The organism is Pseudomonas sp. MF08831 (assembly GCF_059862645.1).
Window position 1 is genome coordinate 394,690 of the sequence record NZ_JCBCUX010000003.1, and the last position, 115,343, is coordinate 510,032.

At 60.6% G+C, this 115,343-nt stretch carries 102 protein-coding genes (2 of these 102 only partly in view); 43 read left to right on the top strand and 59 right to left on the bottom strand.

Going from position 1 to position 115,343, the window contains the following annotated elements:
* Positions 1-577, bottom strand: the 5' end (the start) of a protein-coding gene (gene pdxR, locus AC19YS_RS08025; RefSeq protein ID WP_500601398.1) for a MocR-like pyridoxine biosynthesis transcription factor PdxR. Its footprint begins 1,016 nt before the window's first position; 577 of the gene's 1,593 nt are visible here — the first part of the coding sequence; it begins with the start codon at positions 575-577; its stop codon lies beyond the left edge, outside the window.
* A gap of 87 nt (positions 578-664) precedes the next feature.
* On the opposite strand from pdxR, the gene AC19YS_RS08030 reads away from it, so the two are divergent.
* The 5 genes from AC19YS_RS08030 to AC19YS_RS08050 all read left to right on the top strand — a co-directional run bounded on the left by AC19YS_RS08030 (position 665) and on the right by AC19YS_RS08050 (position 7,036).
* On the top strand, positions 665-1,303 hold the full coding sequence (locus AC19YS_RS08030) for an FMN-binding negative transcriptional regulator (protein ID WP_500601399.1): 639 nt from the start codon (positions 665-667) through the stop codon (positions 1,301-1,303).
* Complete coding sequence (locus tag AC19YS_RS08035; RefSeq protein WP_119741140.1) at positions 1,300-1,746, top strand: GNAT family N-acetyltransferase; 447 nt, start codon at positions 1,300-1,302, stop codon at positions 1,744-1,746. Before AC19YS_RS08030 ends, AC19YS_RS08035 begins: the two co-directional genes overlap by 4 nt.
* Before the next feature lie 10 nt (positions 1,747-1,756).
* Entirely contained in the window at positions 1,757-2,428 is a 672-nt protein-coding gene (locus tag AC19YS_RS08040) for a GNAT family N-acetyltransferase (protein ID WP_119741142.1), read from the top strand.
* Positions 2,429-2,642: 214 nt separating this feature from the next.
* Positions 2,643-5,612, top strand: a complete 2,970-nt coding sequence (locus AC19YS_RS08045; protein WP_500601401.1) for an autotransporter outer membrane beta-barrel domain-containing protein — start codon at positions 2,643-2,645, stop codon at positions 5,610-5,612.
* A 197-nt stretch (positions 5,613-5,809) separates the two neighbouring features.
* Complete coding sequence (locus AC19YS_RS08050; protein WP_500601403.1) at positions 5,810-7,036, top strand: autotransporter outer membrane beta-barrel domain-containing protein; 1,227 nt, start codon at positions 5,810-5,812, stop codon at positions 7,034-7,036.
* A gap of 79 nt (positions 7,037-7,115) precedes the next feature.
* Here AC19YS_RS08050 and oadA read toward each other — a convergent pair whose 3' ends face one another.
* Together oadA and AC19YS_RS08060 are read right to left on the bottom strand one after the other, a co-directional pair.
* Positions 7,116-8,924 (bottom strand): sodium-extruding oxaloacetate decarboxylase subunit alpha, encoded by a 1,809-nt coding sequence (gene oadA / locus AC19YS_RS08055; RefSeq protein ID WP_367242161.1) that lies wholly within the window; start codon positions 8,922-8,924, stop codon positions 7,116-7,118.
* A gap of 11 nt (positions 8,925-8,935) precedes the next feature.
* A complete protein-coding gene (locus AC19YS_RS08060; protein WP_088421996.1) occupies positions 8,936-10,351 on the bottom strand; it encodes an acetyl-CoA carboxylase biotin carboxylase subunit in 1,416 nt (471 codons plus the stop codon).
* Positions 10,352-10,546: 195 nt separating this feature from the next.
* On the opposite strand from AC19YS_RS08060, the gene AC19YS_RS08065 reads away from it, so the two are divergent.
* Positions 10,547-11,521 carry a LysR family transcriptional regulator gene (locus tag AC19YS_RS08065; RefSeq protein WP_500601406.1) on the top strand — a complete coding sequence of 325 codons (975 nt, stop codon included), beginning with the start codon at positions 10,547-10,549 and terminating at the stop codon, positions 11,519-11,521.
* Here AC19YS_RS08065 and AC19YS_RS08070 read toward each other — a convergent pair.
* From AC19YS_RS08070 to AC19YS_RS08080, 3 genes are all read right to left on the bottom strand, one after another.
* Positions 11,451-11,645 (bottom strand): PA3496 family putative envelope integrity protein, encoded by a 195-nt coding sequence (locus tag AC19YS_RS08070; RefSeq protein ID WP_106575923.1) that lies wholly within the window; start codon positions 11,643-11,645, stop codon positions 11,451-11,453. The genes AC19YS_RS08065 and AC19YS_RS08070 overlap by 71 nt on opposite strands.
* A gap of 220 nt (positions 11,646-11,865) precedes the next feature.
* On the bottom strand, positions 11,866-12,732 hold the full coding sequence (gene hexR, locus AC19YS_RS08075; RefSeq protein ID WP_010168370.1) for a transcriptional regulator HexR: 867 nt from the start codon (positions 12,730-12,732) through the stop codon (positions 11,866-11,868).
* A 162-nt stretch (positions 12,733-12,894) separates the two neighbouring features.
* Positions 12,895-15,768, bottom strand: coding sequence for an EAL domain-containing protein (locus tag AC19YS_RS08080; protein ID WP_500601408.1), 2,874 nt, complete (start codon positions 15,766-15,768; stop codon positions 12,895-12,897).
* Positions 15,769-16,047: 279 nt separating this feature from the next.
* On the opposite strand from AC19YS_RS08080, the gene uvrD reads away from it, so the two are divergent.
* The 3 genes from uvrD (at position 16,048) to AC19YS_RS08095 (ending at position 19,869) form a co-directional block, all read left to right on the top strand.
* A complete protein-coding gene (gene uvrD, locus AC19YS_RS08085) occupies positions 16,048-18,231 on the top strand; it encodes a DNA helicase II (protein ID WP_106575925.1) in 2,184 nt (727 codons plus the stop codon).
* Positions 18,232-18,456: 225 nt separating this feature from the next.
* The gene (locus AC19YS_RS08090) at positions 18,457-19,326 is read left to right on the top strand and encodes a Tim44 domain-containing protein (protein WP_106575926.1); all 870 of its coding nucleotides are present in this window, start codon (positions 18,457-18,459) and stop codon (positions 19,324-19,326) included.
* Between the two features lie 135 nt (positions 19,327-19,461).
* The gene (locus AC19YS_RS08095; protein WP_017135771.1) at positions 19,462-19,869 is read left to right on the top strand and encodes an SMI1/KNR4 family protein; all 408 of its coding nucleotides are present in this window, start codon (positions 19,462-19,464) and stop codon (positions 19,867-19,869) included.
* Positions 19,870-20,029: 160 nt separating this feature from the next.
* Here the strand turns inward: AC19YS_RS08095 and AC19YS_RS08100 are convergent, their stop codons facing one another.
* Positions 20,030-21,793 (bottom strand): cation:proton antiporter, encoded by a 1,764-nt coding sequence (locus tag AC19YS_RS08100; protein WP_169367877.1) that lies wholly within the window; start codon positions 21,791-21,793, stop codon positions 20,030-20,032.
* Between the two features lie 292 nt (positions 21,794-22,085).
* On the opposite strand from AC19YS_RS08100, the gene AC19YS_RS08105 reads away from it, so the two are divergent.
* A complete protein-coding gene (locus tag AC19YS_RS08105; RefSeq protein WP_076013223.1) occupies positions 22,086-22,571 on the top strand; it encodes an acyl-CoA thioesterase in 486 nt (161 codons plus the stop codon).
* Positions 22,572-22,700: 129 nt separating this feature from the next.
* Here AC19YS_RS08105 and pdxY read toward each other — a convergent pair whose 3' ends face one another.
* Complete coding sequence (gene pdxY / locus AC19YS_RS08110; protein ID WP_106575928.1) at positions 22,701-23,573, bottom strand: pyridoxal kinase PdxY; 873 nt, start codon at positions 23,571-23,573, stop codon at positions 22,701-22,703.
* A gap of 117 nt (positions 23,574-23,690) precedes the next feature.
* Between pdxY and AC19YS_RS08115 the strand changes: the two genes are divergently transcribed.
* Positions 23,691-24,086, top strand: a complete 396-nt coding sequence (locus AC19YS_RS08115; RefSeq protein WP_106575929.1) for a DUF3301 domain-containing protein — start codon at positions 23,691-23,693, stop codon at positions 24,084-24,086.
* Here the strand turns inward: AC19YS_RS08115 and AC19YS_RS08120 are convergent.
* Genes AC19YS_RS08120 through dksA form a run of 4 tightly spaced genes read right to left on the bottom strand, consistent with a single transcriptional unit; the run spans position 24,080 to position 27,368 of the window.
* The gene (locus tag AC19YS_RS08120; RefSeq protein WP_500601411.1) at positions 24,080-25,042 is read right to left on the bottom strand and encodes a CobW family GTP-binding protein; all 963 of its coding nucleotides are present in this window, start codon (positions 25,040-25,042) and stop codon (positions 24,080-24,082) included. The two genes, AC19YS_RS08115 and AC19YS_RS08120, sit on opposite strands and share 7 nt — an antisense overlap.
* A gap of 44 nt (positions 25,043-25,086) precedes the next feature.
* Entirely contained in the window at positions 25,087-25,731 is a 645-nt protein-coding gene (locus AC19YS_RS08125) for a DUF1826 domain-containing protein (protein WP_179676449.1), read from the bottom strand.
* Complete coding sequence (zigA, locus tag AC19YS_RS08130) at positions 25,731-26,936, bottom strand: zinc metallochaperone GTPase ZigA (RefSeq protein WP_500601413.1); 1,206 nt, start codon at positions 26,934-26,936, stop codon at positions 25,731-25,733. Before zigA ends, AC19YS_RS08125 begins: the two co-directional genes overlap by 1 nt.
* Before the next feature lie 27 nt (positions 26,937-26,963).
* On the bottom strand, positions 26,964-27,368 hold the full coding sequence (gene dksA, locus AC19YS_RS08135) for an RNA polymerase-binding protein DksA (RefSeq protein WP_500601415.1): 405 nt from the start codon (positions 27,366-27,368) through the stop codon (positions 26,964-26,966).
* Between the two features lie 127 nt (positions 27,369-27,495).
* On the opposite strand from dksA, the gene AC19YS_RS08140 reads away from it, so the two are divergent.
* Positions 27,496-27,864, top strand: a complete 369-nt coding sequence (locus tag AC19YS_RS08140) for a glutamine synthetase (protein WP_200624098.1) — start codon at positions 27,496-27,498, stop codon at positions 27,862-27,864.
* Here the strand turns inward: AC19YS_RS08140 and AC19YS_RS08145 are convergent.
* Positions 27,861-29,072, bottom strand: coding sequence for an N-acetylmuramoyl-L-alanine amidase (locus AC19YS_RS08145; RefSeq protein WP_200624099.1), 1,212 nt, complete (start codon positions 29,070-29,072; stop codon positions 27,861-27,863). The genes AC19YS_RS08140 and AC19YS_RS08145 overlap by 4 nt on opposite strands.
* A gap of 128 nt (positions 29,073-29,200) precedes the next feature.
* Here AC19YS_RS08145 and folE2 point away from each other — a divergent pair, with 128 nt between their 5' ends.
* Genes folE2 through AC19YS_RS08180 form a run of 7 tightly spaced genes read left to right on the top strand, consistent with a single transcriptional unit; the run spans position 29,201 to position 34,826 of the window.
* Positions 29,201-30,097, top strand: coding sequence for a GTP cyclohydrolase FolE2 (gene folE2, locus AC19YS_RS08150; RefSeq protein ID WP_500601417.1), 897 nt, complete (start codon positions 29,201-29,203; stop codon positions 30,095-30,097).
* Positions 30,094-30,762, top strand: coding sequence for a metal ABC transporter ATP-binding protein (locus AC19YS_RS08155; RefSeq protein ID WP_106575937.1), 669 nt, complete (start codon positions 30,094-30,096; stop codon positions 30,760-30,762). Before folE2 ends, AC19YS_RS08155 begins: the two co-directional genes overlap by 4 nt.
* A complete protein-coding gene (locus tag AC19YS_RS08160; RefSeq protein ID WP_106575938.1) occupies positions 30,762-31,628 on the top strand; it encodes a metal ABC transporter permease in 867 nt (288 codons plus the stop codon). The genes AC19YS_RS08155 and AC19YS_RS08160 overlap by 1 nt, the downstream gene beginning before the upstream one ends.
* A gap of 11 nt (positions 31,629-31,639) precedes the next feature.
* Positions 31,640-32,518: a metal ABC transporter substrate-binding protein gene (locus AC19YS_RS08165; RefSeq protein ID WP_500601418.1), complete on the top strand. Its 879-nt coding sequence runs from the start codon at positions 31,640-31,642 to the stop codon at positions 32,516-32,518.
* On the top strand, positions 32,515-32,928 hold the full coding sequence (gene hisI, locus AC19YS_RS08170; RefSeq protein ID WP_179610051.1) for a phosphoribosyl-AMP cyclohydrolase: 414 nt from the start codon (positions 32,515-32,517) through the stop codon (positions 32,926-32,928). Before AC19YS_RS08165 ends, hisI begins: the two co-directional genes overlap by 4 nt.
* On the top strand, positions 32,925-33,485 hold the full coding sequence (locus tag AC19YS_RS08175; RefSeq protein ID WP_017135756.1) for a gamma carbonic anhydrase family protein: 561 nt from the start codon (positions 32,925-32,927) through the stop codon (positions 33,483-33,485). Before hisI ends, AC19YS_RS08175 begins: the two co-directional genes overlap by 4 nt.
* Before the next feature lie 3 nt (positions 33,486-33,488).
* Positions 33,489-34,826, top strand: coding sequence for a dihydroorotase (locus AC19YS_RS08180; RefSeq protein ID WP_500601420.1), 1,338 nt, complete (start codon positions 33,489-33,491; stop codon positions 34,824-34,826).
* Here AC19YS_RS08180 and AC19YS_RS08185 read toward each other — a convergent pair.
* A complete protein-coding gene (locus AC19YS_RS08185) occupies positions 34,823-35,344 on the bottom strand; it encodes a DUF3617 domain-containing protein (protein WP_500601421.1) in 522 nt (173 codons plus the stop codon). The genes AC19YS_RS08180 and AC19YS_RS08185 overlap by 4 nt on opposite strands.
* A 130-nt stretch (positions 35,345-35,474) precedes the next feature.
* Here AC19YS_RS08185 and cls point away from each other — a divergent pair, with 130 nt between their 5' ends.
* A complete protein-coding gene (gene cls, locus AC19YS_RS08190) occupies positions 35,475-36,914 on the top strand; it encodes a cardiolipin synthase (RefSeq protein WP_200624103.1) in 1,440 nt (479 codons plus the stop codon).
* 138 nt (positions 36,915-37,052) lie between these two features.
* On the opposite strand, the gene cfaB is transcribed toward cls, so the two are convergent.
* The 8 genes from cfaB to hflK (AC19YS_RS08230) form a co-directional block, all read right to left on the bottom strand.
* Positions 37,053-38,237, bottom strand: coding sequence for a C17 cyclopropane fatty acid synthase CfaB (cfaB, locus tag AC19YS_RS08195; RefSeq protein ID WP_106575943.1), 1,185 nt, complete (start codon positions 38,235-38,237; stop codon positions 37,053-37,055).
* An 87-nt stretch (positions 38,238-38,324) separates the two neighbouring features.
* A complete protein-coding gene (locus AC19YS_RS08200) occupies positions 38,325-39,113 on the bottom strand; it encodes an HvfC/BufC family peptide modification chaperone (RefSeq protein ID WP_500601422.1) in 789 nt (262 codons plus the stop codon).
* Positions 39,104-39,949, bottom strand: a complete 846-nt coding sequence (gene bufB / locus AC19YS_RS08205; protein ID WP_106575945.1) for an MNIO family bufferin maturase — start codon at positions 39,947-39,949, stop codon at positions 39,104-39,106. Before bufB ends, AC19YS_RS08200 begins: the two co-directional genes overlap by 10 nt.
* Positions 39,950-40,015: 66 nt before the next feature.
* On the bottom strand, positions 40,016-40,270 hold the full coding sequence (gene bufA2 / locus AC19YS_RS08210; RefSeq protein WP_106575946.1) for a BufA2 family periplasmic bufferin-type metallophore: 255 nt from the start codon (positions 40,268-40,270) through the stop codon (positions 40,016-40,018).
* 116 nt (positions 40,271-40,386) lie between these two features.
* Positions 40,387-42,273: a cation-translocating P-type ATPase gene (locus AC19YS_RS08215; RefSeq protein ID WP_500601423.1), complete on the bottom strand. Its 1,887-nt coding sequence runs from the start codon at positions 42,271-42,273 to the stop codon at positions 40,387-40,389.
* Complete coding sequence (gene hflK / locus AC19YS_RS08220) at positions 42,270-43,304, bottom strand: protease modulator HflK (protein WP_169367886.1); 1,035 nt, start codon at positions 43,302-43,304, stop codon at positions 42,270-42,272. The genes AC19YS_RS08215 and hflK (AC19YS_RS08220) overlap by 4 nt, the downstream gene beginning before the upstream one ends.
* On the bottom strand, positions 43,301-44,290 hold the full coding sequence (gene hflC / locus AC19YS_RS08225) for a protease modulator HflC (RefSeq protein WP_106575949.1): 990 nt from the start codon (positions 44,288-44,290) through the stop codon (positions 43,301-43,303). Before hflC ends, hflK (AC19YS_RS08220) begins: the two co-directional genes overlap by 4 nt.
* Positions 44,291-44,302: 12 nt before the next feature.
* Complete coding sequence (hflK, locus tag AC19YS_RS08230) at positions 44,303-46,228, bottom strand: protease modulator HflK (protein ID WP_500601425.1); 1,926 nt, start codon at positions 46,226-46,228, stop codon at positions 44,303-44,305.
* A 302-nt stretch (positions 46,229-46,530) separates the two neighbouring features.
* Here hflK (AC19YS_RS08230) and AC19YS_RS08235 point away from each other — a divergent pair, with 302 nt between their 5' ends.
* Genes AC19YS_RS08235 through AC19YS_RS08260 form a run of 6 tightly spaced genes read left to right on the top strand, consistent with a single transcriptional unit; the run spans position 46,531 to position 52,211 of the window.
* Entirely contained in the window at positions 46,531-47,148 is a 618-nt protein-coding gene (locus tag AC19YS_RS08235; protein WP_106575951.1) for a CDP-alcohol phosphatidyltransferase family protein, read from the top strand.
* 10 nt (positions 47,149-47,158) lie between these two features.
* A complete protein-coding gene (locus AC19YS_RS08240) occupies positions 47,159-48,913 on the top strand; it encodes a bifunctional alpha/beta hydrolase/class I SAM-dependent methyltransferase (protein ID WP_500601426.1) in 1,755 nt (584 codons plus the stop codon).
* Positions 48,914-48,915: 2 nt separating this feature from the next.
* Positions 48,916-50,214, top strand: coding sequence for a phosphatase PAP2/dual specificity phosphatase family protein (locus AC19YS_RS08245; protein ID WP_500601428.1), 1,299 nt, complete (start codon positions 48,916-48,918; stop codon positions 50,212-50,214).
* A complete protein-coding gene (locus AC19YS_RS08250) occupies positions 50,204-50,647 on the top strand; it encodes a hypothetical protein (protein WP_169367890.1) in 444 nt (147 codons plus the stop codon). The genes AC19YS_RS08245 and AC19YS_RS08250 overlap by 11 nt, the downstream gene beginning before the upstream one ends.
* 9 nt (positions 50,648-50,656) lie before the next feature.
* The gene (locus tag AC19YS_RS08255) at positions 50,657-51,277 is read left to right on the top strand and encodes a lysophospholipid acyltransferase family protein (RefSeq protein ID WP_500601429.1); all 621 of its coding nucleotides are present in this window, start codon (positions 50,657-50,659) and stop codon (positions 51,275-51,277) included.
* Between the two features lies 1 nt (position 51,278).
* Entirely contained in the window at positions 51,279-52,211 is a 933-nt protein-coding gene (locus tag AC19YS_RS08260) for a phosphatidate cytidylyltransferase (RefSeq protein ID WP_106575956.1), read from the top strand.
* A 147-nt stretch (positions 52,212-52,358) separates the two neighbouring features.
* On the opposite strand, the gene AC19YS_RS08265 is transcribed toward AC19YS_RS08260, so the two are convergent.
* Positions 52,359-52,832, bottom strand: a complete 474-nt coding sequence (locus AC19YS_RS08265; RefSeq protein ID WP_025854407.1) for an Lrp/AsnC family transcriptional regulator — start codon at positions 52,830-52,832, stop codon at positions 52,359-52,361.
* Between the two features lie 136 nt (positions 52,833-52,968).
* On the opposite strand from AC19YS_RS08265, the gene AC19YS_RS08270 reads away from it, so the two are divergent.
* The 3 genes from AC19YS_RS08270 to pbpC all read left to right on the top strand — a co-directional run bounded on the left by AC19YS_RS08270 (position 52,969) and on the right by pbpC (position 61,763).
* Positions 52,969-53,598, top strand: a complete 630-nt coding sequence (locus tag AC19YS_RS08270) for a LysE family translocator (RefSeq protein ID WP_179676439.1) — start codon at positions 52,969-52,971, stop codon at positions 53,596-53,598.
* Positions 53,599-53,677: 79 nt separating this feature from the next.
* On the top strand, positions 53,678-59,485 hold the full coding sequence (locus tag AC19YS_RS08275) for an MG2 domain-containing protein (protein ID WP_500601430.1): 5,808 nt from the start codon (positions 53,678-53,680) through the stop codon (positions 59,483-59,485).
* Positions 59,466-61,763: a penicillin-binding protein 1C gene (pbpC, locus tag AC19YS_RS08280; protein WP_500601431.1), complete on the top strand. Its 2,298-nt coding sequence runs from the start codon at positions 59,466-59,468 to the stop codon at positions 61,761-61,763. Before AC19YS_RS08275 ends, pbpC begins: the two co-directional genes overlap by 20 nt.
* 152 nt (positions 61,764-61,915) lie before the next feature.
* On the opposite strand, the gene AC19YS_RS08285 is transcribed toward pbpC, so the two are convergent.
* From AC19YS_RS08285 to mnmG, 20 genes are all read right to left on the bottom strand, one after another.
* Positions 61,916-63,082, bottom strand: a complete 1,167-nt coding sequence (locus tag AC19YS_RS08285) for a hypothetical protein (protein ID WP_500601433.1) — start codon at positions 63,080-63,082, stop codon at positions 61,916-61,918.
* On the bottom strand, positions 63,079-63,660 hold the full coding sequence (locus AC19YS_RS08290; protein ID WP_106575960.1) for a LemA family protein: 582 nt from the start codon (positions 63,658-63,660) through the stop codon (positions 63,079-63,081). The genes AC19YS_RS08285 and AC19YS_RS08290 overlap by 4 nt, the downstream gene beginning before the upstream one ends.
* A 99-nt stretch (positions 63,661-63,759) precedes the next feature.
* On the bottom strand, positions 63,760-65,271 hold the full coding sequence (locus AC19YS_RS08295; protein WP_500601435.1) for a class I adenylate-forming enzyme family protein: 1,512 nt from the start codon (positions 65,269-65,271) through the stop codon (positions 63,760-63,762).
* A gap of 126 nt (positions 65,272-65,397) precedes the next feature.
* Complete coding sequence (locus AC19YS_RS08300) at positions 65,398-65,775, bottom strand: avidin-fold protein (RefSeq protein ID WP_200624112.1); 378 nt, start codon at positions 65,773-65,775, stop codon at positions 65,398-65,400.
* Between the two features lie 60 nt (positions 65,776-65,835).
* The gene (gene glmS, locus AC19YS_RS08305; protein ID WP_200624154.1) at positions 65,836-67,668 is read right to left on the bottom strand and encodes a glutamine--fructose-6-phosphate transaminase (isomerizing); all 1,833 of its coding nucleotides are present in this window, start codon (positions 67,666-67,668) and stop codon (positions 65,836-65,838) included.
* Positions 67,669-67,678: 10 nt separating this feature from the next.
* Positions 67,679-68,446, bottom strand: coding sequence for a DeoR/GlpR family DNA-binding transcription regulator (locus tag AC19YS_RS08310; RefSeq protein ID WP_106575964.1), 768 nt, complete (start codon positions 68,444-68,446; stop codon positions 67,679-67,681).
* A 228-nt stretch (positions 68,447-68,674) separates the two neighbouring features.
* Complete coding sequence (gene glmU, locus AC19YS_RS08315) at positions 68,675-70,042, bottom strand: bifunctional UDP-N-acetylglucosamine diphosphorylase/glucosamine-1-phosphate N-acetyltransferase GlmU (protein ID WP_500601438.1); 1,368 nt, start codon at positions 70,040-70,042, stop codon at positions 68,675-68,677.
* Positions 70,043-70,165: 123 nt separating this feature from the next.
* Positions 70,166-70,582 carry a F0F1 ATP synthase subunit epsilon gene (locus AC19YS_RS08320; RefSeq protein ID WP_003177061.1) on the bottom strand — a complete coding sequence of 139 codons (417 nt, stop codon included), beginning with the start codon at positions 70,580-70,582 and terminating at the stop codon, positions 70,166-70,168.
* 44 nt (positions 70,583-70,626) lie between these two features.
* Positions 70,627-72,003, bottom strand: coding sequence for a F0F1 ATP synthase subunit beta (atpD, locus tag AC19YS_RS08325; protein WP_017135118.1), 1,377 nt, complete (start codon positions 72,001-72,003; stop codon positions 70,627-70,629).
* A gap of 27 nt (positions 72,004-72,030) precedes the next feature.
* A complete protein-coding gene (gene atpG, locus AC19YS_RS08330; protein WP_003233565.1) occupies positions 72,031-72,891 on the bottom strand; it encodes a F0F1 ATP synthase subunit gamma in 861 nt (286 codons plus the stop codon).
* A gap of 50 nt (positions 72,892-72,941) precedes the next feature.
* Entirely contained in the window at positions 72,942-74,486 is a 1,545-nt protein-coding gene (gene atpA / locus AC19YS_RS08335) for a F0F1 ATP synthase subunit alpha (protein ID WP_017135120.1), read from the bottom strand.
* Between the two features lie 21 nt (positions 74,487-74,507).
* Positions 74,508-75,044: a F0F1 ATP synthase subunit delta gene (locus AC19YS_RS08340; RefSeq protein ID WP_119741244.1), complete on the bottom strand. Its 537-nt coding sequence runs from the start codon at positions 75,042-75,044 to the stop codon at positions 74,508-74,510.
* A 12-nt stretch (positions 75,045-75,056) separates the two neighbouring features.
* Positions 75,057-75,527, bottom strand: coding sequence for a F0F1 ATP synthase subunit B (locus AC19YS_RS08345; protein ID WP_200624155.1), 471 nt, complete (start codon positions 75,525-75,527; stop codon positions 75,057-75,059).
* Between the two features lie 58 nt (positions 75,528-75,585).
* Positions 75,586-75,843: a F0F1 ATP synthase subunit C gene (gene atpE, locus AC19YS_RS08350; protein WP_002555987.1), complete on the bottom strand. Its 258-nt coding sequence runs from the start codon at positions 75,841-75,843 to the stop codon at positions 75,586-75,588.
* A gap of 134 nt (positions 75,844-75,977) precedes the next feature.
* Complete coding sequence (gene atpB, locus AC19YS_RS08355) at positions 75,978-76,847, bottom strand: F0F1 ATP synthase subunit A (RefSeq protein ID WP_500601440.1); 870 nt, start codon at positions 76,845-76,847, stop codon at positions 75,978-75,980.
* Positions 76,848-76,863: 16 nt separating this feature from the next.
* Positions 76,864-77,271, bottom strand: coding sequence for a F0F1 ATP synthase subunit I (locus AC19YS_RS08360; protein ID WP_010565865.1), 408 nt, complete (start codon positions 77,269-77,271; stop codon positions 76,864-76,866).
* A gap of 148 nt (positions 77,272-77,419) precedes the next feature.
* Entirely contained in the window at positions 77,420-78,292 is an 873-nt protein-coding gene (locus AC19YS_RS08365; protein WP_094949087.1) for a ParB/RepB/Spo0J family partition protein, read from the bottom strand.
* Positions 78,293-78,301: 9 nt separating this feature from the next.
* Positions 78,302-79,099, bottom strand: coding sequence for a ParA family protein (locus AC19YS_RS08370; RefSeq protein ID WP_017477894.1), 798 nt, complete (start codon positions 79,097-79,099; stop codon positions 78,302-78,304).
* A gap of 18 nt (positions 79,100-79,117) precedes the next feature.
* Positions 79,118-79,762 (bottom strand): 16S rRNA (guanine(527)-N(7))-methyltransferase RsmG, encoded by a 645-nt coding sequence (gene rsmG / locus AC19YS_RS08375; RefSeq protein WP_145158405.1) that lies wholly within the window; start codon positions 79,760-79,762, stop codon positions 79,118-79,120.
* Positions 79,759-81,651 carry a tRNA uridine-5-carboxymethylaminomethyl(34) synthesis enzyme MnmG gene (gene mnmG / locus AC19YS_RS08380; protein WP_200624156.1) on the bottom strand — a complete coding sequence of 631 codons (1,893 nt, stop codon included), beginning with the start codon at positions 81,649-81,651 and terminating at the stop codon, positions 79,759-79,761. Before mnmG ends, rsmG begins: the two co-directional genes overlap by 4 nt.
* A gap of 553 nt (positions 81,652-82,204) precedes the next feature.
* Between mnmG and AC19YS_RS08385 the strand changes: the two genes are divergently transcribed.
* The 3 genes from AC19YS_RS08385 to AC19YS_RS08395 all read left to right on the top strand — a co-directional run bounded on the left by AC19YS_RS08385 (position 82,205) and on the right by AC19YS_RS08395 (position 86,183).
* Entirely contained in the window at positions 82,205-82,708 is a 504-nt protein-coding gene (locus tag AC19YS_RS08385; RefSeq protein WP_124418818.1) for a sigma-70 family RNA polymerase sigma factor, read from the top strand.
* Positions 82,708-83,652: a FecR domain-containing protein gene (locus tag AC19YS_RS08390; RefSeq protein ID WP_500601443.1), complete on the top strand. Its 945-nt coding sequence runs from the start codon at positions 82,708-82,710 to the stop codon at positions 83,650-83,652. Before AC19YS_RS08385 ends, AC19YS_RS08390 begins: the two co-directional genes overlap by 1 nt.
* A 92-nt stretch (positions 83,653-83,744) precedes the next feature.
* Positions 83,745-86,183, top strand: a complete 2,439-nt coding sequence (locus AC19YS_RS08395) for a TonB-dependent siderophore receptor (RefSeq protein WP_500601445.1) — start codon at positions 83,745-83,747, stop codon at positions 86,181-86,183.
* An 88-nt stretch (positions 86,184-86,271) separates the two neighbouring features.
* Here the strand turns inward: AC19YS_RS08395 and mnmE are convergent, their stop codons facing one another.
* From mnmE to rpmH, 5 genes are all read right to left on the bottom strand, one after another.
* Positions 86,272-87,642 carry a tRNA uridine-5-carboxymethylaminomethyl(34) synthesis GTPase MnmE gene (gene mnmE / locus AC19YS_RS08400; RefSeq protein ID WP_106575971.1) on the bottom strand — a complete coding sequence of 457 codons (1,371 nt, stop codon included), beginning with the start codon at positions 87,640-87,642 and terminating at the stop codon, positions 86,272-86,274.
* Between the two features lie 79 nt (positions 87,643-87,721).
* On the bottom strand, positions 87,722-89,404 hold the full coding sequence (gene yidC, locus AC19YS_RS08405; RefSeq protein ID WP_106575972.1) for a membrane protein insertase YidC: 1,683 nt from the start codon (positions 89,402-89,404) through the stop codon (positions 87,722-87,724).
* Positions 89,405-89,406: 2 nt separating this feature from the next.
* Positions 89,407-89,652 (bottom strand): membrane protein insertion efficiency factor YidD, encoded by a 246-nt coding sequence (gene yidD / locus AC19YS_RS08410; RefSeq protein ID WP_073636650.1) that lies wholly within the window; start codon positions 89,650-89,652, stop codon positions 89,407-89,409.
* Complete coding sequence (rnpA, locus tag AC19YS_RS08415) at positions 89,645-90,049, bottom strand: ribonuclease P protein component (RefSeq protein WP_197629997.1); 405 nt, start codon at positions 90,047-90,049, stop codon at positions 89,645-89,647. Before rnpA ends, yidD begins: the two co-directional genes overlap by 8 nt.
* A gap of 16 nt (positions 90,050-90,065) precedes the next feature.
* On the bottom strand, positions 90,066-90,200 hold the full coding sequence (gene rpmH, locus AC19YS_RS08420) for a 50S ribosomal protein L34 (RefSeq protein WP_003213577.1): 135 nt from the start codon (positions 90,198-90,200) through the stop codon (positions 90,066-90,068).
* 585 nt (positions 90,201-90,785) lie between these two features.
* Here rpmH and dnaA point away from each other — a divergent pair.
* From dnaA to gyrB, 4 genes are read left to right on the top strand one after another with little or no spacing between them, the layout of a single operon-like run.
* Positions 90,786-92,306, top strand: coding sequence for a chromosomal replication initiator protein DnaA (gene dnaA / locus AC19YS_RS08425; protein WP_119741254.1), 1,521 nt, complete (start codon positions 90,786-90,788; stop codon positions 92,304-92,306).
* Between the two features lie 38 nt (positions 92,307-92,344).
* Positions 92,345-93,448, top strand: a complete 1,104-nt coding sequence (dnaN, locus tag AC19YS_RS08430; protein WP_083355987.1) for a DNA polymerase III subunit beta — start codon at positions 92,345-92,347, stop codon at positions 93,446-93,448.
* Positions 93,449-93,468: 20 nt separating this feature from the next.
* Complete coding sequence (gene recF / locus AC19YS_RS08435; protein ID WP_010565854.1) at positions 93,469-94,572, top strand: DNA replication/repair protein RecF; 1,104 nt, start codon at positions 93,469-93,471, stop codon at positions 94,570-94,572.
* Between the two features lie 4 nt (positions 94,573-94,576).
* Positions 94,577-96,994 carry a DNA topoisomerase (ATP-hydrolyzing) subunit B gene (gene gyrB, locus AC19YS_RS08440; RefSeq protein WP_106575975.1) on the top strand — a complete coding sequence of 806 codons (2,418 nt, stop codon included), beginning with the start codon at positions 94,577-94,579 and terminating at the stop codon, positions 96,992-96,994.
* 102 nt (positions 96,995-97,096) lie between these two features.
* Here the strand turns inward: gyrB and AC19YS_RS08445 are convergent, their stop codons facing one another.
* A complete protein-coding gene (locus AC19YS_RS08445; RefSeq protein ID WP_106575976.1) occupies positions 97,097-97,822 on the bottom strand; it encodes a response regulator transcription factor in 726 nt (241 codons plus the stop codon).
* A gap of 333 nt (positions 97,823-98,155) precedes the next feature.
* On the opposite strand from AC19YS_RS08445, the gene AC19YS_RS08450 reads away from it, so the two are divergent.
* Entirely contained in the window at positions 98,156-100,417 is a 2,262-nt protein-coding gene (locus AC19YS_RS08450; protein WP_500601448.1) for a CHASE2 domain-containing protein, read from the top strand.
* 182 nt (positions 100,418-100,599) lie between these two features.
* Here the strand turns inward: AC19YS_RS08450 and AC19YS_RS08455 are convergent, their stop codons facing one another.
* The 4 genes from AC19YS_RS08455 to glyQ all read right to left on the bottom strand — a co-directional run bounded on the left by AC19YS_RS08455 (position 100,600) and on the right by glyQ (position 104,996).
* Positions 100,600-101,370 carry a lysophospholipid acyltransferase family protein gene (locus AC19YS_RS08455; protein WP_106575978.1) on the bottom strand — a complete coding sequence of 257 codons (771 nt, stop codon included), beginning with the start codon at positions 101,368-101,370 and terminating at the stop codon, positions 100,600-100,602.
* Between the two features lie 82 nt (positions 101,371-101,452).
* On the bottom strand, positions 101,453-101,992 hold the full coding sequence (gmhB, locus tag AC19YS_RS08460; RefSeq protein ID WP_500601500.1) for a D-glycero-beta-D-manno-heptose 1,7-bisphosphate 7-phosphatase: 540 nt from the start codon (positions 101,990-101,992) through the stop codon (positions 101,453-101,455).
* The gene (gene glyS, locus AC19YS_RS08465; RefSeq protein ID WP_106575979.1) at positions 101,992-104,046 is read right to left on the bottom strand and encodes a glycine--tRNA ligase subunit beta; all 2,055 of its coding nucleotides are present in this window, start codon (positions 104,044-104,046) and stop codon (positions 101,992-101,994) included. Before glyS ends, gmhB begins: the two co-directional genes overlap by 1 nt.
* Positions 104,043-104,996, bottom strand: a complete 954-nt coding sequence (glyQ, locus tag AC19YS_RS08470) for a glycine--tRNA ligase subunit alpha (RefSeq protein WP_003187265.1) — start codon at positions 104,994-104,996, stop codon at positions 104,043-104,045. The genes glyS and glyQ overlap by 4 nt, the downstream gene beginning before the upstream one ends.
* An 81-nt stretch (positions 104,997-105,077) precedes the next feature.
* Here glyQ and AC19YS_RS08475 point away from each other — a divergent pair, with 81 nt between their 5' ends.
* A complete protein-coding gene (locus AC19YS_RS08475; protein WP_106575980.1) occupies positions 105,078-105,635 on the top strand; it encodes a DNA-3-methyladenine glycosylase I in 558 nt (185 codons plus the stop codon).
* 40 nt (positions 105,636-105,675) lie between these two features.
* Entirely contained in the window at positions 105,676-106,563 is an 888-nt protein-coding gene (locus AC19YS_RS08480) for a lysophospholipid acyltransferase (RefSeq protein WP_106575981.1), read from the top strand.
* 136 nt (positions 106,564-106,699) lie between these two features.
* Here AC19YS_RS08480 and AC19YS_RS08485 read toward each other — a convergent pair whose 3' ends face one another.
* From AC19YS_RS08485 to def, 5 genes are all read right to left on the bottom strand, one after another.
* Positions 106,700-107,011, bottom strand: coding sequence for a hypothetical protein (locus AC19YS_RS08485; RefSeq protein WP_106575982.1), 312 nt, complete (start codon positions 107,009-107,011; stop codon positions 106,700-106,702).
* 137 nt (positions 107,012-107,148) lie between these two features.
* Positions 107,149-108,522, bottom strand: coding sequence for a Trk system potassium transporter TrkA (gene trkA / locus AC19YS_RS08490; RefSeq protein WP_106575983.1), 1,374 nt, complete (start codon positions 108,520-108,522; stop codon positions 107,149-107,151).
* Between the two features lie 21 nt (positions 108,523-108,543).
* Positions 108,544-109,854: a 16S rRNA (cytosine(967)-C(5))-methyltransferase RsmB gene (gene rsmB, locus AC19YS_RS08495; RefSeq protein ID WP_106575984.1), complete on the bottom strand. Its 1,311-nt coding sequence runs from the start codon at positions 109,852-109,854 to the stop codon at positions 108,544-108,546.
* A complete protein-coding gene (gene fmt, locus AC19YS_RS08500) occupies positions 109,851-110,804 on the bottom strand; it encodes a methionyl-tRNA formyltransferase (protein WP_500601451.1) in 954 nt (317 codons plus the stop codon). The genes rsmB and fmt overlap by 4 nt, the downstream gene beginning before the upstream one ends.
* Positions 110,805-110,874: 70 nt before the next feature.
* A complete protein-coding gene (def, locus tag AC19YS_RS08505; protein WP_016970668.1) occupies positions 110,875-111,381 on the bottom strand; it encodes a peptide deformylase in 507 nt (168 codons plus the stop codon).
* 135 nt (positions 111,382-111,516) lie between these two features.
* On the opposite strand from def, the gene AC19YS_RS08510 reads away from it, so the two are divergent.
* From AC19YS_RS08510 to tsaC, 3 genes are all read left to right on the top strand, one after another.
* On the top strand, positions 111,517-112,284 hold the full coding sequence (locus tag AC19YS_RS08510) for a peptidoglycan-binding protein (RefSeq protein WP_500601453.1): 768 nt from the start codon (positions 111,517-111,519) through the stop codon (positions 112,282-112,284).
* 63 nt (positions 112,285-112,347) lie between these two features.
* Positions 112,348-113,442 carry a DNA-processing protein DprA gene (gene dprA / locus AC19YS_RS08515; protein ID WP_119741270.1) on the top strand — a complete coding sequence of 365 codons (1,095 nt, stop codon included), beginning with the start codon at positions 112,348-112,350 and terminating at the stop codon, positions 113,440-113,442.
* 54 nt (positions 113,443-113,496) lie between these two features.
* Positions 113,497-114,054 carry an L-threonylcarbamoyladenylate synthase type 1 TsaC gene (gene tsaC, locus AC19YS_RS08520; protein WP_106575988.1) on the top strand — a complete coding sequence of 186 codons (558 nt, stop codon included), beginning with the start codon at positions 113,497-113,499 and terminating at the stop codon, positions 114,052-114,054.
* Positions 114,055-114,186: 132 nt separating this feature from the next.
* Here the strand turns inward: tsaC and AC19YS_RS08525 are convergent, their stop codons facing one another.
* Positions 114,187-115,164 carry an NADPH:quinone reductase gene (locus AC19YS_RS08525; protein WP_106575989.1) on the bottom strand — a complete coding sequence of 326 codons (978 nt, stop codon included), beginning with the start codon at positions 115,162-115,164 and terminating at the stop codon, positions 114,187-114,189.
* 176 nt (positions 115,165-115,340) lie between these two features.
* On the opposite strand from AC19YS_RS08525, the gene hemF reads away from it, so the two are divergent.
* Positions 115,341-115,343 carry the start of an oxygen-dependent coproporphyrinogen oxidase gene (hemF, locus tag AC19YS_RS08530; protein ID WP_119741272.1) on the top strand. Its footprint extends 930 nt past the window's final position, so 3 of the gene's 933 nt are visible here — the first part of the coding sequence; the start codon lies at positions 115,341-115,343; its stop codon lies off the right edge, out of view.

The following is a 115,343-nucleotide window of genomic DNA, read 5'->3' on the forward strand; positions in this document are numbered from 1 at the left end:
GGCGCGCGTCACCCGCCGGGTCGCCGTAGCACAGCTGCTCCAGGTCGGGTTTGCGCCAAAAAGCCCCATTCAGCTTGGCCCAGACCTCAAACGGGAACAGGTCAAAGGCAGGCACACCCACGCGAAATGCCCGTGGCGGCCCCGACGGAGGCTGAGACAGATGGTTGGCTTTTACTCGCGCCAAGCTGGTGCTGTGGATAACTTCATGGTCCAGATCTTGCGGCAAATCCGCCCATTTTGTGGATAAGGCTGGGGATAAGCCTGTTGAAAACCCTGTGGATACTTTTGTGGATAATTTTTTCGCTGTCGGCAACTGGGCAACGTAGGTGCCGTCGCCAACACGGCTCTCGATAAACCCCTCTGCATACAGCTGGTCATAGGCGCGCACCACACTGTTGCGGGAAATCGACAACGCCGCCGCCAGGTCACGTGTTGGGGGCAACCGCGTTCCGCTGACCAGTCGCCCGTCCAACACGCGCTGGCGCAGGGCGTCATACAGCTGGCGCGTCAAACCCAGACGGCGATCCAGCTCGATCCCAGCGGGGTTGAATGACAGCGGCGGTGTGATGGGCGACATATTGGACCTATGAAATTGGTGCCATTTGGCTCTTACAACAGACCAATAGCCTGCCTAGGATGCAGGCATTCGCCAAGGAATATTTCCATGTACACACCCCGCGCCTTTGCCCTCGACGATTTGCCCGAACTGCAGCAACTGATCCAGCACACTCGCCTGGCGCAGCTGGTGACCTTTGGCGAGCAGGGCCTGCAGGCCAGTCACCTGCCGTTGCTGCTCAACCCCGATCAAGGCCCGAACGGTACGCTTTACGGGCACATGGCCAAGGCCAACCCCCAGTGGCGCGACCTGCAAAATGGCAGTGAAGCCCTGGTGATCTTTGCCTGCGCCGACGCCTACATCAGCCCGGCGTTTTACCCGGCCAAGGCCGAGCACGGCAAAGTGGTGCCCACCTGGAATTACATCGCCGTGCATGCGTACGGCAAGGCCGAGGTATTTACCGATGCCGAGCGCTTGCTGGCGGTGGTCACGGCGCTGACCGATCGCCACGAAGGCAACCGCGCCCAGCCCTGGAGCGTCAGCGATGCTCCCGCCGACTACATTGACGGCATGCTCAAGGCCATCGTCGGTTTCGCCCTGCCCATCGAGCGCCTGATCGGCAAACGCAAACTCAGCCAGAACCGCAGCCAGGCCGATATCAACGGCGTGCGCGAGGGCTTGGCCGCCAGCATCGATGTGCGCGATCAGACGCTCGCGCGCTTTATCCCTCAAGGAGGCACAGAATGAGCCAGATCGATATCCGCCCCGTCACCGCAGCCGACCATGCCGCCTGGCTGCCACTGTGGCAGGCGTACTTGAAGTTTTACGAAACCCAATTGCCCGACGCCGTCAGCCAAAGCACCTGGCAGCGCCTGATCGATGCCAGTGAGCCGACCCATTCCGCCCTGGCCTGGCAGGACGGCAAGGCGGTGGGCATGGTCAACTTCATCTACCACCGCTCTAACTGGAGCATCGAAAATTCCTGCTACCTGCAGGACCTGCTGGTGGAGCCGGCCCAACGTGGCAGCGGCGTGGGTCGCAAGCTGATCGAGTTTGTCTACGCCACCGCCAAGGCCGACGGTTGCTGCAAGGTCCATTGGTTGACCCACGAGAGCAATGCCACCGCGATTCAACTCTACGAACGTATTGCCGAACGTCCTGGCTTTATCCAATTTCGCAAAGGTCTTTGAGGAAATCCGCATGCCTATCTCACCCGCCGACTGGAAAGGCGTTCCCGCGCCCACCGTTCAAGTGCTCGAAGGGCGTTTCATCCGCCTGGAAAAACTCGACCCCGCGCGCCATGGCGATGGCCTGTTCCAGGCCCTTGAAGGCCCTGGCGCCGATCCTAAGCTCTGGGACTATTTGCCTTATGGCCCCTTCCCCGAGCGCGCCGCTTTCGATGCCTGGCTCAACAACCATGCCCAGCACAGCGACCCGTACTTCTTCAGCGTGATCGACCGCCAGAGCGGCGAGGTACAAGGCATCCTCAGCCTGATGTCCATCGTCCCGGCCCAGGGCCGCATCGAGATCGGCCACGTGACCTTCGGCGCGCCGATGCAACGCTCGCCCAAAAGCACCGAAGCGGTATACCTGCTGGCCAATCACGCTTTTGAGCAGGGCTACCGTCGCCTGGAATGGAAGTGCAACAACGCCAATGCCCGTTCCAAATACGCGGCGCAGCGCTTGGGCTTCAGCTTTGAAGGCGTGTTCCGCCAGCACATGGTGGTCAAGGGGCAGAACCGCGATACGGCGTGGTATTCGATCCTGGATTCGGAATGGCCAACCCTTGGAGCAGGGTTTGAAGCGTGGCTGTCCGAGGCAAACCAGCAGGGTTCTGGCCAACTAAAAACACTGGCCGAGTGCCGGGCCTGATTCTGAGCCACAACACACAACCAATGTGGGCGCGTGCGTGCTCGCGAAGACGGTAGACCAGTCAACACCGGCAATACCTGACACACCGCTTTCGACAGCAAGCCCGCGCCACAGTTGATCTGCAGCGGGCCCACTGCTGTCATCTCCCCGACACATTCCTGCAATCACCCTTCGCTATACAGGTCGACTCGTTTCCATAACAAGGTCGTCCGCCATGCCCCCGTCGCCCCACCGCCTCGCACTCGCCATCACGTTATTGGCCAGCAGCCTCGCTGAAGCGGCGCCTGCGCCGACCAAAACCGTGCTGATCGACACGCCCACCACCGCGGGGCAAACCCTGACCGGCAGCGATTCGTTGACCACCACGGCGCCGGGCAGCATCACCACCTCCGGCGTGGCCGTCACGCTCAAGGATGGCACCAGCGGTGCGGGCGTGGTGATCACCAACGCGGGCAAGCTGGTCTCAACCGGCGGGCGCGCAATCGACAGTTCGGGCACGCTCACCGGGGCGCGCAACTACAGCGTCTACAACCTCGCGGGCGGTGTGATCCAGGGCGCCAATGACGCGCTGCGCATCAACAGCAACTTTGCCAGCGGCCGTTTGTTGATCGACAACAGCGGCACCATTCGCTCGGCCACCGGCCAAGGGCTGGACCTGGATGCGATCCGCAGCGCCAACGTGACGACCACGATCATCAACCGCGCCGGTGGGTTGATTCGTGGCGATGCCAGTGACGGCATGAAGACCGGCGCCAACGCAAACATTACCAACTATGGCGAGATCTCCACCGGCGACACGTTCTCGCGCGATGACAAGTTCGACGGCGTCGATATCGATTCCGCCACCGGTGTGACGGTGACCAACTACGGCCTGATTTCTGGCGGTCGCCATGGCATCACCACCGACCTGGGTGCGTCGCTGACCAACTACGGCACGGTGATTGGCCGCAACGGCTCGGGCTTTGGCTCCGACGGCGATGGCACGGTGATCAACCACGGCACCATCACCGGCGCCTTCTCCGGGTTGCAGCCGGACGGCGACGGCGATGGCGTGGACATCGACAAAATCGCGCATATCGAAAACTACGGCATCATCCAGGGCATCGGTGCCGGCGGTGTCGACAAAAATGGTTTTGCCAACGGCAGCGAAGGCATCGCCCTGGGCGGCGGCTATGTGTACAACGCCAAGGGTGCGCTGGTCAGCGGCGCCAACAACGCGATCCTGGTGGACGACGGTAGCGACGGCCCGGGCGTTGCCGCGACCACCCTGGAAAACCACGGCGTCATCCAGGGTCTGAATGGCTTTGGCGTGAAGTTTGTCGGCAACTTTGCCGACACCGTGATCAACGGCGGCACCATCAGCGGCAGCAATGGCCTGGCTCTGGATCTGGGCGGTGGTGATGACACGCTGGTGTTGCTCAGTGGCAGCCGCTTTGTCGGCCTGGTGGATGGCGGCGCCGGTTATGACCGGCTGAGCCTGGATGACGCTGCAGGCGGCAGTTTCGGTAACAGCCGCAATTTTGAATGGCTGGCCGTGAAGCAAGGCACCTGGACCCTCACCGGCAGCGGCGATTTCAGCGACGGCGGCGAGATTTTCAGCGGTGCCAAACTGATCAACCAGGGCGGCATCGCCGGTAACGTGACAGTCGATGCCGGCGGCATCTACGCCGGAGGCGGCTCGGTGGGCAGCCTGGTGGTCAACGGCACGCTGCAAACCAATACGGCGCTGGGCACCGCCACCATCGCCCGCGACCTGACCATGGGCAGCGGCTCGACCCTGGCCTATGGCGTGAATGCCGATGGCAGCAGCGCGCCAATCAAGGTCGGCGGCACGGCCAACCTCAATGGCGCGACCCTGGCAATCAACCCTGCCAGCGGCACGTATCCATGGCAGAGCCATTACACCGTGCTGCAAGCCGGCAGCATCAAGGGGCAATTCGGTACCGTCACCAGCGACTATGCATTCCTCACGCCAAGCCTGGATTACAGCCCTACCCAAGTCGGCCTGACGTACGCCCGTAACGACATTGCTTTCAATCAGTTCGCCACTACCGGCAACGGCGCCAGTGCGGCCAACAGCCTGGCAGGCCTGGGCACCCACAATCCGCTGTATAACGCCCTGCTCTCCACCACCACCGCCACCGCCGGTGCAGCCATCGAGCAATTGGCCGGCAGCAGCACTGCCAACCTCACTGGCGCCACCCTCGGCGCCAGCGCCCAAGTAGGCAACAGCATGCTTGCGGCGATGCATCAATTGGGCGGCGGCGCGGGCTTGATGGTCGGGCTTGATCAGCGCGACACCCCAGTGCTCGCCGCCAGCGGCGTACCCAGCGATGCGCGCAACCTCAATGACCCGAACGCGCGTGGCCGCCTGTGGCTGCAGGGCATCGGCAGCTACGGCAAGCTTGATGGCGAGCACGGCAGCAACGGCCTGACCCAACGCACCAAAGGCACAGTGCTGGGGGCCGATTGGGCCCTCGACAGCGACTGGCGCGTGGGTTTGCTGGGCGGTTATTCGAAGACCGACCTGGACACCACCGGCGTGGACGGCAGCGTCGACAGCTGGCACGCCGGCGTCTACGCCATGCGCCAGAGTGGGCCCCTGGCCTTGCGCCTGGGCGCGGCTTACAGCGGGCACCAGGGCGACAGCAAACGCACGGTGGCCTTCAACGGTTTCAACGACCGCCCCAAAGGCGACTATGACGCCAACAGCCAGCAGGCCTTTGCCGAACTCGGTTACGCCATGGGCAGCGGCCACCTGAGTGCCGAGCCATTCGCCAACCTCGGCTACCAGCGCTACCAGCGTGACAGCTACAACGAAAAAGGCGGCGCCGCCGCACTGCATGTCGACGGTCAGACCCAGGACAATTTCAGCAGCACATTCGGTTTGCGCCTGGCGCACCTGAGCCAACTGGACAACGGCATCAGCCTCACGCCCCGTGTCAGCGCCGGCTGGAAGCACACTTACGGCGATGTCGACAGCAGCACGCGCCAGGCTTTCCTGGCCGGCGGCACAGCGTTCAATGTCGAAGGCAGCGCCCTGGACCGCAACAGCCTGCTACTCGAAGCCGGGCTGGACGTAGGCTTGTCGGCGCGCCATAGCCTGGGCCTGGGCTACACCGGCGAGATCGGCAGCAACAGCCGCAATCACGCGTTGGTCGGCCAATGGCAGATGAGTTTTTAATCGCTCAGCACTAAAGACAACTCCCGCGAATCAGGGGTCGGTAGCCTGACAGTTATCGCCCCGTCATCTCGCTAAATTCCCGGCCTCTTATTCCATGAGGCTGGATTTACATGTCACTTGCACAAAAACAGTTCGCTATAGCCCTTACCCTCATGCTGGTGGTCACAGCTGCTCCGTTTGCACAGGCGCAGAGGAACATGGAGCACGACAGCGACTGGCTTAACGAGATCCCTCTGGGCGATCAGCCCGCCGTGCACGACCGCGCGCCTCCCGCGCCTGCCGATGAGTTTTACCTCGTCGAGCATGCCACCACCCATAACGGCAAACAGGCGGCAATCATGCTTGATTACGCTATTGATCAACTGTTGGAGTCCGGCGCGTTGAGCAAGCGCGAACAGGACGCACTCGAGCACCTGGGCAGTTACCTGGGCAGCCTGGCGCCAGGCAACGTCGGCGCGGTGCTTGAGCAATTGGCGGGCAGCCAGCATGCCAACCTGGGCACCGCCACCCAAGACAGCCTGAAACAGCTGAACGCCAACCTGCTGTCGGCGATCCGCGAACTGAGCGGCCAGACACGCGAAGACGCTCGGGTATGGCTCAACGGCCTGGGCAACAGCGGCAAGCTCGACGACCACCGCGGCAGCGCCGGTTTGCAACAGCGCACACAAGGCCTGATGGTCGGCGCCGACTGGTCGGTGGACACCGCCTGGCGCTTGGGCGTAATGGGGGCCAAGTCAGGCAGCAACCTGAACGCCAAACGTTTCAAGGCCGAACTGGAAAGCTGGCACCTGGGCGCCTATGCCTTGCGCCAGGACGGCCCGCTGGCACTGCGCCTGGGGGCGATTTACAGCCACCACGATGGGCGAAATAAACGCAGCGTCGATGTCGACTTCCTCAACTTGCGCGACCAACTCAGGGGCAAGTACAGCGCTCAAAGCCAGAACGCATTCGCCGAGTTGGGCTATCAACTGGGCGGTGCCGCAATCAGCATCGAGCCCTTTGCCGGCCTCGGTTGGCAGCGCTATCACCGCAAAAGCTTCACCGAAAAAGGTGGCGTGACAGCCCTTAACGTCGGCGAACAAAACCAGCAGAACCTGAACAGCACCTTCGGCCTGCGCCTGTCGAGCCTGTATGCCCTGGGCAATCAGATGATCCTCAACCCCCACTTGAGTACACACTGGCAGCACCTCTATGGCGACGTCAGCAGTACGCTTCGCCAATCTTCGGCGTGGGATAAACGCGATGATTTCGACAGCGGCTTCACCCTCAAAGGCACCGCCCTGGACCGCAACAGCCTGGGCCTGCGCGCCGGTCTCGACCTTGCACTGTCGGCCCAACACACGTTGGGCCTGACCTACACCGCTGACGTTGGCAGCAACAGCCGCCATCAGGGGTTGATGGGCCAATGGGCCATGGGCTTTTGACCCACGCTTTATTTCAGGCGAAAAAAAAGGGGGGCACCTGCCCCCCCGAGGATTAAGCGGTTGTCTTGAAGGCTGTGACTCAGCCTTCGATTTCAATCAGGATTTCGCCAGGGTTGACCCGGTCGCCCTTGGCCACATGAACGGCGGAAACTTTGCCGGCAATCGCGGCCTGCACTTCGGTTTCCATCTTCATGGCTTCGGTAATCAGCACGGCCTGGCCGGCCTTGACCACGTCGCCTTCCTTGACCAGTACGTCGACGATATTGCCCGGCATCGCCGTGCTGACATGGCCCGGCTCGGTCGCGTGCTTGCGCTTGCTGCCGCCGCTGCTGACGAACTCGTTGAGCGGTTCGAACACCACTTCTTCGGGCATGCCGTCGATGGACAGGTAGAAGTGGCGCTTGCCTTCGGCCTTGACGCCGACACCGGTGATGTCGACGCGGTAGCTTTCGCCGTGCACATCGATCACGAACTCGGTCGGCACGCCTTCGCCACCGGCACGCGCTACGCCGCCGGCCTCAGGAATCGGCAACAACACTTCCGGGCTCAAGGTGCCGGCGTCACGCTCCTCAAGGAACTTGCGCCCGATGTCCGGGAACATCGCGTAGGTCAGTACGTCTTCTTCGGACTTGGCCAACGCGCCGATTTCGCCGCGCAGCTTGGTCATTTCCGGCTTGAGCAGGTCGGCCGGGCGGTGGTCGATCACCTCTTCGCTGCCGATGGCCTGGCGGCGCAGTTTTTCATTCACCGTGCCCGGCGCTTTGCCGTAGCCGCCTTGCAGGTAGAGCTTCACTTCATTGGTGATGGTCTTGTAGCGCTCGCCGGCCAGCACGTTGAAGAACGCCTGGGTGCCGACAATCTGCGAGGTCGGAGTCACCAGCGGCGGGAAACCGAGGTCTTCACGCACGCGCGGGATTTCGGCCAGCACTTCGCTCATGCGGTTGAGTGCGCCCTGCTCTTTCAACTGGTTGGCCAGGTTGGAAATCATCCCGCCCGGCACCTGGTTGACTTGTACGCGGGTGTCGACGGCGGTGAATTCGCTTTCGAACTGGTGGTATTTCTTACGCACGGCGTAGAAATACAGGCCGATTTCCTGCAGCAGTTCCAGGTCGAGGCCGGTGTCGAATTCGCTGCCTTTGAGGGCGGCAACCATCGACTCGGTGCCTGGGTGGCTGGTGCCCCAGGCGAAGCTGGAGATGGCGGTGTCGATGTGATCGGCACCGTTTTCGATGGCCTTGAGTTGGCACATCGCGGCCAAACCCGCCGTGTCGTGAGAGTGGATAAAGATCGGCAGGCTCTGCTCGGCTTTGAGTGCCTTGACCAGCTCGCCCGTGGCGTACGGCGTCAGCAGGCCGGCCATGTCTTTGATGGCGACCGAGTCGCAGCCCATGGCTTCCATTTGCTTGGCCTGGGCCACAAACGCGTCGATGGTGTGCACCGGGCTGGTGGTGTAGGCGATGGTGCCCTGGGCATGCTTGCCGGCGGCTTTCACCGCTTCGATGGCCACGCGCAGGTTACGCACGTCGTTCATGGCGTCGAAGATGCGGAACACGTCGATGCCATTCACCGCAGCCTTGGCGACGAAAGCTCTGACCACGTCGTCGCTGTAGTGGCGGTACCCCAACAGGTTCTGGCCGCGCAGCAGCATTTGCAGGCGCGTGTTGGGCAACGCAGCGCGCAGTTTGCGCAGGCGCTCCCACGGGTCTTCCTTGAGAAAACGTACACAGGCGTCGAAGGTCGCGCCGCCCCAGACTTCCAGCGACCAGTAGCCGACTTTGTCGAGCTTGTCGCAGATCGGCAGCATGTCGTCGGTGCGCATGCGGGTCGCCAGCAACGATTGGTGGGCGTCGCGCAGGATGGTGTCGGTTACGAAGATCTTTTTAGTCATTGGAATATTCCTCACAGGCCTGCGTAGGCGGCGATGGCGGCGGCGATGGCCAGGGCCAGCTCTTCGGGTTTGCGCTTGATCGAGTAGTTGGTCAGCTCAGGGTGGCTTTCCACGAAACTGGTGTTGAACTGGCCGCTGCGGAATTCCGGGTTGCGCAGGATTTCCTGGTAGTAGGCGGCGGTGGTCTTCACGCCTTGCAGGCGCATGTCGTCCAGGGCACGCAGGCCGCGGTCCATGGCTTCTTCCCAGGTCAACGCCCACACCACCAGCTTCAGGCACATGGAGTCGTAAAACGGAGGGATGGTGTAGCCGGTGTAGATCGCCGTGTCGGTGCGCACGCCAGGACCGCCGGGCGCGTAGTAACGGGTGATCTTGCCGAAGCTGGGCAGGAAGTTGTTCTTCGGGTCTTCGGCGTTGATGCGGAACTGCAACGCGAAACCACGGTGCTGGATGTCTTCCTGTTTCACCGACAGCGGCAGGCCCGAGGCGATGCGGATCTGCTCACGCACAATGTCGATGCCGGTGATTTCTTCGGTGATGGTGTGCTCAACCTGCACCCGGGTGTTCATCTCCATGAAGTACACCTCGCCCTCGGCGAGCAGAAACTCCACGGTGCCGGCGTTCTCGTAGCCCACGGCCTTGGCGGCACGCACCGACAGGTCGCCGATGTAGGCGCGCTGTTCCGGGGTGAGCTGAGGGCTTGGAGCGATTTCGATGAGCTTCTGGTTGCGGCGCTGAATCGAGCAATCACGCTCGAACAGGTGCACCACGTTGCCAAAGCTGTCACCGAGGATTTGCGCTTCGATGTGCTTGGGATTGACGATGCATTTTTCCAGGAACACTTCCGCCGAACCGAAGGCCTTGGTGGCTTCGGAAATTACGCGAGGGAAGGCTTGTTCGAGTTCTTCGCGGCTGTTGCAGCGGCGGATACCACGACCGCCACCACCGGAGGTGGCCTTGAGCATCACCGGGTAACCAATGCGGTCGCCTTCGGTGAGGGCTTCGGCGATGTCGGCGACGTTGCCTTCGGTGCCGGGCGTCACCGGCACACCGGCCTTGATCATGCTGCGGCGCGCTTCGGTCTTGTCGCCCATGCGGCGAATCACCTCGGCCGACGGACCGATGAATTTGATCCCGCGTTCGGCGCAGATGTCTGCCAGCTCGGCGTTTTCCGACAGGAAACCGTAGCCGGGGTGCAGCGCATCACAGCCGGTTTCCACGGCCAGGTTCACCAGCTTGCGCGGGTTCAGGTAGCCGGCCAGAGGCTCGGCACCAATGCTGTGGGCTTCGTCGGCACGTTTGACGTGCAACGCGTGGCGGTCGGCGTCCGAGTAAACCGCGACCGAGCGAATGCCCATCTCGGCGCAGGCACGCACGATTCGTACGGCAATCTCACCACGGTTGGCGATCAGGATCTTTTTTATCACTTGGAAATTCCCTTGAGCCGTTTGCTGCGTCTTCGACCGGTTGGATCCGAGTCGACGCGTGACCAAATGTTTCATGACAGTCGCGAGACACACACTAGGCGCAACGGAGGATTAACAAAAATCAATAATTATTGGGTTGTGTATAAGTAAACACTTATAGTTGGCCGGACGGCCTGGGGCGAGAGGATTGAAATAATGCGTAAGTCATTGATGCGTATGACATTACGTCAGTTGCAGATTTTCAACGAAGTCTGTGATTTGCGCTCCTACAGCCGTGCCGCCGAGGAAATGTCTCTCACACAACCAGCCGTAAGCCTACAAATTCGCCAGCTGGAAGAGCTGATCGGCCAGCCGCTGTTCGATTACGTCGGCAAAAAGCTCTACATGACCGAGGCCGCCGAAGCCTTGCAACGCGCCAGCCGGGATATTTTCGGGCGCCTGGAAAACCTCGATATGCAGCTGTCGGACATGCAGGGCTCGCTGCAAGGCCAGCTGAAGCTGGCGATCGAATCGAGTGCCAAGTACTTCGTGCCGCACCTGTTTGCCGCCTTCAAGCGCCAGCACCCGGAGGTGCAATTGCACCTGACAGTCGTCAATCGTGCCCAGGTGATTCGAAGGCTTTCAGACAACCGTGATGACCTGGTGATCATGTCCATGGTGCCCCAGGACATGGGCCTGGAATTCCTGCCGTTTTTGAACAACCCGATTGTCGCCGTGGCGCCGCCTGACCATCCCTTGAGCCTGCAAGGCGCGCTGCGTTTGCAGGACCTGGAACCGTACACGCTGCTGGTGCGCGAGCCGGGCTCCGGCACGCGACTGGCCTGCGAGGAGTACTTCAAGGAGAAACGCGTGCACTTCACCCAGACGGTGGAAGTGGCTTCGGCCGAGGCGCAGCGTGAGTGCGTGAACGCAGGGTTGGGCGTGGCGTTGCTGACGCGCCACGCGGTCAACCTGGAACTGGCCACCGGCGGGCTCAAGGAGCTGCCGGTGGAAGAACTGCCGCTTTACCGCAGTTGGTGCCTGGTGCAGGCCAAGGCCAAGCGCCTGTCACCGGTGGCCCATGCGTTCCTGGGCTTTATCCGCAGCGAACGGGTGCAGATCAGCGCGTTGGCTGAGCGCTTCGCTGGGCAGCCGCGGGTGCCTGCCAGTGGAGTTCCGGGTAGTCCGTGATGCTCTGGAGCAATTGGCGCTCTTCGCAACGGTCTTCGATTGCGCGACGAAACGCCATGCGGCGCTGGTCTTCTTGCTGACGACGGGTTTTGACGGTGCTGCTGTCTTCGTATTGCCGGGCCATGTTGAGTCTCCCAATGCGAGTACGGGGAGTTCAGGATGGGCTCGGCGGATGACGGTTTGGCGGCGTGGGGGTTACAGGACGATGAATATTCCGAAATTGAAGGAGATTGCCTGTGGGAGCTGGCTTGCCTGCGATGCAGGCACCGCGGGTTTTCAGTTAAACCGAGGTGACGCTATCGCCGGCAAGCCAGCTCTCACATTTGACGGGGTGCGACCTTCAATCAGTCGTCGAGGGCTTTGACCGATTTTGGCGAGAGACGCAGGCTGCGCAAGCTGCGCTTCACGCTCTTGAGGTGGTTGACCAGGCTCGGGCCGCGCGCCATGGCCACGCCCATCGCCAGCACGTCGATCACCACCAGATGGGCGATGCGCGAGGTCAGCGGGGTGTAGATTTCGGTGTCTTCGTGCACGTCGATCGCCAGGTTTACCGTCGACAGTTCCGCCAATGGCGTCTGGCTTGGGCACAGCGTGATCAGCGTCGCGCCGCTTTCACGCACCAGGTTGGCGGTGATCAGCAGGTCTTTTGAGCGACCGGACTGGGAGATGCAGATCGCCACATCCGTGGGCTTCAGCGTGACCGCCGACATCGCCTGCATGTGCGGATCGCTGTAAGCCGCTGCAGTGAGCAGCAGGCGGAAGAATTTGTGCTGGGCGTCGGCAGCAACGGCGCCCGACGCACCGAAGCCGTAAAATTCGACGCGCTGGGCCTGGGACATTGCGGTCACGGCCTTCTGCAATTCCACTGGGTCGAGTTTTTCTCGCACTTCCATCAGGGTGTGCAAGGTGGTGTCGAAGATTTTCAGGCTGTAGTCGGCGACGGAGTCGTCTTCGTGAATCGCAAACTGCCCAAAGCTCGCACCCGCCGCCAGGCTCTGGGCCAGCTTGAGTTTCAAGTCCTGAAACCCGGAGCAACCAATGGCACGGCAAAAACGTACGATGGTCGGCTCACTGATGCCCACGCTGTGGGCCAGGTCGGCCATGGAACTGTGCATCACGGCCGCAGGGTCAAGCAGCACGTGATCGGCAACCTTGAGTTCCGATTTGCGTAACAGGTGGCGCGACTGGGCGATATGTTGCAACAGGTTCAAAGGGCAGGACTCTTGTTATTGGCAGGCGCCAGGGATGTAGCAAGCTTGTAGTTATACTACAAGAATTGCCGTTTTGCCCGTCCGATGCATCACTAAATCGCCCTGATGCCCTTTGAATCAGCGGGCAGCTGCCGTGTAGCCACATAGGCGGCCTGGCCGTCTTTAAGGAAAGTCTGCATTTTTCCGCAACAAATCTGCCAGCGCCTCGGCCTCCACCGGCCGACTGATCAGATAGCCCTGCACTTCGTCACAGCGCTCCCCTCGCAGGAAATCCAGCTGCTGCTGATCTTCCACACCTTCGGCCACCACCTTGAGCGCCAGCCCATGGGCCATGGCAATGATTGCACGCGTAATCGCGGCGTCCTCGCGGCCCTGGCCCAGGCCGCGGATGAACGTCTGATCGATCTTCACGTAATCCACGGGGATGCGCTTGAGGTAGCTGAGGGACGAGTAGCCGGTGCCAAAGTCGTCAATGGCCAGCTTCACGCCCAGGTCGCGCAGTTGCTGGAAGGTGGCAATGATGTGCTCGACGCTGTCGAGCAGTTGGCTCTCGGTCAGTTCCAGTTCGAGGTATTGCGGGTCAAGGCCGGTTTCTTCGAGCACTTGGCGCACCAGGCTGACCAACTTGCCCTGGCGCAACTGGTGCACGGAAAGGTTCACCGACACCCGAATCGGCGCCAACCCCTGGCGCTGCCATTCGCACGCTTGCCAACAGGCCTGGCGCAAGACGAATTCGCCCAGCGGCACGATCAGGCCTGTTTCTTCGGCCAGGCCAATAAAGTCCCCCGGCGGCACCATGCCCCACTGCGGATGCTCCCAGCGAATCAGCGACTCGGCGGCATTCAGCTTGCCGGTGGCCAGGCACAGTTTGGGCTGATAGAACACCGTGAGCTGGCGCTCGTCGATGGCCTTGCGCAAGTGGTTCTCCAGCTGCAAACGCTGAAGCGTGCTGGCTTGCAGGCTGTCGGTGTAAAACTGGAAGTTGTTGCCGCCCAAGTGCTTGGCATGTTGCATGGCCATGTTGGACTGACTGACCAACGCGGAAATTTCCCGCGCATTATCCGGCAACAGGCTGACACCCATTGAGGCACTGACCACCAACTCATGCCCGTCTACCGTCACCGGCACCCGCAGCTTCGCCAGGAGCCGCGTGGCCACTCGCGCCAGGCTCGACAGGTTGCCGTACGCGTCGAACAGCACGGCGAACTCATCGCCGGACAGACGCGCAATGGTGTCAGCCTCGGGCAACGCGTTGATCAGACGACGGGCCACTTTCTGTAACAGCTGGTCAGCGACTTCATGGCCCAGGCTGTCGTTCAGCAACTTGAAGCGGTCCAGGTTGATATGCAGCAACGCCAGGCTACGCCCGCCCTGACGCACACGCGCATGGGCTTCGCGCAGTCGCTCGCGGAACAGTGAACGGTTGGCCAGGCCCGTCAACTCGTCATAGTGCGTGAGGTAGCGCATGCGCTCTTCGGACTCACGCCGCGCCGACAGATCGGCGAAGAAGCCCACAATGTGGCTGACATTTCCGCGAACATCGCGCACCACGTTCAGCTGCAGCCATTGCGGGTACAGTTCGCCATTCTTGCGCGTTTCAACCAGTTCGCCCTGCCAGGTACCGTGGCTGAGCAGGGCCTGGCGAATCACCGGAAAGTGGCGACGCGCGTCACGGCTGCTGGGCAGTTCCACGACGTTGCGGCCGAGCATGTCGTCGATTTCAAAGCCGGTGACACGGCTGAAAGCCTGATTGACGGCGATCAGCGCATAGTTCGGGTCAAGAATCACGATGCCTTCGCTGGCCGCCTCGAACACGGTCGAGGCCAGTCGCTGCTGTTCTTCCAGGGCCTTGCCGGCGCTGATGTCGCGGCGGGTGCCGAGCATGCGCGTTACCCGCCCACTGGGGGAGCGCTCCACGGCGCGGCCGCGGTCTTCGATCCAGACCCAGTGACCGTCGCCGTGGCGCACGCGGTATTCAACCTGGTAATCCTCGGTGCGGCCCTTCAAATGCTCCACCAGTGCGCGCTTGAGCAGCGGCAAGTCGTCGGGGTGCAGGCGCGGCTTGAGGTGGCTGAGCATTGCCGTGACGTACTCGGGCTCAAGGCCGAACAACTCTTTGAGCTGAGTGTGATGGACTTCATCGGTCTGCAGGTTCCAGTCCCACAGCCCCAGTTCGCTGGCCTGCAGCGCCATGGCCAGGCGCGCTTCACTTTTGTTCAGGGCCAGGCTGGCGGCGTCCAGTTCCTGGTTGCGTTGCGCCACGCGGTCTTGCAGACCGATCTGGGCCTCGCGCAGGTCCTGTTCGACCTGGCGGCGCTGCTCGACTTCGCGCACCAATTCCTGATTCAACTGCTCGCTGCGCTGCTGCGCCTGCTGTAAATGCTCGATCAGCGCCTGGTTCTGAAAGCGTCGCAGCAGGCCACGCTGGATCAGGCGGTTGACCTGCCACGCCACCAGGCTCAGAGAGCCCAGCAGGATCAGGCCAAGCACGCCCCAACCTTGCTGTTGCGCCGTGCCGTTCCAAAACAGATAAAGGATGGCCGGCACCAGACACGGCACGGCAAAGGACAGGAACGCAGGCAGGCTCACGGCATAAGCCACGCTGGCCGACAGCGTTGCCGCGCCGATCAGGCCGAACACCCAGGCCTGCTGCATGAAGCTGTCCGCCGGCACCAGCGCAATGGCGGCGGTGGCTAACGTCAGGCCACTGACCGCCGAGCCGAGCATGAACATGCGCCGCCAGATCGGCTGGGCCTGGCGGCTGGGCATGGCCGAATCGAACGCCGCCACTTGAATGACGCGCAAGGCCACCAGGGCGAGCAGCCAGACCAGCCACACGCTGTCCAACAGATATTGCTTGGGGTTCCACAGCAACCAGGCGCAGACCAGGCCGTTCACCAACATCAATAAAGTCGGCAGCAATGAACCTTGGTAGAGCAGGCGAGTGCGTTCGACCGCCATCTCGGTTGCGTAATATTTACGGATGACGTGCACAGGCGCCGCCGAGGGGCCGAACAGGTCGGGACTGAGAGTCATAGGCAGTGTTCTTATAATGGTGAGCCCGAAACGTGCACGGAGCATACACAAGCAAGCGCTTGGGCCAAACTGCTCCAAGTCATAAAAACCGCACGATAAACCGCCGCAAAACTCGGGGCCAGACAGCTTGAGCGAGATGCCGCGCGGGCTGTGGCCTATGACCGACCGGTCATCAGCCCCACCAGAATGTTTGTGCGGCTCGAAACACTCCTGAGGTTTTCGAGTGACCACCCGGCATTGGGATTTGCCCCACTCCCCCGGGCACCCTAGAATGCGCCGATGCGCGATGATCTCTCCCTTTTGCTGAACTCCCTCAACGATGCCCAACGCCAGGCCGTAGCAGCCCCCGTTGGCCGTCAGTTGGTCCTGGCCGGTGCTGGCTCCGGTAAAACCCGAGTGCTGGTGCACCGTATCGCCTGGTTGATCCAGGTTGAAAACGCGTCCCCGCATTCCATCCTGTCGGTGACCTTCACCAACAAGGCTGCTGCCGAGATGCGCCACCGCATCGAGCAGTTGATGGGCATCAGCCCGGCCGGCATGTGGGTAGGCACCTTCCACGGCCTGGCCCACCGCTTGTTGCGGGCGCATTGGCAGGAAGCGGGACTGAGCCAGACCTTTCAGATCCTCGACAGTGATGACCAGCAGCGCCTGGTCAAGCGCGTGATCCGCGAGCTGGGCCTGGACGAACAGCGCTGGCCCGCGCGCCAGGCGCAATGGTTTATCAACGGCCAGAAAGACGAAGGCCTGCGCCCGCAACATATTCAGGCCAGCGGCGATTTGTTCCTGGCCACCATGCGCAGCATTTATGAAGCCTACGAGGCCGCCTGCGTGCGTGCCGGCGTGATCGACTTCTCCGAGCTGCTGCTGCGCGCCCTCGACCTGTGGCGCGACAACCCAGGCTTGCTGGCGCATTACCAGAAGCGCTTCCGGCATATCCTGGTGGACGAGTTCCAGGACACCAACGCCGTGCAGTACGCCTGGTTGCGCTTGCTGGCCAAAGGCGGCGACAGCCTGATGGTGGTGGGCGATGACGACCAGTCGATCTACGGCTGGCGTGGCGCAAAAATCGAGAACATCTACCAGTACTCCGACGACTTCCCGGACGCGATCACTATCCGTCTGGAGCAGAATTACCGCTCCACCGCCGGCATCCTCAAGGCTGCCAACGCACTGATCGCCAATAACACCGGGCGCATGGGCAAAGAGCTGTGGACCGACGGCGGCGAAGGCGAAGCAATCAACCTGTACGCCGCGTTCAATGAGCACGATGAAGCGCGTTATGTGGTGGAAACCATCGAAAGCGCGTTGAAAACCGGGCTGGCGCGTAACGATATCGCCATCTTGTACCGCTCCAACGCCCAATCGCGGGTATTGGAAGAAGCCCTGCTGCGCGAACGTATTCCGTACCGCATCTATGGCGGCCAGCGGTTCTTCGAGCGTGCGGAAATCAAGAACGCGATGGCGTACCTGCGCTTGCTCGAGGGCCGTGGTAATGATGCGGCGCTGGAGCGGGTGATCAATGTTCCGGCGCGTGGCATCGGCGAGAAAACCGTCGAGGCCATCCGCGACCACGCGCGCCACGCCGATGTGTCGATGTGGGAAGCCATGCGCTTGCTGATCGCCAATAAGGGCCTGACCGGCCGCGCTGCCGGTGCCTTGGGTGTGTTCGTCGAGCTGATCGAGAACCTCGCCGCCAAATGCGCGGAAATGCCGCTGCATTTGATGACCCAGACCGTGATTGAGCAATCGGGCCTGATCGCCTATCACGAAGCGGAAAAAGGCGAGAAGGGCCAGGCGCGGGTAGAAAACCTTGAAGAACTGGTCAGCGCCGCCCGCGCGTTCGAAAACACTGATGAAGATGAAGAGCTGACGCCGCTTGCCGCCTTCCTCGGGCATGCGTCGCTGGAAGCCGGTGATACCCAGGCCGATGAGCATGAAGACAGCATCCAGCTGATGACCTTGCACAGCGCCAAGGGCCTGGAATTCCCGTATGTGTTCCTGGTGGGCATGGAAGAAGGCCTGTTCCCGCACAAGATGAGCCTGGAAGAGCCCGGCCGCCTTGAGGAAGAACGCCGCCTGGCTTACGTGGGCATCACCCGTGCCATGCAGAACCTGGTGATGACCTACGCCGAAACACGACGCCTGTACGGCAGCGAGACCTACAACAAGGTGTCGCGTTTCGTACGTGAAGTGCCGAAGGGACTGATCCAGGAAGTGCGCCTGTCCAACAGCGTCAGCCGCCCGTTCGGCGGCGGCCAGCAGCAGAGCTCCAGCACCCTGTTTGCCGGTTCCGAGATTCCGGAAACCCAGTTCAGCCTTGGCCAGCAGGTCAGGCATTCGGTGTTCGGCGAAGGCGTGATCCTCAACTTCGAAGGCGCTGGCGCCCAGGCGCGGGTGCAGGTGAATTTCGCCGAAGGCAGCAAGTGGCTGATGATGGGCTACGCCAAGCTCGAAGCGATCTGAAACACTGCATGCTCACTGTTAGGCGCCCGGCTGGCCGGGCGCCTGCAATGTGAAGAATCATGCCCCTCCCTTGTTTTTCGCCTGCTCGGGCCAATATCTGTAACTAGTCCTACAGACCCTTCGGAATTGGTCTTACGTAAAAGCCCGAAACATTATGCCGCTAGCCACTGTCACGACACCTGTGCAACATGGCGCGCGTGCAATCCACAAATGGGAATTCCCTTTATGAAACGTTTTCTTAGCATCGCCATGGCGTTGTGCATCGGCCTGACGATGAGCCTCGACGCCAACGCCAAGCGCTTCGGTGGCGGCAAAAGCATGGGCTCGGCACCGACTCACCAGACCAGCCAAATGGCTCCTTCCGCCGGTGCCGGCGGTGCTGCAGCAACGGCCGGTGCAGCCGGTGCTGCTGGCGCGGCTGCCAAGGCCGGCGGTGCTTCGCGCTGGTTAGGCCCTCTGGCCGGTATCGCCGCCGGTGGCCTGCTCGCATCCATGTTCATGGGCGGCGGCTTCCAGGGCATGCAGATCTTCGACATCCTGATCATGGCGGTTATCGCCTTCTTGATCTTCCGCTTCATCGCCGCCCGTCGCCGCAAGCAGCAGGAGCACATGGCTCCAGCCGGCGCGCCGATGCAGCGTGAAGTCTTCGAGCAAAAACCAACCACAGGTTCGATCTTTGGTGGTTCGCCAGCGCCTGCCACCGCTCGTCCGGTGATTAATGCACCGGCCTGGTTCAACGAAGAGCGTTTCGTCGAAGCGGCCCGCAGCCACTTCCAGTCCCTGCAACAGCACTGGGACGCCAACGAAATGGACAAGATCTCCGAGTTCGTGACCCCACAACTGCTGGAGTTCCTCAAGCGCGAACGTGCCGACCTGGGCGACGGTTTCCAGTCGACCTACATCGACGACCTGCGCGTACAACTGGAAGGTGTGGATGATCGCGCCGACAAGACCATCGCCACCCTGACCTTCAGCGGCGTGTCGAAGACCTCGCGTTTCGACCAGGGCGAAGTGTTCAGCGAAAGCTGGAACATGGAGCGCGCCCAAGGCGACAACCAGCCTTGGCTGGTCGCCGGTATCCGCCAGAACGGCTGATAACCGCACGCTTGAGCACTTGGTAATAAAAACCCCGGACATGTTCCGGGGTTTTCTATTTCGCGGTTGCACTTATAGCGAGCTACTGTATAAAACGCCCTATTAACCGCGCCAACTAGCAAGAGGATCCCGGCCGTGGAAGAAATCATCGAACAATTGCGTGAAGCCAACGAACCGGTCCCGGTTCCTCTGGAACTGCCTGACGAAGACCAAATTGTAGAAATCGAAGAACAACTGTTCATCGACATCCCGTTTGTCTTCCGCGAATTCCTGCTCACCGTCAGCGACGTGGTGTATGGCAGCCTGGAGCCGGTGACGGTTACCGACCCGCAGTCCCACACCTACCTGCCGGACGTGGCCGCCAACGCGTGGGATGCCGGTGTTGACCGCAGCATGATCCCGATCTGCCAGGACGGCGACGACTACTACTGCGTCGAAGAAGACGGCACCGTGGTGCTGTGGTCCGGCGAAGAAGAACTGGTTACCGAAGAAACTTGGGAATCGGTGTGGCACTGGGCGCGGGACGTCTGGCTGGAAAGCTGATTCCGCAAAGCTTTTGTGGCGAGGGCGCTTGCCCCCGCTGGGCTGCGCAGTAGCCCCAACCAGGGTGATGCGCTTTCCAGATGGCGAGGTGACTGTTTTCAGGGCGGCTGCGCAGCCTAGCGCGAGCAGGCTCGCTCGCCACAAGAATGCGCCGCTCGGCTTAGTGCTCCGGCGTGTCCTTGTGGTTATCCAGGGTCTCCAGCAAGGCAACCTGCATCCGCGTATGCACGCGGATGAACCACCGCCACAGCACCGCCGCCACCGCTGCTGCCACCACGGCGATCAGCACCAGCAACTTGTTGGTTGGCAAGATACTGGCCGACAAGGCTGCCAGCAGCAGGAAAATCACCAGCAGCGACAGGATGGGGATCAATTCAGCGATCACTCGTCGTACACGCTGGGTATGCCTTCCGGCCATTTCCGGCTTGACGCTCATCTCTGCCAGCAACATCGACAGCGCCTTGAGCTTGCGATACGCCGCAATCAAAAACGGCAGCGACAACAACAACGCCCCGCCCCAGATCAACGCCTTTTGCCAGCTTGGATCACTGATCCAGCCTTCCAGATACCCACCGATGCGCGCCGCAAAAAAGCCGCCGGCGAAGAAGATCGCCACCACCAATGCCAGGTTTACCCCCACTTGCAGGATGATCTTGCGAATCATCGACGCCAGCATTGCGCCCTCGCCCTGAGGCTGGATGCTGCGCAACCATTCGCCATACATACCGAACACCCGGCTCATGCGCTTGGGCATCACCGCCGCAATCTTCAACGATAACGGGTCGGCGCCGCGAATCAGGTACGGCGTGAGCAGCGTGGTAATCGCCGACACCGCCACGGCCACCGGGTAGAGGAAGTCGCTGGTCACCTGCAAGGTCATCCCCAATGCGGCGATGATGAAGGAAAACTCCCCAATCTGTGACAGCCCCATGCCCACGCGCAGAGAGGTGCGGCCGTCATTGCCGGCGATAAACGCCCCCAGGCCGCAGGACAACATTTTGCCCAGCACCACCGCCACGGTGATTACCGCGATGGGCCAAGCGTATTGCAGCAGGATTTGTGGGTCGATCATCAAGCCAATCGCGACAAAGAAGATCGCGCTGAACATGTCGCGAACCGGCTCGATCAGGCGTTCGATCTTAATCAACTGACGGGACTCGGCCATGATCGCGCCGATCAGGAACGCGCCCAGCACCATGCTGTATTCGAGCTTCACCACCAGCAGGCAGAAGCCGAAACACAGGCCGAGCACAGTGATCAGCAGCATCTCGTTACTGTCGAACTTGGCCACATAGGCCAGCAGGCGCGGCACCAGCAGTATGCCGATGACCAGCGCGACGATCATGAACAGCGAGAGTTTGCCGACGGTGGAAAACACCTCGCCGGAGCTGACCGTGCCGCTGACCGCGATGCTCGACAGCAAGGCAATGATGCCGATACCGAGGATGTCTTCCACGATCAGCACGCCGAAAATCAGCTGGGCAAAGCGCTGGTTTTTCATCTTCAGGTCGTTGAGTGCCTTGACGATGATGGTGGTCGAGGAGATCGCCAGGATGGCGCCGAGGAACAGCGAGTCCATGGTGTTCCAATCGAACCAGCGGCCGATTTCGTAGCCAATCCAGATCATCAGGATGATTTCGAGGAATGCGGCGATAAACGCCGTGGCGCCGACCTTAAACAGCTTGCGCAGGCTGAACTCCAGGCCCAGGCAGAACATCAGGAAGATCACCCCCAGCTCGGCGAGGGTCTTGATGGTGTCTTCGTCGTGGATCAGGCCAAACGGTGGCGTGTGGGGGCCGATAATGAACCCGGCGACGATATACCCCAGCACCACCGGTTGCTTGAGGCGGTGAAACAGGATGGTGACAACCCCTGCCACCAGCATGATCACAGCCAGATCCTGAATAAAACTGATGGCGTGCATGGCGAGGGGCTCCTTGAGGGTACTGGCGCTTTTCCCACTTCCACCGGCACCTATGAACGGTCGCAATATGCGGAAGGAAAAGTCGGCCTTAATCGTAAGAAATGCCCTGAGACGGGCTTTTGAAGGTTAACACCGCGACTTCCGGCAGAAAGCCGGTGCAATATATGGAAACAGATCGGTGCAGGCGTGACGGCAAGCCGCCCACCGGCGTCCCGTTAGGGATGGCGCTGCAAAGATTTCAGCACCCGCAGAGGTGCCACCCCAACCGATGCCTACAACCCGTGAGTGTGCTATGGAACCCGGAAACGCCCAGCTGTCGATGACGGTACTGATGACCCCTGACATGGCCAACTTCTCAGGCAATGTTCACGGCGGCACCCTGCTCAAGTACCTCGACGAAGTGGCCTACGCCTGTGCGAGCCGTTATGCCGGTCGCTATGTGGTGACCTTGTCGGTGGACCAGGTGATTTTTCGCGAACCGATCCATGTCGGCGAGCTGGTGACCTTTCTTGCCTCGGTCAACTACACCGGCAATACGTCGATGGAAGTGGGCATCAAGGTGGTGACCGAGAACATCCGCGAGCGCTCGGTGCGCCATACCAACAGCTGCTTCTTCACCATGGTGGCCGTGGACGACCAGCGCAAACCCGCCGCCGTGCCGCCACTGCAGCCGCACAACAGCGAAGACAAGCGCCGGTTCGTGCAGGCGCAGCAGCGCCGGCAGATTCGCCAGGAGCTGGAAAAGCGCTATCAGGAAATCAAGGCAGACGGGCCGTAAGACCCCAGCTCTAAACCCGATCAACATGTGGGAACGGGCTTGCCCGCGATAGCGATCTGTCAGTAGTGCATGTACTGGCTGACCCACCGCTATCGCGGGTAAGCCCGCTGCCACATGGGTTTTGTTGGGTTACAGACCGATCGGTGTGGCTTCGAAGCGCACGCGAGGATGGGCGATGCGGTCTTGGGCGCGGACCAGCTCCAGCTCGTAGCTGGCGCAGGCCTGGGTTTCCAGCAGCACTTCATGCACCGCAGCGGCCGTGAATTCGAAGGCTGCCAACAGGCTGTCACCGAGCAGCACCCGCGCCAGGAACAGCCCCGACGTCAGGTCGCCCACGCCCACCGGCTGACGCGGGAACGCCAGCAGTGGCCGACGCAAGTGCCAGCTGCCATCGGCAGTCACCAACAGCATCTCAAAACCATCCGGCAGCTTGCCCGGATAATCCAGGTGCTTGACCAGCACGGCCTTGGGTCCGCGCGCCAGCAGCGCCTTGGCCATGCCCAGGCAATCGAACAGCGATTGCGGCTTGCGCCCGGCAAAGCTGTCCAGCTCCAGTTGGTTGGGGCAAAGGAAATCCGCCATCGCTGCCGCTTCGTCCAACAGGAAATCGCTGACTTCCTGAGGCACGATGCAACCCTTTTCCGGGTGGCCCATCACCGGGTCGCACAAGTACAAGGCCTTGGGGTTGATGGCCTTGATGCGCGCCACGCCCGTCAAAATCGCACGGCCCTGGGCCGCACTGCCGAGGTAGCCAGACAGCACGGCATCGCAGTTACCCAACTCGCCGATTGCGGCAATCCCTTCCACCAGCGCCGGAATTTGCTGCGGCGCCAACACTTCGCCCGCCCACTGTCCATACTGAGTGTGATTGGAGAACTGCACCGTGTTGAGCGGCCAGACATTCACCCCGACCCGCTGCATGGGGAACACGGCGGCGCTGTTTCCGGCGTGGCCAAAAACCACATGAGACTGGATCGCAAGCAGATGAGGTGTGCGTTTCATGCGGGAGATTTCCGTAAAGCCATTGAAATTCTGGCCGCGCAGTATGCGACTAAACACGGCCTGTACGACAGACCAGAGACACAGTTAAGCTGCTCTCACTTTGTTGGAGTTCATGGCATGCTGACCCTGGGAAACATCTTTGTGTTGATGCTGCTGGCGACCGGCGCCGCCTGGGTCTGGCACAACCACGGCCTGCGCGAGCGGGCGCTGGAGCGGGTCAAGCAGCATTGCGCCAAGCTCGATATCGAGCTGCTCGATGGCGCGGTGGCGTTGAAACGCATCGGTTTTGTGAAGGATGCCAAGGGCCGGCGGCGTCTGGCGCGCATCTATAACTTTGAGTTCACCGTAACCGGCGAAGCCCGCCATCCCGGGACGATCACTCAGTTTGGCGCTCACAGCGCGCAGATCGAACTGGCGCCCTACCCGTTCGAGATCAAAACGCCGCTGCCCAGCGCTGAAGTGATCGAGCTGAGCCAATGGCGCCAGGACCACGCCAGCAAGAACCGTCACTGACGGCAGGCGGCTAAAGCGTCCTGCAATACAGCCACGTCCTGTGGCTGGCCGAAGATCAATTCAATACGTGAGTCACGGCGCCATTCGCTCGGTTGCCAGAGAAGTGCGCCGTTATCCACCGCGTTGGCGCTGAGCCATCCTTCAGGGCTGTGGATAACCAGTTTGGCGCGCCGCCACACCAGATTTGTCAGCCAGCCGTGCAGGCGCACGGTGTCGAAGCGCTGGCCAGGATGCCAGCGCCAGCCGATGCTCCAGCCGTCTTCTTGAGCCTGGCTGAGGCAGATTGGCAGCGTCGGATCGGTCCAGATCGCCGGTATCTGCGCTAAGCCTTGGGGCACTTCGACGTTATCCACAGCAGTGCGGCCTTTCGCATCCAAGCCGGGCAACAGGTCGAGCGGCACGTGCGCCTGGCGCGTCCAGTAAAGCGGGCAGTCGGGTAATTGCTGTTCAATGGCCTGGCGCTGCGCGGCATCCAGCGCCTCATCCTTGTTCAACACCAATAGCCCGGCACTGGCCAGCGTCTCGCGTTGCGCATCAGGCAAGGGTTTACCCGCCGCCAGCGCCTGGGCATCCAGCACCAGCACGCACGGCTGAACGGCGAGCACCTGTTGCCACGGCGCCTGGCGCAGTTGTTTGAGTAGCTGCGCCGGATGGCCCAGCCCGGAGGGCTCGATAAACAGCCGATCAGGCTTGGCCTTACGCAGCAGGCGGCCCAGGCCTACCTGGAACGGTGCACCATTCACACAACACAGGCAGCCGCCTGCCACCTCGCCCAAAGCAATGCCGTCGTCATCCTGAGTGAGCAAGGCAGCGTCCAGACCGATCTGCCCGAACTCGTTGATCAACACGGCCCAGCGCTCGTTGGCCGGGCGTTGGGCGAGCAGGTGTTTGATCAGGCTGGTCTTGCCGGCGCCCAACGGCCCGGCAATCACGTGGGTGGGAATATTCTGCAGCATCAGTGGCATCATTCAGACCGTGTAGAGAGCTTGATCCTACCCGGTTATGCGAGCCAATCCAGCGTCAGGATCAACCGCCGCTCATCAGCCTTGAGTGCAGGCGAGCGATGAATCAAGCCGTGAGCTTCGTTGCCATGCCATTGCGTGCCCTTGAGCATGGCGACTTCGCCACAGAGGATCTGCTCGATGCGCTCGGTGGGTTCCGCGTCCGACTGTGCCAGTTTGCGGCGGTCCATAACGCCTTCGCGCAACCACTGGCTACCAATGCCGGCGTAGGTGGTGATCAGTCGCACCGGCACATGGTCAACGTGAAAACGCGGGCACATGGCCTTGTCCAGCAGCCGCAAGCGCACGCCAATGCGCTTGGCGCCCAGCAAACAGGCAAACGCGCTGACCAACCAAGACACATCAGCAATAAAGCCCTCGTAGCCTTCAAGATCTCGGCAACCGGACGCCAACCCCTGCAAGTTCGGCACCGCGTCTTCGGCATTGAGCTCGATGACAAAGGAGTCGGCCAGCGGCTCGTTCAGCGCAACCAGCAAGGCTCCAAACTCGGCGATATGCAGAGGCAACTGGCGTTGCCAAACCGCCAGGTTCACCCCGTCTTCCAGGATGTCAGCCAGCGCCAGCGGCGTTTCACCGCACGTTTGGCGGATCACGGGGCGCAATGGAATAACCGGGGCCAGCATCAGGCTACCTGCTCGAACCAAGGGCCAAAGGGATCAGCCAGCAGGCGCCAACCTTCGACGCCAACGGCCATTTCTTCATCGGTGAGCAGGCAGGCGTCCAGTTCGGCGCGCATCTGGTTGAAGTCGATATTTTGCCCGATGAACACTAATTCCTGACGGCAATCACCGGTACTCAGCTGCCAGTTGGCCATGATCGCCGCTACGCTTTCTTCATCCTGCGGCCATTGGCTTTTCGGCACAAAACGCCACCAGCGCCCGGCAAAACCATGGCGCATCAGCCCGCCAGCCTGGGACCAACTGCCTGCATCCTGATGCTTGCTGGCCAGCCAGAAAAAGCCTTTGGAGCGCAGCAGTTTGCCGTTCACCCACGGGCGGTCGATAAAGTCGAAAAAACGCTGAGGATGAAACGGCCGGCGCGCGCGATAAGCCGTGGAGGCGATGCCGTACTCTTCGGTTTCCGGCACATGTTCACCGCGCAGTTCCTGTAACCAACCTGGCGCTTGGGCGGCGCGCTCGAAGTCGAAGCGACCGGTGTTGAGGATTTTGTTCAGCGGCACTTCGCCCATGACCATCGGGATAATTTCGGCCTGAGCGTTGAGTCGTTCGAGAATCGCCATCAGTTCCTCGCGCTCACGGCTGCTGATCAGGTCGATCTTGCTGATCAGGATTACGTCAGCGAATTCGATCTGCTCGATCAGCAGGTCGGTGATTGAGCGTTCGTCCTCCTCTCCCAGGGTTTCACCACGTGAGGCCAGGCTTTCCGCGGCCTGGTAGTCGAGCAGGAAATTCATGCCGTCGACCACGGTGACCATAGTGTCCAGACGCGCAATATCGGCCAGACTTTGCTCGTTTTCGTCGCGGAAGGTGAAGGTTTCGGCCACGGGTAACGGCTCGGAAATGCCGGTGGATTCGATCAACAGGTAATCGAACCGACCTTCCTTGGCGAGTTTTCCGACTTCTTCCAGCAAGTCTTCACGCAAGGTGCAGCAGATGCAGCCGTTGCTCATCTCCACCAGTTTTTCTTCGGAGCGGTTGAGGGTGACGTCGCGCTGCACCTCGCTGCCGTCGATGTTGATTTCGCTCATGTCGTTGACGATCACCGCCACCCGCAGGTTGTCGCGGTTGCGCAGGACATAGTTGAGCAGCGTGCTTTTACCCGCGCCGAGAAATCCGGATAACACGGTAACGGGGAGACGATTGGGCATCAGGTGTTCCTCATCAGGGTTGGCCGGTCAAATCGCCCGTTGATGGCGTTCGCGCAGCTCTTCACGTTCTTTGGCTTCGATACTCAGGGTCGCTGTGGGGCGCAGCAGCAGGCGTTTCAGGCCAATGGGGTCGCCGGTTTCACGGCACCAGCCGTATTCGCCACGGGCCAGCAGTTCAAGAGCGTCGTCGATCTTGTCCAGCAGCTTTTTTTCGCGTTCCAGCCGGCGCAGTTGCCATTGGCGCTGTTCTTCGGCGCTGCCCACATCGGCGGGGTCGCTGTTGGTTTCCTGCTCACGCAGCACCAGGAACTCAGCGTCGATGCGTGCTTGCAGTTCAGAACGCTGGCCCAGCAGCAGCTCGCGGAAGAAACCTTGCTGGGCTTCATTCATGTAATCGTTGGGCGATAGGGCAAGAAGGTCTTGTTCAGTCATGGAGAACGGTTCACGGGTCAGGCTGTGTTTTCATGTTATAGTATAACAATGCAATTAAGCCAATCCCCCTTGCTCGTCACGACGAAGGGCGCAATGCTTGAGTCCGTTCCGGTCCCCGAGAAACTTTATGAAATACCTGGTGTGCGCCCTGTTGTTGGCAGTGGCAGGACCGGCCTGCGCACAAACGCCGAGCCTGTCGGCTACCTGCGTGCGCAGCGCCAACCTGCTGGCTTGCGTGGATCCGCTGGGGAATGCCTACAGCGTGGCGACTGCCGGCGGCACCACGTATTTGCGCGGTTTCGAGGTGATCGGCAAACGCTACTGGGCACAGACCAACAGCCGCTATGGGCAGTTGACGTTCTTTACCGGGTTGGCGTCCGACGGTGAGGCGTGGGTCGGCTACACGCGCCGCGTGGGCTGGACCACCATCAACCGGTTTTCCAGCTCAGGCGGCACCAGCGCGAAGTTCACGTGCAGCCGCATTACCGGCTGTTAGACCTGGCCGCTCTTCTGCTCCTGAACCCACGCCATGTAGCTGTTCATCGGTGGGTTCTTCTCGAAGTACTTTTTCAGGCCTTCGAAAAGCCCATCCGCCACCGCCTGTTGATGGCGCGCGGTGACCAGCCGCTGGGCGTCCTGGGTGTTGGAAATGAACCCGGTCTCGACCAGGATCGACGGCACATCCGGTGACTTGAGCACCGCAAACCCTGCCTGCTCCACGCGCTTCTGGTGCAGCGTGGTGATGTTTTGCAGGCTGCCCAACACCGAGCTGCCCAGCTGCAGGCTGGAGGCGATGGTGGCGTTCATCGACATGTCGAGAATCACCCCGGCCAGCATCGGGTCCTTGTCCTTGAGATTGAGCAAGGTGGTGGCGCCCAGCAGGTCTGCGCCATTTTCACGCTGCGCCATGAAGCGCGCCGTGGCGGAGGTGGCGCCGCCTTCAGACAACGCATACACCGACGCCCCGGAGGCCGTGAGCCGTGGCGCGGCGTCGGCGTGCACCGAGATAAACATATCCGCCTTGTGCTGACGGGCGATGTCCACGCGCTTGCGCAGCGGTACGAAGAAGTCGTCGTTGCGCACCAGTTTCACGTCAAAGCCCTTCTCACGCTTCAAGCGTTTGGCCAGCAATTGGGCGATGGACAGCACCACGTCCTTTTCGCGCTGGCCCTTGGAACCGATGGCGCCTGGGTCTTTGCCGCCGTGGCCGGGATCGACTACTACGATGATGTCGCGCTTGGGATGCGCCTTGTCCACCGGCGCCACCAGAGGCTGCGGCTGCGCGGCGATCTGGCGCGGCGCGTGGGTGGCGCCGGTCAGGTCGAGTACCAGGCGATGACCTTGGCCATCCTGCGGCGGCAACAAGAAGCTGTTGAGCTGCATCGGTGCGGCCAGGTCCAGCACGATGCGCGTATCGGCTTTACCAAAATGCCCGGAGCGGATCGAAGTGATTCCGCTGTTCTTCAAGGCCAACTGCGAGAAATCACCGCTGAGCCCGGCGCCGCTCAGGTCGATGATCACGCGTTCCGGTGAGGTCAGGGAAAAGGTCTTGTATTGCACCGGGCCGCTGAGGTCGAACACCAGCCGCAGTTTGTCGTCGGAGCGCCACAGGCGCGCATTACGAATCTGCGTGGCAAAAGCCCCCAATGGAAAGGTGAACAGCGGGCTGACCAGCAGCAGGTTGAGGAGCTGACGTCTGTGCATGACATATACCGCGAATAGAGGAGCGTCCCTGCTCGACATGACTGAAGAAAGGCTGGAGCAGAAAAATCATCGTCGACTCAATAGTTATAATATAACATGTCTTTTTATTTCCAACGATGGACCTGCTCATGAATGCGCTGACTCTGCCGGATATCGCCGCGCAGGCTTCACGCCAAGCCTTGCCGCTCGATTGGGTAGGCATGTGCGGCATCGCCTTGCCCATTCTTATCGACGGCCAACGCCTGACTGCCTCCGCCGATGCCGGCGTCAGCCTGGACGACGGCGAGGCCCGCGGCATTCATATGTCGCGCCTGTACCTGGCCCTGGAAATGCTCGACCAGCAGCTTCTTACGCCTGCACTTCTGCGTAATGTACTGCAGCGCTTTCTACAGAGTCATGAAGGATTATCTAAGAACGCCTACCTACGAATTCACACGGATTTGCTGCTTAAACGCCCGGCGTTGGTCAGCCCATTGGCTGGCTGGAAAGGCTACCCGGTGTGCATTGAGGCACGTCTGGAAAATCAGATGTTCCACGTGGAACTAAAAATTGACGTTACTTATTCCTCGACCTGCCCCTGCTCCGCTGCGCTCGCCAGGCAATTGATTCAGCAGCAATTTCTTCAAGATTTCGCCGGCACGCCGCTGCAACACGAAGACGTACTCACCTGGCTCGGCAACGCTAACGGCATCGTCGCCACGCCCCACAGCCAACGCAGCAGCGCCCAGCTCTCTATTGAGTTGGACGCCAATCAGTCCACCTTGCCGCTCACCGAACTGATCGATGACGTCGAAGCTGCGCTCGGCACCGCCGTGCAAACCGCGGTGAAACGTGCGGACGAACAAGCCTTCGCGCTGGCCAACGGGCAAAACCTGATGTTCTGTGAAGACGCCGCACGCCGCCTCAACCTCGCCTTGAAACGCTCGGATGCCGTCAAAGCCTTCCACCTGAAAGTGATCCACGCCGAAAGCCTGCACGCGCACGATGCCGTGGCTGAAAGCCGCTGGACGAGAGACTCTGCATGATCACCTGTAACGCTTTGCGCTGGGGTGCACCTGGGCAACCGCTCACCCCAGCGCTGGATTTGACCCTGGAAAAAGGCAGCCTCACCGGCATCATCGGCGCCAACGGCACCGGCAAAAGCAGCTTGCTCAAAGTGATCGCCGGCTTGCAAAAACCGCTGGCGGGCAAGGTCAGTGTGGAGGTTCCGCGCCGTGGTGGCCTGTCGTTCCTGCCGCAGCAGCAGCACTTGGATCGCCAGTTCCCCATCAGCTTGCAAGAGCTGGTCGCCGCCGGCTTCTGGGGCACCCAGCTCACGCCACCCCAACGCAACGAACGTCTGCAGGCAGTCCTGGAGGACTGGTGCCTCAGTGGGCTGGAACATCGCCCACTGATGGCCTTGTCCGGCGGCGAACTGCAACGCGCCCTGCTCGCCCGCATGAGCCTCGCCGAAGCGCCCGTGTTGTTGCTCGACGAACCCCATGCCGCCCTCGATGAAGACGGACAGGCGCTGTGCTGGAAACACATTCACGCCTGGCACGACCAAGGCCGCACGATCATCGTCGTCTGTCACGACCTGGCCTCCGTGCGCCACCACACCCAGCACGTGGTGCAGATCAAAAGCACCGGCTGCGTGTTCGGCCCCAGCAAAGAGCTGATCCGCCCGCAACCTCACATGCAGGTGGCCTGATGCATTTTGCCGCCCACCTGTGGATGCCTTTTTTCGACTTCGTGTTCATGCGCCGCGCACTCATCGGCGGGCTGGTGCTCGCCTGCAGCACCGCGCCGCTGGGTGTGTTTCTGATCCTGCGGCGCATGAGCCTGATCGGCGACGCCGTAGCTCACGGCATCCTGCCCGGCGCCGCGCTTGGCTTCTGGTTTGCCGGGCTGAGCCTGCCCGCGCTGACCATCGGCGGTCTTGGCGCCGGCCTGAGCATGGCCGGTTTATCCGCGTGGATCACCCGCCGCACGGGCCTGCGTGAAGACGCCAGCCTCGCCGCCATCTACCCGATCTCCCTCGCCGCCGGCGTGCTGATCCTCGGCATCGCAGGCAAACGCCTGGACCTGCTGCACCTGCTGTTCGGGTCCGCATTGGCCGTGGATGAAACCACCCTCACCGGGATGCTCTGGGTCTCCGGTTTCAGCCTGATCGCCATGGCGCTGATCTACAAACCGTTGCTGCTCGACACCCTGGACCCACTGTTCCTGCAAACCGTCAGCCGCCTCGGCCCGCTCGCTCATGGGTTATTTCTGACCTTGGTGGTGCTGAACCTGGTGATCGGTTTCCAGGCCATCGGCGCGTTGATGGTGGTGGGGTTGATGATGTTGCCGGCGATTGCTTCACGGTTCTGGAGCCGGCGCCTGCCGGTGTTGATTGCAGTATCGGCGGTGCTGGGATGCCTGTCGGTGTGGTTCGGTTTGTTGCTGTCGTTCTACTACTCACTGCCCAGCGGCCCGGCCATCGTGCTGGTGGCAGGCGGCGGGTATTTGCTGTCCGTGGTCTTCGGTCCGGTGCACGGCTTGCTGCGCCGCCCGCCCTTGCTTACATCCCAATGAGGTGTTTCCCGATGCGCGCTTTACTCGTGATGTTCAGCCTTCTGCTGCCCTTGTCGATGGCTCAGGCCGCCGACAGACTTCAAGTGGTTACCAGCTTCAGTATTCTGGATGACATCACCCACCAGATCGGTGGCGATCACATCCAGATCAGCAACATGGTCGGCCCGGACGCCGACGCCCATACCTACGAACCCACGCCGGACGACGCCAAGGCGCTGCTCAAGGCCCGGGTCATCATCAAGAATGGCCTTGGCTTTGAACCCTGGCTGGACCGCCTGGTGACCAGCACCGAAACAAAAGCCACGGTCGTGACCGCCAGCAAAGGCGTGATCTCTCACACCATGGAAGAAGACGGTGAAACCATCCCCGACCCGCACGCCTGGCATAACTTGGCCAACGCCGAAATCTATGTGAACAACATCACCAAGGCGTTGATTGCCGCCGACCCGGCCAACAAAGCCGATTACCAGCGCAACAGCCAAACCTACCTGAAAGAAATCTACCGCTTGCTGGTCGAGGCCAAGACCAAGTTCGGCGCGCTGCCACCGGGCAACCGCCGCATCGTCACCTCGCATGACGCCTTCGGTTACCTGGGCCAGGCTTACGGCATTCAGTTCCTCGCGCCCCAGGGTCTGTCGACTGAACGCGAACCGTCTGCCGCCGAGGTCGCTGCGCTGATCACCCAGATCCGCAAAGACAAGGTCAAAGCCGTGTTCATGGAAAACATCAAAGACTCACGCCTGCTCAAGCAGATTGCTGACGAAAGCGGCGCGCAGATCGGCGGCACGTTGTACTCCGACGCCCTCGCCGCCCAAGGCCCGGCCAGCACCTTCACCGGGCTGTTCGAATACAACCTCAACACCCTGTGCGCAGCCCTGAGCAAGCCATGACCCTGAGCCTGCTCGACCTGGAAGAGGCTGCCATGGGCAGCCGCTTTCCACTCGACACCGTGCTCGACGCCGTGGCGTGGAACAGCGATGGCCTGATTGCCGCCGTCGCCCAGCAACACGGCAGCGGCGAGGTGTTGATGCTGGCCTGGATGAACCGCCAGGCCCTCACCGAAACCCTGGCCACCGGGCAAGTCTGCTATTGGTCGCGCTCGCGCGGGCAGCTGTGGCGCAAAGGTGAAAGCTCCGGCCACTGGCAACAACTGGTCGAGGCCCGGCTGGATTGCGACGGCGACGCAGTGCTGCTGATCGTCGACCAACAAGGCCCGGCCTGCCACACCGGCCGGCCCACCTGCTTCTACAACGCCATCGACGGCGCCTACGTTCATGTCATTACGGAGCCCTCCGCATGATCCGCAAGAACCCTTCCGGCGATCTGCCGGTGATTGCCGAATCGGCCTACGTGGATAAAACCGCGATCATCTGCGGCAAGGTCATCATCGGCGAGAACGTCTTCGTCGGCCCTTACGCCGTGATCCGCGCTGACGAAGTCGACGCCACCGGCGACATGGACCCGATCACCATCGGCGCCAATTCGAACATTCAGGATGGCGTGGTTATTCATTCCAAATCCGGCGCGGCGGTGACCATTGGAGAATTTACCTCCATCGCGCATCGCTCCATCGTCCATGGCCCCTGCACCGTCGGCGACCGCGTGTTTATCGGCTTCAACAGCGTGCTGTTCAACTGCGCCGTCGGCGATGGCTGCGTGGTGCGCCACAACTCGGTGGTCGACGGCCGCGACTTGCCCGCCGCGTTCTATGTGCCCTCCACCACCCGCATCGGCCCGAACACCGACCTGTCGCAATTCCCGCCGGTGAGTGTCAGCGCCTCGGAGTTTTCTGAAGACGTGGCGCGCACCAACGTCGACCTGGTGCGTGGTTACAAAGCCCTGCAAAACGAGTTCTGAACCATGAGCCGCCTGCTGATTCGCAATGCCCGTCTGGTGAATGAGGGCCGGGAGTTCGATGCCGACGTACTGGTCGCCAATGGCCGCATCGAGAAGATTGCCGCCAGCCTCGAAGGCTATAACGAGCCGGTGGAAATTGACGCCCAGGGTCAATGGCTGCTGCCAGGCATGATCGACGACCAGGTGCACTTTCGCGATCCTGGCGCGCCCGACAAAGGCAGTTTCTACAGCGAATCCCGTGCGGCGGTGGCCGGTGGAATCACCAGCTTCATGGACATGCCTAACACCCACCCTGCCACCCTGAACCTGGAAGCCCTGGCGGATAAGAAGCGCCGCGCCGCGTTGCACTCGGTGGCCAACTACGGTTTTCACTTTGGCGTGAGCAACGACAACCTGGACATCGTCGCCGCCCTCGATCCGCGTGAAGTGGCCGGGGTCAAAGTGTTCATGGGCGCCTCTACCGGCAATATGCTGGTGGATGACCCGCGGATTCTCGAGCGGCTGTTCGCCGAAGTACCGACCATCCTCCTCGCCCACTGCGAGCACACGCCGAGCATCCTCGCGAATGAACAGCGCCTGTGTGAGCGCTTCGGCGAGCACATTCCCGCCGTCGCCCACCCCCTAATCCGGGATGCCGAAGCCTGTTTTCGCTCCTCGTCTTTTGCGGTGGAACTGGCCCGGCGACACGGCACGCGCCTGCACGTGCTGCACCTGACCAGCGCTCGCGAGTTGGCCCTGTTCGAAGACAAGCCGTTGGCCGAGAAGCGCATCACCGCCGAGGTCTGCCTGCACCATCTGCTGTTCGATGACCGCGACTATCATCGCCTCGGCCACCAGATCAAATGCAACCCGGCGATCAAGACCCGCGCCGACCGCGACGCGCTGCGCCTGGCCTTGCTGAGTCATCGTCTGGATGTGATCGGCAGTGATCATGCGCCGCATACCTGGGCGCAAAAACAGTTGGGCTATCGCCAAGCGCCGTCAGGCCTGCCGCTGGTGCAGCACGCGCTGCCTGCGTTGTTGGAGCTGGTGATTGACGGGCATTTGCCACTGACCACACTGGTGGCAAAGACCAGTCACCGTGTGGCCGACCTGTTCGCTATCCCGGACCGAGGCTATCTACGCGAGGGCTATTGGGCCGATCTGGTGCTGATCAAACCTGAGCCCGAAGGCAAACCCGTCAGCAGCCAGCCGATTCTCGCGCGCTGCGGCTGGACGCCCTTCGCCGAGCGCAGCTTTCGCCACAGCGTCAGCACCACCCTGGTGTCCGGCCACCTGGCGTGGCACAACGGCCAGGTTGTCGACAGTTGCCAGGGGCTGCCCCTGCACTTTCTGCGTTAAGCGCGGGGTTTGACCGTACCGCAATCGTTGCCCAGCCATTGGGCATGAGTGTCCAGGCTGCCCTTCTGCTGAACGCCGGTGGCATTGAACGTACCGTTGACGGTGGTGGTGAATTCCTGCTGGCTCTGGAAGGTTGCAACGCCAGTGCCTTGGGCTTTCGGGCAGCTGAAACGAAATTTACACTGGTTGCCGGTTTTGTCGGTCACTTGCTGTTTGCAGCCCGATTGCGGGTCGGTCAGGGGAATGGAATCAGACGCGACCTGGGCAGGCGTCAGGCAAACCTGCACGCCTTTGCCGGCCATGGTGATGCCCTGTTTTTCGAGCATGGCGCGCTGTTCGGGCGTCATCTGTTGCTTGAGCTGACCGAGGATCAGCGACAGGTCGGGCAAGTCCTGGTTATCGACTTTCATATTGCTGGTGGTCAATTCCCACAAGCCCGGCGCCAGCATCTGCGCCTGAGCCGCCACGGGCAGCGTCAATCCAACAACCATGGCCAAACCAAGCAGACGAGCATTCATCGGGTAACTCCTGGGTAATTGTGGGCGTTAGACGCTGCAAAGGCGCCAGTGTTGCACGGCAAATAAAATAGCGACATTCGTCGTCGAACATGGTCTGTTAGGCACTTGATTGCCTGGAGTGATGTCGTTCATGGATTTTTTTGGCCCGCACCTGCTCGCCTACTTCATTGCCACGCTGCATTTTCTCGGGACGCTCGCCGCGATCCACGCGGTGCTGACTGTCAGGACCGCCCAAGGCTCGATCGCCTGGGCCTTGTCGCTGATGTTCATGCCTTACCTGACGCTGATTCCCTACCTCATCTTCGGCCGCAGCACCTTTGACGCGTACATCCAGGCGCGTCGCCAGGCCAACCAGGAAATGCACACCGCCATCACCGCGCTGAACTGGCGCCCGTGGGTCGAAGAAGCTTTGGCGGCGCGCAACTCCAGCGCCTATGCGTCTTTGCGCGCCATGCCCAAATTGGGCCGCATGCCGTGCCTGGCCAACAATGACGTGCGCTTGCTGATTAATGGCGATGCCACGTTCAGCGCGATTTTCGCGGCGATTCGCCAGGCTAAGACGGCGGTGCTGTTCCAGTTTTTTATCATTCATGACGACGATCTTGGCAGGCAGTTGCACGCCCTGCTGAAGGAAAAAGCTGCCGAAGGCGTGGATATTTACGTGCTCTACGACCGCATCGGTAGCCATGCCCTGCCCCACAGTTATGTGCAGTCGCTGCGCGACGCCGGGGTCAAAGTCAAAGCGTTCGCCACCCGCAGCGGCTGGCTCAATCGGTTCCAGGTCAACTTCCGCAACCACCGCAAAATCGTGGTGGTCGACGGCCTCACCGGGTTTGTCGGCGGGCATAACGTCGGCGACGAATACTTGGGCAAAAAGCCGCCACTGGCGCCGTGGCGCGACACCCATGTGCAGGTCACCGGCCCGGTGGTGGCGTGCCTGCAGGAGTCGTTTGCCGAAGACTGGTTCTGGGCCGCGCGCGAGCTGCCGCCGCTGATCCTGCCTGATACATACCCTGAAGACGGCGTGCTCTGCCAACTGCTCGCCAGCGGCCCGGCCGATCCGTATGAAACCTGCTCGCTGTTTTTCGTCGAAGCTATCCATGCGGCGACCGAGCGCGTGTGGATCACCAGCCCGTATTTCGTACCCGATGAAGCGGTGTTCGCCGCCCTGCGCCTGGCGGTTTTGCGCGGGGTCGATGTGCGCCTGCTGCTGCCGTCGCGGCCTGATCACCGTATCGTCTACGCCGCCTCCAGCCTCTACGCCATCGAAGCCGTACGCGCTGGCGTGCGCGTGTTCCGCTACAAGCCGGGCTTCCTGCACCAGAAGGTGGTGCTGGTGGACAGCGAAATCAGTGCAATCGGCAGTGCGAACATGGACAACCGTTCGTTCCGGCTGAATTTCGAAGTGATGTTGCTGACGGTCGATGAAGCGTTTGCCAGCCAAGTGGAGCAGATGCTGCTGGACGACTTCGCACAGGCGCATGAAGTCAGCCAGGAAGAAAGCCGCGAGACCCGTCGCCTGCAACAGCTGGGCATGCGGGTGGCGCGTTTGATCTCACCGATTCTCTAACAAACAACACAGAAAAAAATGTGGGAGCGGGCTTGCTCGCGAATGCGGTGTATCAGGACCAAATAGATTGGCTGAACCACCGCATTCGCGAGCAAGCCCGCTCCCACATTTACATCTTCAGCGTTTCATAACCGTGTTTCAGCGGTAGATATCTTCCCGCGTCCACGGCAGTTCATGGCTGCCATCAGCGTGAGGCTTCACTGCCAATATCTGGTGCAAGTTGATCCAGCCCCGCGCAAACGCATACGCGCAACCGGCCAGGTACAGCCGCCAGATCCGCAACGCTTGCTCCGGCACCATCTTGGCTGCCGCCTCCAAGTTGTCTTCCAGGCGTTCACTCCAATGGTCCAGCGTGCGCGCGTAATGCAGGCGCAGGCTTTCGACGTCGACCACTTCCAGCCCGACTTCGCTGATTTCCGCCGTCATCATCGCCAGGTGCGGCAGCTCGCCGTTGGGGAACACATAACGCTCGATAAAATCGCCGGCGCCACGGCCCACGGGGCGACCGTCGGTGTGCTTGGCGGTGATGCCGTGGTTCATCACCAGGCCGCCTTCGCGCACGGCGCCAAACAGCACCTTGCAGTACTCCGCCAGGTTGGCGTGGCCAACGTGCTCAAACATGCCCACGCTCACCACTTTGTCGAAACGACCGTCCTGCGGCAGGTCGCGGTAGTCGAGCAGTTGCAGGTCTACCTGGTCTTCCAGCCCCTCGGCCTTGACCCGTTCACGGGCCAGCGCCAGCTGCTCTTTGCTCAGCGTGATCCCAAACACTTTGACGCCGAACTCGCGCGCCGCAAAACGCGCCAACCCACCCCACCCACAGCCGACGTCGAGCAAATACTCGCCTGGCTGCAGCCGCAACTTGCGGCACAGGTGGCGAAATTTGTCTTGTTGGGCCTGATCGATGGATTCGCTGCCGGTTTCGAAATAACCGCAGGAGTACGCCATGTCCTGGTCCAGCCACAGCTGGTAGAACTCGTTGGACAGGTCGTAATGGTAGGAAATGGCCGCAGCATCAGTGGCCTTGTCGTGGATCGAGCGCACCGGACGACTCCCCTCGTCGTCATCAATCAGGGCGTGACTCAGCTCGTCACATACCCGGATCACCTCGCTGATGGAGCCTTCCAGCTCCAGTCTGCCCTCGACGAAGGCTTCGCCCAATGAGTCCAGCGTTGGATGAGTCAGGCTGGACACGACCGTGGGGTCCTTCACCACGATCGTCACACTGGGCTCGGGGCCCAAGTTAAATTCGTGGCCGTCCCAGAGTCGAAGACGCAGCGGTAGCTTGAGATTCTGTAAGGCCGGTGGAAGTTGCGCGAGCATGAGTAGTCCCCCCTTGTTTCAGACGTCTGGAGTGAGGGTAGACCATCCGAAGACAAAGTAGGAGGCTATCGGATTGATAGCACTAAACTATGAGGCTCGATGCTCGAGCAAACCGTCCTGGATCCACTGTTTCAGCCACGTCACCGCTTGCAGTGGCGCACCCTCTCCATAAGTGACTGCCAACCCTGTGCACAGTTCTGAAAAATTCCAGCCGGTGGTCACCATTCCCACCAGCGCGCAGGCTTCAGCCGGCTCAAGGCTGCGGTAATGGCACACATTCTGGTGACGCCACACCAGACACATCTGCGCCCCTTCCAGCGCCTGGCTGTCAGGGAAATCCAACTCATCCCTGCTCGCGCGCCAAATCGCCACGCTATTGAAATGGCACAGCACCTGTTGCACCGAAGGCGCCAGGCTTACCTGCAAACCCGGCCAGTTTTCAGGGGCCAGCTGCGCCATGTCATTCAGGCCCAGCGGCTCACCCGGCGGCGCATCGAATGCCAAGGTAAACGCCCACTCCAACCGCGCCAACTCGGCCAGCGGCGCACTGTGCTCCTCTACCAGATGCTCGACGAGAAACGCCGGGAACCGCTCGCCCAGCCAACGCAGGCTGTAATGGGCCGACGGACAGCGGCGCACATAGGCGTCTGTCAGCACTGCAAACTCATCGTCCCCCAACCAATACCGGATGGCGCCGAAGTCATGCCGCAGCACCTCCTGAAGCCGCGACACATAGGCGTTGTGGTAAATCGCCAGGCCCGTGTCCACATCCAGAGTCGGCCCACCCAGCAAGGTCGCGGCAAACCCACTGTTGGCCACCGCGCTTTCGGATAACAGATGCTGCTCAAACGCCAACTGCCAGTCGATCAGGCGCATAACGCCCTCCTGGCCAGCGCGCTGGCGCCCAGTTCACGGGCCTTGCTCAACTCGGCGAGCAACTCCTCGAACGGCGGGAAATGGTCATCGCGCTCCAGCAATGTCGACACCGGCCCCAACAGCTCCAGCGTCTGTTGATACAGCGCCCACACCGGATCGCACACCGGGTGATCATGGGTATCGACCACGTAGTCGCCGTAATCCATATGCCCGGCCAAGTGCAGTTGGCGGATGCTTTCAGGCGGCAGGCTGCGGATAAACGTCCAGGCGTCGAAGCCGTGATTACGCGAGCTGACATACACATTGTTCACGTCCAACAACAGCTGGCAGCCGGTAAGGTGGGCCAGGGCCTTGAGGAATTCCCACTCGGTGAACTCGTCGGCCTTGGAACGCACATAGCTGGAAACGTTTTCCAGCACCAGCGGACGCTGCAATGCGTCTTGCACTTGGCGCACGCGGCCGGCCACGTGGTAAAGGCTTTCTTCGGTGTAGGGCAGCGGCAGCAGGTCATGCAACTGATGCGCGTTGCCGCGACTCCAGCACAGGTGATCGGAAACCCACGCCGGCTGAATGCGCTCGGCGAGCTGTTTGATGTGTTTCAGGTAATCGGTATCGAGGGCATGCGGCCCGCCGATGGACAGGGACACACCGTGCATCACCAGGGGATAGCGCTCGGCTATCGCATCCAGGTAGTACAAGGCTTTACCGCCCTGGACCAGATAATTCTCGGAGATCACTTCAAACCAATCCACTGCCGGCGATTGTTCAAGGATCTGCTGGTAGTACTCACTGCGTAAACCCAGGCCGTAACCCAGACTTGGAAGGGACGCGGACATGATTCGCTCCAAGGCAAAGTGTCCGCAGCGGTGGGGGGCGTCCGCTGCGGGTGCACTCGGTGCCGGTTACTCGCCGACGGTGCCGCCAGCCTTCATGCAGGCATCAGCGGAGGGCTTGGCAAGGAAACCCTGGCCTTTGCAAGAACCCTGACCTTTGCAAGCATGGTCCTTGGTTTTGCAGTCGTTCTGGCCTTTGCAGGCGTTGATACCGTAGCAGTGCACAGCCGTGTCAGCGGCTTGAGCCTGGGTGACCACACCAGCAAACAGGGTAGCGGCGGCCATCGCAAGGGCGGCACCAGCAGCAGCGGATTTGAAGTTCATTTTTAGAGTCCTCATGATCGGTAGGGGCGCCGGTCTGAACGGAGTGTTCAGTCTCGACATACCACTAGAGTGAGGACCCTTATCGGCGTTACAGCTGTATGCAGATATTTCTGAATTTATTCTTCAAGCTTCAAAAGTGGCTCCTGAAACCGCAGCAAACGCCCGGCGTTGCCCAGTACCAGCAAGGTGCTGAGGTTATGCAAAACCGCCGCAATCATGGCGCCGGCCGCGCCCAGCCAGCCAAACGCGGCAAACACCACGATAGCCAGCGTCCAGCCCAACCCGATGATCACGTTAACCTGCAACGTGTGGCGGCACTGGCGACTCAAGCGCACGCACGTGCCCAGGCGCCGCAGGTCGCTGCCGATCAACACCACATCCGCCGACGCCAGCGCGATGTCCGCACCGCCCGCGCCCATTGCCACACCCACCACGCCCGCCTTGAGCGCCAGCGAGTCATTGATGCCATCACCGACGACCATTGGCCGGAAGCCACTGCCGATTTCCCCAAGCACGCGGTTGAGCTTGTCTTCCGGCAGTGCCTGGGCTTCGACGTCGCTGATACCGACATCCAGCGCCAGGCTGTCGGCCACGCTTTGACGGTCACCCGTCAGCAGCAGCTGGCGGCCCAGGCCCAAGTCGCGTAGCTCCTGCAGGGCCTGGCGCGCTTCCGGCTTGACGCTGTCGGCGAGCAACAGCCAGGCGAGGAATTGGCCGTTCAGCGCCAGACCGGCGATCGGGCCATCGTGGTTCGGCACCTGAGTGGTCACAATGCCCAGCTGTTCGAACAACTCCGGGCGCCCCAAGGCTGCTTCGCCCTGCTCGGTCTGCGCCACCACACCCAGGCCCTGGCGTTCGCGAATATCCGTCAGCCCCAGCATTTGTTCCTGCGTTGCCAGCCCCGCCAACGCACGGCTGACCGGGTGGCTGCTGGCCGAACCCAGGCTGGCGGCAAGATTCAACAACACCTGCCGATCCGGCGTTGTGGTGTCGATGGACTGCAAACGCAGAGTGCCAAACGTCAGCGTGCCGGTCTTATCCACCACCAGCGAGGTCAGGTCCGCCAACTCCTCCAGAAATGCCGAGCTGCGAATCAAAATTCCGTGCCGCGCCGCCACTGCGATCCCGGCAATCGCCGTGGCCGGTGCCGACAGCACCAAGGCGCACGGGCACGCCGCTACCAGCACGGCCAACATTGCCTGGGCGTCATTGGTCACAAACCAGGTCACCGCCGCCAGCAGCAACACCAGCACCATATAGCTGCCGGCGTAACGCTCCAGCAGCCGCGTGATCGGCGGCTTGGAGCGTTCGGCGTTCTGCATCAGCGCAATGACTTTGCCCAGGGTCGATTCGTTACCGGTGCGCGTCACTTCCAGGCGCAGCAAGCCGTCGAGGTTGATCGCGCCACCAAACACCTGCACGCCCACGCTGGCTTCCAGCGGCACCGACTCACCGGTGATCGGCGCCGTGTCCAGGCTCGCCTGGCCCGACAGCACCACACCGTCGGCCGGCACGCGATCACCGGCACGCACTTCGACGATATCGCCGGTGTTCAGCGTGCCGTTATCCACTTCCACAATGCTGCCGTCGGCCTGCACCAACCGCGCATGGCTGCGGGTCAGTTTGCCCAGGGCATGAATCGCTTCCTGGGAGCCAATCACACTGCGCTCTTCCAGCACGTGGCCGAAAATCATGATGATCGGCAGCAATGCAGCCGTCAGCAAGTCGCCCGTGGCCCACGCGCCCATCATCGCCAGGGCGATCAATTGGTCGGTGATGCCATGCAGGCTCGGGTAACGCAGGCTGTACCAGGCCGAACGCATCACCGGCACGGCCACCAGCAAAGAGGCGACGCCGAGCAACAGTTGGCTGACACCGTTCTGGTCCGGCGCCAGCCAGCGCCACACCAACCCCAATACCAATAAGCCCAGGGCTAACATGGCCAGGGTCAATTGCCGGGCAGCACTGCGCTGCTCGGCGGACGTCAACATAGGCGCGCTCATTGTTCGGCTCCCTGGATGATCAAGCGGGAGTCGTCTTTGGGATCGACCGTGGTCACAGAACCGGCCTGGCCGAGAATCTTCGGCAAGCGTTCGCGGTACAGACGCAGCATGAGGCCTGGGTCTTTGACCTGGGCCAGGCTGGCGACGGTGGCCGTTTGCGCTTGGGCATTGGCCAGGCGCTCGCTGGCTTGGGCGTGGGCCACTTGTACGACACGGTCGGCCTCCTGATTGGCGGCTTGGGTGAGTTTTTCCGCGTCGGTGCGCGCATTGGCCACGGCTTTATCGGCTTGTTGGCTGGCCGTCAGCACTGCGTTGAAGGCATTCACCGCCGGGCCCGGCAGGCTTGATTGCACGTCGACACGCGTCACCTCGATGCCCAACCCCAAACCGGTGGAGGCCAAGTCCGCCAAGCGTTTATTGATGCCTTGCACCAGATCGCCGCGCAGCCGCTCGCGGCGCTCGGCGGCGCCGTTATCGCTGCCGATCAATTCCGGGCGCGCTACCAGAATGGTGTCCAGGTCGCGCGCCGCCGCCAGCGCCACGGCGCTGCGCGTCACCAGGCGATCCAGCGCCGGCAGCACATGCTCGCCCTGCAGCACGAACGCGTAGGGTTCGGTGACCTTGTAAAACACCCGCACATCCAGCTGCACCACACCGGCGTCGCCGGTCAGCAAGTAACCGGAGCCTGCCAGCGCGTCGCTCAACGGCGCGGCAAACGTGGCCACACGGTCCGCCTGGGTCGCTGCGTCGGAGCGCAGCAGGTTTTCCACCCGACGCTCAATCACACGGTCGGCTGCTGGCAACAGCACTACTTGCTCAAACGGCTGCGGCCACGCCAATAACAGACCGGCATTTTGAATACGATCCAGCGCGCCAAAGTGCAACACCACGGCGCGGTTCTGCGGGTCGATCTGGCGCACATTGGAAAACGCCCAGGCCAACGCCGCCAACACCGTCACCGCGTACAGCGCCAGGAAGGTCAGGCGCCCGGCCTGGATCCATGGGCTGTCCGGGCTGTCACGCTCACTCATGGCTGAACATCCTTCGGCCCGTCCACCAGTGCGCGGAACGGCGCGGCGTCAGTGCGCAGGATGATTTTGGTGCCCGGTGTCACGACTGTGCCCAAGGTGTCCAGCGAGCGCAGCAGGTTGTACAGCTGCGGATTGCCGGCGTAGGCACGGCCATAGATCTGCGCCGCTTCGACCCGCGACTGCGCCTCGATATCGGCGGCTTTCACCGTGGCATCGGCCTGCACGATGCGCGCATCGCGTTCGGCGGCGGAGCGAATCTGCGCCGCTTCACGTTTGCCCACGGCGGTGCGTTCGGTGGCGATGGTCTCGCGCTCGGCGCGCATGCGGTCAACGGTGGCGGTGAGGGTGACCGACGGCAAGGTCAGACGCTCGACACCGACTTGCGCCACGCGCACACCGTAAGTGGTGAGCAATTGTTGATCAATCTGCTGGCGCAACTGTGCCTCAAAATCGGCGATGCGCACTTGGCTGGCGTCGGTGTTGACCAGGCTGGACAGGTCAAAGCTGGCCGCAGTGGTTTCCAGCGCCGAGCCGACGAAGGTGCGAATCTGCCGCGCCGCTTCATCCGGCTGGTTCTGCACCGCGCGCATAAAGCGCTGCACATTGTCGGCATCGCCCTGCACCTGCCACGCCACATAAGCCTGCACGATAATCCGCAAGCCATCGCGGGTGCCCACGTCCTGCAAACCGCTGGAGGTGGTGCGCAAGCGCAGGTCTACCGGGATCGCCGCTTCGAACGGCGCCGGCCAGCGCCAGCCCAGGCCAGGCTCCAGCAGCACCCGCGACGGGTTACCGAACCGCGTAATCACCGTGGCTTCGCCGGAACGCACCTGCACCAGGCTGGCGGCCGCCACCGCAAACAGCACCAGCAACACCGCCCAGGCCATGCGCCGCCAAGGAAACGGGCCAGCGGCTTGCTCATCACCGTGATGGTGATGGTGGTGGCCGTGATGATGATGACCATGATCGTGAGAATGAGCGCTCAACAGACAGACTCCTTATTGAACGGCTTTACGCGGCGCCATAGGGTCGGCCGGCAAAGTAAAAGAACGCAGATCAATCGTCGGTGCGCCATCGGCGCCCAGGCGGTGATCCAGAATAAGCAGCTTGGCGTGGGCCAAGCCTTGGCTGAGTTGGCCCAGGTACTGTTCCAGCACGAATGCCTGGCCGGCGGTGGCGTAGGCCTTTTGTTCGGCGCTGAATCGCAGGTCGGCCGCTTGCGCGCCAGCATTCACTTCGCGCGCGGTGGCCAAGGCCTGATCTCGCGCGGTGCTGGCTTGCAGCAAGGCCTGGTTGGTCTGTTCGCTGGCGGCGCCGCGTTCGCGGGAGATCAGCGCCTGGGCGCCGATCTGCGCAGCCTGCACGGCGTGGTAGGCGTTGGCAGCGCCGGCCGGTGGGTGAATCGCTTCGACCACCGTGGCCAGAATCTCCACGCCGCTGTTGAGCTTCTGCAAGTCCGCCTGCACCGAGCGGCCGATTTCGTCGGCCAATTGAGTGCGTTGCTCACCGAGCAATTCGTCGAGCGTGCGCGAGGCGAAGTCGTGCACCAGAATGCGGCTGGCAGTGCTGCGAATCAGCGTCGGCACATCGGCGCTGTTATAGGTGGCGGCCAACGCCGCCTGATCGGTCAGGCCAATGCGGTAGACGAACCGCACGTCCATATTGACGATCTGGAAGCTCTGTTTGTCGCCACTGCTGCTGGCGATCACTTGGGATTTGTCATTCACATGGCTGGCGTCCCACAACCGGTTGGCGATCGACGGCGCCGGGCCTTCGGCGGCGGCCAGCTCCGGTGTGGCAGCCTCGCTGACGCTGGTAGCGAGTTCATGCACCACGCCATTTTCGACACTGATGACGCGGCCCAACGGCCACGGCAATCCGGCATGCAGGCCAGGGCCGAACACCGCCACCGGTTTGCCGAAGCGCTCATAAATCCCACGGCCTTGCAGGGGCACTTCGTGCACGCCGGTCAGCGCCCATCCTACGGCCAATACCACCAGCAGCACCGGCAGGAATGCCCGGCGCATGTAGGTAAACGCCCAGATCTGGCGCAAATCGATACCGAAGCGGTTGTGCAACTCATGCTGCAGCGCCTGCAAGGGTTGTGGCGGCCAACGCAGCAAACCGGCAATAAAGCTTTGCGCCATCAACCGTGGCTCGAGACGCGGCTGACGTGGGCTGAACAGCGACAGTACGGCCCTGAGCAAAAACTCCACGGCGACCAGCCCCGGCAACAGGCCGATCAACACGGCCAGGCGCAAGGGCCATACAGATTGCGCGCCGGCAAACAGCAGGCAGATCGCGCTGACCAACAGGCACGCAATCGCCACCCGGCTTAACTGCGCCAGCTGTGAGGCTTCCGGCCATTGCGCAGCCGTTTCCTGCGCCAGACGACGCTCGAACACCAGCAAACCAAAGGCCAACGCCAGCCCCAGCGCGGCGCCAATGCTTGCCGATTGCCCCACGGCTGCAGCGGGCAGTGCCAGGTTCCAGAATTCGACAACGCTCAGCAATGCCAGCAACGACCAGCCACTCAACCACAGCACCGGCGCGCCCATCTGCGCCAGCAGGCTGCTGCCGAAACGTCCGACAAACCGCGCGTAACCGCCCGTGCCTTCAAGCTGCGGCTCGATCAATTCCACCGTTGGCGCTTCCAACGCCTGCGCCCGCCAATCGGCGACCCACCACGCCGATTGCAGCCCGGCCACCAACACCAATAAGGCCGACGCGCAGTTGATCAGCACCACCGGCCAGATCGACAGCGGCGCAAACAGGGCGACAAACAATGCCAGCACCCAAGCGCAAACGGCCAGGGCCGTCAGGCTGATGCCGGCCTGGCGCAATCGACGGGCATGAAACAGCCCCTGCTGAAAACGCGGCAAGCCTTCAACCAAAGCGCCGTCAGCTTCTAGATCCACTTGCATCCACTCACGCCCGTTTGTACACAATTCGTTACGATATAACACGCAGCGTGAAATTTTTGTTCGAAAACAACACAAAACCCCTGTGGGAGCGGGCTTGCTCGCGAATGCGGTGGTTCAGCCAGCTCATTTGTCACTGACCCACCGCATTCACGAGCAAGCTCGCTCCCACATTGACTCTCCAGCGCCTGCAAGAGCGTGACTAACCCCCATAAACACGAGCCATCACTGGTGCAGCCGCCGATTAATCGGCACACTCCAAAACAGTTTTTCGCGGGTAAACGGACAAGGAAGCGTCACCTCCCATGATTTCGATCTATCAGCTCAAGCCGCGTTTTCAAAACTTACTGCGCCCACTCGTGCAGCGCCTCTACGACAACGGCACCACGGCCAACCAGATCACCGTGCTGGCCGGCGTGGTGTCCTTGCTGGTCGGCCTGCTCATTGCAGGCTTTGCCCCACACCTCTGGCTGTTTGCCCTGATCCCGTTGTGGATGATCCTGCGCATGGCCCTCAATGCCATCGACGGCATGCTCGCTCGGGAATTCGGCCAGCAGTCACGCCTGGGCGCCTACCTCAATGAACTGTGCGACGTGATCGCCGACAGCGCGCTGATCCTGCCCTTTGCGCTGATCCCCGGCGTGAGCCTGGCGCCAGTGCTGCTGGTGACGTTGCTGGCGGTGTTCAGCGAATACGCCGGTGTGCTCGGGCCCATGGTCGGTGCGTCGCGGCGCTACGACGGCCCAATGGGCAAGAGTGATCGCGCGTTTGTACTGGGTGTGCTGGCCACCGGCGTGGCGCTCGGTTGGCTGGGCGCGGGTTGGGTCAACGCGGTGATGTGGCTGGTGGCGGCGCTGCTCGCCTACACTTTGGTCAACCGCGTGCGCCAGGGTCTCAAAGAAACGACGTCCCCTTCTGCATAAGGAATTTGCGATGCGCGAACAGCAAGAGCACAGCTTCAGTACCCACGATGGCGTCGAGCTTTTCTACCGGCACTGGCCGGCCACCGCGCCGCTTGGCGATGAGCCGCGCAAGGCGATCCTGCTGTTCCATCGCGGCCACGAGCATTCGGGGCGCATTGCCCACCTGGTCGATGAACTGGACCTGCCGCACTTCGACTTCTTTGCCTGGGACGCCCGTGGCCACGGCCAGTCGCCCGGTGCGCGCGGCGACAGCCCAAGCTTCGCCACCAGTGCCCGCGACGTGCAAACCTTTCGTGACCACATCGGTGCCACTTACGGCATCGAAGAAGACAATTGCGCGGTGATCGCTCAAAGCGTCGGCGCGGTGATCGCAGCCACCTGGGTGCACGATTACGCGCCGAAAATCCGCGCACTGGTGCTCGCCTCCCCGGCGTTCAAGGTCAAGCTCTACGTGCCGTTCGCGCGTCCAGGCCTGGCGCTGATGCGCACATTTCGCGGCAATTTTTTCGTTAACAGCTACGTCAAGGCCAAGTTCCTCAGCCATGACCCGGAGCGTGTCGCGTCCTACGACAGCGACCCGCTGATCACCAAGGCGATATCGGTGAATGTGCTGCTCGGCCTGTACGAAGCTGCCGACCGCGTGGTGGCCGATGCCCAGGCGATCCAGGTGCCGACTCAGCTGCTGATCTCCGGCTCCGACTTTGTGGTGCACCGCAAACCCCAGCAGCAATTTTTCGACCGCCTGGGCAGCCTGAAAAAAGAACTGCACATCCTGCCCGGCTTCTTCCACGACACCCTCGGTGAACGCGACCGTGCCGTGGCCGTGAGCAGCGCCAGGCGCTTTATCCTGCAAAACTTTGCGCACCCGCTGGACCGCGCCTCGTTGCTCGACGCCGACAAGCTGGGCGCCACCTGCGCCGAGTCCGAATCCCTGGCCGCGCCGCTGGCGCGCAACTCTTTGCGCGACCTGTACTGGCGCATGACCCGCGCCAGCATGGGCCTGGGCAAGAACCTCTCGGACGGGGTGAAACTGGGCTTTGATACCGGCTTCGATTCCGGCAGCACCCTGGATTACGTGTACCGCAACAAGCCCACCGGCAAAGGCGGGCTGGGGCGGATGATCGACACCAACTACCTCAACTCCATCGGCTGGCGTGGCATCCGCCAGCGCAAGCTGAATGTCGAAGAGCTGCTGCGCCTGGCCATGGCCAAGTTGCGCAGCGATGATCGCCAAGTGCGCATTGTCGACATCGCTGCGGGCCACGGCCGCTACATTCTCGAGGCCTTGCAGGGCGTATCGCTGCTGCCGGAGTCGATCCTGCTGCGCGACTACAGCGACATCAACGTGCGCGACGGTGGCGCGCTGATTCGCGAAAAAGGCCTGGGGGATATCGCGCAGTTCGTCAAAGGCGATGCGTTTGATCGCGCGGACCTGGCGGCGCTCGACCCCAAGCCGACCTTGGCGGTGGTGTCCGGGCTGTATGAATTGTTTGCCGATAACGCCATGGTCGGCGGTTCGCTGGCCGGCCTTGCTGAAGCCGTGGAGCCCGGCGGTTATCTGGTGTACACCGGCCAGCCATGGCACCCGCAGCTGGAACTGATTGCCCGCGCGCTGACCAGCCATCGCCAGGGCCAGGCCTGGGTGATGCGCCGTCGCAGCCAGGCGGAAATGGACCAACTCGTCGAGGCCGCAGGCTTTCGCAAGATCACTCAGCGTGTGGACGAATGGGGCATTTTCACTGTGTCTCTGGCACAGAAGATCTGAGCATGCGCGAACCCGGTTTATTAAAACCTGCGGTCCTGTGGTTGCTGCTGTTGGCGCCGCTGTTTTTCAGCACCTACGGCTTCGCCACCTGGGTCACCAGCCAGCGCAGCGATGTCGGCACGCTGGTGTTCGGCTGGGAAACCCATATGCCGTTCTGGGCCTGGACCATCGTGCCCTACTGGTCCATCGACCTGCTCTACGGCTTCTCGCTGCTGCTGCCCACTAGCCGCCATGAGCTGAAACAACACGCGCTGCGCCTGCTCACCGCCCAGGTGATTGCCGTGAGCTGCTTCCTGATCTGGCCACTGCGGTTCACCTTTGAACGGCCGGCGCTGGATGGCGTATTTGGCTGGCTGTTTGCCGTGCTGGCAGGCTTCGACAAGCCGTTCAATCAGGCACCGTCGCTGCACATCGCGCTGCTGGTGATTCTGTGGATCATGTACCAACGCCACAGCCAGGGCTTTTGGCGCTGGGTGGTGCACGGGTGGTTCGCGTTGATCGGTATTTCGGTGCTGACCACTTATCAACATCACTTTATCGACTTACCCACAGGCGCCCTCGCCGGCTGGTTATGCGTGTGGATATGGCCGCTGGAGCACCCGAGCCCGCTGTTGAATGCGCGGCTTACGCGGGATCGAAAACGCTGGGGGCTAGGGGCGCGCTATGGCCTGGGCGCCCTGGCATTGGTGATTCTTGCGTTAACGCTCGGCGGCTGGTGGCTGTGGCTGCTATGGCCGGCGGTTTCCCTGGGGTTGATCAAGGCCAATTACTTCGTACTCGGCGCGCCGGGCTTTCAAAAACGGCTCGACGGCACGCTGACGCCTGCCGCGCGCTGGCTGTATGCGCCCTACCTGGCCGCCGCGTGGCTCAACTCACGCCTGTGGACACGCAAGCATCCACAGCCTGACCTGATTGTGGATAACGTTTGGCTCGGTCGAATACCCGCCACACGCGAGCAAGCTTCATTCAAGGCAATCGTCGATCTGTGCGCCGAATTGCCGATTAATCCACAGGGCCGCGCTTATGCATGCGTCCCCGTGCTGGACCTGATTGCGCCGACACCCGCCGAATGCCTGCAAGCCGCTCAAGCCATTGAGCGCCTGCGCGCAAGCGGGCCATTACTGGTGTGTTGCGCCCTCGGTTACTCACGCAGCGCCACCGCCGTTGCAGCCTGGCTGCTGCACAGTAGGCGCGCCACAACCGTAAACGAGGCACTGGCTATTATTCGTACAGCGCGGGCCCAAGTGGTCCTGCACCCCGCTCACCGAGAAGCTTTGGAGGGTTTAGCCCATGCCCGCTGATATGGAACTCCAGGTGGTCGCCAGCCTGCTGCGTCGTGGTCGCTCGCTGGATCAGTTATCCACAGGCCTGACGCTGCTTGGCGTGCTTTTCGGCCTGGCCCAACTGCTGATGGCGAGTGTCGCGCCAATCTGCCTGCTGCTCAGCCTGTGGATGATTGTCCTCGGGCTGCTGCAAAAGTACTGGGCACTGCGCGTAGCCTTCGATGCCGACCTGTTCGCCCTGCTCGCTCGCGACACCGAGCGCACCCCCGACCTCGACCAGGCCCTGCAAACCCTTGGCCTGCAATCGGCCAAGCGGGTCGGCCGGCCCTGGCCCGAACGCCGTCGCGGCGCCCTCAAACTGCTGCGCAAGCAGGCCTGGCTGCTGGGCGCACAAATGCTGCTGACCCTGGCCGTGATCCTCGCCAGCCCGTGGCTACCTTTCGCCGGATAAGGAATCCCCATGTTCGAACCTGTGGTTGCCACCCTGATTACCTCAATGGCCCGCACCGTAACCGGCGCCCGCAGCCTGTGGCTGGGTTGCGCGCCGGTGCCGGTGCAGCGCATCTATTTCGCCAATCACAGCAGCCACGGCGACTTCGTGCTGGTGTGGGCGTCCCTGCCGCAAAACCTGCGCAAGTTCACGCGTCCGGTGGCCGGCAGCGACTACTGGAACAAAAGCGCCCTGCGCCGTTACATCATCAACCGCGTGTTCAATGGCGTGCTGATCGATCGTGAGCGCAAAGACCCTGTGGGTAACCCTCTGCAACCCATGCTCGCCGCTTTGGAAGGTGGCGACTCGCTGATCATCTTCCCCGAAGGCACACGCAATCTCGAAGACGGCTTGCTGCCCTTCAAGAGCGGCCTGTACCACCTGGCAAAAAGTTACCCACAGGCCGAATTGATCCCGGTGTGGATCGCCAACCTCAACCGGGTCATGCCCAAGGGGCGCGTGCTGCCGCTGCCATTGCTGTGCACCACCAGCTTCGGTGCGCCACTGCAACTGGAAGATAACGAAGACAAAACCGCCTTCCTCGCCCGCACCCGCGACGCCCTGCTTGCCCTTGCCCCGGAGCATGTCTGACATGGATAGCCAAACCCTGATGTTGTTCGGCGGGATCGGCGCCATCCTGGTGCTCGCCTCGCTGATCGGCCTGATCCTCAAGTTGCGCACCCGCGGTACGCCAAATGCGGTCGTCGACAACCTCAACGCCCGTATCAACGCCTGGTGGGTGATGGTCGTGGTGATCGGCATCGCCTTCTGGCTGGGCACCGGTGCGGTGATCCTGCTGTTCTACGCAGTGTCGTTCTACGCCCTGCGCGAATTCCTCACCCTTACCCCGACCCGCCGCAGTGACTACCCGGCGCTGGTGGCCGCGTTCTACCTGGCCTTGCCGCTGCAATACCTGCTGATCTATTCCGATTGGTACGGGCTGTTCTCGATCTTCATCCCGGTGTACGTGTTCCTGCTGCTGCCGATCCTCGCTTCACTGGGTGGCGACAGCACGCACTTCCTGGAGCGCGCGTCAAAGGTGCAATGGGGCCTGATGATTGCCGTGTTCTGCGTGTCCTTCGTCCCGGCCTTGCTGACCCTCGACATTCCAGGCTACGAAGGTCGCAACCTGTTGCTGATCGCCTACCTGGTGATCGTGGTGCAGCTGTCGGACGTGCTGCAATACGTGTGTGGCAAGCTGTTCGGCAAACACAAGATCGCGCCCAACCTGTCGCCGTCCAAAACCGTCGAAGGTTTCGTCGGCGGGATTCTGCTGTCATCCCTGATCGGCGCTGCGCTGTGGTGGACCACGCCCTTTAATCCATGGCAGTCGTTTTTGATCGCACTGCTGATCAACCTGCTCGGCTTTGCCGGCGGTATTGTGATGTCGGCGATCAAGCGCGACCGAGGCGTGAAAGATTGGGGCCATATGATCGAAGGGCACGGCGGGATGCTGGACCGGCTGGATTCAGTGTGTTTTGCGGCGCCGATTTTCTTTCACCTTGTTCGCTACTGGTGGACCTGAGAAATACCACCTCAAGCTCAACGTGGATCAACTGTGGGAGCTGGCTTGCCTGCGATGGCGGTGGGCCAGCAACCCATTTGTTGACTGAAACACCGCCATCGCAGGCAATCCAGCTCCCACAGTGGTTTGGGTGGTGTTTTCAAGTGTTCAGCCTGGCAGGTGCCCCAATGGCAAGGCGCCTGGGGTTTTCACGGTCTGGATCGCAAAGTTGCTGCGGATGTCCCGCACCCCCGGCAGCTTCAACAGGCTGCCGGTGACGAACCGCTCGTACCCACGCAAATCCGGCACCACCACCTGCAACAGAAAATCCGACTCACCCGACACAAGAAATGCCGAGATCACCTCGGGCAGTGCGGTCACCGCCTCGCGAAAGGCATTGGCCTCGGTGTCGTTGTGCCGCTCCACCTTCACGCCGACGAACACCATCATGCCCAGGCCCACTTCATCGCGGTCCAGGGTGGCTTGATAGCCGCGAATTACCCCGGCTTCTTCCAGCAGCCTCACACGGCGCAAACAGGGTGAGGCAGACAGGCCGATCTCATCCGCCAGTTGCACGTTACTCAGGCGCCCATCACGTTGCAGGGCTTCAAGAATCTTGCGGTCAAAGGCATCAAGTTTCAGATTTGGCATAAATGAATGGCCGTTAGCTTAATCAATGGCAGACAGTGCCAAGAATAGACGCTTTATAAGCTGACTACGCAAGCACCTGCCCTGCCCTTCACTCCTAGAATTAGCCGACACATCAAGGGGGTGGAACATGACAGAGCTGTGGTTATTTCTGATGGCACTTTCGGTGGCGTTTCTGCTGCCGGGGCCGGACATGATCCTGTTGCTGCAAACCGGCGCGCGCCAGGGCAAAGCGCTGGCGCTGACCACGGCAATCGGCCTGGGCCTCGCCCGGGCATGCCATGTGGTGTTGGCGGGCATGGGGCTGGCAACCTTGTTCAAGGTGGCGCCCTGGACCTTCGACGTGGTGCGCCTGGGCGGGGCGGCCTACCTGTTGTGGCTGGGCGTGCAATGCCTGCGTGCGAACGGGCTGCCATCGCTCGACGCCTCTCACGGCGCACCACCCGCCCATGCCTGGCGCATGGCTTTTCAACGCGGACTGCTGACGAACCTGCTCAACCCAAAGGCCCTGCTGTTCTGCTCGGTGCTGCTGCCGCAATTCGTCAACCCGCAGGCCGGCCCGGTGGCGGCGCAGTTTGCATGGCTGGGGGTGATGCTGGTGACCGTGGGCTTCGCGTTTGACTGTTGCTACGCCCTGGCCGGCGCGCGCATCGGCCGCTGGCTGGCCAGCAATCGCTCGGCGCAGCGCCTGCAGCAGTGGTTATTCGGCAGCCTTTTGATCGGTTTTGCGGTGCGTCTCACTTTTGTGCAACACGCCTGAGCGTTTGCGGCATATTCACGTCATCTTTTGTATCAAAGACGCGTGTAAGATACGCCGCACTTAGCCAGGGATGCTCACCATGTTCGATTCGTTGAAAGCGATCAGTCGCCGTTTTCTCGGCCTGTTAACCACGGTGGTGAGTGCCCTGTTCGGCCAATGGCAGCCGCCTTTCTGGCTGCGCGCCATAGGTCGAGGCTTTGCGAACCTGGGCCGCAACGCTCGCGCCTATCCGCGCCAGGCCGGCGCCGGCGTGCTGGGCCTGGTGTTACTGGCTGGCGCAGGATTCTACGGCTGGCACTGGTATTCAAACCTGCCGCAGCCGCACACCGTTGGTTATTCGTTGCACAAGCCGAACCTGACGGATTACACCCAGCAACCGCCGGTGGTGGATAACTTGCAGGTGCGCTTCGCCGAATCCGTGGCCCCCCTGGCGGCGATTGGCAAACCGGTGACGGAGGGCATCACCCTCAAACCCAACGTGGCAGGCGCCTGGCGCTGGTCCGATGACCGCACTTTACTGTTCGTGCCAGAAAAAGACTGGCCTGTAGACGCCCACTACACGCTGGACCTGGCGAAGAAAAACCTCCTGGCCGACGGCGTGTTGCTCAGCCAGTACAGCAGCCAGTTTTCCACCCAGCCGTTCCGCGCCACCCTGGCGCAAAACGAGCTGTATCAAGACCCATCCAACCCGACGCTGAAACAGCTGGTCGCGACCTTCCACTTTTCCCACCCGGTGGATGAAGACAACCTGCGCAAGCGCGTGTCTGTGACCCTCGGCAAAGGCCTGGCCTACCGCGACGCGCAGTTGCCCAACCGCCCGGAAATCACCTTCGACGACAACAAGCTCAACGCCTACGTACGCTCTGCCGCCCTCGCCACTCCACTGGAAAGCACGCCGGTCAGCGCCAGGCTCGACGAAGGCATCAAAGCCCGTGACGGTGGCAACGCCAGCACCGCGCCGCTGGTGTCGGAAGTCACCGTGCCCGGCCGTTATCGCCTGACCTTCACCGCCGCCGACGTCAGTTTTGTCGACAATGAACGCGGCGAACCTGAACCGGTGCTGATGTTCAGCAGCTCCAGCGCTGTGGCCGATGACACCATTGCCGGTAAGGTCCAGGCGTGGCTGCTGCCGGAAAAAGCCCAGGACGATACTCGTCCCTATACCAGCAACGACATTGATGACGCCCTGCTGGCCCGCAGCACCAAGGTTGCTCTGACCCATGTGCCCAGCGTCGAGCCGCTGAACACCTTGCACGCGTTCAAATTCAAGGCCCCGGCCGGTCGCGCGCTGTATGTGCGTGTGCCCGCCAACCTGGAAGCCATCGGCGGCTATCTGGCGAAAAACCCTACGGCCTCGTTGATCAGCATGCCGGCGTATCCGCGCACGCTGCAGTTCCTGTCCAACGGCGCGCTGCTGAGCCTCAACGGTGAAAAACGCCTGGGCTTCATGGCCCGTGGCGTGCCCGGCGCCCATGTGGAAATCGCCCGGCTGCTGCCCAACCAGTTGCAGCACCTGGTGGACCAGAGCAGCGGCAGTTTTGCCCGGCCCAATTTCGGCAACGAATACTTTGATCGGATGGTCGAGCGCCAGTCGCTGGATATTGCGCTGTCGTCCAATGACCCGGCGAAAACCGTCTACGACAACGTCGATCTGAGCCACTACCTCACCGCCAACGGCGGGCGTCGTGGCATTTTCGTGCTCAAGCTCAGCCCTCAGGATGACCCCGCAGAACGCACGTTCGAGTACGACCGCAGCAGTACCAGCGACCTGCGCTTTATCGTGGTGACTGACCTGGGCATCATCGCCAAGCGCTCCAGCGATGGCAGCCATGATGTGTACGTGCAGTCGATCGGCAACGGTTCGCCGGTGGCCGACGCACAGGTCGACATCATTGGTCGCAACGGCCTGCCGGTCAGCAGTGGTCGCACCGACACCGAAGGCCATGCGCATTTCGCCAAGCTGGATGAATTGCGCCGTGAGAAAACGCCGCTGATGTATGTAGTCACTCGTGGCAATGATCAGTCCTTCCTGCCGATTGCCCGTCAGTCGCAGCAGCTGGATTTGTCGCGTTTTGATGTAGGCGGTTTGGAAGAAGACGGCGCGATTGATCGCCTCAGCGCCTACCTGTTTACCGACCGCGGCCTGTATCGCCCTGGCGAGACCGCGCACTTGGGCATGATCGTGCGCAGCGGCAACTGGAAAGGCGCCCTGCAAGGCCTGCCGGTGGAGCTGCAAATCACCGACCCACGTGGCCTGGAGGTGATTCGCCAACCCCTGAAGCTGTCCACCAGCGGTTTTGAAACTTTTGATTTCCCCAGCAGCGACGTCGCCCCCGCAGGCGATTACACCGCGACCTTGCAGTTGATTGGCGAGAAAAACACCCGCACCGACCTGGGCAGTGTCAGCTTCAAGGTCCGCGATTTCGAGCCGGACCGCATGAAGGTCAGCCTGAGCCTGCACGACACGCCCGTATTGGGCTGGATTCCACCGGACCAGGTGGTGGCCAAAGTCACTGCAATGCACTTGTTCGGCGCTCCGGCCGCCGGCCGCCGGGTGACGGCGAAGATGTCCTTGAGCCCGACGCTTGCGGCCTTCGACCGTTATCCCGATTACCGCTTCCGCCTCAACAACTCATTGGAAGACGCCAGCACCGAAGACCTCGCCGAAACCACCGTCGACGACAACGGCCAGGCCGTGCTCGACCTTAACCTGCAACGCTTCGCCAACAGCACCTATCGCCTGCAGGTCATGACCCAGGTGTTCGAGGCTGAAGGTGGGCGTAACGTGGCGGCGCAAAGTGCGCTGCTGGTGTCGTCCGCGCCTTATCTGGTTGGTGTGAAAAGTCAGGATTCGCTGTCGTACGTCGCCAAGGACGCCCCGCGTCAGGTGCAGTGGCTGGCCGTCGCGCCAGACCTCACGCCATTGGCGGTGGACGGCCTGACCAGTGAAGTGGTCGAGCACCGTTATGTGTCGGTGTTGGTGAAACAGTCCAACGGCACCTACAAATACGAGTCGCGCATCAAGAACATCAGCCAGCCCGCCTCGCCATTGACGATGACCAAGGACGGCGCCAAGCAGACCCTGAACACCGGTACGCCGGGCGATTTCACCCTGCAACTCAAGGATGCCAACGGCAACCTGCTCAACCAGATCGACTACAGCGTGGCCGGGCGTGGCAACACGTCGCGCTCCCTGGAGCGTAACGCCGAGTTGCAGCTGCGCCTGGATAAACGCAGCTACGCCACCGGCGATGAGATTGCGATCAGCATCCGCGCGCCGTACACCGGCGCCGGTTTGATCACCATCGAACGCGACAAGGTTTACACCCAGCAATGGTTCAAGGCCGACAGCACCAACAGCGTGCAACATATCCGCGTGCCTGCGGGCCTTGAGGGCAATGCCTACGTCAACGTGCAGTTCGTGCGCGACATAGGCTCGTCCGAGGTTTATATGAGCCCGCTGTCCTACGGCGTGGTGCCGTTCAGCATCAACCTGGATGCGCGACGCATGGCGCTGAAGGTCGAAGGCCCGGCGAAGATCGAGCCGGGGCAAACCCTGGACATCAAGGTCACCGCCGACCGGCCAGGCCGCGCGGTGGTCTACGCGGTGGACGAAGGCATCCTGCAAGTGGCGCGTTACCAGACGCCGGACCCGTTGGGTTTCTTCTTCCAGAAGCGCGCACTGGAGGTCGGCACCAGTCAGATTCTTGACCTGATCCTGCCGGAATTCAGCCGCTTGCTCAGTGGGGCAGCGCCCGGCGGCGATACGGAAGGCGCTCTGGCCAACCACCTCAACCCGTTCAAACGTAAACATCAGCCGCCTGTGGCGTGGTGGTCCGGGTTGGTGGATTTGCCGGCCGGTGAAACCGTGCTGCATTACCAGGTGCCGGACAGCTTCAACGGCAAGCTGCACCTGTTTACGGTGGCGGTGGACGCCGACAGCGTGGGCGTCAGCGAGGCCAGCACCGAGGTGCGTGGGCCGATCGTGATCACACCGAACGTACCGGCCTTTGTCGCGCCGGGGGATGTGTTCAACGTGAGCGCCGGAGTATTCAGCAACCTCGATGCCGCGGCGGACGTGAAGTTTGAGCTGCAAACCAGCGACGGCCTCAACGTGCAGGGCGACAAAGGCAGCACCTTGTCACTGCAACCGCGCAAGGAAGGCACCGCCGAATTCAAGATCAAGGTCGGCGAAACCCTCGGCTCGGCGGACCTGCGCTTTATCGCCGTGCTGCCGGACGGCAAGCGCATTCAGGTGGCGGAAACCACCTCGATCCGCCCATTGAGCGAGCACCGTGTGGCCTTGAGCCTGGGTCGTTTCGACGGCGCCAGCAAAGAGCTCAAGCCCACCCGTGAGCTGTTCAGCCAACTGCGCGACGTGCAGTTGGGCGTGGCGGCCTCGCCGCTGGTGTGGGCCAACGGCCTCAAGCATTACCTGGATGACTACGGTTATGCCTGCACCGAGCAATTGGTGTCCAAGGCCATGCCGGCGTTGATCTGGGGCGGCACGGCGCCAGAAGCCGAGCAAGCGTTCAACAACGCGGTGCGTATGTTGCGCCAACGCCAGAACCAGGCCGGCGGCTTCGGTTTGTGGGCCGCCAACCCGGACGTGGCGCCGTACGCCAGCTTGTATGCCACCGACTTCCTGATCGAAGCCAAGGAACGCGGGCTGCCGGTGCCGGAAGATTTGCTGGTGCGCTCCAACGCCTACCTGACAGAACTGGCCAACGGCCCGAGCGAAGGGCTGTCGGAATTGCGCAACCGTGCGTACGCCAGTTACCTGCTGAGCCGTCAGGGCATTCTCGTGAGCGGCGCCTTGAGTGATATCCGCGAGCGCTACGAGAGTTACTTCAAAGACACCTGGCAGAACGACCTGGGCGCCGCTTACCTGGCCGCCAGCTACAAGTTGCTCAAGCAGGACCGCCAGGCCGATACGCTGTTCCGCAAAATCCCATGGCGCTCCCTTGTGGATAAGTGGGACAGCGACGGCCTGTATTACGACCCGCTGGTGCACGACGCCGAACACTTGCACCTGCTGGCGCGTCACTTCCCTGAGTTGCTGGACGATGTGCCGACCGCCTTGCTGGATAAGCTCGGCAAGCGTCTTAACGAGCAACGCTACAACTCGCTGTCGGCGGCCCTGCTGCTGCGTGCCCTGGACAACTATGGCCAGCGCGCGCAAAGCGACATGACGCTCAAAGCCACCGCCTGGCTGGGCGACAAGCAGCAGCAATTGCTGGAGATGGCCGGGCAGCCACCACGCGCCGCCGTGCCGGGCGCTACGCAAAAGCTGGTGATGGAAAAAACCGACGGCCCGGCCGCGTTCTACATGCTCAGCGAAGCCGGTTTCGACAAGGGCGCCAAGCTCAAGCCGATCAACAATGGCCTGGAAATCATCCACGAATACCTCGACCTCAAAGGCGAGCCCGTGAGCATAGTGGCGGTGGGCGATGAGTTCCTGGTGCGTCTGCGTCTGCGTGCGACCGACCGCGACCAAGTGCAGCAAGTGGCCGTGGTCGACCTGCTGCCCGGCGGCGTCGAGCCTGTGTATAACTTGCCGCCGGAGCCGGAAACCGCCAGCGCCGATGAAAGCGAAGGCGATGATTCGGAGTACGTGGAAACCGCCGACAGTGAAGAAGCGGATGCCTGGCAGGCGCCTATCGGCGAAACCGAGCTGAGCAACTGGCAGCCGGACTACGTGGACGTGCGTGATGATCGGGTGGTGTTGTACGGCACCGCGCTGCGCGATGTGGGCACTTTCGTCTACCGCGTGCGCGCCACCAACGCCGGCACCTTCAACACGCCTCCGGCCTACGCCGAAGGGATGTACGAAACCACCCTGCAAGGGCGCGGCAAAGTAGGCCAGCTTGAAATTACCAAGCCTTAAACGCCTGACGCCGCTGCTGGCAGCGGCGGTGGTGCTGGTGGGGTTGCGGTTGTGGCCACACGCCCCGCTGGAACAGGCCGTCACCTCGTCGCGGGTGGTGTTGGCCGACGACGGCGCGCTGCTGCGCATGACGTTGGCGGATGACGGCCAATACCGGTTGTGGCTGCCGCTCGCGCGCATGTCGCCGTCACTGGTCGAGGCGTTGCTGCTCAAGGAAGACCGCAATTTCTATTGGCACCCGGGGATCAATCCCCCGGCGTTGCTGCGCGCGGCCATGGCCACCTACAGCGGCGGCCAGCGCCAGGGCGGTTCGACCTTGAGCATGCAACTGGCGCGGCGCCTGTGGGATTTGAACACCCGCCAAGTGCCGGGCAAGTTGCAGCAGATGGCCCTGGCGTTGTGGCTGGAGGCGCGCTACAGCAAGCACGACATCCTTGAGGCCTACCTGAACCTGGCGCCCATGGGCGGCAATATCGAAGGCGCCGAGGCGGCCAGCCGCATTTACTTTGGCAAGTCGGCGGCGCAGTTGTCGTTGTCCGAGGCGCTGGCGCTGGCGGTGATTCCCCAGCAGCCGGGGCGGCGCGCGCGTTTCGGGCCCTCGCTGCAAAACGCGCGACTGCGCTTGATGGCCGACTGGCGCGAGACTTATCCACAAGACCCGCGAAACGACAGTTTGCTCGACTTGCCGCTGGAGGCGCGCAACCGCCAGCAGATCCCCTTCCTGGCACCGCACCTGAGTGAACAACTGCTGGCGTCCCAGCCCGGCAACGAGCTGAACAGCACGCTTAATCTGCCCTTGCAGCAATTGCTCGAACGCCTGATCAGCGGCTTTATCGCCGAGCGGCGCAGCACGGGTGTGGCAAACGCCACAGCGATTCTGATCGACAGCCGTGACCAGAGCGTAAAAGCGCTGGTGGGCTCAGCGGATTACTTATCCACAAGCATTCACGGACAGGTCAACGGCGTGTTGGCGCGGCGCTCGCCGGGGTCGACCCTCAAGCCGTTTCTGTATGGGCTGGCGCTGGATCAGGGTGTGATCCACCCAATGAGCATCCTCAAGGATTTGCCGAGTAACTTCGGCTACTTTCAGCCGGAAAATTTCGACGGCAGTTTTATCGGGCCGCTGACAGCGCGGGATGCTTTGATCCGTAGTCGCAATATCCCCGCGGTGTGGCTGGCCAGCCAAGTCAAATCGCCGTCGTTGTACGGTTTGCTGCAACGCGCCGGCATCCAGGGCCTGCGCGGCGAGAGCCATTACGGCTTGGCCTTGGCCCTAGGCGGTGGCGAGATGACACCCGAGGAGCTGGCGCGGCTGTATGTGATGCTGGCCGGCGACGGGCATCTGCGGCCGTTGCGGTATTTGCAGGAACAGCCGCAATCCACTGGGCCGCAACTGCTCACGCCGCAGGCCACGTTTATGGTGCGCGATATGTTGCGCCGCAACCCACGGCCGGATGGCTTGCCCGGCCGCCATTGGCGCACCGCGTGGAAAACCGGCACCTCGTGGGGGTTTCACGATGCGTGGAGCGCCGGCCTGGTCGGGCCGTACGTGCTGGTGGTGTGGGTGGGTAACTTCGATGGTCGACCGAACCCTGCGTTTATCGGCGCCAAGACCGCTGCACCGTTGTTCTTTCGCATCGCTGACGCCCTGCCCCTGGCGCTGCCCAATGTGGTGATCAAGCCCGACAAGCCACCCGCCGGGCTGGTGCGCATTGAGGTCTGCGCCGCTTCCGGTGAGTTGCCCAACCGCTGGTGCCCGCAAACCCGCAAGACCTGGTACATCCCCGGCGTGTCGCCGATTCGCGTGTCGAACCTGCACCGCCCGGTGCTGATCGACACCCGCACTGGCAAGGCTGCGTGCCCGCCATTTGATGCGCAATACACCCGTGAAGAAGTCTTCGAGTTCTGGCCCAGTGACGTGCAACGCCTGTATCGCGCCGCCGGCTTGCCTCGGCGCACGCCGCCCAGCGTGATGAAAAACTGCCAGCCCAACCGCGTCAGCGACCAAAGCGAAGCTCCGCAAATTCGCTCGCCGCTGACCCAAGTGAGCTACCAGTTGCGGCTGTCTCAGCCACAGGAAAGCATCCCGCTGAATGCCAACGCGGCCAGCGACGCAGCGACGTTGTATTGGTTTGCCGACCAAACCTTGATCGGCCAAGGGCCGCCGCAAACCACGTTGAACTGGCGGCCGGGCAAGTCCGGCGAATACCGGTTGCGCGTGAGTGACGATCAGGGCCGCAGTGCGAGCCGGGGGTTGAAGGTGGAGTTTGTGCCCTGATCGCAGGGTACTTGGCTGGATAAGCGCAGATCGCCCCTGTGGGAGCGGGCTTGCCCGCGAAGACGTTGGCCCAGCAAACAGTGATGTTGACTGACCCACCGCTTTCGCGGGCAAGCCTGCTCCCACATTTGATCTGCTGCGCGACGCCCTGATCAGGCGTCTTCGTCGCCGAGGCCGGCTTTGCCGGCATCCTTGGAAAAATGCTTGAACGCCGCACCCAGCTTGCGTTGCTCGAAGATCGAAAACACCAACGTGCCGAGCAGGATCAGCATCCACACCAGAAACAGCTTCAAGGTATCCACTTGAGCGACGAACAGCAGCAGCGTCACCACGCCGCCGATGACCATGCCCAAGCCCATCCACGCGCCCAACACCCGACCCACCGCCAGGCGCATGCCTTTGGGCAGGACCAGCCGGGTCGCCATCATCACCACAATGATCGTCAGGAAAAAACCAAACGCCGCCATGAACGGAATCGGGAAACCGCCTTCGCGGTACAGCCAGGCCAGCAGCCGATACACGGGGCCCAGTGGCTCCATTTGCTGATACGTGTCGGGACCGGGTAAATGCAGTTGGGCGAAATGCGCGGGCGTCATGGCCATGATGCCCACGCCGATCATCCCGACCACGGCCGCATAGAAACCACCGGCACGCCACAGCGGCGCCAGCACGCGAGTGTTTTCCACATCCTGGGGCAGCGCCAGGCCGAACACCGCATTGCGCTGTTTACCCTGGGCAATCGCAGGTTTACCGTCGCGCTCACAGGCATCGCCAATCAGCATCACGTCCAGGTCCTGGACCAGCAGGATTTCGCCTTGGCGCCGGGAACTGCCGACGAGTTCGTAATCGTCAGGGGCCTTGTTGCCGAACAGATCAATGCCTTCGGCGATCACGCGGATCTCACCCGTTGCATCCTGCAGGCGGAAGTCATTGCAGCGCGCCTCGCTGGATACCCGGCTCCAGCTCCAGTGCCCGTCGTCGTCTTTCTTGCCGTCCTCGACAACCCAGACATAGCCCACGCACGGCTTGCCATTCACCGGCGACAGCTGGGTCTTGTCGGCAATCACTTTGCCGCGTACTTCCACCAGGCCCATCGCCAGCGAACGAATCTGGCTGGTGGCCAGGCGCTGTTCGGTTTTATAGAAGCTGGGCCCGAAGCTGAGCAGCAGGCCGACCAGAATGCCTACGGGGAAAAACAGTGCGATAAAAATGTGCGGTGCATAAGCAATCAAGCTGATGAAGCCCGCGAGCAACACCAGTGCCAACGCGGTTTTCCACTTGGGTTTCTTCACCACGACGCCTGCCTGGGTGGTTTTCATGCCCCCGGCACCTCAAGTTTCACGCCTTCGTAGCGGGTTTCTTCGGCGCTGATGGCCAGCAACGGAATACGCTGATAGCTGAGCATCCGCGCAAAGAACAGGTCGGGGAACACCGCGATGGCGATGTTGTAGAGGTTGACCGACTCATTGAAGAACTCACGCCGGTCGGCAATGCGCTCTTCCACGGCCGAAATGGCTTGCTGCAACTCGACCATGTTCGGCCCGGAGATCAACGCCGGATAACTCTCCGCCACCGCAATCACCGACTTGAGTGCGGCATTGAGCTGATTGGACGCATCGACCTTGTCGTTGAGGCTGCTGGCATTCAAGTATTGGTTACGCGCATCGCTCAGCCGCGTAAACAGCGCGTTCTCGTGGTTCATGGCGGTCTGCACCACGCGCATCAGGTCGGGGATCTGGTCGGCCCGTTGCTTGAGCAGCACGTCGATGTTGGCAAACGCCTTATCCACATCGTTACGCCGCATGACCAGGCCGTTGTAGACCCCGACCATCCAGCCGATCAGGCCCACGACAATGATCAGCACGACGATGCCGGCGATTAGCAGTTCGATATTCATGGTGAAGGCGTCCCTGTCTGAGTTATCCACAGGAAGGCATTCTAGGGGTAAAGCCTGACGGCGCGCCCGGCAGTAGCCCACAGATTCGACAGGAGGTCGTTAATTCGTCGCGGCGATTCGCACGACCTCATTGCGGTTTACTTTGCCTAAAACGTTGCGCGGGATAGCCTCGGTCAACACGATCTGCCGTGGCAACTTGAACGGCGCCAGGCGCACACGCAACCAGGCAAGGAGCTCCTGCGCCGAGGTGCCAGGTGCATCGGCTGTCAGCTTGACCAACGCCACCACCCGCTGCCCCGCTTCGTAATCCGGTGCGCCCGCGACGGCCGCATCGGCGACGGCCGGGTGCAGGATCAGTTGGTTTTCCACTTCCACGGGGGAAATCTTGTCGGTGAAGCTGACAATCTGATCCTTGCAACGCCCGACAAAGCGGTACTCGCCATTGGGCAACTGCACCATCAGATCGCCCGAGGCAAACCAAACTCCACGGCTATGGCTGATGATGTCGCCGGGACCGGTCCAGTAGCCGAGGCTCAGGTTGGCGCCGCACATCTGCAGTTCGCCTACGTCGCCTTGGGCAACTTCGACGCCGTCGGCATCCACCAGGCGCGCGCGCCCTGGGATGGCGGTGAGGGTATCCCATACCGAACCAAAGGCCATGCTGCCCAGGCATTCCGTCAGGCCGTAAGTATTGTTCAGACGCCACCCAAAGGTGTTTTGGAAGGTTTCGGCAACCACCGGGCGGCACGCGTCTCCACCTACCCCACAAACCCGCATCGAGCTGAGGTCGCGCGGGCGCTTACGCTGGGCGTCCACCAGCGGCTGGCAGATAAACGGCGCGACGAACAGCATCGTGCCCCTCTCTTGCTCGATGGCATCGAGGAGTTTGTCGGCATCGAAACGGCTGAACATGACTTCCTGACAGCCACGAATGATCGTCGCCATCAGCACGAACGAACCGGAGACGTAGGCGACCGGCGTGCTGCCGAGGGTGCAGGAGTGCGAATCAAGTTCCCACGCACTCAGTGCACCGGCAACGTGGGAAATCACCCGCTGGTTGTAGGCCACCAGCTTGGGCATGCCCGTGGTGCCGGACGTTGCCAGCAGCAGGCAGGTCGAATCGATATCCACCGGCACCTGAGCTGTGTGGCGGCTGCCCTCGCCCAACAGCGCGTGCCAGCCCGCGCTGGTAACCGTGCGCGTACGCTCAAGCACGTCAGCAGCCATTTGCGCCACCACGGGCTGCAGATCTGCCTCATGAACAAACAACGTCGGGCGTAGCCACCCCAAAAACTCATCCAGCTCACGGGCCGTGAATTCAGTCTTCAGCGGCACCAGGATTGCCCCGCTCATCATCGCGGCGAACAGGAACACCGCGTACAGCGGCGACGTGCGCACCAGCATGACAATCCGATCACCTAGCTCGATCCCCGCTCGCTTGAGCCCGTTGCTCAGGCGCACCACTTCACTGGCAAGGCGGTGATAGGACCAGACGTCGCCGTCGGCAATCAGGGCCATGGCGTTGGGCCGCTCGCTGGCGTGCTGGAACAGCGCCTGCAGCGGGGTTTGCGAGGGGCAAGGGGCATCAATGGATTGAAAACTGCTCGGCATGATCGTCTTCCAGGGGGCTAGGACTGCTCGCGCGGTGGTGCGCGCTCCCCAAGGGAACACCTGGAAGTGCCGGTTTATTTCGTGAAGCTTCGAAGACGTAAAAACAGCGCGCATAAAAAACCCCGATTACCGGGGTGCTGGTGCCGCCATCTCGATGTAACTGGATGTCCCGCCACCCGTCGCGCCCGACAACCACCCCCACTCGAACGCCAGCGTGGTAAGCCCGGCGTGATTCACCCCGACCGTGCCGCGTGACCAGCCGGCAAGCAGCTCGCCGTCCATCGTCAGGCACTGAAACAGAAGCTCGAGGGTGTTGGAGCCCGTCACGCGCCCGACCTGCTGGCCCGTGCGGATGCGGCCACCCTGGTAAGTGCCCGTAATGGCGTTACCCTCGACCCGGTAATGAAACACCGTGCCCGAGCCGGAAAGCCCTTGGGTGTTGGCCGCTACCGCAAAGCGGCGATCGTTCAAACGTTCGCGCAGTTGGGAAAAGTCAGATCGCATCCAGGTCGCGTCCTTGCGTGGAAGTTGGAGACCCGGTGCGGGCCTCCAGCGTGTGCCGTGTTACTCCACCGTCACCGACTTCGCCAGGTTACGCGGCTGGTCCACGTCGGTGCCCTTGAGCACGGCAACGTAGTAGGACAGCAACTGCAGCGGGATGGTGTAGAGGATCGGCGACAGGGTGTCGTGGATGTGCGGCATGTTGATGACGTGGGTGCCTTCGGCGTTGGTCATACCGGCTTTTTCGTCGGCGAACACGATCAGTTGGCCGCCACGGGCACGCACTTCCTGCAGGTTGGATTTGAGCTTTTCCAGCAGTTCGTTGTTCGGCGCGACGGTGACCACTGGCATGTCGTCATCCACCAGGGCCAGTGGTCCGTGCTTCAGCTCGCCGGCTGGGTAGGCTTCGGCGTGGATGTAGGAGATTTCCTTGAGCTTGAGCGAGCCCTCCATCGCCACCGGATATTGCGCGCCACGGCCGAGGAACAGGGTGTGGTTTTTGTCGGCGAACAGTTCAGCGACTTTTTCCACGGTGCTGTCCATGGCCAGGGCTTCGCCCAGGCGGGCTGGCAGGCGGCGCAGTTCTTCGACCAGCGTGGCTTCGACGCCTTCGGCAAGGGTGCCGCGAACCTGGCCCAGGGACAGCGTCAGCAGCAACAAGCCAACCAGCTGGGTGGTGAAGGCTTTGGTGGAAGCCACGCCGATTTCGCGACCGGCCTGGGTCAGCAGGGTCAGGTCGGACTCGCGCACCAGGGAGCTGATGCTGACGTTGCAGATCGCCAGGCTGGCGAGGAAGCCCAGCTCTTTAGCGTTGCGCAGTGCCGCCAGGGTGTCGGCGGTTTCGCCGGACTGGGAGATGGTCACGAACAAGGTGTCGGGTTGCACCACCACCTTGCGGTAGCGGAACTCGCTGGCGACTTCGACCTGGCACGGGATGCCGGCCAGTTCTTCGAGCCAGTAACGCGCAACCATACCGGCGTGGTAGCTGGTGCCGCAGGCGACGATTTGCACGTTGCGTACTTTGGCGAACAGCTCGGCGGCTTGTGGGCCGAAGGCGTTGACCAGCACTTGGTTCTGGCTCAGGCGGCCTTCCAGGGTGCGTTGCACCACGGACGGTTGCTCGTGGATTTCCTTGAGCATGAAGTGGCGGAATTCGCCTTTGTCAGCGGCTTCGGCACCGTCACGGTATTGCACGGCTTCGCGCTCGACGGAGTTGCCGTCAACGTCCCAGATCGCCACGCTTTCGCGGCGGATATCGGCGATATCGCCTTCTTCCAGGTACATGAAACGGTCAGTCACTTGGCGCAGCGCCAGTTGGTCGGAGGCGAGGAAATTTTCGCCCAGGCCCAGGCCGATCACCAACGGGCTGCCACTGCGCGCGGCAACCACGCGGTCTGGCTGGCTGGCGCTGACCACGGCCAGGCCGTAGGCGCCGTGCAGCTCTTTAACGGTGGCCTTAAGGGCGACGGTCAGGTCGCCGAGGTCCTTGAGCTTGTGGTTCAGCAGGTGAGCGATGACTTCGGTGTCGGTGTCCGAGGTGAACACATAGCCCAGGCCTTTGAGCTGCTCGCGCAGCACTTCGTGGTTCTCGATAATGCCGTTGTGCACCACCGCCAGGTCACCGGAGAAATGCGGGTGGGCATTGCGTTCGCACGGCGCACCGTGGGTGGCCCAGCGGGTGTGGGCAATGCCCAGACGGCCGACCAGCGGCTCACCTAGCAGGGCTTGCTCCAGTTCGCTGACCTTGCCCGGGCGACGCATACGCTCAAGCTTGCCGGCGTTGGTGAAGACCGCCACACCGGCGCTGTCGTAACCGCGGTATTCCAGGCGCTTGAGGCCTTCAAGCAGGATGGCGGTGACGTTGCGTTCAGCGACTGCGCCTACAATTCCACACATGGTTTTTCTCCTAGATGATTGCCGCGCATATCAGCGTAATGCCGCGGGCTTGGATCTGGTCGCGGGCCTCAAGCGGCAGGCGATCATCGGTAATAAGGGTATGGACGCTGCTCCAGGGCAGTTCCAGGTTGGGAATCTTGCGGCCAATCTTGTCGGACTCGACCATCACCACCACTTCACGGGCGACCTCGGCCATCACGCGGCTCAGGCCCAGCAGTTCATTGAAGGTGGTGGTACCGCGCTGCAGATCGATGCCGTCGGCGCCGATGAACAGTTGGTCAAAATCGTAGGAGCGCAGCACTTGCTCGGCCACCTGGCCCTGGAACGAGTCCGAATGCGGGTCCCAGGTACCGCCGGTCATGAGCAACACCGGTTCGTGTTCAAGCTCGCTCAAGGCGCTGGCCACGTGTAGGGAGTTGGTCATCACCACCAGGCCGGGCTGATGGCCCAGCTCAGGGATCATGGCGGCGGTGGTGCTGCCGCTGTCGATGATGATGCGCGCGTGTTCACGCAAGCGCATCACGGCCGCACGCGCGATGGCGCGCTTGTAAGCCGAGATGGGCTGGGCCGCGTCCCCCACCAGTTCCTGAGGCATGGTGATGGCGCCACCGTAGCGGCGCAGCAACAGGCCATTGCTTTCCAGCGCGGCCAGGTCCTTGCGGATGGTGACTTCCGACGTTTCGAAACGCTTGGCCAATTCGTCCACGCTGACTTCGCCCTGTTCATTGAGCAAGGTCAGGATGTTGTGGCGTCGTTGGGGTGTATTTCGTTTCGACATGGTGATGATAAGTTTCGTTTCGAAAGATAACGAGGGCAATCAAAACCTATTGGCGAAAGATCGTCAAGCGGCGGGTGCACTTTTTTGAAAACAACATAGACCCAATGTGGGAGCGGGCTTGCTCGCGAAGGGGGTGCATCAGATACACATTCAGTGACTGACACTCCGCTTTCGCGAGCAAGCCCGCTCCCACATTGGAAGGGTGTTGCTGATGGAGCTGTGGATAACTCAGGTCTTCTTGATCTTGACCGGGCGTTTCCAACCGTCGATGTTGCGCTGGCGGGCGCGGGCCACGGCCAGTTGCGACTTATCCACATCCTGATTGATGGTTGAGCCCGCAGCTGTGTTCGAGCCATCGCCGATAGTGACGGGAGCAATCAGAGAGTTATTGGAGCCGATGAATACGTCCTCACCAATCGTCGTTTGATACTTGTTCGCGCCGTCGTAGTTGCAAGTGATCGCCCCCGCACCGATGTTGCTGCGAGCACCAATCACCGCATCGCCCAAATAAGCCAGGTGGCCGGCCTTCGCGTCGTCGCCCATGCGCGCGTTTTTCAGTTCGACAAAGTTACCCACATGCGCCCTGGCCCCCAGCACGCTGCCCGGACGCAAACGCGCGAATGGGCCAGCATCGCTGCCCTCGCCCATCACCGCACCGTCAATATGGCTGTTGGCTTTGATCACCACGCCTTTGCGCAGGGTGCTGTCCTTGATCACGCAGTTCGGGCCGATCACCACGTCGTCTTCAATGATCACGCGGCCTTCAAGGATCACGTTGATATCGATCAGCACGTCGCGGCCGACGGTGACTTCACCGCGCACATCGAAGCGGCCGGGGTCGCGCAAGGTCACGCCTTGGGCCATCAGACGGCGGCCTTCACGCAGCTGGTAATGACGTTCCAGCTCGGCAAGCTGCTTGCGGTCGTTGGCGCCCTGCACTTCCATGGGGTCGTGGGGCTGCTCGGTGGCGACCAGCAGGCCATCACTCACGGCCATTTCGATCACGTCGGTGAGGTAGTACTCGCCCTGGGCGTTGTTGTTGGACAGGCGGCTCATCCAGTCGGCCAGCTTGTTGGCCGGCACCGCGAGAATCCCGGTGTTGCCTTCAGTGATAGCGCGCTGGGCTTCGCTGGCGTCCTTGTGCTCAACGATGGCCGCCACCTTGCCATCGGCATTGCGCACGATGCGGCCATAGCCGGTCGGGTCATCCAGCTCTACGGTGAGCAGGCCCATCTGGCCAGGCACTACGTGCTTGAGCAGGCGTTGCAGGGTTTCCACTTCGATCAACGGCACGTCGCCGTAGAGGATCAGCACCGTGTCGGCGCTGATGAACGGCACGGCCTGCGCGGTGGCGTGGCCGGTGCCCAGTTGTTTGTCCTGCAGCACGAAATTCAGGTCATCCGCCGCCAGGCGTTCACGCACCACGTCGGCGCCGTGGCCGATCACTACGTGAATCCGCTGGGGGTCCAGTTGCCGGGCGCTGTGGATAACATGACCGAGCATGGAATTACCCGCGACCGGGTGCAGCACCTTGGGCAGGGCCGAACGCATGCGAGTGCCCTGGCCTGCGGCGAGGATGACGATTTCAAGAGACATGAATGGCTACCAATCCTGGGTGGTCCGGCTTCAGACCAGAGAAGTGTTTTGCTAAAAAAGAAAAAGGGTAGCCGAGGCTACCCTTTTTAATCAATCGCACATGAAGCATGACGGCTGGGCCGCTTACTTCTTGCGGATCTGCTGGAGCGTGCGCAGCTGAGCTGCAGCCTCGGCCAGACGTACAGCAGCAGCGCTGTAGTCGAAGTCCGCGCCCTTTTCGTTCAGGGCCTTCTCGGCAGCCTTGACGGCTTCCTGAGCGGAGGCTTCATCCAGGTCGCCAGCACGTTGCACGGTGTCGGCAAGTACCTTGACCATGTTCGGCTGAACCTCGAGGAAACCACCAGAGATGTAGAACACCTCTTTTTCCCCGCCTTGCTTGGTCAGAGTGATCGGACCTGGCTTCAAGCTGGTAATCAACGGCGCGTGGCCCATGGCAATACCCAGGTCACCGAGTTCGCCGTGTGCAATCACCATTTCTACCAGACCGGAGAAGATTTCCCCTTCCGCGCTGACGATATCGCAATGGACTGTCATAGCCATCTGATTGCCTCAACCTGATGAGCGCCCGTTGCCGGGCGCCGGGATTACAGTTTCTTGGCTTTCTCGATCGCTTCTTCGATGCCGCCGACCATGTAGAACGCTTGTTCTGGCAGGTGGTCGTAGTCACCGTTGAGGATGCCTTTGAAGCCAGCAATGGTGTCTTTCAGGGAAACGTATTTACCCGAAGCACCGGTGAAGACTTCAGCCACGAAGAACGGCTGCGACAAGAAGCGTTGGATCTTACGAGCACGGTTTACCAACTGCTTGTCGGCTTCCGACAGCTCGTCCATACCCAGGATCGCAATGATGTCCTTCAGTTCTTTGTAACGCTGCAGCACGTACTGAACGCCGCGAGCGGTGTCGTAGTGCTCCTGGCCGATCACGTTCGGGTCCAGCTGGCGCGAAGTCGAGTCGAGTGGATCGACCGCTGGGTAGATACCCAGGGAAGCGATGTCACGGGACAGAACGACGGTGGCGTCCAAGTGGGCGAAGGTGGTCGCAGGCGATGGGTCAGTCAAGTCATCCGCAGGTACGTATACCGCTTGGATCGAGGTGATCGAACCTTCTTTGGTCGAAGTGATACGTTCTTGCAGAACGCCCATCTCTTCAGCCAGGGTCGGCTGGTAACCTACTGCCGAAGGCATACGGCCCAGCAGTGCGGATACTTCAGTACCGGCCAAGGTGTAACGGTAGATGTTGTCGACGAACAGCAGAACGTCGTTACCTTCGTCACGGAACTTCTCGGCCATGGTCAGGCCAGTCAGTGCTACGCGCAGACGGTTTCCCGGCGGCTCGTTCATCTGACCGTAAACCAGTGCCACTTTGTCCAGAACGTTGGAGTCCTTCATCTCGTGGTAGAAGTCGTTACCCTCACGAGTACGCTCACCCACACCGGCGAACACGGAATAACCGCTGTGCTCGATGGCGATGTTACGGATCAGTTCCATCATGTTTACGGTTTTGCCTACACCGGCACCACCGAACAGACCGACTTTACCGCCTTTGGCGAACGGGCAAACCAGGTCGATAACCTTGATGCCGGTTTCCAGCAGATCGTTGCCGCCAGCTTGCTCGGCGAACGAAGGAGCTGGACGGTGAATGCCCCAGCGCTCTTCGGTGTCGATCGGACCAGCTTCGTCAATCGGGTTGCCCAGTACGTCCATGATCCGGCCCAGGGTCGCTTTACCGACCGGTACGGAGATGGCTGCGCCAGTGTCGACAACGTCCAGACCGCGCTTCAAGCCTTCGGTGGAACCCATCGCAATGGTACGAACTACGCCGTCGCCCAGCTGCTGCTGAACTTCCAGAGTAGTTTCCGCGCCTTGTACTTTCAGCGCGTTGTAGATGCTCGGTACGCTGTCGCGTGGAAATTCCACGTCGATAACGGCGCCGATGATTTGAACGATACGTCCGCTACTCATAGCTGGATCCTCTGAATATTTGAACCGTTAAACCGCGGCAGCGCCGCCGACGATTTCCGAGATCTCTTGGGTGATCGCAGCCTGACGCGCCTTGTTGTAGATCAGCTGCAAATCGCTGATCAGATCACCGGCGTTATCGGTAGCGTTTTTCATCGCGATCATCCGCGCCGCTTGTTCAGCTGCGTTGTTCTCGACCACCGCCTGGTACACCTGCGACTCCACGTAGCGCACCATCAAGCCGTCAAGCAGCTCTTTGGCGTCTGGTTCGTAGAGGTAGTCCCAGTGGTGCTTGAGTTCCTGATCCGGAGTCGCCACCAGTGGAATCAATTGCTCCACGGTTGGCTGCTGGGTCATGGTGTTGATGAACTTGTTGGATACCACGGACAGGCGGTCAATCCGGCCTTCCAGGTACGCATCCAGCATCACCTTCACACTGCCGATCAAATCATTGATCGACGGCTCTTCACCCAGGTGGCTGATAGCTGCAACGACGTTACCGCCGAAGTTACGGAAAAAGGCCGCACCCTTGCTACCAACAACACACAGATCGATCTCGACGCCGTTTTCGCGGTTTACCGCCATGTCCTTGACCAGGGCCTTGAACAGGTTGGTATTCAGACCACCGCACAAACCACGGTCACTGCTCACTACCACATAACCCACACGCTTAACGGCGCGGTCGATCATGAACGGGTGGCGGTATTCCGGGTTGGCGTTGGCCAAATGCCCAATTACCTGGCGGATACGCTCCGCATAAGGACGGCTAGCAGCCATGCGCATTTGTGCCTTGCGCATTTTGCTGACCGCCACTTTTTCCATGGCGCTGGTAATCTTTTGCGTGCTTTTGATGCTCGCAATCTTACTGCGAATCTCTTTTGCGCCTGCCATGTAACACCTATCAGGTTAGCAAGCGGGAGCCTTGCGGCTCCCGCTGCGGCTTACCAGGTTTGGGTGGCCTTGAACTTCTCGATACCGGCTTTCATGCCAGCGTCGATTTCGTCATTGAAGTCACCCTTCACGTTGATCTTGGCCAACAAGTCGGCGTGATCGCGGTTGAAGTAAGCAATCAGCGCTTGTTCAAAGCTGCCGACCTTGGTGATTTCGACGTCAGTCAGGAACCCACGCTCAGCGGCATACAGCGACAACGCCATGTCAGCGATCGACATTGGGGCGTATTGCTTCTGCTTCATCAGCTCGGTAACGCGCTGACCATGCTCAAGTTGCTTACGGGTGGCTTCGTCCAGGTCAGAAGCGAACTGGGCGAATGCCGCCAGTTCACGGTACTGAGCCAGAGCGGTACGGATACCACCGGAGAGCTTCTTGATGATCTTGGTCTGAGCGGCACCACCCACACGGGATACCGAAACACCGGCGTTCACAGCAGGACGGATCCCGGAGTTGAACATGGCCGATTCCAGGAAGATCTGACCGTCAGTGATGGAAATCACGTTGGTCGGAACGAACGCGGAAACGTCGCCAGCCTGGGTTTCGATGATCGGCAGTGCGGTCAGGGAACCGGTTTTGCCGGTCACTGCGCCGTTGGTGAACTTCTCTACGTACTCTTCGGATACGCGGGATGCGCGCTCCAGCAGACGGGAGTGGAGATAGAACACGTCGCCTGGGTAAGCTTCACGGCCTGGTGGACGGCGCAGCAGCAGGGAAATCTGGCGGTAAGCCACTGCTTGCTTGGACAGATCGTCATAAACGATCAGCGCGTCTTCACCGCGGTCGCGGAAGAATTCACCCATGGTGCAACCGGAGTACGGTGCCAGGAATTGCAGCGCAGGAGATTCCGAAGCACTGGCAGCCACGATGATCGTGTTGGCCAGGGCGCCGTTTTCTTCCAGCTTGCGAACCACGTTGGCGATGGTCGATTGCTTCTGACCAATGGCTACGTAGACGCAGAAAATGCCGCTGTCTTTCTGGTTGATGATCGCGTCGATCGCCAGAGCGGTTTTACCGATCTGACGGTCACCGATGATCAGCTCACGCTGGCCACGGCCGACCGGAATCATGGCATCGACAGCCTTGTAGCCAGTCTGTACAGGCTGGTCTACCGACTTACGCCAGATCACGCCTGGAGCAACTTTCTCGACCGCGTCGGTCTCGGTGTTGCCCAGTGGACCTTTACCGTCAACAGGGTTACCCAGTGCGTCGACTACGCGACCCAGCAGTTCCTTACCAACCGGAACTTCCAGGATGCGGCCTGTGCACTTGGCGCTCATGCCTTCAGCCAGACTGGTGTACGCGCCCAATACAACGGCACCTACGGAGTCTTGCTCCAGGTTGAGGGCCATACCGTAGACGCCGCCCGGAAACTCGATCATCTCGCCGTACATTACGTCGGCCAGACCGTGAATCCGCACGATGCCGTCAGATACGCTGACGACAGTGCCTTCGTTACGGGCTTGGGAGGTCACATCGAGCTTGTCGATGCGGCCCTTGATAATTTCACTTATTTCGGAAGGATTGAGTTGCTGCATTGCTCTGCTGCCCCTTCAAACTCAAGATTTCAATGCTTCGGCAAGTTTCGCGATTTTGCCGCGAATCGAGCCATCGATAACCAGGTCGCCGGCACGGATAACAACACCCCCAATCAGGGATGCGTCCTCCGACGCTTGCAGGCGCACTTCCCGATTGAGTCGTGCACTGAGAACCTTGGCGAGTTTGTCTTGCTGTTCTTGGTTCAATGCAAAAGCACTGGTCACTTCAACGTCTACCGACTTCTCTGCGTCGGCCTTGTACAGGTCGAACAGAGCGGCGATCTCCGGCAATAGCGAGAGACGGTCGTTTTCGGCAACGACGTGGATGAAGTTCTGCACTTTCACATCAAACTTGTCGCCGCACACTTCAATAAAAGTGGCGGCCTTGTCTGCGCTCGTCAGGCGCGGGGCCTTGAGCACGCGCTGCATGGTGTCGTCTTGCGACACTGCTGCAGCCAGGCCGAGCATGGCTGACCAAGAGGCCAGCTGCTGGTGGGCCTGGGCGTGCTCGAAGGCTGCCTTAGCGTAAGGTCGGGCCAACGTGGTCAGTTCTGCCATGATCGCCCTCGCTTAAATTTCAGCAGCCAGTTTGTTAACCAGCTCCGCGTGCGCGTTTTGATCGATTGTGGCACCGAGGATCTTCTCAGCACCGTCGACCGCCAGAGCACCCAGTTGGGCACGCAGCGCGTCTTTGACGCCGTTCAGTTCCTGTTCGATCTCGGCATGAGCCGAAGCCTTCACACGGTCAGCTTCGACGCGGGCTTTATCAACAGCCTCTTCGACGATCTGGTTACCGCGTTTCTTGGCTTGCTCAATGATTTCAGCTGCCTGTGCTTTAGCTTCGCGCAGTTGATGACCCGCTTTCTCTTGGGCCAACTCCAGGTCGCGAGCTGCACGGGTGGCAGCGTCCAAGCCGTCTGCGATCTTCTTCTGACGTTCGTGCAAAGCCGCGATGACCGGAGGCCACACGAACTTCATGCAAAACACTACAAAAATGAAGAACGCAACGGATTGGCCAATCAGGGTTGCATTAATGTTCACGCCAACACCTCGCTCATTCGTTGTCCATCACCCCAATCAACTCGAAAAATTCGAGTGATTAGCCAGCGAGTTGACCAACGAAAGGGTTCGCGAAGGTGAAGAACAGAGCGATACCAACGCCGATCATGGTCACGGCGTCGAGCAGGCCGGCGACGATGAACATTTTAACTTGCAGCATTGGAACCATTTCTGGCTGACGCGCTGCGCCTTCCAGGAATTTGCCGCCCAGCAGGCCGAAACCAATGGCAGTACCCAGGGCGCCCAGGCCGATCAACAGTGCAACAGCGATAGCGGTTAGACCAACTACAGTTTCCATCTTTCCTCCCGACTTTTACGTCGTATGGTTTAGGTTTTTTAGATTTTAAAGCGGTAAAACAAATCGTTTCATAGCCCGGTAGGGCCCACCTTCCCGTGTTACCGGGAAGGACATCAGACTAGTCGAGACTGGTCTTAATGGTTCTCTTCGTGCGCCATCGACAAGTAGACGATGGTCAGCATCATGAAGATGAAGGCCTGCAGGGTAATGATCAGGATGTGGAACACAGCCCACGCCCACTGCAGAACTACGCCCAGGCCGCTAAGCCAGAGCAGACCACTGCCGAACATCACAGCGATCAGAATAAACACCAGCTCGCCGGCATACATGTTGCCGAACAGTCGCAGGGCCAGGGAAATCGGCTTGGCGACCAGCGTTACGAACTCCAGCAGGAAGTTCACCGGGATCAGCAGGGCTTGAACAAAGATGTTCTTGCTGCCGAACGGGTGCAGGGTCAGTTCGCCGATGAAGCCGCCGATGCCCTTGACCTTGATGCTGTAGAAAATGATCAACGCAAACACCGACAGGGCCATGCCCAGGGTGGCGTTAGGGTCCGTGGTGGAAACCGCACGGAATGGAATGTGGTGATCGCCGGTGATCAGGATGGCCAGCTGAGGAATCCAGTCGACCGGAATCAGGTCGACGGCGTTCATCAGGAACACCCAGACGAAGATGGTCAGTGCCAGCGGTGCAATCACTGGGCTACGGCCATGGAAGCTGTCTTTCACGCTGCCATCGACGAATTCGACCAATACTTCAACGAAGTTCTGCAAAGCACCCGGCTGACCGGAAGTCGCCTTCTTTGCCGCCATGCGGAAAATCAGGATGAAGATCAGACCCAATGCGACAGACCAACCCAGAGTATCCAGGTGGAATGCCCAGAAGCCCATTTCTTTGGCTTCTGCTGCGGTGTGGGCGAAGCCCCAGCCGCCGTTGGGAAGCTGACCGAAGGTCAGGTTCTGCAAGTGGTGCTGGATATAGCCCGAAGCGGTTGTTTCTGCCATGGTTGCCTCAAACGCCCTAAGGTTTCGAAAGTCTTGTTTTCATTAGCAGGGGAGCGAACCAGCTGACCAGTTGGGTCAACACGAAGACGCCGAATACAGCCAGCGGCGCCAATGGCTTCACACCTGCAAAGGTCAGTGCAAACAGCACTGCCGTCAAAATCAGTTTCCCTGCTTCGCCGGCATAAAAAGACCGGACGATAGCCTGGGCTGCTCGGGCGCCGGAAAACCGAAAGGCCCTATGAGCAAAATACATATTGGGCAGCAAGGCTATCAGGCCTCCGCAGAGTCCTGAATATCCGGCTACGACTCCATGCCAATACCAAAGCGCCAATGCGGCGATCAGCAAAATGACAAATTGAGCCAATAAAACCGGGAAAACGGCCAAGCGATGGAACGGCAACGTGTTTGGCGTGCGGGTTTCCATCACTCTTGCTCCTCAATGGTCGGCTGCCGAGAATCAATAACTTGGCATAATTTGTGCCGACAAAATGCGCGCAGAGTATAGGGGCGGTTCAGCCCCTATTCAACTGTCGGGTAGTGTTTTCCGATCGCGCGCTACATAAGCAAATGTTTCAGCGGATGTGGGCAAGGACGCCCTGAAGCTCATCGAGTGAGTTATACCCGATGACCAATTGCCCTTTGCCTTTCTTGCCATGCCGGATTTGCACCGCAGAGCCCAGCCGCTCGGCCAGGCGCTGCTCGAGGCGCGCAATATCCGGATCAGGTTTGGCCGTTTCGACCGGTGCAGGTTTACCGCTGAGCCACTGGCGAACCAACGCCTCAGTCTGACGAACGGTGAGGCCGCGTGCGACAACGTGTCGCGCCCCTTCAACCTGTTGATTTTCCGGCAAACCGAGCAAAGCACGGGCGTGACCCATTTCCAGGTCGCCGTGGGACAGCATGGTCTTGATGACTTCCGGCAGCGCAATCAGGCGCAACAAGTTGGACACGGTCACACGGGACTTGCCCACCGCATCCGCGACTTCCTGCTGCGTCAGTTTGAATTCCTGTTGCAAGCGCTGCAGGGCGATCGCTTCCTCAATGGGATTGAGGTCTTCACGCTGGATGTTTTCGATCAACGCCATGGCGATCGCAGTTTCGTCCGGCACATCGCGCACCATCGCCGGGATGGTGTCCTTGCCCGCCTGTTGGCTGGCGCGCCAGCGGCGTTCACCCGCGATGATTTCAAAGCGACCGCCGCCAATCGGGCGCACCACGATCGGCTGCATCACGCCTTGGGCTTTGATCGAATTGGCCAGTTCCTCCAGCGCCTGGGGATCCATGTCCCGGCGCGGCTGGTATTTGCCGCGCTGGATCAGGTCCAGCGGCAGGTGCTGCAGCTCGCGCTCGTCGGCCTGCACCGCTTGTTCTTCAAGCGAAGTGACAGTCGGACCACTCAGCAGTGCATCCAGTCCACGTCCGAGACCTCGTTTCTTGACGGCCATGGGGATTCCTTAAGTTGGCTGGGCTGCAGCGGTGCGTGAGTTGCGGCGTTGACGGCGAACCATCTCGCCGGCCAGTGCCAGGTAGGCAATGGCGCCGCGGGATGACTTGTCGTACGCCAGCGCGGGCATGCCATAGCTTGGCGCTTCGGCCAAACGGATGTTACGTGGGATCACCGTGTCGTAAAGCTGATCGCCAAAGTGCTCTTTGAGCTGCGCCGACACATCATTCATCAGGCTCAGGCGCGGATCGTACATGGTCCGCAACAGGCCTTCGATTTGCAGGTTCGGGTTAAGCAACTCGGCAATACGCTTGATGTTATCCACAAGGTCGCTCAAGCCTTCGAGTGCGAAGTACTCGCACTGCATGGGGATAATCACCCCATCGGCTGCCACCAAGGCGTTCAACGTCAGCATCGACAGCGACGGTGGGCAGTCGATCAAAATGTAATCGTAGTTCTCGCGGATCGGCGCCAGGGCGCTGCGCAGACGGCTTTCTTTCATCTGCATTTCCAGCAGCACCACTTCGGCCGCGGTCAAATCGCGGTTGGCCGGCAGCAGTTGGTAACCACCGTGCTCGGAATAGTGCATAGCCTGGGCCAGGTCACACTCGCCAATCAGCAAGTCGTAGACCGAGTTTTCCAGGCCGTGTTTATCCACACCGCTACCCATGGTGGCGTTGCCCTGTGGATCGAGATCGATCAACAGCACCCGGCGCTTGGTAGCGACCAGGGATGCTGCGAGGTTGATGCAGGTGGTGGTTTTGCCCACGCCACCTTTCTGGTTCGCTATCGCGAATACCTTAGCCATTCTTGCTTGTGTTCCCAATCATGCCGTGCGGCGCAGTATCAGCAGATGGCGTTGGCCTTGGCAACCGGGTACGGCCAAGGCGTGTTCGCTATCGAGGTGGAAGTCTGCCGGCAATGCTAACAGCTCGTCGCTTGGATGAACGCCCTTCATTGCCAGCCAACGGGTGTCGCGGTCGCCTAAGTGGCGGGTCCAGTTGCTGAAGTTCTCCATGCTGCTGAACGCCCGGGAAACAATCCCGTTGAAAGGCTGTTCAGGCACGAAGGCTTCGACGCGACTGTGGATAACATTCAGGTTATCCAGCTTGAGTTCGAGTTTGACCTGGGTAAGGAAGCGGGTTTTCTTGCCGTTGCTGTCCAGGCACGTCACTTGTGACTCTGGAAACAGGATGGCCAGCGGAATGCCAGGCATGCCGCCGCCGCTGCCAACGTCCAACCACCGGCCGTTTTCGATAAACGGCATCACGCTCAGGCTGTCGAGCAGGTGACGCGAGACCATTTCGTCCGGGTCGCGCACCGCTGTGAGGTTGTAAGCCTTGTTCCATTTGATCAACAGGGCCAGATAGCCCAACAGCAAGTCGTGCTGTGCATCGGTCAGGTCCACGCCCAACTGGCGTGCACCTGTGGATAACTCTTCGGCGTGTTGCGAGGTGACCAACGAACTCAAGCGCTTTGCTCCAACTGACGGCCCGCGCCGCGTTTTTTCAAATGAATCATCAACAGCGAAATGGCTGCCGGCGTGACGCCAGGGATACGTGAAGCTTGGCCGAGTGTTTCCGGCCGAGTTGTCCCCAGCTTGCTTTGGATTTCTTTCGACAGCCCGGAAATCCCGGTGTAGTCGATGTCCACAGGCAGCTTGGTGTCTTCACTGGCGCGCAAGCGAGCGATCTCGTCCTGTTGGCGGTCAATGTAACCGGCGTATTTGGTCTTGATTTCAACCTGCTCGGCGACCTGTGGGTCTTCGGCACCGTGACCGGTCACTTCGACCAGGCCAGCGTAGTCGATTTCCGGACGGGACAGCAGGTTCAGCAAGTTGTATTCGTGGGTCAGCGGCGTGCCGAATTTTTCGGCAATCGCGTCGCCTTGCTCGGTGCCGGGGCGAACCCAGGTACTTTTCAGGCGCTGCTCTTCCAGTGTGATGCTTTCGCGTTTTTTGCAGAAGGCGGCCCAGCGTGCGTCGTCGACCAAACCCAGTTCGCGACCTTTTTCGGTCAGGCGCAGGTCGGCGTTGTCTTCGCGCAGGATCAGGCGATATTCGGCCCGGGACGTAAACATCCGGTACGGTTCCTGAGTCCCGAGAGTAATCAGGTCGTCGACCAACACACCGATGTACGCCTCGTCGCGGCGCGGGCACCAGCTGTCTTTGCCTTGTGCACGCAGTGCCGCGTTGGTTCCGGCCAGCAAACCCTGGGCGCCGGCTTCTTCGTAACCGGTGGTGCCGTTGATTTGCCCGGCGAAGAACAGGCCGCCGATCACTTTGGTTTCGAGGCTGTATTTCAGGTCACGCGGGTCGAAGTAGTCGTACTCGATGGCGTAGCCCGGACGCACGATGTGTGCGTTTTCCATGCCGCGAATCGATTGCACGATCTGGATTTGCACGTCGAACGGTAACGACGTGGAAATCCCGTTCGGGTACAGCTCGTGAGTGGTCAAGCCTTCGGGCTCGATAAAGACCTGGTGGCTTTCCTTGTCGGCAAAGCGGTGAATCTTGTCTTCAATCGAAGGGCAATAACGCGGGCCAATGCCTTCGATCACACCTGAATACATCGGCGAACGGTCGAGGTTCGCGGCAATGATTTCGTGGGTGCGGGCGTTGGTGTGGGTAATCCAGCAACTGACCTGTTTTGGGTGCTGTTCCTTGGAGCCCATGAACGACATCACCGGGATTGGTGTATCGCCGGCTTGTTCGGTCATCACCGAGAAATCCACAGAACGCCCGTCGATACGCGGCGGGGTCCCGGTTTTCAAGCGGCCGACACGCAACGGCAATTCACGCAGGCGTTTTGCCAGGGCAATCGACGGCGGATCACCGGCGCGACCGCCCGAATAATTTTGCATGCCAATGTGGATAAGTCCGCCGAGGAAGGTGCCGGTGGTCAACACCACGGATTCTGCGAAGAAACGCAGACCCATTTGGGTGACAACGCCGCGTACCTGGTCTTGTTCGACGATCAGGTCATCCGCTGCTTGCTGAAATATCCACAGGTTCGGCTGGTTTTCCAGGGTTTCACGTACCGCGGCCTTGTAGAGGATGCGGTCAGCTTGTGCCCGGGTAGCCCGAACGGCTGGGCCTTTGCGGCTGTTGAGCACGCGAAATTGAATGCCACCTTTGTCGGTAGCCATGGCCATCACACCGCCAAGGGCATCGATTTCCTTGACCAGATGGCTTTTGCCGATCCCACCAATGGCGGGGTTGCAACTCATGGCACCGAGGGTTTCCACGTTGTGCGTCAGCAACAGGGTTTTTACGCCCATGCGTGCTGAGGCCAGTGCTGCCTCGGTACCGGCATGACCGCCGCCGATGACGATCACTTCAAAACGGGAAGGGAAATCCACCACGCACCTCGTGCCTGCTTATGTAGGTAATCAGGAATTGATTGTTGAAAGAGTTTTAGAGCTTTGGCGGCAAGTATAGGGACTTAGCCCTTCCTAAAGAACCCTTTGCACAAAATTTAACCAGCTGTGGATGAATCACAGACAATAGAAATTAAAAGAGAGAAATTTATAAGATCTTTGTTTTTATGTTTATTTCTACTGAGCCTACTTTCTGTGGATAGATCTCTACAGGCCTTGATTTACTTTATGTACAGAGATTCAAAAGTCTGTGGTCATGTGGCAATGAGGCCATTGGATAAGTGCTTTAAGCCTGTGGATTAAACAGGTGGTTATCCACAAGGGGGGTTTTACTCAGGTTTCAAGCCCTGTTATCAACTGGGCACAGGGGCGGTTATTCACAGGGCTTAATTCACAGAAACCGCGTATTTCACCCACGGCGAAGCCACCGCGTTTTTTGAACCCAGTGAGGAATGCTGAAAAAAGAGAGCTATTGTGAGAAACAGACGGCGCAGTTAATAATAGCGATTATCATTAACCTGCCTTAACGCGCCCTATGCCTCCTTCACACACGGCTGCAGTCCAGCACATCTATGAGCATCACCATTCGTGGCTGCAGGGATGGCTCAACGGTAAATTGCATAACGCTTGCGATGCGGCCGATGTGGCACACGATACTTTCGTGCGTATTTTGGGCGGGCGCAATGCGGCGCAGATCCTCGAACCCAGGGACTACCTGGCAACCATTGCCAGGGGCTTGGTTATTGATCGTTATCGCCGGCATGCGATTGAACGCGCTTATCAACAGTCGCTGGCCGATCACCCTGAAGCTGTCGCCATCAGTGAAGAAGACAAGGCCATCATCATTGAAACGCTGGTAGCTGTGGATAAAGCTCTGGCTGATCTGGGCGATCGGGCCCGGCGCATTTTCATGCTGTCGCAGATCGAAGGCCTGACTTATCAACAGATCGCCGACCAGTTGCAGGTGTCCCTGACCACTGTGAAGAAACACATGATCCGCGCGCTTACCGAGTGTTCACTGATCATGGCCAGCCTGTAATGGTTGCCCCGGATCGAAAGGTCTTCGAAGCCGCTGCCACTTGGTATGTGCAGTTTCAGTCACAGCCGCCAACGCCTGCTGAACACTGTGCCTGGCAACAATGGCTCAATGACGACCCGGCACACTTGGCCGCGTGGAAACAGATGGAACAGCTGCAACGCAGCCTGGGCACCCTGCCTCAGGATCTTACCCGTCGCGCCTTATCGGCCACGCAGCAACGACGGCAGGTACTCAAGTGGATGCTGGTGCTCGGCGGCACCGGCTACCTGGGCTGGAATGTTCAACACGCGCCTTCCCTGGGCAACGTGTGGGCGGACTACCGCACGCGCATCGGCGAACGGCGCCGGATCGAACTGGCCGATGGCACTCAAATAGACCTCAATACCGGCACCGCCATTGATGTGGTGTTTGACGGGCGCCAGCGTTTGATCCGCCTGCGCGAAGGCGAAGTGCTTATCCACACCGGAAAGCTGGGTGGGCAGACGCCCTTTTATGTTGAAACCCGCCAGGGCCGAGTTCAGGCATTGGGAACCTGGTTTACCGTGCGCCAACTGGCGGATTCGACGCGAGTTGGGGTACTGGAAGACCGGGTGAGCGTCTCGCCTGCCGACCAACCTGATCGCACTCGGCTGCTGGCTGCCGGCGAAAGCGTTGACTTCGACCGGGAAAATGTCGGCCCCAACCACGCCTATCGCCGAACCCAAGCGGCATGGGTCGATGGCCAAGTGATCGTCCTGGATGCGCGACTTGGGGATCTGATCGACGACCTGGCACGCTATCGCTCAGGTGTTCTGCAGTGCGATCCCGCCTCGGCGCACCTGCGAGTTTCTGGCACTTTCCGCCTCGACGCTACCGATGCAGTGCTGGCTAACCTGCAAGCTACGCTGCCGATCCAGGTGAAATATTTCACCCGCTATTGGGTTTCGGTGACGCGCGTTGCTTGAGCGCAAAAAATAATCCACAGGGGGGTTATCTTTTTTTTACCTGGCCCGGCCCTACAGGTAATCACGACGCTACCTTCAGGGCTTATCTACCTATGCGCCTTCCCACCAAACTCCGCCAGCAACTCTGTGACCACGGCATGATCTACGGTTTATTGCTGTCTACGGCCGCCACCGCCGGTGTCTTTTTGTCCACAGCCGCCCTGGCAGCCAGTGCTGCGCAGCATTACACCATTGCCGCGGGGCCCCTCGATGCAGCGTTAAGCCAATTTGCCGCCAAGGCCAACGTGATCCTGTCCTTCTCACCCCAGCAGACTGCGCGCTTGAATACGCCGGGCCTGGAAGGTGACTATTCGGTGGATCAAGGCTTTGCGCTATTGCTGCAACACTCGGGGTTACAAGCTGTAACGCAGGCGCCCGGAAGCTATGTACTTCAGGCCTCGCAAGATGGGCTGTTGACCCTCGCCCCCACCACCGTTAGCACTTATCAACAGGCCGGTTTCAATCAGGACATTGCCGGTGATGTTGGCTATAAGGCGCAAAACAGCCGCGTCGGTACCAAAACCAGCACGGCACTGTCGGAAACCCCGCGCTCGGTATCGGTGGTCACAGGCCAACGCATCAAGGACCAGAAGTCGCAGACGCTGACGGAGGTGCTGGGGTATGTGCCGGGGATCTTCGCGCCACCGTTTGCGGCCGGTGATAGCCTTGCGGGCGACCTGTTTTTCATTCGTGGTTTCAACGCCACGGATTATGGCTACGGCCTGTTGCGCGATGGCCTTCGTGTGCAGGGCAATCGGTATGACACCACCAGTGAACCCTATGGCCTGGAGCGCGTAGAGGTTTTCCGCGGCCCTTCTTCCCTGCTCTATGGGGAAAACGCGCCCGGCGGGTTGGTCAACCTGGTCAGCAAACACCCCACCGCCACGCCCCAAGGCGAAGTGCAATTGGGTTACGGCTCCAACAATCGGCGCCAGCTGGATGTGGATATCTCGGGGCCACTCAATGACAGTGACAACGTCCTGGGCCGCGTGGTCATGTTGGGTCGAAAATCCGACACTCAAACCGACCACGTGCCCGATGATCGCCTGTACATCGCGCCATCGCTGACCTTGAACTTTGATGACTACAACACGCTGACGCTGCTGACCAACTATCAGAAGGACCACACCAATCTGGAACTGGGCCTGCCCGCGGCCGGCACTTTACTGACAAACCCTAACGGCAAGCTGTCCAAACACACCATGCTCGGCGACCCGGACTGGAACACGTTCGAACGCGAAGCCTGGAGCGCCGGTTACGAGTTCAGCCACAGTTTCAATGACGATTGGCAGTTCCGACAGAACTCGCGCTACATGCAGTCGCGCATCAACCGTCATGAAACCTGGCCCGGCGCGCTGAACAATCGCGGCTTTGGCACCCAGCTGAACATGACCGCCTACGACCGCTACAACAATTCGATGGTGTATTCCCTGGATAACCAGCTCGAAGGCAAATTCCAGGTGGGTGACCTGGAAAATACCCTGCTGGTTGGCGCCAGCTACGACCGCACCTCGTTCAATCAGGACTGGGATGCGGGCATCGCCGGCACCATCAATGTGTATAACCCGGTCTACCTGCGTGACCCGCTCACCCCAATCGCGGTACAGAACACCCTGCTCGAACAGCAGATGAAAGGCGTTTATGCACAGGTCCAAAGCAAATACGACCACTGGCTGTTCCTGCTCGGCGGTCGCCAGGATTGGGTGGACAGTGATTTTCGCGACAAGGTGAACAAAGCCAGCAACACAGGCTCCGACGACAAGAAGTTCACGTATCAGGGTGGAGTGATGTACCAGTTCGACAACGGCCTGACGCCGTATGTCAGCTATTCCACCGCCTTCGTCCCGGTGCAGCAGATTTCCAACGCGGGTTCGCCGCTAAAGCCGATCACCAGCAGTCAGTACGAAGTGGGTGTGAAGTACGAGCCGATTGGCTGGGACACCGCCATGACGCTGTCGGTGTATGACCTGCGCAAGCAGGATGACACCTACCTCGATGCCACCACCAACAGCTATCGCCAAGTGGGCGAAAGCCGCGCCAAAGGTGCGGAGGTGGAAATCAACAGCAACCTTACGCCGAACTTGAACGTCACCGCGGCCTACACCTATACCGATGCAAGGATTACCAAGGATTCCGCGACTTCACTGGTCGAAGGGCGTCAGATGACCGGGGTGCCACGTAACCAGGCGTCGGTGTGGGGCAAGTACCGCTTTCTGGATGGCCAGCTCAAGGGCTTGTCCCTGGGTGGCGGGGTGCGCTACTTCGATAGCACTTTTGCCTACACAGCGCCGACGCTGTATGGGAAATTGGATGCCGGAAGCGTGACGTTGGTGGATGCCGCGATCGGTTATCAGCTCGACAAACACTGGTCGGTGGATCTGAACGCGAAGAATCTGTTCGACAAAGAATATGTATCCGGTTGCAACGATGCAGGCCGCTGCTACTGGGGCGACAGTCGGACACTGCTTGGGACGGTTTCCTATAACTGGTAAAGGCGCACAGTAGCCCTGAAGAACTCAGGCGTTCTTCAGGGCATTGTTGCCGGCAAGCCGGTTCCCATGGGATATGTGGATAACGGGGCTATTTGCCGATGCAGAAACTGGAAAAGATCCGTCCCAGCAAATCATCCGAACTGAATGCGCCAGTGATCTCGCCCAGCAGCTGCTGTGCCTGACGTAAATCCTCAGCCAGCAGCTCCCCTGCCCCCGCCAAGGTCAGCTGCGCCCGACCGTGCTCCAGCGCCGCGCTGGCATGGCGCAACGCCTCCAGATGCCTGCGACGTGCACTGAAGCTGCTTTCCGAGGTTTGCTCATAGCCCATGCAGGCTTTGAGGTGGTCGCGCAGCAGCTCCAGGCCATCGCCGGCCGACTTCGCACTCAGGCTGATGGTGACATGGCCATCCTCGCTGGTTTCCATGGCAATAGCTTCGCCGGTCAGGTCGGCCTTGTTGCGAATCAAGGTGACCTTGGCCGGGTCCGGCCGTTGCTCGAGAAATTCCGGCCACAAGGCAAAAGGATCCACAGCCTCTGGCGCGGTGGCATCCACCACCAGCAGCACTCGATCCGCTTCGCCGATGGCCTTGAGTGCGCGCTCTACACCAATCTTTTCGACCTGGTCGTCGGTGTCGCGCAAACCTGCGGTGTCGACCACGTGCAAGGGCATGCCATCAATGTGGATATGTTCGCGCAAGATATCGCGGGTGGTGCCGGCGATCTCGGTAACAATGGCCGCCTCGCGACCTGCCAGGGCATTGAGCAGGCTCGACTTGCCGGCATTCGGCCGTCCAGCGATTACCACGGTCATGCCATCGCGCAGTAGAGCCCCCTGCCCGGCTTCGCGCAGCACTGTGGATAACTCATCGCGGACTTTGTCGAGCATGGCCAGAACGTGCCCATCGGCGAGGAAGTCGATTTCTTCTTCCGGAAAATCAATTGCTGCCTCGACGTAGATACGCAGGCTGATCAATTGCTCGGTCAAGTTATGCACACGCAGCGAAAAGGCGCCCTGCAATGAGCGCAATGCATTGCGCGCGGCCTGTGCAGAACTCGCCTCGATCAAATCGGCAATGGCTTCAGCCTGGGCCAAATCAAGTTTGTCATTGAGGAAAGCCCGTTCGCTGAACTCCCCCGGACGCGCCAGGCGGCAACCCAATTGCAGGCAGCGCTGCAGCAGCATATCCAGCACGACTGGACCACCGTGCCCCTGCAATTCAAGCACGTCTTCGCCGGTGAACGAGTTGGGGCCGGGAAAATACAGCGCCAGGCCTTCATCCAGTACGGTTGCATCGGCGTCCAGAAAGGGGCCGTAGTGGGCGTAGCGCGGTTTCAACTCGCGGCCGCTGATGGCCTGGGCCGCATAACCGGCGAGCGGCCCGGAAATTCGAACGATACCGACGCCGCCGCGACCTTGAGCGGTAGCGACAGCAGCGATGGTTTCACGAGGAGCGCTCATCAGCAGGTTCCAGAACAAAAGTGACGGAAAGCAAAACGCCCCACTAGGGGGCGTCTTGAGTGGTTATCCACAGAGTAAATTACGCCGCAGCTTTTTTGGTAGCCGCTTCGATTTTACGTGTGATGTACCACTGTTGAGAGATCGACAGGCAGTTGTTGACGACCCAGTACAGCACCAGACCAGCAGGGAACCACAGGAAGAAGAAGGTGAAGATGATTGGCATCATTTTCATCACTTTGGCCTGCATCGGATCCGGCGGAGTCGGGTTCAAACGCTGCTGGATGAACATGGTCGCGCCCATGATGATCGGCAGGATAAAGAACGGGTCTTTGATCGACAGGTCAGTTATCCACAGCATGAACGGAGCCTGGCGCATTTCCACGCTTTCCAGGAGTACCCAGTAAAGCGACAGGAATACCGGCATCTGCACCAGAATCGGCAAGCAACCACCCAGCGGGTTGATCTTCTCTTTCTTGTACAGCTCCATCATGGCTTGCGACATTTTCTGCCGGTCATCGCCATGTTGCTCTTTCAGAGCGGCCAGTTTCGGGGCCACGGCACGCATACGTGCCATCGACTTGTAGCTGGCGGCCGACAGAGGGAAGAAGATCCCCTTGATCAGCATGGTCAGCAAGATGATCGAGAAACCCCAGTTACCGACGATGCTGTGGATATGTTGCAGCAGCCAGAAAATTGGCTGGGCAATGAACCACAGAATCCCGTAATCCACAGTCAGTTCCAGACCTGGGGACAACTCTTTCAGCACAGCCTGGCTTTTCGGGCCGGCATACAGCGTGGCGCTGGTTTCAGCCTTGGCACCTGGTGCGACGGTCAACGCCGGGCCAGTAAAACCAATGATGTAGTTGCCTTGGCTGTCTTTGCGGGTTTGAACCAGGTTGGCTTCACCCTTGTTCGGGATCCATGCGGTCACAAAGTAGTGTTGCAACCAGGCAACCCAGCCGCCTTGTACAGTTTCTTTCAACGCGCCCTTGTCGATATCTTTCATCGACACTTTTTTGTACGGCTCGCTACTTGTCCACAGGGCAGCGCCCAGGTAAGTCGCGGTGCCGGTGGCAGTGCTGGAAGATGGGTCGGCGCTGTTGTCACGCTTGAGCTGGGCAAACAGGTTGCCGCTCCATGGCTTGGCGCTTTCGTTGTCGATCAGATAAGTGACTTTCAGATCGTACAAACCGCGGGTAAAGCTGAAACGCTTGATGTAGTTGACGCCGTCCTGACTGAATTTCAGGTCAACGTTCAACTGGTTCTGGCCGTCAGCCAGTTGATAAGTCTTCTGTTCGGTCGAATAAACCGGACGACCGGTAGCACGAGCATCCGGACCGTCAGTGCCGGTCAGGCCGCTTTGTGCCAGATAAGTGCGTTCACCACCGTTGTCGAACAGTTGGAACGGCACATCTGGATGGTCTTGGCGACGTGGATACAGCGGCAGTTTCAACTGCGCGATATCACCACCTTGTGGGTCGATAGCCAGGTCGAGCACATCCGTTTTCACGTGGATGAGGTCTTTGTTGGTGACCACTGGCGTTTCTAGAGGGGCGCTTGTCTCGCCATTCGCGCTGGGAACATCGGCACTCGCGGACGCATTGTTACCCAACGGGGTGTCCGGAATAGCCGGCGCAGCCTGATTGGCAGCAACATTCTGAGTCGGCAGGGCAGCCTGGCCGTAGTCCTGGTTCCACTTAAGAACCATGACGTAGGACACGATTGCCAGGGCGACGATCAGGATCGTGCGTTTAATATCCATGATTACTCGGCCATCGAAGAAGAACGGGAGGTAGGGATAGGTGGAACCGGGTCAAAACCACCGGGATTCCACGGATGACAGCGGCCTAAACGACGAAAGGCCAGCCAGCCACCGCGCAGAAGACCATGATTTTCTATGGCCTCTAACGCGTAGCAGGAACAACTGGGGTAGAAACGACAGTGGTCGGCCATCAGAGGACTAATGGCATAACGGTAAAACTGGATCGGAACGAGGGCCAGTTTACGCATTGGTGCTGTCTACCCCTACAGTTTCGGTGCTGACTGCTGGTGCTGGCTTGTTGGTACGCGCCAAACGTTTCCAGAGCTTGCCGAAATGCTGAATCAATTCGGGGTTTTCTACGTCCCCCAAGCCTTTGCGCGCGACGATAACAATATCCCAACCAACCAGAGTTTCCTGGTGGAGGCGAAACGATTCGCGCATCAGACGCTTGAGGCGATTGCGCTCAACGGAGAGCTTTACGCTCTTCTTGCCGATCACCAACCCGAGGCGGGGGTGATCCAGATCGTTGTTACGCGCAAGGAGCAGGAGATTTTTCCCCGGAACCTTGCCGGTGGGGGAGTCAAAGACTGCCTTGAAATGCCGGGGGGTTAGCAGACGCTTTTCCCGACTGAAGTCCTGACTCACCACCAGTACCGGATTATCAAACTGCCAGACGCGCACGACCTTTGGCGCGGCGACGCGACAGGACAGCACGGCCGTTCTTGGTGGCCATGCGAGCACGGAAGCCGTGAGTACGGGCGCGTTTGATGGTGCTTGGTTGGAAAGTACGTTTCATGGCGTTGTTACCTGGTTCGTCCACAACGGGCCGGAATGGCCCCCGTTTTAAGAGACCGGCGATTCTAGAGAAAGCAAGCCTCTAGGTCAATTTCCAACCAGCTTTTCCTTTAATTAGATCTCTGCAGGCAAATGGGCCTTTTCGGCTCGCCCGGCTTTCACGAGCAATGCCATAGATATAAAAATAAAGAAGGAAGTTATTTAAAGCTTTTCTGTAAAGCTTATAAAAGCTAGGGAGGCGATCCTCTGTGGATAACTGCTCTGAGCCCATATTCCACCTGATGTACAGAGAATGACAACTAGGGGGAGAAACGGTGCTCTGCCTGTGCTTCGCTGTCGGATAACCTGTGCATGGAATGGGTTGTTATCCACAGGCCAGTTACCCACAGACTTTCGACCCCACTTGTACAACGAGCTTAGGTACGCTTATCCACAGAGCTTATGCACAGACCATTGGTCGGCTTTTTTGCGCTTAACGCATTGATTTTGGGTGCCCTGTGCGCAACCTACATGTGGATAAGTGGGCGGCTGGCCGCTACAATGGCGGCTGTTTTTGCCTCACCGGCTTTCAACTTAGGGGATATCCGTGTCAGTGGAACTTTGGCAGCAGTGCGTGGAGCTTTTGCGCGAAGAGCTGCCTGCCCAGCAATTCAACACCTGGATCCGTCCGCTACAGGTCGAAGCCGAAGGCGACGAGTTGCGCGTCTACGCGCCGAATCGTTTTGTTCTCGATTGGGTTAATGAGAAGTACCTGAGCCGCGTTCTCGAATTGCTCGACGAACACGGCAATGGCCTCGCGCCCGTACTCTCCCTATTAATAGGCAGCAAACGTAGCTCTGCCCCGCGTGCCGCGCCGAATGCACCGTTGGCAGCGAGCGCCTCGCAGGCTCAGGCCGCGGCCGCGCCTGTTAATAACTCGCCAGCACCCGTCGCCCAGACGCCTTCGAAATCATCGGCGCAGAAAAACGCGCCTATAAATGAAGAACCGTCCCGCGACAGCTTCGACCCAATGGCCGGCGCCAGCTCGCAGCAAGCACCGGTACGCGCCGAACAGCGCACCGTGCAGGTAGAAGGTGCGCTCAAGCACACCAGCTACCTGAACCGTACGTTCACCTTTGAAAACTTCGTCGAAGGTAAATCCAACCAGTTGGCCCGCGCGGCCGCCTGGCAGGTCGCCGACAACCCCAAGCATGGTTACAACCCGCTCTTCCTTTATGGTGGCGTCGGCTTGGGTAAAACCCACTTGATGCACGCTGTGGGTAATCACCTATTAAAGAAGAACCCGAATGCCAAGGTTGTGTACCTGCACTCGGAGCGCTTCGTCGCTGATATGGTCAAGGCCTTGCAGCTCAACGCAATCAACGAGTTCAAGCGGTTCTACCGCTCGGTTGATGCGTTGCTGATCGATGACATTCAATTTTTCGCCCGTAAGGAACGTTCTCAGGAAGAGTTTTTCCACACCTTCAACGCCTTGCTCGAGGGCGGTCAGCAGGTCATCTTGACCAGCGACCGTTACCCGAAGGAAATCGAAGGCCTGGAAGAACGTTTGAAGTCACGCTTCGGCTGGGGCCTGACCGTTGCGGTAGAACCGCCGGAGCTGGAAACCCGCGTCGCGATCCTGATGAAAAAGGCAGACCAGGCGAAAGTTGATCTGCCACACGATGCGGCTTTCTTCATTGCTCAACGCATTCGTTCCAACGTGCGTGAGCTCGAAGGCGCGCTCAAGCGGGTCATTGCTCATTCGCACTTTATGGGCCGCGATATCACCATCGAGTTGATCCGCGAATCCCTCAAAGACTTGCTGGCCCTGCAAGATAAGCTGGTGAGTGTGGATAACATCCAGCGCACGGTGGCTGAGTACTACAAAATCAAGATTTCCGACCTGTTGTCCAAGCGCCGTTCGCGCTCGGTGGCACGTCCACGTCAGGTGGCGATGGCGCTCTCCAAAGAGCTGACCAACCACAGCCTGCCGGAAATCGGTGATGTGTTTGGCGGTCGCGACCACACCACGGTCTTGCACGCGTGCCGCAAGATCAACGAACTTAAGGAATCCGACGCGGATATTCGCGAGGACTACAAGAACCTGCTGCGAACACTGACTACGTGATGACACCAGCGCAGCTTATTAAGGCAAGGGACTAGACCATGCATTTCACCATTCAACGCGAAGCCCTGTTGAAACCCCTGCAACTGGTCGCAGGCGTCGTCGAGCGCCGACAGACCTTGCCGGTGCTTTCCAACGTATTGCTGGTTGTCGAAGGCCAGCAATTGTCTTTGACCGGTACCGACCTTGAGGTCGAGCTGGTTGGTCGCGTACAGCTGGAAGAGCCTGCAGAGCCGGGCGAGATCACCGTACCTGCGCGCAAGCTGATGGACATCTGCAAAAGCTTGCCAAACGAGGCGCTGATCGACATCAAGGTCGATGAGCAGAAGTTGGTGGTTAAGGCCGGCCGCAGTCGCTTTACGCTGTCCACCTTGCCAGCCAATGACTTCCCGACCGTCGAAGAAGGCCCGGGCTCGCTGACTTGCAGCCTGGAACAAAGCAAACTGCGCCGTTTGATCGAGCGCACCAGCTTCGCCATGGCCCAGCAGGACGTGCGCTACTACCTCAACGGTATGTTGCTGGAAGTCTCTGAAGGCATCATCCGCGCCGTGGCCACCGACGGTCACCGTCTGGCGATGTGCTCGATGCGCGCTGATATTGGTCAGCCAGATCGCCACCAAGTTATTGTCCCGCGTAAAGGTATCCTCGAGTTGGCGCGTCTGCTCACCGAGCCGGACGGTAACGTCAGCATCGTCCTGGGCCAGCACCACATTCGCGCCACTACCAGCGAATTCACCTTCACCTCCAAGTTGGTCGACGGCAAGTTCCCGGATTACGAGCGCGTGCTGCCTAAAGGTGGCGACAAACTGGTGATCGGCGATCGTCAGGCCTTGCGCGAAGCGTTCAGCCGTACCGCGATTCTGTCGAACGAAAAGTACCGCGGTATCCGTTTGCAACTGGCCAATGGTCAGCTGAAAATTCAGGCGAATAACCCCGAGCAGGAAGAAGCGGAAGAAGAAGTAGGCGTTGATTACAACGGCGGCTCGCTGGAGATCGGCTTCAACGTGAGCTATTTGTTGGACGTGCTGGGCGTGATGACCACCGAACAGGTTCGCCTGATTCTGTCCGACTCCAACAGCAGCGCCCTGGTGCAAGAATCTGATAACGACGACTCGGCTTACGTAGTTATGCCGATGCGCCTGTAATCATGCTCAGCAGAAGCTAGATGTCCCTTAGTCGCGTCTCGGTCACCGCGGTGCGCAATCTGCACCCGGTGACCTTCTCCCCCTCCCCCCGCATCAATATCCTCCACGGCGCCAACGGCAGTGGCAAAACCAGCGTGCTGGAAGCCATTCATTTGCTGGGGCTCGCCCGTTCTTTTCGCAGTGCACGTCTTTTGCCGGTGATTCAGTACGAGCAGTTGGCATGCACGGTATTCGGCCAAGTTGAATTGGCTGAAGGCGGACACAGTAGCCTGGGCATATCCCGTGATCGCGGCGGGGAATTTCAAATTCGCATTGATGGGCAAAATGCGCGCAGCGCGGCGCAGTTGGCGGAAATTCTGCCTTTGCAGCTGATCAACCCCGACAGCTTCCGCCTGCTGGAAGGTGCACCGAAGATCCGCAGGCAGTTCCTCGATTGGGGAGTGTTCCACGTGGAACCGCGTTTCATGGCCACTTGGCAGCGCCTGCAGAAGGCCCTGCGGCAGCGGAACTCATGGCTGCGGCATGGTACACTTGACGCCGCTTCGCAAGCAGCCTGGGACCGGGAACTGTGCCTGGCCAGCGACGAAATAGATGAATACCGCCGCGCCTATATCAAAGCCTTGAAACCAGTCTTTGAGCAGACCTTGAGTGAGTTGTTGGATCTCGAAGGACTGACGCTGAGCTACTACCGTGGTTGGGATAAAGAACGTGAGCTGAGCGCAGTGCTCGCCACGTCCTTGCAACGGGATCAGCAAATTGGCCATACCCAGGCAGGCCCCCAACGGGCTGATCTGCGCCTTAGATTAGGCGCACATAATGCCGCGGATATCTTGTCCCGCGGTCAGCAGAAGTTGGTGGTGTGCGCACTGCGTATCGCCCAGGGGCATTTGGTCAGCCAAGCCCGACGCGGTCAGTGTATTTATCTGGTGGATGACTTGCCGTCCGAACTCGACGAGCAACACCGCCGCGCGTTATGCCGCTTGTTGGAAGACTTACGCTGCCAGGTATTTATTACCTGTGTAGACCACGAATTATTGAGGGAAGGCTGGCAGACGGAAACGCCAGTCGCTTTGTTCCACGTGGAACAAGGCCGTATCACCCAGACCCACGACCATCGGGAGTGAAGGCATGAGCGAAGAAAACACGTACGACTCGACCAGCATTAAAGTGCTGAAAGGTTTGGATGCCGTACGCAAACGTCCCGGTATGTACATTGGCGACACCGATGATGGTAGCGGTTTGCACCACATGGTCTTCGAGGTGGTCGACAACTCCATCGACGAAGCGTTGGCCGGTCACTGCGACGACATCAGCATCATCATCCACCCGGATGAGTCCATCACCGTGCGCGACAATGGTCGCGGCATTCCGGTAGACGTGCACAAAGAAGAAGGCGTTTCGGCGGCAGAGGTCATCATGACCGTGCTCCACGCCGGCGGTAAGTTCGACGACAACTCCTATAAAGTCTCCGGCGGTTTGCACGGTGTAGGTGTGTCGGTAGTGAACGCTTTGTCTGAAGAGCTGATTCTGACCGTTCGCCGTAGCGGCAAGATCTGGGAACAGACTTACGTGCACGGCGTGCCACAAGAGCCGATGAAAATCGTCGGTGATAGCGAATCCACCGGTACGCAGATCCACTTCAAACCATCGGCTGAAACCTTCAAGAATATCCACTTCAGCTGGGACATCCTGGCCAAGCGTATTCGTGAACTGTCCTTCCTCAACTCCGGTGTAGGCATCGTTCTCAAGGACGAACGCAGCGGCAAGGAAGAGCTGTTCAAGTACGAAGGCGGCCTGCGCGCATTTGTTGAATACCTGAACACCAACAAGACTGCGGTCAACCAGGTGTTCCACTTCAATATCCAGCGTGAAGATGGCATCGGTGTAGAAATCGCCCTGCAGTGGAACGACAGCTTCAACGAGAACCTGTTGTGCTTCACCAACAACATTCCTCAGCGCGATGGCGGTACTCACTTGGTGGGTTTCCGTTCCGCGTTGACGCGTAACCTGAACACTTACATCGAAGCCGAAGGCTTGGCCAAGAAGCACAAGGTGGCCACCACCGGTGACGACGCACGTGAAGGCCTGACCGCGATTATCTCGGTAAAAGTGCCAGATCCTAAGTTCAGCTCCCAGACCAAAGACAAGCTGGTGTCTTCCGAAGTGAAGACCGCTGTGGAACAGGAGATGGGCAAATACTTCTCCGACTTCCTGCTGGAGAACCCGAACGAAGCCAAGCTGGTTGTCGGCAAAATGATCGACGCTGCACGTGCCCGTGAAGCCGCGCGTAAAGCCCGTGAGATGACCCGTCGTAAAGGCGCGCTGGATATCGCCGGCCTGCCGGGCAAACTGGCTGACTGCCAGGAGAAGGACCCTGCCCTCTCCGAACTGTACTTGGTGGAAGGTGACTCTGCTGGCGGTTCCGCCAAGCAGGGTCGTAACCGTCGCACCCAGGCGATCCTGCCGTTGAAGGGTAAGATCCTCAACGTTGAGAAAGCCCGCTTCGACAAGATGATTTCCTCTCAGGAAGTCGGCACGTTGATCACAGCCTTGGGCTGCGGTATCGGTCGCGACGAGTACAACATCGACAAGTTGCGCTACCACAACATCATCATCATGACCGATGCTGACGTCGACGGTTCGCACATCCGTACCCTGCTGCTGACCTTCTTCTTCCGTCAGCTGCCTGAGCTGATCGAGCGTGGCTATATCTACATCGCTCAGCCGCCGTTGTACAAAGTGAAAAAAGGCAAGCAAGAGCAATACATCAAAGACGACGACGCCATGGAAGAGTACATGACGCAGTCGGCCCTGGAAGATGCCAGCCTGCACTTGAACGACGAAGCCCCGGGTATCTCTGGTGAGGCGCTGGAGCGTCTGGTTAACGATTTCCGCATGGTGATGAAGACCCTTAAGCGTCTGTCGCGTCTGTACCCTCAGGAGCTGACCGAGCACTTCATCTACCTGCCGGCCGTCAGCCTGGAGCAGTTGGGCGATCACGCGGCGATGCAGGATTGGCTGGCCCAGTACGAAGTGCGCTTGCGTACCGTCGAGAAGTCTGGCCTGGTGTACAAAGCCAGCCTGCGTGAAGACCGTGAGCGTAATGTGTGGCTGCCAGAGGTCGAACTGATCTCCCACGGCCTGTCGAACTACGTCACCTTCAACCGCGACTTCTTCGGCAGTAACGACTACAAAACCGTCGTTACGCTGGGCGCGCAATTGAGCACCTTGCTGGACGATGGTGCTTACATTCAGCGTGGCGAACGCAAGAAGCAGGTCAAGGAATTCAAGGAAGCCCTTGATTGGCTGATGGCAGAAAGCACCAAGCGTCACACTATTCAGCGATACAAAGGTCTGGGCGAAATGAACCCTGACCAGCTGTGGGAAACCACCATGGACCCAGCTCAGCGTCGCATGTTGCGCGTGACCATCGAAGACGCCATTGGCGCAGACCAGATCTTCAACACCCTGATGGGTGATGCGGTCGAACCTCGCCGTGACTTCATCGAAAGCAACGCCCTGGCAGTGTCCAACCTGGACTTCTGATCAGATCAGCCTGCTAAAACAAAAAGGCCAACGCTCAGCGTTGGCCTTTTTTATTGGGTCGGAATAAGCCGTTTTTGCAATGCTCCACGTGGAACATCAAGCTTACTGGTTCGAGTTTACTGCCGCCACACTCTCCAACCGATAACCGTATCCGTAGATGGTCAACAGTTGCCAGCCACGGTCGGCGGTCAGTCCCAGCTTGTTGCGCAGGCGATAGATATGAGTGTCCAGCGGCCGCGAAGAGACCATCTCCTCATGGGACCAGAACCGTTCATACAGGTATTCACGAGACAACGGACGCGCCAGATTGGCGAACAAGCAACTGGCCAAGCGGTATTCACGCTCAGTCAGGTTGATAGGTTTGCCCGCACGAGTGACGGTCAGTTCAGCATCGTCGAAGGTCAGATCGTTGAAGCTCTGCACTTCATGGGCGGTTGCTTTTTGCAGACCATGGCGACGCAGAACGGCTGTGATCCGGGCTTTCAGTTCATTGGGCCGGAAAGGTTTACTGACGTAATCATCCGCCCCACTGTTCAGCGCAGTGACGATATCGCTCTCGGCGTCCCGACTGGTGAGCATGATCACGGCGGGCGGTGATTCCATGTGCTCGCGGGTCCAGCGCAGCAACGCGATACCTGTGATGTCGGGCAGTTGCCAGTCGAGTATCAGCAAGTCAAAGGTCTCCCGGCGCAGCTGGCGTAGCAGGTCTTCACCACGCTCGAAGCAATGCACGGACCACGGCTGTTCCGCGGTGCTGGGAATCTGTCGCAGTGTCTGCTCAACCCGGCGCAACTCAGCGGGCTCGTCATCCAGTATTGCGACACGCATGGGTGGGTCCCTTCTACTAAAAAAACGGCGCAAATGCCGGCCATCGAATCTGAATAATTGTGGTCAGATTCAGCGGACCATGAATCTATCGATACGCTGATATCAAAGAGCCTTTAATCCGTTGGAAGACCTCGATACCTTGGAGGAAAGATACCCACTCCTGCCCGTAAGGAAAAGGTTCAGCATGAAGCGCTCAGGAAAGTCTAACAGTGAGACCGATATGAGCTTCACTGGGTTCAGTACACCGCTCATATCGAACAGGGAGAAGCCGGGGCATATGGCGCGTTCAACTATCCACTCTCGACACCTCTACACGCCCGCGACGGTGGCCCGGTGATGCTGTGGCGAAAATCCGAAAAACGCCAACCCACCCGAGCGCAACTGCTGTTCCACGGTTTGATACGTGAGTGGCTGTTGATTGGCCTGGTCCTGCTGCCCTTCACGGTTTACCTGTCTTTGAGCCCAGGTCTGGCCCTCAATAACCCGCTGTACGACAGCCTTCGTCGCCTGACACCATTGCCGGTCGACCCGCGGATCCTGCTGGTGACCATTGATGACCAAAGCCTGAAAAAGCTAGGCCAGTGGCCCTGGCCGCGCAGCGTGCATGCTGACCTGATTGACCGGCTCAGTGCTGCACGACCGGCAGGCATATTGTTTGATGTGATCTTCAGCGAGCCCGGCGAAGCGGCGGATGACCAACGACTGGCCGACGCGGTGTGCAAGGCCGGCAATGTGTTGTTGCCCACGGCGAGTTCAGACGCGCCGGATGAGCAACTGTTGCCACTGCTCAAATGCGCCAAAGGCATGGGCCAGATCAATGTCGAAGCCGATAACGATGGTGTCGTACGCAGCCTGTACATGCGCGAGGGTCCGCCCGGTAACACGCTCGCGCAGCTGGCATGGCTCGCCTATACGTTGACTGGGCAAACATCACCCATGCCGGGGCTCGCAAAGGAACCTGACGGTCAGCATTGGCATCGTGAACACGCGGTTCGTGTTCCTTATACCGCGCAGGGCCACTTTCCCAGCGTGTCCTACGTCAGCGTATTACAGGGCGAGGTACCGCCCGACGTGTTGCGTGGCCGGTTGATATTGGTCGGTGCCACGGCCTATGGAATGGGTGATCGCTTTGTCACGCCCCTCTCCTCCACGGTGGGCTCCACGGCCGGAGTGGAGATCCAGGCCAACATCCTTAATGGATTGCTGCTGGGGCGCAGCATCGTCGATCTTCCAGGCTGGCTTGCCGCATTGATGGCCGCTTCGCTGGTGGCGTTGCTGCTGGGGCTGCTGTTGTATCGGCCGCGCTATGCACTGTGGATGACCCTGGCTTGCATGGTCACCGCACTGCTCGGCTCATGGGCCTTGCTGCGCCTGGGGCATTGGTGGTCACCCGCAGCGTGTCTGATCGGGCTGCTGCTCAGCTATTTGATCTGGAATTGGCGCCGCCTGAGCGTGATCCTTGCTTACTTCGGCTGGGAACTGGCACGCCTGGATAACGAACCCAAAGTGTTGCCCGAGCGTCGCCGTGCGCCCGCCAGCAAAGGTGACGTATTGCAGGGGCGGATCTTTGCGCTTGAGCAGGCGGTAAGCCGCACGCGCGACACGCGGCGCTTTATGGCGGACGGGTTGGAGTGCCTGCCGGTGGCGACCCTGATTACCGATCCCAACGGCAGTATCCTGCTGGCCAACCGCGTCGCCCGTGAGGTGTTCGGCAACGATCTGGTGGCCACAAATCTATTGGAACAACTCGCCGACCTCGGCTACCCGCCGCTGCACAATGGTGTTCGCCCTGCCCTATCGGCGCTGCAGCTTATCGAGTTTCGTGATATCCACCAGCGCAGTCTGCGCATGGAGCTGGCACCCTTGCTGCCGGCCGAAGGTGATGTCGCCCTTGGCTGGCTGCTGAGCCTTACCGACTTGAGCAAGGAGCGTGAAGCCCAACAGCACCGCGAGACGATGTTGCGCTTCCTGTCCCATGACCTGCGTGCACCGCACTCGGCGATCCTGGCATTGCTGGATGTGCACAACGGCGATTCACCGATATTTGCCCAGATCGAACAACAGGTGAAACGCGCATTGAGCCTCACCGAATCCTTCGTGCAGTTGGCCAAGGCCGAAGCTGACGGCTACCACTTCCAGCCGACGCTATTTGCCATGCTGGTCATGGATGCCTTTGACCAGGTGGCAGTGATCGCGCAGCTCAAAGGCATTCACCTGGTGCACGACCTTGATGAGGCGGACGAGGGCATGGTGTCAGCCGATCAATCATTGCTGACACGGGCGCTGTTCAACGTGCTGGAAAACGCCATCAAGTACTCCCCTTCAGGCACCACCGTCACGCTGAGCCATGGCAGCACGCAAGGTTGGTTGGAATGCCGCATCAGCGATCAGGGGCCAGGCATCGCGCCTGGGGATTTGCCGGAGTTGTTCAGCCAATACCGACGCTTCGATTCAGCCCAGGGCAGTGAGGGACTGGGACTGGGGCTGACCATGGTCAAAGCCGTGATTGAGCGCCATGGCGGTCGTGTCCTGTGCGAGAGCGAGTTAGGCAAAGGCTCGACCTTCAGCCTGAAACTGCCCCTGCTTGATACGTAAAAAACCTGGTTTTCTGCTGTGCATAAAAAACCGGTCAAAAGGACCGGTTTTTTAATGCGCAAAAAAACTTATGCACGTTTTTCGCGATTTTATTAGCTTCAGAAATATGTAAGTAAATCAGCTTCTTATGAACCAAAAACGTCGATTCGCCAACAAACCGTACACAGGTTATCCACAGACGCTCAAATCGCCGGCGTCTCTACCACCACAGGCTCGGGAGGCAATGAACCCATGGCCCGTTGCTGCGCTTCATTCCACGCTGCGGCGCGGTCATTCAACGCTGCAATGGCACGTGGTCCTTCGCCTTCTGCGTACATGGGCTCGCCAATCACCACCGTGATGGTGCCTGCGCGTTTGGCCCAACCGGTCTTCGGCCAGAACTTGCCGGCGTTATGCGCAATCGGCAATACCGGCAGGTTGGCGTTGACCGCTAGGGCGGTGCCGCCCCGCGAGAATTTACCTACGGTGCCGTAAGGCACACGCGTGCCTTCCGGAAAGATCAGTACCCAGACGCCATCCTTGAGCAATTCATCGCCTTTTTTGGCGACGTGCTTGAGCGCGGCCTTGGGGTTGTCACGATCAATGGCGATCGGGCGCAACATGGCCATGGCCCAGCCGAAAAACGGCACATACAGCAGCTCGCGCTTGAGCACCTGGCTCAACGGCGAAAAGTACGCGGAGAGGAAGAACGTTTCCCAGGTGCTCTGGTGGTTCGACAGAATCACGCAGGGCTGCTCCGGGACATTTTCAGCGCCCTTCACTTCGAAACGGATGTTCAGGAACACCTTGGTCAGCCACAGCGCACAGCGGCACCAATAAACGTTGATAAAGCGATAGCGCGCCTTGAACGGCAGGAACGGCGCAATAAAAAAGCTCAGGGTGCACCAGAGAAACGAACTGGTGCCCAGCAGCAGGTAAAAGAAAAAGGTTCTGATGGCCTGCAAGATCGACATGGCGGCATTTACCGTTGCGGGACACGGCCCGCCTGTTAAAAGCGCACTCCCGAACAGTCCTTGGTCAGGAAGTCGAGGGCGGCTAGTTGTTGATAAGTTCTGCGGCAACTGCCGCCAGATCGTCAAAAATCAAAGTGCCTACCGGCAGGTCTTTCGCCTGGGTCTTTTCGCCTTTCCCGGTCTTAACCAAAACTGGCTGAGAGTCGACGGCTTTGGCCGCCTTCAGGTCACCGAGGCTGTCCCCGACGAACCATAGCCCAGCCAAGGGCACCTTGTAATGTTCTGCAATGGTTTTCAACATGCCAGGCTTGGGTTTGCGGCAATCGCAGCCTTCATCCGGCCCGTGGGGGCAGTACACCACCAGCCCCACCTCACCGCCCTGCTCGGCCACCAACGTGCGCAAGCGCGCGTGCATGGCGTCCAGGGTAGCGGTGTCGTAATAACCACGGGCGATGCCGGACTGGTTGGTGGCGATGGCCACTGTCCAGCCGGCTTTGCTCAACTGCGCGATGGCCTCGATCGAGCCGGGCAGTGGAATCCACTCCGCCACCGACTTGATGTAAGCGTCGGAGTCGTAATTGATCACTCCGTCTCGATCGAGAATCAGCAGTTTCAACATGATCAGCCCAGTACGGAAATGTCAGCGATGTTGATGAACAAACCACGCAGACGCGCCAGCATGGCGTAGCGGTTTTTCCGCACGCCGGCATCGTCGGCATTGATCATCACGGCTTCGAAGAACGCATCCACCGGCTCACGCAAGGTGGCCAGGCGCGCCAGTGCTTCGGCGTAGTTACGTTCAGCGAGCAGCGGCTTCACTGCGTTTTCGGCCTTGGCGATGGCCGAGTTCAACGAGAACTCCTTGGCATCGGCAAACAGGCCCGGGTCGACTTCGGTATTGCCGAGGTTGTCGGCCTTGCTCAGCAGGTTCGACACGCGCTTGTTCACGGCAGCCAGTGCATCGGCTTCCGGCAGCTTGCGGAAGGCCTGTACGGCCTGCACTCGCTGATCGAAGTCCAGCGCCGAGCCGGGTTGCAGGGCACGGACCGACAGGTACACCGAAACGTCCACGCCTTCGTCTTCGTAACGCGCACGCAGGCGGTCGAACACGAACTCCAGGACTTGCTCGGCCAAACCGGCTTGCTTGACCTTGCCACCGAACTGGCCGACCGCAAACACCACGGCCTGGGTCAGGTCGAGGTCGAGCTTTTTGTCGATCAGGATACGCAGCACGCCCAAGGCAGCACGACGCAGGGCGTACGGGTCTTTGCTGCCGGTGGGCAACATGCCGATACCGAAGATACCGACGAGAGTGTCCAGCTTGTCGGCGATGGCCACGGCCGCACCGGTCAAGGTGGTTGGCAGCTCAGCACCGGCACCGCGCGGCATGTACTGCTCGTTCAGCGCCAGGGCTACATCGTCCGGCTCGCCGTCGTTGAGGGCGTAGTAGTAACCGGCAACGCCTTGCATCTCCGGGAACTCGCCGACCATTTCGGTGGCCAGGTCACACTTGGACAGCAGGCCAGCGCGGGCAGCCCAGGCAGCGTCACCGCCAATGCGCGGCGCAATGTAGGCCGCCAGCTTGGAAACGCGCACGGCTTTGTCGTAGACGCTGCCGAGTTTTTCCTGGAACACCACGTTCTGCAGGCGCAGGTTGAAGTCTTCGAGCTTCTGCTTCTTGTCTTGCTTGAAGAAGAACTCGGCGTCGGTCAGGCGCGGACGAACGACTTTCTCGTTACCGGCGATGATCTGCTGCGGGTCCTTGCTTTCGATGTTGGCCACGGTAATGAAGCGCGGCAGCAACTTGCCGTCCACGTCCAGCAGGCAGAAATACTTCTGGTTGTCCTGCATGGTGGTGATCAGCGCTTCTTGTGGCACGTCGAGGAAACGCTCTTCGAACGAGCACACCAGCGGCACTGGCCACTCAACCAAAGCGGTCACTTCATCGAGCAGGCTTGGCGGCACGATGGCGGTGCCTTCCTGCAGGCGGGCCAGCTCTTCGGTGCGCTTGCTGATCAGCTCGCGACGCTCATTGGCATCGGCCAGCACGTAGGCGGCGCGCAGGTCGGCGGCATAGTTGGCGGGCGACGTGATGCGCACGGCTTCTGGGTGGTGGAAGCGATGACCACGCGAGTCACGGCCCGCCTGCTGAGCGAGGATCGTGCAGTCGATCACCTGATCACCGAGCAGCATCACCAGCCACTGGGTTGGGCGCACGAATTCTTCTTTGCGAGCACCCCAGCGCATGCGCTTGGGGATCGGCAGGTCGTTGAGGGAATCTTCAACGATGGTCGGCAACAGGCTCGCCGTCGGCTTGCCAGTGATGACCTGGCTGAAACGCAGTTTCGGGCCGCTCTGGTCGATTTCGCTCAGCTCGACGCCGCACTTCTTGGCAAAGCCCAGGGCTGCTTGAGTCGGGTTGCCTTCTGCATCGAAAGCGGCCTGGCGCGGCGGGCCGTCGAGGTTGATGCTGCGGTCCGGCTGCTGGGTTTCCAGCGCGGTCAGCAACACAGCCAGACGACGTGGCGCGGCGTAGACTTTTTTCGCCGCGAATTTCAGGCCAGCGCTGTGCAAGCCTTTTTCAATACCGGCCAGGAACGCGTCGGCCAGGGTGTTGAGTGCCTTGGGTGGCAGCTCTTCGGTGCCCAGTTCAACCAAAAAATCTTGAGCACTCATTGTGCAGCCTCCAGCTTAGCCAACACTTCATCACGCAGGTCCGGGGTTGCCATCGGGAAGCCCAGCTTGGCGCGCGCCAGCAGGTAGGCTTGGGCGACGGAACGCGCCAGGGTGCGCACACGCAGGATGTATTGCTGGCGCGCGGTGACCGAGATGGCACGGCGGGCATCCAGCAGGTTGAAGGTATGGGAGGCCTTCAACACCATTTCATAACTTGGCAACGGCAGCGGCTGGTCGAGTTCGATCAGTCGCTTGGCTTCGCTTTCATAGAAGTCGAACAGCTCGAACAGCTTGTCGACGTTGGCGTGTTCGAAGTTGTAAGTGGACTGCTCCACTTCGTTCTGATGGAACACATCGCCATAGGTGACCTTGCCGAATGGGCCGTCAGCCCACACCAGGTCGTAGACCGAGTCCACGCCTTGCAGGTACATGGCCAGGCGCTCCAGGCCGTAGGTGATCTCGCCGGTCACCGGGTAGCACTCGATGCCGCCCGCTTGCTGGAAGTACGTGAACTGCGTCACTTCCATGCCGTTGAGCCAGACTTCCCAGCCCAGGCCCCAGGCACCCAGGGTTGGCGATTCCCAGTTGTCTTCGACGAAACGGATGTCGTGCACCAGTGGGTCCAGGCCGACATGTTTCAACGAGCCCAGGTACAGCTCCTGGAAATTGTCCGGGTTCGGCTTGAGTACCACCTGGAACTGGTAGTAGTGCTGCAGGCGGTTCGGGTTTTCGCCGTAGCGGCCGTCAGTCGGGCGACGACTGGGCTGCACATAAGCGGCGTTCCAGGTTTCCGGGCCAATGGCCCGCAGGAATGTAGCGGTGTGGAAAGTGCCGGCGCCTACTTCCATATCGTAGGGCTGAAGTACCACACAACCTTGCTCGGCCCAGTATTGCTGGAGGGCGAGGATCAAGTCTTGGAAGGTACGCACGGCTGGCGTAGGCTGGCTCACGAAATTCACCTGTTACTTGGGCTGCGATTTAAAGAGCGGGAGTATACCCGATTCGGCCGCGCCACCATCCCCTGGAGCCTTATGCCACGCTGCTTTTGGTGTTCTGAAGATCCGCTGTACATGGCTTATCACGATCAGGAGTGGGGAACGCCGCTGCGCGATGCGCAGGGTCTGTTCGAGTTGCTTTTGCTCGAAGGGTTCCAGGCGGGCCTGTCCTGGATCACCGTTTTACGCAAACGCGAGCATTATCGAAAGGTCCTGTTCGGCTTTGATGCACAGCGTCTGGCGCGCCTCAGCGATGCCGAGATCGAGGCGCTGATGCTCGACCCTGGCATCGTGCGCAATCGCCTGAAGCTCAACGCCACCCGCCGCAATGCCGCGGCCTGGCTGGCGCTGGAAGACCCAGTGGGTTTGCTCTGGTCGTTCGTGGGCGGCGTGCCCAAGGTCAATCACTTCAAGGACCGCAGCGAGGTCCCGGCAATCACGCCCGAGGCTGAAGCCATGAGTCGCGCCTTGAAAAAAGCCGGCTTCACCTTCGTCGGCCCGACCATTTGCTACGCCTTTATGCAGGCCAGCGGGATGGTCATGGACCACACTCAAGACTGCGACCGTTACGCGGACTTGGCCAACGCCGGTTAGAATGCCGGCTTTGCGCACCACACACGATCAGGAGTGACCTGTGGAAAAGTTTAAAGGCGCCTTGCTGGTAGGCGCTCTTCGGTTGTTTGCCTTGTTGCCTTGGCGCGCTGTTCAGGCCGTGGGCACGGCAATTGGCTGGATCATGTGGAAAACCCCCAACCGCTCCCGCGAAACAGTGCGGATCAATCTCTCCAAATGCTTCCCGGACATGGACCCCGCCGCCCGCGAGCGCCTGGTCGGCCAGAGCTTGATGGACATCGGCAAGTCCCTGACGGAAAGCGCCTGCGCCTGGATCTGGCCGGCCCAGCGCTCCATCGACCTGGTGCGTGAAGTCGAAGGCCTCGAAGTGCTGCACGAAGCCCTGGCCTCGGGCAAAGGCGTGGTGGGCATCACCAGCCACCTGGGCAACTGGGAAGTGCTCAATCACTTTTATTGCAACCAGTGCAAACCGATCATTTTCTACCGCCCGCCCAAGCTCAAGGCGGTGGATGAACTGCTGCAAAAACAGCGCGTGCAATTGGGCAACCGCGTGGCGGCGTCCACCAAGGAAGGCATTCTCAGCGTGATCAAGGAAGTGCGCAAAGGCGGCCAGGTGGGCATTCCCGCCGACCCGGAGCCGGCGGAATCGGCCGGGATCTTCGTGCCGTTCTTCGCCACCCAGGCGCTGACCAGCAAGTTTGTGCCGAACATGCTTGCGGGCCATAAGGCGGTGGGCGTGTTCCTGCATGCGCTGCGGCTGCCGGACGGTTCAGGTTACAAAGTGATTCTGGAAGCGGCGCCGGAAGACATGTACAGCACCGACACCGCCACATCCTGCGCGGCGATGAGCAAGGTGGTGGAGCGCTATGTCGGCGCCTACCCGAGCCAATACATGTGGAGCATGAAACGCTTCAAGAAACGCCCGCCGGGTGAGGCGCGTTGGTATTGACACTCGACTGACTCAAGGTCGATGCAAAACCAATGTGGGAGCGGGCTTGCTCGCGAAGGCGGTCTATCAGCTACACATTCAGTGACTGACGCTCAGCCTTCCCAAGCAAGCCCGCTCCCACATGTTTGATCGCCATTCAGGCCTGGCGGTCGAGCTTTTTCAGGAACACTGTCATCTCTTTTTCGGCCTGCTTGTCGCCATGGGCCTGGGCCGCTTCAATGCCCTTCTCCCACGCCAGCCGCGCCGCCGCACGGTCGCCCAACGCCGCCTGCGCCTTGCCCAACAACTTCCACGCCGCCGAATACTTCGGATCAAACTCCACACACTTGTGCAAATGCTCGGCCGCCTTGGCGTTGTCCTTCGCGTCCAGATAACCCTTGCCCAAGCCAAAGCGCAGCAATGAATTATCCACACCCTTGGCGAGCATTTTTTCCAGGGATTCGAGCATGGTGGCGTGTCCTTTCAGCTGGGTAAGGTTTTCAATCGCGTCATCGCGGGCAAGCCCGCTTGCGCGCTAAAAACGCGATCACCTGTGGGAGCGGGCTTGCCCGCGATGACGACGGCAGGCTCACCTGAATGTTCTGATCAGAAAAAGCTCAAGCCCACGTGGAACAACTTCTCCACGTCGCGGATATGTTTTTTGTCCACCAGAAACAGAATCACATGGTCGCCCGTGACGATCACCGTATCGTCGTGGGCGATGAGCACCTCTTCGTCACGAATGATCGCGCCAATGGTGGTGCCCGGCGGCAAGCCGATATCGCGGATGGCCTTGCCGATCACCTTGCTCGACTTTGAGTCGCCATGGGCAATCGCCTCAATGGCTTCCGCCGCGCCCCGGCGCAGTGAGTGCACGCTGACGATATCGCCACGGCGCACATGAGCCAGCAAGGTGCCGATGGTGGCCAGCTGCGGGCTGATGGCGATGTCGATATCGCCACCCTGGATCAAGTCGACGTAGGCCGGGTTGTTGATGATGGTCATCACCTTCTTCGCCCCCAGCCGCTTGGCCAATAGCGAGGACATGATATTGGCCTCGTCATCGTTGGTCAGTGCCAGGAAAATATCGGCGTCGGCGATGTTCTCTTCCATCAGCAGGTCGCGGTCCGAGGCGCTGCCTTGCAGTACGACGGTGCTGTCGAGGGTGTCGGACAAATGCCGGCAGCGCGCCGGGTTCATCTCGATGATCTTCACCTGGTAGCGGCTTTCGATGGCTTCGGCCAAGCGCTCGCCGATCTGCCCACCGCCGGCGATGACGATGCGTTTGTAGGTCTCGTCCAGCCGGCGCATTTCGCTCATGACCGCGCGAATATTCGCTTTGGCGGCGATGAAAAATACTTCGTCGTCGGCCTCGATCACGGTATCGCCCTGGGGCAGGATCGGCCGGTCGCGCCGGAAAATCGCCGCCACGCGGGTTTCTACATTCGGCATGTGCTCGCGCAACTGGCGCAGTTGCTGGCCCACCAGCGGACCGCCGTAATAGGCTTTAACGGCGACCAATTGCGCCTTGCCCTCGGCAAAGTCGATCACCTGCAAGGCACCCGGAATTTCGATCAGGCGCTTGATGTAGTGAGTCACCACTTGTTCGGGGCTGATCAGCACGTCCACTGGAATCGCGTCGTTGTCGAAAAGCCCTGCACGGGTCAGGTAAGCCGCCTCACGGACGCGGGCGATTTTGGTGGGCGTGTGAAACAGGGTGTGGGCGACCTGGCAGGCGACCATATTGGTCTCGTCACTGTTAGTGACGGCCACCAGCATGTCGGCATCGTCGGCACCGGCTTGGCGCAGCACCGTCGGGAATGATGCGCGGCCTTGCACGGTGCGGATGTCGAGACGGTCGCCGAGGTTGCGCAGGCGCTCGGCATCGGTGTCGACCACCGTGATGTCGTTGGCTTCGCTGGCCAAATGCTCGGCCAGCGTGCCGCCGACCTGCCCTGCCCCAAGGATGATGATTTTCATCCGGTCACTCCCTTAAACCCATTAGCCGCGCGCGGCGGCAATCTTGATCAGTTTGGCGTAGTAGAAGCCATCGTGTCCGCCTTCTTGCGCGAGCAACTGACGGCCGTGAGGCTGCTTGATGCCGGCTGCCGTGGCGAGGTCCAGCTCGCGCGCGCCGCTGGTGCGGGCGAGGAAGGCTTCGATCACTTCGGTGTTCTCGGTGGGCAAGGTCGAGCAGGTGGCGTAGAGCAGAATGCCGCCGACTTCCAGGGTTGGCCACAGGGCGTCGAGCAATTCGCCTTGCAGCCCGGCCAGGGCGGCGATGTCGTCGGGTTGTCGGGTCAGCTTGATGTCCGGGTGGCGGCGAATCACGCCGGTGGCGGAGCACGGCGCGTCCAGCAGGATGCGCTGGAAGGGTTTGCCGTCCCACCAAGTGGCGGTGTCGCGGCCGTCAGCGGCGATCAGCTCGGCGCTCAGGCCCAGGCGGGCGAGGTTTTCACGCACGCGCACCAGGCGCTTGGCCTCCAGGTCGACGGCAACGACAGCGGCGAGGTCTTTTTCGACTTCCAGAATGTGACAGGTCTTACCGCCCGGCGCGCAGCAGGCGTCGAGCACGCGTTGGCCGGGCGCCAGGTCGAGCAGGTCGGCGGCCAGTTGCGCGGCTTCGTCCTGCACGCTGATCCAGCCTTCGGCAAAACCAGGCAGGCTGCGTACGTCGGTGGCCGCTTCCAGCACGATGCCGTCGACGCTGTACACACACGGCGTGGCGTTGATGCCGGCGTCGGTGAGCAGTTGCAGGTAGGCGTCGCGGCTGTGATGGCGACGGTTGACCCGAAGAATCATTGGCGGGTGCGCATTGTTGGCCGCGCAGATGGCTTCCCATTGCTCAGGCCAGAAGGCTTTCAGGGACTTTTGCAGCCAGCGCGGGTGTGCGGTGCGCACCACCGGGTCGTGTTCCAGCTCGGCCAGCAGCGCCTCGCTCTCGCGTTGGGCGCGGCGCAGCACGGCGTTGAGCAGCGCCTTGGCCCAAGGTTTTTTCAGCTTGTCGGCGCACCCAACGGTTTCACCGATGGCGGCGTGGGCCGGCACGCGGGTGTAGAGCAATTGATAGAGGCCGACCAGCAGCAGCGCTTCCACATCCGCATCCGCCGCTTTGAACGGCTTTTGCAGCAGCTTGGCCGCCAGCGCCGACAAGCGTGGCTGCCAGCGTGCGGTGCCAAAGGCCAGGTCCTGGGTGAAACCGCGATCACGGTCTTCAACCTTATCCAGCTGCGTAGGCAGCGAACTGTTCAGTGAAGCCTTGCCATTCAGTACGGCGGCGAGGGCCTTGGCGGCGGCCAGACGCGGGTTCATTGAGCGACCGCCCCGAGAACCGTGCCCAGGGCAAATTTCTCACGACGGCTGTTGAACAAATCGCTGAAATTAAGCGCTTTACCGCCGGGCAATTGCAGACGGGTCAGGCACAGCGCCTGTTCACCGCAGGCGACCAACAGGCCTTCTTTGCTGGCGCCGATGATTTCGCCGGGGGCGCCCTTGCCTTCAGCCAGGGTGGCGGCCAGCACTTTCAGGGCTTCGCCACTGAGTGTGCTGTGGCAGATCGGCCATGGGTTGAAGGCGCGCACCAGGCGCTCCAGCTCTACGGCCGGGCGGCTCCAGTCGATGCGCGCTTCGTCTTTATTCAGTTTGTGGGCGTAGGTGGCCAGGCTGTCGTCCTGCACTTTACCTTCGAGGGTGCCGGCAGCCAGGCCGGCGATGGCATGGATCACAGCGGGCGGGCCCAGCTCGGCTAGACGGTCATGCAGGCTGCCGCCGGTGTCTTGGGCGGTGATCGGGGTGGTGACTTTCAGCAGCATCGGGCCGGTGTCCAGGCCCGCCTCCATGCGCATCACGGTCACACCGCTTTCACGGTCGCCGGCTTCCACGGCGCGCTGGATCGGCGCCGCACCGCGCCAGCGTGGCAACAGCGAAGCGTGGCTGTTGATGCAGCCCAGGCGCGGGATATCCAGCACCGCCTGAGGCAGGATCAAGCCATAGGCCACGACCACCAGCAGGTCTGGCTTCAACGCCGCCAGCTCCGTCTGGGCCTCGGCGTTGCGCAGGGTTGGCGGTTGCAGCACAGGGATGTTGTGTTCCAGCGCCAGCTGCTTGACCGGGCTCGGCATCAGTTTTTGCCCGCGACCGGCCGGGCGGTCCGGCTGGGTGTACACCGCGACAATGTCATAAGGGCTGGCAAGCAGCGCCTTGAGGTGTTCGGCAGCGAATTCGGGAGTGCCGGCAAAAACAATGCGCAGTGGCTCGGTCATGGGGAGGTCTCGGTTAAAAACAGTCACAAAAGAAAAAGGCTTGCCGCAGCAAGCCTTTGGAAGAAGGGCATCAAGCTTGCTGGCGATGCTTTTTTTCCAGCTTCTTCTTGATCCGGTCGCGTTTAAGCGTGGACAGGTAATCGACAAACAGCTTGCCGTTGAGGTGGTCGCACTCGTGCTGGATGCACACGGCCAGCAGGCCATCGGCGATCAGCTCGTAGGGCTTGCCGTCACGGTCCAGCGCCTTGATCTTCACGCGCAGCGGGCGTTCGACGTTCTCGTAGAACTCCGGCACCGAGAGGCAGCCTTCCTGGTATTCGCCCATCTCTTCGGTCAGCGGTTCGAACTCGGGGTTGATAAACACCCGCGGTTCGCTGCGATCTTCCGACAGGTCCATGACCACGACGCGCTGATGCACGTTGACCTGGGTGGCGGCGAGGCCGATGCCCGGGGCTTCATACATTGTTTCAAACATGTCATCGACCAACTGACGAACCTTGTCGTCCACTACGGCCACCGGTTTGGCGATCGTGCGCAGGCGCGAGTCGGGAAATTCGAGGATGTTCAAAATAGCCATAAGCGTAATTGCTGCACATGTGAGGTAGAGGCAAATCGGCGGTGGGATGGACCCAGGCAGCCGGTGTGAAAGGTTCGAAAGCCGCGAAGGCTATGGCATTTCACGCGAACGCACATAATAAAGGAGATTGACCCCATGAGGAAATCGCTACTCGTCTTGCTGCTGTGGACGCCGCTCACGATGGCCTTGATCCCACCGTCCGGCCAGCGTCTGGAACCGGCGACGCAGCAGGCCATCCAGTACTTTTTGCTGCACAACCGCATACTCGACACGGCCCACGACCTGGACAACGCGCCTTACATTGTCGCGGCCGACGCGGGCCGGGTGCTGGGTGCCAACGGCGACCGTGTGTATGCAAGGGGCGCCCTCGACCCCACACAGCCCAATTACGGGATTTTTCGCCGCGCCAAGACTTACACCGACCCCGACACTCAGGAATTGCTGGGCATCAACGCCGACAACATCGGCACCGCGCGCTTCGTAATGGCCGGCGATCTCACTACGCTGGCGGTGCAGCGAGTCACCCAGGAAGTACGTCCCGGCGATCGGCTGCTGCGCGCCGAACCTCCGGTTGACCCGGCCCCGGTGAAGCGTGCTTCCTTTGTTAAGGGGCACATCATCGACATTCCCAAAGGCGTCACCCAGATTGGCGTACTGGACGCCGTTACCCTGAACAAAGGCCGACGCGACGGGCTGGTTGAAGGCCAATTGCTGACCGTGATCAAAGCCGGCGAGACGATCCGCGACACCCTCACCGGCGCGGCAACCCAACTCCCCGATGAACGCGCCGGCACGCTGCTGGTGTTTCGCACCTATGAAAAGCTCAGCTATGGCCTGGTTCTCAGCGCCTCACGCTCGCTGGCAGTCATGGACCGATTCGAGACTGCCCAACAAATACAATAAATAGCCTGCTAAATAAGTTACCAACAGAGTTATCCACAGCTTGTTCCGGTCAAGGATGATCAAATGTATCCGATAAACAGCAGCGAAATTTCCCCGTCAGAACTGGAAGCTCGACTACGCTTGCACAGGCTGCCAGAACTGGGTTCCAAGCGTTTTCGTGTGTTGCTCGAAGCCTTCGGCTCTGCCTCAAAAGCCATCAGCGCCCCTGCCAGTGCATGGCGTTCCCTCGGGTTGCCGGCCGTGAGCGCCGATGCCCGCCGCAGCCCTGAAATACGCGACGGTGCCAGTGAAGCATTGGCGTGGTTGGAGCAGCCGGCCCAGCATTTGCTGATGTGGGACCAACCTGAGTACCCGGCACTCCTCGCCCAGATCGACGATGCCCCGCCGCTATTGTTCGTCGCCGGTGACCCCAAAATCCTGGAAAAACCGCAGTTGGCCATGGTCGGCAGTCGCCGTGCGTCGCGACCCGGCATGGACACCGCAGCGGCCTTTTCCCGCAGCTTGGCGAGCGCCGGTTTTGTCATCACCAGTGGTCTTGCGTTGGGCATAGACGGCGCGGCTCACCAGGCAGCGCTGGATGTCGGCGGCCAGACAATCGGCGTGCTCGGCACCGGGCTTGAAAACTTTTATCCACAGCGCCACCGGCAGCTCGCAGCCACGATGATTGCCCAGGGCAGCGCGGTGGTTTCCGAGTTTCCGTTGGACGCCTCGCCACAGGCTGGCAACTTCCCCCGGCGCAACCGGATCATCAGTGGCCTGTCGCTGGGCGTGCTGGTGGTGGAAGCCAGCATGGCCAGTGGCTCGCTGATCACCGCGCGGCTGGCGGCCGAGCAAGGGCGCGAGGTGTATGCGATCCCGGGTTCCATCCATCACCCCGGCGCCAAGGGCTGCCACCAATTGATCCGCGATGGCGCGACGCTGGTGGAATCCATCGAGCACATTCTGGAAGGGTTACGTGGCTGGCAGGCGCTGTCCCGGCCGGCGCCCGTGCCGGTCACGCATCCGCTGGTGGCGCTGCTGCATGCCGCGCCTCACACCAGCGAGGGCTTGGCCCTTGCCAGCGGGCGGCCATTGTCCCAGGTGCTGGCTACCCTCACCGAGCTTGAGCTCGAAGGCCAGGTGATCTGCGAAAGCGGGCGCTGGCTTGCGCGCTGCTAGGTTTTGTAAAGAAGATCGGTAAACTGCGCAGAGCTTTAGTCCGGAGAGTGAGTAATGGTCAACAGGTGGCGTGTGCTGGAAACCGCACGGGAAATTCGCGCAGGCGCGGTGATTGCCTACCCGACCGAAGCGGTCTGGGGCCTTGGCTGCGATCCGTGGAACGAAGAAGCGGTGGACCGGCTGCTGGCGATCAAGAATCGGTCGGTGGACAAGGGCCTGATCCTGGTGGCGGACAATATTCGCCAGTTCGATTTTCTCTTTGAAGACTTCCCGGACACCTGGATCGAGCGCATGGCCAGCACCTGGCCTGGGCCCAATACCTGGCTGGTGCCCCATCAGGACTTGCTGCCTGAGTGGGTAACGGGTGTGCATGACACGGTGGCGTTGCGGGTGACTGATCATCCGCTGGTGCGGGATTTGTGCTCGCTGGTCGGGCCGCTGATTTCCACCTCGGCTAACCCGCAAGGGCGCCCGGCTGCGCGCACGCGGCTTCGCGTGGAGCAATACTTCCGTGGCCAGGTAGATCGGGTATTGGGCGGCGCTCTGGGTGGGCGCAAGAACCCGAGCCTGATTCGCGATTTGGCGACGGGTGAGGTGGTGCGGCCTTCCTGAGAGCCCGGTGCGGCCATCGCGGGCAAGCCCGCTCCCACATTCGGTCGCGTTCCTTCAGTTGGAATGCGATCAAAGTGTGGGAGCCGGGCTTGCCCGCGATGAGGCCATTACTGACCCCAGCGATCTATCGCCTCACGGCAACAAAATGGTCGACCCGGTAGTCCGCCGCCCCGACAGCTCAGTCTGCGCTTTCGCCGCGTCCGCCAGCGAAAACCGCTGGTTGATGTCAATGCGCACCTTGCCGCTCTTGATCATCGAGAACAAATCATCCGCCATCGCCTGCAAGTCTTTCGGGTTGCTGGCGTAAGTCGCCAAGGTCGGCCGGGTGACATACAGCGAGCCCTTGGCCGCCAGAATGCCCAGGTTCACCCCATCCACCGCGCCCGATGCATTACCAAAACTCACCACCAGCCCACGTGGCGCCACGCTGTCCAGCGAGGTCAGCCAGGTGTCCTTGCCGACGCCGTCGTACACCACCGGGACTTTTTTGCCGTCGGTCAATTCCAGTACGCGTTGTGCGACGTTTTCCTTGCTGTAGTCGATCGTTTCCCAGGCGCCGAGGGATTTGGCCAAGGCGGCTTTTTCCGGCGAGCTCACCGTACCGATGAGCTTCACGCCCAGGGCTTTGGCCCATTGGCAGGCCAGCGAGCCCACACCACCGGCGGCGGCGTGGAACAGAATGGTTTCGCCGCCCTTCAATTCGTAGGTTTGACGCAGCAGGTACTGCACGGTCAGGCCTTTGAGCATCGCACCGGCAGCCTGTTCGAAGCTGATCCCGTCCGGCAGGTGCACCAGGTTGGCGGCGGGCAGTACATGTAATTCGCTGTAGGCGCCCAGCGGGCCGCTGCCGTAGGCCACGCGGTCGCCGACTTTGAATTGCGTAACCTCGCTGCCCACGGCATCGACCACACCGGCGCCCTCTGCGCCCAGGCCCGAGGGCAGGGCCGGCGGCGCGTAAAGGCCGCTGCGGAAGTAGGTGTCGATGAAGTTCAGGCCGATGGCCTCGTTGCGCACACGAACCTGCTGCGGGCCAGGTTCTGCCGGCGTGTAGTCCACATACTCAAGCACTTCGGGGCCGCCATGGGCGCTGAACTGGATACGTTTGGCCATCTGCACTTCTCCTGAGGTCGAATTCGCGTAGCCCTCTATCCCACTCCTATGCTTGATCTTCGTCAACTGCGGCGCACCTAAGTGCAGTGCCACGTAATCGCAGTGGTATCCTGTGCGCCCATTTGCCGCCGACGCCGCATGGCCTCGCGTAGCTTTGCCCGATTCAAGGTGATGCCATG

What these genes read in the sequence shown, in the direction of transcription:
- AC19YS_RS08030 (WP_500601399.1), top strand. Translation starts at nt 665, where the DNA reads ATGTACACACCCCGCGCCTTTGCCCTCGACGATTTGCCCGAACTGCAG.
- AC19YS_RS08035 (WP_119741140.1), top strand. Translation starts at nt 1,300, where the DNA reads ATGAGCCAGATCGATATCCGCCCCGTCACCGCAGCCGACCATGCCGCC.
- AC19YS_RS08040 (WP_119741142.1), top strand. Translation starts at nt 1,757, where the DNA reads ATGCCTATCTCACCCGCCGACTGGAAAGGCGTTCCCGCGCCCACCGTT.
- AC19YS_RS08045 (WP_500601401.1), top strand. Translation starts at nt 2,643, where the DNA reads ATGCCCCCGTCGCCCCACCGCCTCGCACTCGCCATCACGTTATTGGCC.
- AC19YS_RS08050 (WP_500601403.1), top strand. Translation starts at nt 5,810, where the DNA reads ATGGAGCACGACAGCGACTGGCTTAACGAGATCCCTCTGGGCGATCAG.
- oadA (WP_367242161.1), bottom strand. Translation starts at nt 8,924, where the DNA reads ATGACTAAAAAGATCTTCGTAACCGACACCATCCTGCGCGACGCCCAC.
- AC19YS_RS08065 (WP_500601406.1), top strand. Translation starts at nt 10,547, where the DNA reads ATGCGTAAGTCATTGATGCGTATGACATTACGTCAGTTGCAGATTTTC.
- AC19YS_RS08070 (WP_106575923.1), bottom strand. Translation starts at nt 11,645, where the DNA reads ATGGCCCGGCAATACGAAGACAGCAGCACCGTCAAAACCCGTCGTCAG.
- AC19YS_RS08080 (WP_500601408.1), bottom strand. Translation starts at nt 15,768, where the DNA reads ATGACTCTCAGTCCCGACCTGTTCGGCCCCTCGGCGGCGCCTGTGCAC.
- uvrD (WP_106575925.1), top strand. Translation starts at nt 16,048, where the DNA reads ATGCGCGATGATCTCTCCCTTTTGCTGAACTCCCTCAACGATGCCCAA.
- AC19YS_RS08090 (WP_106575926.1), top strand. Translation starts at nt 18,457, where the DNA reads ATGAAACGTTTTCTTAGCATCGCCATGGCGTTGTGCATCGGCCTGACG.
- AC19YS_RS08100 (WP_169367877.1), bottom strand. Translation starts at nt 21,793, where the DNA reads ATGCACGCCATCAGTTTTATTCAGGATCTGGCTGTGATCATGCTGGTG.
- AC19YS_RS08105 (WP_076013223.1), top strand. Translation starts at nt 22,086, where the DNA reads ATGGAACCCGGAAACGCCCAGCTGTCGATGACGGTACTGATGACCCCT.
- pdxY (WP_106575928.1), bottom strand. Translation starts at nt 23,573, where the DNA reads ATGAAACGCACACCTCATCTGCTTGCGATCCAGTCTCATGTGGTTTTT.
- AC19YS_RS08115 (WP_106575929.1), top strand. Translation starts at nt 23,691, where the DNA reads ATGCTGACCCTGGGAAACATCTTTGTGTTGATGCTGCTGGCGACCGGC.
- AC19YS_RS08120 (WP_500601411.1), bottom strand. Translation starts at nt 25,042, where the DNA reads ATGCTGCAGAATATTCCCACCCACGTGATTGCCGGGCCGTTGGGCGCC.
- AC19YS_RS08125 (WP_179676449.1), bottom strand. Translation starts at nt 25,731, where the DNA reads ATGCTGGCCCCGGTTATTCCATTGCGCCCCGTGATCCGCCAAACGTGC.
- zigA (WP_500601413.1), bottom strand. Translation starts at nt 26,936, where the DNA reads ATGCCCAATCGTCTCCCCGTTACCGTGTTATCCGGATTTCTCGGCGCG.
- dksA (WP_500601415.1), bottom strand. Translation starts at nt 27,368, where the DNA reads ATGACTGAACAAGACCTTCTTGCCCTATCGCCCAACGATTACATGAAT.
- AC19YS_RS08140 (WP_200624098.1), top strand. Translation starts at nt 27,496, where the DNA reads ATGAAATACCTGGTGTGCGCCCTGTTGTTGGCAGTGGCAGGACCGGCC.
- AC19YS_RS08145 (WP_200624099.1), bottom strand. Translation starts at nt 29,072, where the DNA reads ATGCACAGACGTCAGCTCCTCAACCTGCTGCTGGTCAGCCCGCTGTTC.
- folE2 (WP_500601417.1), top strand. Translation starts at nt 29,201, where the DNA reads ATGAATGCGCTGACTCTGCCGGATATCGCCGCGCAGGCTTCACGCCAA.
- AC19YS_RS08155 (WP_106575937.1), top strand. Translation starts at nt 30,094, where the DNA reads ATGATCACCTGTAACGCTTTGCGCTGGGGTGCACCTGGGCAACCGCTC.
- AC19YS_RS08160 (WP_106575938.1), top strand. Translation starts at nt 30,762, where the DNA reads ATGCATTTTGCCGCCCACCTGTGGATGCCTTTTTTCGACTTCGTGTTC.
- AC19YS_RS08165 (WP_500601418.1), top strand. Translation starts at nt 31,640, where the DNA reads ATGCGCGCTTTACTCGTGATGTTCAGCCTTCTGCTGCCCTTGTCGATG.
- hisI (WP_179610051.1), top strand. Translation starts at nt 32,515, where the DNA reads ATGACCCTGAGCCTGCTCGACCTGGAAGAGGCTGCCATGGGCAGCCGC.
- AC19YS_RS08175 (WP_017135756.1), top strand. Translation starts at nt 32,925, where the DNA reads ATGATCCGCAAGAACCCTTCCGGCGATCTGCCGGTGATTGCCGAATCG.
- AC19YS_RS08180 (WP_500601420.1), top strand. Translation starts at nt 33,489, where the DNA reads ATGAGCCGCCTGCTGATTCGCAATGCCCGTCTGGTGAATGAGGGCCGG.
- AC19YS_RS08185 (WP_500601421.1), bottom strand. Translation starts at nt 35,344, where the DNA reads ATGAATGCTCGTCTGCTTGGTTTGGCCATGGTTGTTGGATTGACGCTG.
- cls (WP_200624103.1), top strand. Translation starts at nt 35,475, where the DNA reads ATGGATTTTTTTGGCCCGCACCTGCTCGCCTACTTCATTGCCACGCTG.
- cfaB (WP_106575943.1), bottom strand. Translation starts at nt 38,237, where the DNA reads ATGCTCGCGCAACTTCCACCGGCCTTACAGAATCTCAAGCTACCGCTG.
- AC19YS_RS08200 (WP_500601422.1), bottom strand. Translation starts at nt 39,113, where the DNA reads ATGCGCCTGATCGACTGGCAGTTGGCGTTTGAGCAGCATCTGTTATCC.
- bufB (WP_106575945.1), bottom strand. Translation starts at nt 39,949, where the DNA reads ATGTCCGCGTCCCTTCCAAGTCTGGGTTACGGCCTGGGTTTACGCAGT.
- bufA2 (WP_106575946.1), bottom strand. Translation starts at nt 40,270, where the DNA reads ATGAACTTCAAATCCGCTGCTGCTGGTGCCGCCCTTGCGATGGCCGCC.
- AC19YS_RS08215 (WP_500601423.1), bottom strand. Translation starts at nt 42,273, where the DNA reads ATGAGCGCGCCTATGTTGACGTCCGCCGAGCAGCGCAGTGCTGCCCGG.
- hflK (WP_169367886.1), bottom strand. Translation starts at nt 43,304, where the DNA reads ATGAGTGAGCGTGACAGCCCGGACAGCCCATGGATCCAGGCCGGGCGC.
- hflK (WP_500601425.1), bottom strand. Translation starts at nt 46,228, where the DNA reads ATGCAAGTGGATCTAGAAGCTGACGGCGCTTTGGTTGAAGGCTTGCCG.
- AC19YS_RS08235 (WP_106575951.1), top strand. Translation starts at nt 46,531, where the DNA reads ATGATTTCGATCTATCAGCTCAAGCCGCGTTTTCAAAACTTACTGCGC.
- AC19YS_RS08240 (WP_500601426.1), top strand. Translation starts at nt 47,159, where the DNA reads ATGCGCGAACAGCAAGAGCACAGCTTCAGTACCCACGATGGCGTCGAG.
- AC19YS_RS08245 (WP_500601428.1), top strand. Translation starts at nt 48,916, where the DNA reads ATGCGCGAACCCGGTTTATTAAAACCTGCGGTCCTGTGGTTGCTGCTG.
- AC19YS_RS08250 (WP_169367890.1), top strand. Translation starts at nt 50,204, where the DNA reads ATGCCCGCTGATATGGAACTCCAGGTGGTCGCCAGCCTGCTGCGTCGT.
- AC19YS_RS08255 (WP_500601429.1), top strand. Translation starts at nt 50,657, where the DNA reads ATGTTCGAACCTGTGGTTGCCACCCTGATTACCTCAATGGCCCGCACC.
- AC19YS_RS08260 (WP_106575956.1), top strand. Translation starts at nt 51,279, where the DNA reads ATGGATAGCCAAACCCTGATGTTGTTCGGCGGGATCGGCGCCATCCTG.
- AC19YS_RS08270 (WP_179676439.1), top strand. Translation starts at nt 52,969, where the DNA reads ATGACAGAGCTGTGGTTATTTCTGATGGCACTTTCGGTGGCGTTTCTG.
- AC19YS_RS08275 (WP_500601430.1), top strand. Translation starts at nt 53,678, where the DNA reads ATGTTCGATTCGTTGAAAGCGATCAGTCGCCGTTTTCTCGGCCTGTTA.
- AC19YS_RS08285 (WP_500601433.1), bottom strand. Translation starts at nt 63,082, where the DNA reads ATGAAAACCACCCAGGCAGGCGTCGTGGTGAAGAAACCCAAGTGGAAA.
- AC19YS_RS08290 (WP_106575960.1), bottom strand. Translation starts at nt 63,660, where the DNA reads ATGAATATCGAACTGCTAATCGCCGGCATCGTCGTGCTGATCATTGTC.
- AC19YS_RS08295 (WP_500601435.1), bottom strand. Translation starts at nt 65,271, where the DNA reads ATGCCGAGCAGTTTTCAATCCATTGATGCCCCTTGCCCCTCGCAAACC.
- AC19YS_RS08300 (WP_200624112.1), bottom strand. Translation starts at nt 65,775, where the DNA reads ATGCGATCTGACTTTTCCCAACTGCGCGAACGTTTGAACGATCGCCGC.
- glmS (WP_200624154.1), bottom strand. Translation starts at nt 67,668, where the DNA reads ATGTGTGGAATTGTAGGCGCAGTCGCTGAACGCAACGTCACCGCCATC.
- AC19YS_RS08310 (WP_106575964.1), bottom strand. Translation starts at nt 68,446, where the DNA reads ATGTCGAAACGAAATACACCCCAACGACGCCACAACATCCTGACCTTG.
- glmU (WP_500601438.1), bottom strand. Translation starts at nt 70,042, where the DNA reads ATGTCTCTTGAAATCGTCATCCTCGCCGCAGGCCAGGGCACTCGCATG.
- AC19YS_RS08320 (WP_003177061.1), bottom strand. Translation starts at nt 70,582, where the DNA reads ATGGCTATGACAGTCCATTGCGATATCGTCAGCGCGGAAGGGGAAATC.
- atpD (WP_017135118.1), bottom strand. Translation starts at nt 72,003, where the DNA reads ATGAGTAGCGGACGTATCGTTCAAATCATCGGCGCCGTTATCGACGTG.
- atpG (WP_003233565.1), bottom strand. Translation starts at nt 72,891, where the DNA reads ATGGCAGGCGCAAAAGAGATTCGCAGTAAGATTGCGAGCATCAAAAGC.
- atpA (WP_017135120.1), bottom strand. Translation starts at nt 74,486, where the DNA reads ATGCAGCAACTCAATCCTTCCGAAATAAGTGAAATTATCAAGGGCCGC.
- AC19YS_RS08340 (WP_119741244.1), bottom strand. Translation starts at nt 75,044, where the DNA reads ATGGCAGAACTGACCACGTTGGCCCGACCTTACGCTAAGGCAGCCTTC.
- atpE (WP_002555987.1), bottom strand. Translation starts at nt 75,843, where the DNA reads ATGGAAACTGTAGTTGGTCTAACCGCTATCGCTGTTGCACTGTTGATC.
- atpB (WP_500601440.1), bottom strand. Translation starts at nt 76,847, where the DNA reads ATGGCAGAAACAACCGCTTCGGGCTATATCCAGCACCACTTGCAGAAC.
- AC19YS_RS08360 (WP_010565865.1), bottom strand. Translation starts at nt 77,271, where the DNA reads ATGGAAACCCGCACGCCAAACACGTTGCCGTTCCATCGCTTGGCCGTT.
- AC19YS_RS08365 (WP_094949087.1), bottom strand. Translation starts at nt 78,292, where the DNA reads ATGGCCGTCAAGAAACGAGGTCTCGGACGTGGACTGGATGCACTGCTG.
- AC19YS_RS08370 (WP_017477894.1), bottom strand. Translation starts at nt 79,099, where the DNA reads ATGGCTAAGGTATTCGCGATAGCGAACCAGAAAGGTGGCGTGGGCAAA.
- AC19YS_RS08385 (WP_124418818.1), top strand. Translation starts at nt 82,205, where the DNA reads ATGCCTCCTTCACACACGGCTGCAGTCCAGCACATCTATGAGCATCAC.
- AC19YS_RS08390 (WP_500601443.1), top strand. Translation starts at nt 82,708, where the DNA reads ATGGTTGCCCCGGATCGAAAGGTCTTCGAAGCCGCTGCCACTTGGTAT.
- AC19YS_RS08395 (WP_500601445.1), top strand. Translation starts at nt 83,745, where the DNA reads ATGCGCCTTCCCACCAAACTCCGCCAGCAACTCTGTGACCACGGCATG.
- mnmE (WP_106575971.1), bottom strand. Translation starts at nt 87,642, where the DNA reads ATGAGCGCTCCTCGTGAAACCATCGCTGCTGTCGCTACCGCTCAAGGT.
- yidC (WP_106575972.1), bottom strand. Translation starts at nt 89,404, where the DNA reads ATGGATATTAAACGCACGATCCTGATCGTCGCCCTGGCAATCGTGTCC.
- yidD (WP_073636650.1), bottom strand. Translation starts at nt 89,652, where the DNA reads ATGCGTAAACTGGCCCTCGTTCCGATCCAGTTTTACCGTTATGCCATT.
- rpmH (WP_003213577.1), bottom strand. Translation starts at nt 90,200, where the DNA reads ATGAAACGTACTTTCCAACCAAGCACCATCAAACGCGCCCGTACTCAC.
- dnaN (WP_083355987.1), top strand. Translation starts at nt 92,345, where the DNA reads ATGCATTTCACCATTCAACGCGAAGCCCTGTTGAAACCCCTGCAACTG.
- recF (WP_010565854.1), top strand. Translation starts at nt 93,469, where the DNA reads ATGTCCCTTAGTCGCGTCTCGGTCACCGCGGTGCGCAATCTGCACCCG.
- gyrB (WP_106575975.1), top strand. Translation starts at nt 94,577, where the DNA reads ATGAGCGAAGAAAACACGTACGACTCGACCAGCATTAAAGTGCTGAAA.
- AC19YS_RS08445 (WP_106575976.1), bottom strand. Translation starts at nt 97,822, where the DNA reads ATGCGTGTCGCAATACTGGATGACGAGCCCGCTGAGTTGCGCCGGGTT.
- AC19YS_RS08455 (WP_106575978.1), bottom strand. Translation starts at nt 101,370, where the DNA reads ATGTCGATCTTGCAGGCCATCAGAACCTTTTTCTTTTACCTGCTGCTG.
- glyS (WP_106575979.1), bottom strand. Translation starts at nt 104,046, where the DNA reads ATGAGTGCTCAAGATTTTTTGGTTGAACTGGGCACCGAAGAGCTGCCA.
- AC19YS_RS08475 (WP_106575980.1), top strand. Translation starts at nt 105,078, where the DNA reads ATGCCACGCTGCTTTTGGTGTTCTGAAGATCCGCTGTACATGGCTTAT.
- AC19YS_RS08485 (WP_106575982.1), bottom strand. Translation starts at nt 107,011, where the DNA reads ATGCTCGAATCCCTGGAAAAAATGCTCGCCAAGGGTGTGGATAATTCA.
- trkA (WP_106575983.1), bottom strand. Translation starts at nt 108,522, where the DNA reads ATGAAAATCATCATCCTTGGGGCAGGGCAGGTCGGCGGCACGCTGGCC.
- rsmB (WP_106575984.1), bottom strand. Translation starts at nt 109,854, where the DNA reads ATGAACCCGCGTCTGGCCGCCGCCAAGGCCCTCGCCGCCGTACTGAAT.
- fmt (WP_500601451.1), bottom strand. Translation starts at nt 110,804, where the DNA reads ATGACCGAGCCACTGCGCATTGTTTTTGCCGGCACTCCCGAATTCGCT.
- def (WP_016970668.1), bottom strand. Translation starts at nt 111,381, where the DNA reads ATGGCTATTTTGAACATCCTCGAATTTCCCGACTCGCGCCTGCGCACG.
- AC19YS_RS08510 (WP_500601453.1), top strand. Translation starts at nt 111,517, where the DNA reads ATGAGGAAATCGCTACTCGTCTTGCTGCTGTGGACGCCGCTCACGATG.
- dprA (WP_119741270.1), top strand. Translation starts at nt 112,348, where the DNA reads ATGTATCCGATAAACAGCAGCGAAATTTCCCCGTCAGAACTGGAAGCT.
- tsaC (WP_106575988.1), top strand. Translation starts at nt 113,497, where the DNA reads ATGGTCAACAGGTGGCGTGTGCTGGAAACCGCACGGGAAATTCGCGCA.
- AC19YS_RS08525 (WP_106575989.1), bottom strand. Translation starts at nt 115,164, where the DNA reads ATGGCCAAACGTATCCAGTTCAGCGCCCATGGCGGCCCCGAAGTGCTT.